The 110,736-nt window shown below is 60.8% G+C and carries 110 protein-coding genes and 12 pseudogenes (1 of these 122 only partly in view); 72 read left to right on the forward strand and 50 right to left on the reverse strand.

Features of this window, described 5'->3' with window-relative positions:
• The 8 genes from repC (RGQ15_RS21685) to RGQ15_RS21715 form a co-directional block, all read right to left on the reverse strand.
• A partial coding sequence (gene repC / locus RGQ15_RS21685) for a plasmid replication protein RepC (protein ID WP_311162992.1) occupies positions 1-714 on the reverse strand: 714 nt, incomplete at its 3' end.
• A 204-nt stretch (positions 715-918) separates the two neighbouring features.
• Positions 919-1,854, reverse strand: coding sequence for a plasmid partitioning protein RepB (repB, locus tag RGQ15_RS21690; RefSeq protein ID WP_311162994.1), 936 nt, complete (start codon positions 1,852-1,854; stop codon positions 919-921).
• Complete coding sequence (gene repA, locus RGQ15_RS21695; RefSeq protein WP_311162996.1) at positions 1,847-3,031, reverse strand: plasmid partitioning protein RepA; 1,185 nt, start codon at positions 3,029-3,031, stop codon at positions 1,847-1,849. Before repA ends, repB begins: the two co-directional genes overlap by 8 nt.
• Positions 3,032-3,317: 286 nt before the next feature.
• Entirely contained in the window at positions 3,318-3,617 is a 300-nt protein-coding gene (locus RGQ15_RS21700) for a CcdB family protein (RefSeq protein WP_311162997.1), read from the reverse strand.
• On the reverse strand, positions 3,617-3,859 hold the full coding sequence (locus tag RGQ15_RS21705; protein WP_311162998.1) for a type II toxin-antitoxin system CcdA family antitoxin: 243 nt from the start codon (positions 3,857-3,859) through the stop codon (positions 3,617-3,619). Before RGQ15_RS21705 ends, RGQ15_RS21700 begins: the two co-directional genes overlap by 1 nt.
• A gap of 89 nt (positions 3,860-3,948) precedes the next feature.
• Positions 3,949-4,362: an antitoxin VbhA family protein gene (locus RGQ15_RS22425; protein ID WP_409201370.1), complete on the reverse strand. Its 414-nt coding sequence runs from the start codon at positions 4,360-4,362 to the stop codon at positions 3,949-3,951.
• A gap of 169 nt (positions 4,363-4,531) precedes the next feature.
• On the reverse strand, positions 4,532-5,596 hold the full coding sequence (locus RGQ15_RS21710; RefSeq protein WP_311163000.1) for an extracellular catalytic domain type 1 short-chain-length polyhydroxyalkanoate depolymerase: 1,065 nt from the start codon (positions 5,594-5,596) through the stop codon (positions 4,532-4,534).
• Between the two features lie 25 nt (positions 5,597-5,621).
• Complete coding sequence (locus RGQ15_RS21715; protein WP_311163001.1) at positions 5,622-6,038, reverse strand: CopG family transcriptional regulator; 417 nt, start codon at positions 6,036-6,038, stop codon at positions 5,622-5,624.
• Between the two features lie 477 nt (positions 6,039-6,515).
• On the opposite strand from RGQ15_RS21715, the gene RGQ15_RS21720 reads away from it, so the two are divergent.
• The 8 genes and pseudogenes from RGQ15_RS21720 to RGQ15_RS21755 all read left to right on the forward strand — a co-directional run.
• Entirely contained in the window at positions 6,516-7,298 is a 783-nt protein-coding gene (locus tag RGQ15_RS21720) for an aldehyde dehydrogenase family protein (protein WP_311163002.1), read from the forward strand.
• A gap of 127 nt (positions 7,299-7,425) precedes the next feature.
• Positions 7,426-8,970 carry an amidase gene (locus RGQ15_RS21725; protein ID WP_311163003.1) on the forward strand — a complete coding sequence of 515 codons (1,545 nt, stop codon included), beginning with the start codon at positions 7,426-7,428 and terminating at the stop codon, positions 8,968-8,970.
• 3 nt (positions 8,971-8,973) lie between these two features.
• A pseudogene (locus RGQ15_RS21730) lies at positions 8,974-9,096 on the forward strand (RES family NAD+ phosphorylase); the annotation flags it as partial.
• Between the two features lie 107 nt (positions 9,097-9,203).
• Positions 9,204-10,088: pseudogene (locus tag RGQ15_RS21735) on the forward strand (IS256 family transposase); the annotation flags it as partial.
• 88 nt (positions 10,089-10,176) lie between these two features.
• Positions 10,177-10,521: pseudogene (locus tag RGQ15_RS21740) on the forward strand (transposase); the annotation flags it as partial.
• A 222-nt stretch (positions 10,522-10,743) separates the two neighbouring features.
• Positions 10,744-12,105: an IS110 family RNA-guided transposase gene (locus tag RGQ15_RS21745; protein ID WP_311163004.1), complete on the forward strand. Its 1,362-nt coding sequence runs from the start codon at positions 10,744-10,746 to the stop codon at positions 12,103-12,105.
• A 2-nt stretch (positions 12,106-12,107) separates the two neighbouring features.
• Positions 12,108-13,119, forward strand: a pseudogene (locus RGQ15_RS21750) (IS3 family transposase); the annotation flags it as partial.
• 72 nt (positions 13,120-13,191) lie between these two features.
• Positions 13,192-13,314 (forward strand): annotated as a pseudogene (locus RGQ15_RS21755) (transposase); the annotation flags it as partial.
• Positions 13,315-13,456: 142 nt separating this feature from the next.
• On the opposite strand, the pseudogene RGQ15_RS21760 reads toward RGQ15_RS21755, so the two are convergent.
• Positions 13,457-14,629 (reverse strand): annotated as a pseudogene (locus RGQ15_RS21760) (IS110 family RNA-guided transposase); the annotation flags it as partial.
• 265 nt (positions 14,630-14,894) lie between these two features.
• Between RGQ15_RS21760 and RGQ15_RS21765 the strand changes: the two are divergent.
• Positions 14,895-15,110 (forward strand): annotated as a pseudogene (locus tag RGQ15_RS21765) (transposase); the annotation flags it as partial.
• Positions 15,111-15,307: 197 nt separating this feature from the next.
• Here RGQ15_RS21765 and RGQ15_RS21770 read toward each other — a convergent pair.
• Positions 15,308-15,631, reverse strand: coding sequence for a porin family protein (locus RGQ15_RS21770; RefSeq protein ID WP_311163005.1), 324 nt, complete (start codon positions 15,629-15,631; stop codon positions 15,308-15,310).
• A gap of 98 nt (positions 15,632-15,729) precedes the next feature.
• Here RGQ15_RS21770 and RGQ15_RS21775 point away from each other — a divergent pair, with 98 nt between their 5' ends.
• Positions 15,730-15,987, forward strand: coding sequence for a hypothetical protein (locus RGQ15_RS21775; RefSeq protein WP_311163006.1), 258 nt, complete (start codon positions 15,730-15,732; stop codon positions 15,985-15,987).
• Between the two features lie 469 nt (positions 15,988-16,456).
• Here the strand turns inward: RGQ15_RS21775 and RGQ15_RS21780 are convergent, their stop codons facing one another.
• Positions 16,457-17,452 carry a Hint domain-containing protein gene (locus RGQ15_RS21780; protein WP_311163007.1) on the reverse strand — a complete coding sequence of 332 codons (996 nt, stop codon included), beginning with the start codon at positions 17,450-17,452 and terminating at the stop codon, positions 16,457-16,459.
• A 460-nt stretch (positions 17,453-17,912) separates the two neighbouring features.
• Here RGQ15_RS21780 and RGQ15_RS21785 point away from each other — a divergent pair, with 460 nt between their 5' ends.
• Genes RGQ15_RS21785 through RGQ15_RS21795 form a run of 3 tightly spaced genes read left to right on the forward strand, consistent with a single transcriptional unit; the run spans position 17,913 to position 21,156 of the window.
• A complete protein-coding gene (locus RGQ15_RS21785) occupies positions 17,913-20,060 on the forward strand; it encodes an FUSC family protein (RefSeq protein ID WP_311163008.1) in 2,148 nt (715 codons plus the stop codon).
• Positions 20,057-20,266, forward strand: a complete 210-nt coding sequence (locus RGQ15_RS21790; RefSeq protein WP_311163009.1) for a DUF1656 domain-containing protein — start codon at positions 20,057-20,059, stop codon at positions 20,264-20,266. The genes RGQ15_RS21785 and RGQ15_RS21790 overlap by 4 nt, the downstream gene beginning before the upstream one ends.
• Entirely contained in the window at positions 20,263-21,156 is an 894-nt protein-coding gene (locus RGQ15_RS21795; RefSeq protein ID WP_311163010.1) for an HlyD family secretion protein, read from the forward strand. Before RGQ15_RS21790 ends, RGQ15_RS21795 begins: the two co-directional genes overlap by 4 nt.
• Positions 21,157-21,251: 95 nt before the next feature.
• Here the strand turns inward: RGQ15_RS21795 and RGQ15_RS21800 are convergent, their stop codons facing one another.
• The gene (locus tag RGQ15_RS21800; protein ID WP_311163012.1) at positions 21,252-22,229 is read right to left on the reverse strand and encodes an alpha/beta hydrolase; all 978 of its coding nucleotides are present in this window, start codon (positions 22,227-22,229) and stop codon (positions 21,252-21,254) included.
• Between the two features lie 89 nt (positions 22,230-22,318).
• On the opposite strand from RGQ15_RS21800, the gene RGQ15_RS21805 reads away from it, so the two are divergent.
• Complete coding sequence (locus RGQ15_RS21805; protein ID WP_311163013.1) at positions 22,319-22,918, forward strand: TetR/AcrR family transcriptional regulator; 600 nt, start codon at positions 22,319-22,321, stop codon at positions 22,916-22,918.
• Positions 22,919-23,021: 103 nt separating this feature from the next.
• Here the strand turns inward: RGQ15_RS21805 and RGQ15_RS21810 are convergent, their stop codons facing one another.
• The 4 genes from RGQ15_RS21810 to RGQ15_RS21825 all read right to left on the reverse strand — a co-directional run bounded on the left by RGQ15_RS21810 (position 23,022) and on the right by RGQ15_RS21825 (position 28,248).
• Positions 23,022-24,581 (reverse strand): arylsulfatase, encoded by a 1,560-nt coding sequence (locus RGQ15_RS21810; protein ID WP_311163014.1) that lies wholly within the window; start codon positions 24,579-24,581, stop codon positions 23,022-23,024.
• Between the two features lie 193 nt (positions 24,582-24,774).
• Complete coding sequence (locus RGQ15_RS21815; RefSeq protein WP_311163015.1) at positions 24,775-25,545, reverse strand: hypothetical protein; 771 nt, start codon at positions 25,543-25,545, stop codon at positions 24,775-24,777.
• Positions 25,546-25,690: 145 nt separating this feature from the next.
• Complete coding sequence (locus RGQ15_RS21820) at positions 25,691-26,761, reverse strand: DUF1214 domain-containing protein (RefSeq protein WP_311163016.1); 1,071 nt, start codon at positions 26,759-26,761, stop codon at positions 25,691-25,693.
• Positions 26,762-26,790: 29 nt separating this feature from the next.
• Positions 26,791-28,248: a DUF1254 domain-containing protein gene (locus tag RGQ15_RS21825; RefSeq protein WP_311163017.1), complete on the reverse strand. Its 1,458-nt coding sequence runs from the start codon at positions 28,246-28,248 to the stop codon at positions 26,791-26,793.
• A gap of 172 nt (positions 28,249-28,420) precedes the next feature.
• On the opposite strand from RGQ15_RS21825, the gene RGQ15_RS21830 reads away from it, so the two are divergent.
• A complete protein-coding gene (locus RGQ15_RS21830) occupies positions 28,421-29,089 on the forward strand; it encodes a Crp/Fnr family transcriptional regulator (RefSeq protein ID WP_311163018.1) in 669 nt (222 codons plus the stop codon).
• Here the strand turns inward: RGQ15_RS21830 and RGQ15_RS21835 are convergent.
• Together RGQ15_RS21835 and RGQ15_RS21840 are read right to left on the reverse strand one after the other, a co-directional pair.
• Positions 29,010-29,570 carry a CinA family protein gene (locus RGQ15_RS21835; RefSeq protein WP_311163019.1) on the reverse strand — a complete coding sequence of 187 codons (561 nt, stop codon included), beginning with the start codon at positions 29,568-29,570 and terminating at the stop codon, positions 29,010-29,012. The two genes, RGQ15_RS21830 and RGQ15_RS21835, sit on opposite strands and share 80 nt — an antisense overlap.
• Before the next feature lie 10 nt (positions 29,571-29,580).
• Positions 29,581-30,000, reverse strand: coding sequence for a hypothetical protein (locus RGQ15_RS21840; RefSeq protein WP_311163020.1), 420 nt, complete (start codon positions 29,998-30,000; stop codon positions 29,581-29,583).
• Positions 30,001-30,051: 51 nt separating this feature from the next.
• Here RGQ15_RS21840 and RGQ15_RS21845 point away from each other — a divergent pair, with 51 nt between their 5' ends.
• The 7 genes from RGQ15_RS21845 to RGQ15_RS21875 all read left to right on the forward strand — a co-directional run bounded on the left by RGQ15_RS21845 (position 30,052) and on the right by RGQ15_RS21875 (position 33,616).
• Positions 30,052-30,225, forward strand: a complete 174-nt coding sequence (locus tag RGQ15_RS21845; protein ID WP_311163021.1) for a hypothetical protein — start codon at positions 30,052-30,054, stop codon at positions 30,223-30,225.
• A 31-nt stretch (positions 30,226-30,256) separates the two neighbouring features.
• The gene (locus RGQ15_RS21850) at positions 30,257-31,012 is read left to right on the forward strand and encodes a Crp/Fnr family transcriptional regulator (protein WP_311163022.1); all 756 of its coding nucleotides are present in this window, start codon (positions 30,257-30,259) and stop codon (positions 31,010-31,012) included.
• 5 nt (positions 31,013-31,017) lie between these two features.
• Positions 31,018-31,254 carry a DUF6894 family protein gene (locus tag RGQ15_RS21855; protein ID WP_155042531.1) on the forward strand — a complete coding sequence of 79 codons (237 nt, stop codon included), beginning with the start codon at positions 31,018-31,020 and terminating at the stop codon, positions 31,252-31,254.
• A 127-nt stretch (positions 31,255-31,381) separates the two neighbouring features.
• Positions 31,382-31,549 (forward strand): hypothetical protein, encoded by a 168-nt coding sequence (locus tag RGQ15_RS21860; RefSeq protein WP_311163023.1) that lies wholly within the window; start codon positions 31,382-31,384, stop codon positions 31,547-31,549.
• Positions 31,550-31,664: 115 nt separating this feature from the next.
• Positions 31,665-32,141 (forward strand): sigma-70 family RNA polymerase sigma factor, encoded by a 477-nt coding sequence (locus tag RGQ15_RS21865; RefSeq protein WP_155042533.1) that lies wholly within the window; start codon positions 31,665-31,667, stop codon positions 32,139-32,141.
• Between the two features lie 57 nt (positions 32,142-32,198).
• Positions 32,199-32,846 (forward strand): hypothetical protein, encoded by a 648-nt coding sequence (locus RGQ15_RS21870; RefSeq protein ID WP_311163024.1) that lies wholly within the window; start codon positions 32,199-32,201, stop codon positions 32,844-32,846.
• Between the two features lie 89 nt (positions 32,847-32,935).
• Positions 32,936-33,616: a photosystem reaction center protein H gene (locus RGQ15_RS21875; protein ID WP_311163025.1), complete on the forward strand. Its 681-nt coding sequence runs from the start codon at positions 32,936-32,938 to the stop codon at positions 33,614-33,616.
• Between the two features lie 37 nt (positions 33,617-33,653).
• On the opposite strand, the gene RGQ15_RS21880 is transcribed toward RGQ15_RS21875, so the two are convergent.
• Positions 33,654-34,304, reverse strand: a complete 651-nt coding sequence (locus RGQ15_RS21880; RefSeq protein WP_311163026.1) for a c-type cytochrome — start codon at positions 34,302-34,304, stop codon at positions 33,654-33,656.
• A gap of 149 nt (positions 34,305-34,453) precedes the next feature.
• Between RGQ15_RS21880 and RGQ15_RS21885 the strand changes: the two are divergent.
• The 13 genes and pseudogenes from RGQ15_RS21885 to RGQ15_RS21945 form a co-directional block, all read left to right on the forward strand.
• Positions 34,454-34,798 (forward strand): annotated as a pseudogene (locus tag RGQ15_RS21885) (transposase); the annotation flags it as partial.
• Positions 34,799-35,020: 222 nt separating this feature from the next.
• Positions 35,021-35,701, forward strand: a pseudogene (locus RGQ15_RS21890) (IS110 family transposase); the annotation flags it as partial.
• A 111-nt stretch (positions 35,702-35,812) separates the two neighbouring features.
• Positions 35,813-36,136: pseudogene (locus tag RGQ15_RS21895) on the forward strand (helix-turn-helix domain-containing protein); the annotation flags it as partial.
• Positions 36,137-36,966: 830 nt separating this feature from the next.
• Entirely contained in the window at positions 36,967-37,974 is a 1,008-nt protein-coding gene (locus RGQ15_RS21900; RefSeq protein WP_311163029.1) for a LacI family DNA-binding transcriptional regulator, read from the forward strand.
• A gap of 67 nt (positions 37,975-38,041) precedes the next feature.
• Positions 38,042-38,710 carry an amino acid ABC transporter permease gene (locus RGQ15_RS21905; RefSeq protein WP_311163030.1) on the forward strand — a complete coding sequence of 223 codons (669 nt, stop codon included), beginning with the start codon at positions 38,042-38,044 and terminating at the stop codon, positions 38,708-38,710.
• A gap of 1 nt (position 38,711) precedes the next feature.
• A complete protein-coding gene (locus RGQ15_RS21910; RefSeq protein ID WP_311163031.1) occupies positions 38,712-39,368 on the forward strand; it encodes an amino acid ABC transporter permease in 657 nt (218 codons plus the stop codon).
• Between the two features lie 21 nt (positions 39,369-39,389).
• A complete protein-coding gene (locus tag RGQ15_RS21915; RefSeq protein WP_311163032.1) occupies positions 39,390-40,187 on the forward strand; it encodes a transporter substrate-binding domain-containing protein in 798 nt (265 codons plus the stop codon).
• A gap of 49 nt (positions 40,188-40,236) precedes the next feature.
• The gene (locus tag RGQ15_RS21920) at positions 40,237-40,971 is read left to right on the forward strand and encodes an amino acid ABC transporter ATP-binding protein (RefSeq protein ID WP_311163033.1); all 735 of its coding nucleotides are present in this window, start codon (positions 40,237-40,239) and stop codon (positions 40,969-40,971) included.
• Positions 40,972-41,155: 184 nt separating this feature from the next.
• Positions 41,156-41,428: a hypothetical protein gene (locus RGQ15_RS22465; protein ID WP_311163034.1), complete on the forward strand. Its 273-nt coding sequence runs from the start codon at positions 41,156-41,158 to the stop codon at positions 41,426-41,428.
• A gap of 585 nt (positions 41,429-42,013) precedes the next feature.
• Positions 42,014-42,901, forward strand: coding sequence for an AraC family transcriptional regulator (locus RGQ15_RS21930; RefSeq protein ID WP_311163035.1), 888 nt, complete (start codon positions 42,014-42,016; stop codon positions 42,899-42,901).
• A 354-nt stretch (positions 42,902-43,255) separates the two neighbouring features.
• Positions 43,256-44,329: an IS110 family RNA-guided transposase gene (locus RGQ15_RS21935; RefSeq protein WP_311163106.1), complete on the forward strand. Its 1,074-nt coding sequence runs from the start codon at positions 43,256-43,258 to the stop codon at positions 44,327-44,329.
• Between the two features lie 287 nt (positions 44,330-44,616).
• Positions 44,617-45,270, forward strand: a complete 654-nt coding sequence (locus tag RGQ15_RS21940) for a hypothetical protein (RefSeq protein ID WP_311163036.1) — start codon at positions 44,617-44,619, stop codon at positions 45,268-45,270.
• The gene (locus tag RGQ15_RS21945; RefSeq protein WP_311163037.1) at positions 45,263-46,147 is read left to right on the forward strand and encodes a helix-turn-helix domain-containing protein; all 885 of its coding nucleotides are present in this window, start codon (positions 45,263-45,265) and stop codon (positions 46,145-46,147) included. Before RGQ15_RS21940 ends, RGQ15_RS21945 begins: the two co-directional genes overlap by 8 nt.
• Here RGQ15_RS21945 and RGQ15_RS22435 read toward each other — a convergent pair.
• On the reverse strand, positions 46,112-46,300 hold the full coding sequence (locus RGQ15_RS22435; RefSeq protein WP_409201372.1) for a helix-turn-helix transcriptional regulator: 189 nt from the start codon (positions 46,298-46,300) through the stop codon (positions 46,112-46,114). The genes RGQ15_RS21945 and RGQ15_RS22435 overlap by 36 nt on opposite strands.
• 871 nt (positions 46,301-47,171) lie before the next feature.
• On the opposite strand from RGQ15_RS22435, the gene RGQ15_RS21950 reads away from it, so the two are divergent.
• The 6 genes from RGQ15_RS21950 to RGQ15_RS21975 all read left to right on the forward strand — a co-directional run bounded on the left by RGQ15_RS21950 (position 47,172) and on the right by RGQ15_RS21975 (position 53,670).
• Complete coding sequence (locus RGQ15_RS21950; RefSeq protein WP_311163038.1) at positions 47,172-48,134, forward strand: alpha/beta hydrolase; 963 nt, start codon at positions 47,172-47,174, stop codon at positions 48,132-48,134.
• Between the two features lie 140 nt (positions 48,135-48,274).
• Positions 48,275-48,955, forward strand: a complete 681-nt coding sequence (locus RGQ15_RS21955; RefSeq protein WP_311163039.1) for a hydrolase — start codon at positions 48,275-48,277, stop codon at positions 48,953-48,955.
• Between the two features lie 53 nt (positions 48,956-49,008).
• Positions 49,009-49,245, forward strand: coding sequence for a DUF1427 family protein (locus tag RGQ15_RS21960; protein ID WP_155042365.1), 237 nt, complete (start codon positions 49,009-49,011; stop codon positions 49,243-49,245).
• The gene (locus RGQ15_RS21965; protein WP_311163040.1) at positions 49,245-51,107 is read left to right on the forward strand and encodes an amidohydrolase; all 1,863 of its coding nucleotides are present in this window, start codon (positions 49,245-49,247) and stop codon (positions 51,105-51,107) included. Before RGQ15_RS21960 ends, RGQ15_RS21965 begins: the two co-directional genes overlap by 1 nt.
• A 37-nt stretch (positions 51,108-51,144) precedes the next feature.
• Entirely contained in the window at positions 51,145-52,737 is a 1,593-nt protein-coding gene (locus RGQ15_RS21970) for an MFS transporter (RefSeq protein ID WP_311163041.1), read from the forward strand.
• A gap of 3 nt (positions 52,738-52,740) precedes the next feature.
• Positions 52,741-53,670, forward strand: coding sequence for a pirin family protein (locus RGQ15_RS21975; RefSeq protein ID WP_311163042.1), 930 nt, complete (start codon positions 52,741-52,743; stop codon positions 53,668-53,670).
• A gap of 34 nt (positions 53,671-53,704) precedes the next feature.
• Here the strand turns inward: RGQ15_RS21975 and RGQ15_RS21980 are convergent, their stop codons facing one another.
• The 4 genes and pseudogenes from RGQ15_RS21980 to RGQ15_RS21995 form a co-directional block, all read right to left on the reverse strand.
• Positions 53,705-53,974, reverse strand: a complete 270-nt coding sequence (locus RGQ15_RS21980; RefSeq protein WP_311163043.1) for a hypothetical protein — start codon at positions 53,972-53,974, stop codon at positions 53,705-53,707.
• A 169-nt stretch (positions 53,975-54,143) separates the two neighbouring features.
• Positions 54,144-54,263, reverse strand: a pseudogene (locus tag RGQ15_RS21985) (IS110 family transposase); the annotation flags it as partial.
• Positions 54,214-55,119, reverse strand: coding sequence for an NADPH-dependent F420 reductase (locus tag RGQ15_RS21990; RefSeq protein WP_311163044.1), 906 nt, complete (start codon positions 55,117-55,119; stop codon positions 54,214-54,216). The pseudogene RGQ15_RS21985 and the gene RGQ15_RS21990, both read right to left, overlap by 50 nt.
• Positions 55,040-56,365, reverse strand: a complete 1,326-nt coding sequence (locus RGQ15_RS21995; protein ID WP_311163045.1) for an NtaA/DmoA family FMN-dependent monooxygenase — start codon at positions 56,363-56,365, stop codon at positions 55,040-55,042. The genes RGQ15_RS21990 and RGQ15_RS21995 overlap by 80 nt, the downstream gene beginning before the upstream one ends.
• 121 nt (positions 56,366-56,486) lie before the next feature.
• Between RGQ15_RS21995 and RGQ15_RS22000 the strand changes: the two genes are divergently transcribed.
• Positions 56,487-56,852, forward strand: a complete 366-nt coding sequence (locus RGQ15_RS22000; protein ID WP_311163046.1) for a winged helix-turn-helix transcriptional regulator — start codon at positions 56,487-56,489, stop codon at positions 56,850-56,852.
• 110 nt (positions 56,853-56,962) lie between these two features.
• Here the strand turns inward: RGQ15_RS22000 and RGQ15_RS22005 are convergent, their stop codons facing one another.
• The 10 genes and pseudogenes from RGQ15_RS22005 to RGQ15_RS22050 form a co-directional block, all read right to left on the reverse strand.
• Positions 56,963-58,126, reverse strand: coding sequence for a mandelate racemase/muconate lactonizing enzyme family protein (locus RGQ15_RS22005; protein WP_311163047.1), 1,164 nt, complete (start codon positions 58,124-58,126; stop codon positions 56,963-56,965).
• A gap of 34 nt (positions 58,127-58,160) precedes the next feature.
• The gene (gene dctA, locus RGQ15_RS22010) at positions 58,161-59,468 is read right to left on the reverse strand and encodes a C4-dicarboxylate transporter DctA (RefSeq protein ID WP_311163048.1); all 1,308 of its coding nucleotides are present in this window, start codon (positions 59,466-59,468) and stop codon (positions 58,161-58,163) included.
• 122 nt (positions 59,469-59,590) lie between these two features.
• On the reverse strand, positions 59,591-60,508 hold the full coding sequence (locus RGQ15_RS22015) for a LysR family transcriptional regulator (RefSeq protein ID WP_311163049.1): 918 nt from the start codon (positions 60,506-60,508) through the stop codon (positions 59,591-59,593).
• 119 nt (positions 60,509-60,627) lie between these two features.
• Positions 60,628-60,948 (reverse strand): annotated as a pseudogene (locus RGQ15_RS22020) (ATP-binding protein); the annotation flags it as partial.
• Positions 60,949-60,968: 20 nt separating this feature from the next.
• The gene (locus RGQ15_RS22025) at positions 60,969-61,136 is read right to left on the reverse strand and encodes a hypothetical protein (RefSeq protein ID WP_311163050.1); all 168 of its coding nucleotides are present in this window, start codon (positions 61,134-61,136) and stop codon (positions 60,969-60,971) included.
• A 276-nt stretch (positions 61,137-61,412) separates the two neighbouring features.
• Positions 61,413-61,655, reverse strand: coding sequence for a hypothetical protein (locus RGQ15_RS22030; RefSeq protein ID WP_311163051.1), 243 nt, complete (start codon positions 61,653-61,655; stop codon positions 61,413-61,415).
• Complete coding sequence (locus RGQ15_RS22035) at positions 61,652-61,930, reverse strand: hypothetical protein (RefSeq protein ID WP_311163052.1); 279 nt, start codon at positions 61,928-61,930, stop codon at positions 61,652-61,654. Before RGQ15_RS22035 ends, RGQ15_RS22030 begins: the two co-directional genes overlap by 4 nt.
• A 53-nt stretch (positions 61,931-61,983) precedes the next feature.
• Positions 61,984-63,162 (reverse strand): replication initiation protein RepC, encoded by a 1,179-nt coding sequence (gene repC / locus RGQ15_RS22040; protein ID WP_311163053.1) that lies wholly within the window; start codon positions 63,160-63,162, stop codon positions 61,984-61,986.
• Positions 63,163-63,378: 216 nt separating this feature from the next.
• Positions 63,379-63,969 (reverse strand): hypothetical protein, encoded by a 591-nt coding sequence (locus RGQ15_RS22045; RefSeq protein ID WP_311163054.1) that lies wholly within the window; start codon positions 63,967-63,969, stop codon positions 63,379-63,381.
• A 52-nt stretch (positions 63,970-64,021) separates the two neighbouring features.
• Positions 64,022-64,213, reverse strand: coding sequence for a hypothetical protein (locus tag RGQ15_RS22050; protein ID WP_311163055.1), 192 nt, complete (start codon positions 64,211-64,213; stop codon positions 64,022-64,024).
• A 211-nt stretch (positions 64,214-64,424) separates the two neighbouring features.
• On the opposite strand from RGQ15_RS22050, the gene RGQ15_RS22055 reads away from it, so the two are divergent.
• A complete protein-coding gene (locus RGQ15_RS22055) occupies positions 64,425-65,768 on the forward strand; it encodes an IS1380 family transposase (RefSeq protein WP_311163056.1) in 1,344 nt (447 codons plus the stop codon).
• 162 nt (positions 65,769-65,930) lie between these two features.
• On the opposite strand, the gene RGQ15_RS22060 is transcribed toward RGQ15_RS22055, so the two are convergent.
• Positions 65,931-66,563: a helix-turn-helix transcriptional regulator gene (locus tag RGQ15_RS22060; RefSeq protein WP_311163057.1), complete on the reverse strand. Its 633-nt coding sequence runs from the start codon at positions 66,561-66,563 to the stop codon at positions 65,931-65,933.
• A 134-nt stretch (positions 66,564-66,697) separates the two neighbouring features.
• On the opposite strand from RGQ15_RS22060, the gene RGQ15_RS22065 reads away from it, so the two are divergent.
• The 17 genes from RGQ15_RS22065 to RGQ15_RS22145 all read left to right on the forward strand — a co-directional run bounded on the left by RGQ15_RS22065 (position 66,698) and on the right by RGQ15_RS22145 (position 80,858).
• Positions 66,698-66,931 (forward strand): hypothetical protein, encoded by a 234-nt coding sequence (locus RGQ15_RS22065; RefSeq protein WP_311163059.1) that lies wholly within the window; start codon positions 66,698-66,700, stop codon positions 66,929-66,931.
• 254 nt (positions 66,932-67,185) lie between these two features.
• Positions 67,186-67,560, forward strand: coding sequence for a hypothetical protein (locus RGQ15_RS22070; protein ID WP_311163060.1), 375 nt, complete (start codon positions 67,186-67,188; stop codon positions 67,558-67,560).
• 94 nt (positions 67,561-67,654) lie between these two features.
• Positions 67,655-68,245 (forward strand): lytic transglycosylase domain-containing protein, encoded by a 591-nt coding sequence (locus RGQ15_RS22075; RefSeq protein ID WP_311163061.1) that lies wholly within the window; start codon positions 67,655-67,657, stop codon positions 68,243-68,245.
• A 13-nt stretch (positions 68,246-68,258) separates the two neighbouring features.
• Entirely contained in the window at positions 68,259-68,582 is a 324-nt protein-coding gene (locus RGQ15_RS22080) for a TrbC/VirB2 family protein (protein ID WP_311163062.1), read from the forward strand.
• A 3-nt stretch (positions 68,583-68,585) separates the two neighbouring features.
• On the forward strand, positions 68,586-68,873 hold the full coding sequence (locus tag RGQ15_RS22085; protein WP_311163063.1) for a VirB3 family type IV secretion system protein: 288 nt from the start codon (positions 68,586-68,588) through the stop codon (positions 68,871-68,873).
• Complete coding sequence (locus RGQ15_RS22090) at positions 68,866-71,220, forward strand: VirB4 family type IV secretion system protein (RefSeq protein WP_311163064.1); 2,355 nt, start codon at positions 68,866-68,868, stop codon at positions 71,218-71,220. Before RGQ15_RS22085 ends, RGQ15_RS22090 begins: the two co-directional genes overlap by 8 nt.
• A complete protein-coding gene (locus RGQ15_RS22095) occupies positions 71,213-71,365 on the forward strand; it encodes a hypothetical protein (protein ID WP_311163065.1) in 153 nt (50 codons plus the stop codon). The genes RGQ15_RS22090 and RGQ15_RS22095 overlap by 8 nt, the downstream gene beginning before the upstream one ends.
• A 4-nt stretch (positions 71,366-71,369) precedes the next feature.
• Positions 71,370-72,494, forward strand: a complete 1,125-nt coding sequence (locus RGQ15_RS22100; RefSeq protein ID WP_311163066.1) for a lytic transglycosylase domain-containing protein — start codon at positions 71,370-71,372, stop codon at positions 72,492-72,494.
• The gene (locus RGQ15_RS22105) at positions 72,491-73,285 is read left to right on the forward strand and encodes a type IV secretion system protein (protein WP_311163067.1); all 795 of its coding nucleotides are present in this window, start codon (positions 72,491-72,493) and stop codon (positions 73,283-73,285) included. The genes RGQ15_RS22100 and RGQ15_RS22105 overlap by 4 nt, the downstream gene beginning before the upstream one ends.
• A gap of 41 nt (positions 73,286-73,326) precedes the next feature.
• Entirely contained in the window at positions 73,327-73,860 is a 534-nt protein-coding gene (locus RGQ15_RS22110; RefSeq protein ID WP_311163068.1) for a hypothetical protein, read from the forward strand.
• A complete protein-coding gene (locus tag RGQ15_RS22115; protein WP_311163069.1) occupies positions 73,860-74,891 on the forward strand; it encodes a type IV secretion system protein in 1,032 nt (343 codons plus the stop codon). The genes RGQ15_RS22110 and RGQ15_RS22115 overlap by 1 nt, the downstream gene beginning before the upstream one ends.
• 38 nt (positions 74,892-74,929) lie before the next feature.
• Positions 74,930-75,607, forward strand: coding sequence for a virB8 family protein (locus RGQ15_RS22120; protein WP_311163070.1), 678 nt, complete (start codon positions 74,930-74,932; stop codon positions 75,605-75,607).
• Positions 75,600-76,316 carry a TrbG/VirB9 family P-type conjugative transfer protein gene (locus tag RGQ15_RS22125; protein ID WP_311163071.1) on the forward strand — a complete coding sequence of 239 codons (717 nt, stop codon included), beginning with the start codon at positions 75,600-75,602 and terminating at the stop codon, positions 76,314-76,316. The genes RGQ15_RS22120 and RGQ15_RS22125 overlap by 8 nt, the downstream gene beginning before the upstream one ends.
• A gap of 3 nt (positions 76,317-76,319) precedes the next feature.
• Positions 76,320-77,651: a TrbI/VirB10 family protein gene (locus tag RGQ15_RS22130; protein WP_311163072.1), complete on the forward strand. Its 1,332-nt coding sequence runs from the start codon at positions 76,320-76,322 to the stop codon at positions 77,649-77,651.
• Positions 77,651-78,658 carry an ATPase, T2SS/T4P/T4SS family gene (locus tag RGQ15_RS22135; protein WP_311163074.1) on the forward strand — a complete coding sequence of 336 codons (1,008 nt, stop codon included), beginning with the start codon at positions 77,651-77,653 and terminating at the stop codon, positions 78,656-78,658. The genes RGQ15_RS22130 and RGQ15_RS22135 overlap by 1 nt, the downstream gene beginning before the upstream one ends.
• Complete coding sequence (locus RGQ15_RS22140; RefSeq protein WP_311163075.1) at positions 78,655-78,813, forward strand: hypothetical protein; 159 nt, start codon at positions 78,655-78,657, stop codon at positions 78,811-78,813. The genes RGQ15_RS22135 and RGQ15_RS22140 overlap by 4 nt, the downstream gene beginning before the upstream one ends.
• Before the next feature lie 11 nt (positions 78,814-78,824).
• On the forward strand, positions 78,825-80,858 hold the full coding sequence (locus RGQ15_RS22145; protein WP_311163076.1) for a type IV secretory system conjugative DNA transfer family protein: 2,034 nt from the start codon (positions 78,825-78,827) through the stop codon (positions 80,856-80,858).
• 269 nt (positions 80,859-81,127) lie between these two features.
• Here the strand turns inward: RGQ15_RS22145 and RGQ15_RS22150 are convergent, their stop codons facing one another.
• A complete protein-coding gene (locus tag RGQ15_RS22150) occupies positions 81,128-81,334 on the reverse strand; it encodes a cold-shock protein (protein WP_311163077.1) in 207 nt (68 codons plus the stop codon).
• 306 nt (positions 81,335-81,640) lie between these two features.
• On the opposite strand from RGQ15_RS22150, the gene RGQ15_RS22155 reads away from it, so the two are divergent.
• Positions 81,641-81,823, forward strand: a complete 183-nt coding sequence (locus tag RGQ15_RS22155; RefSeq protein ID WP_311163078.1) for an excalibur calcium-binding domain-containing protein — start codon at positions 81,641-81,643, stop codon at positions 81,821-81,823.
• A 522-nt stretch (positions 81,824-82,345) separates the two neighbouring features.
• Here RGQ15_RS22155 and RGQ15_RS22160 read toward each other — a convergent pair.
• The 3 genes from RGQ15_RS22160 to RGQ15_RS22170 all read right to left on the reverse strand — a co-directional run bounded on the left by RGQ15_RS22160 (position 82,346) and on the right by RGQ15_RS22170 (position 85,630).
• A complete protein-coding gene (locus RGQ15_RS22160) occupies positions 82,346-83,068 on the reverse strand; it encodes a hypothetical protein (RefSeq protein ID WP_311163107.1) in 723 nt (240 codons plus the stop codon).
• 598 nt (positions 83,069-83,666) lie between these two features.
• Complete coding sequence (groL, locus tag RGQ15_RS22165; protein WP_311163079.1) at positions 83,667-85,304, reverse strand: chaperonin GroEL; 1,638 nt, start codon at positions 85,302-85,304, stop codon at positions 83,667-83,669.
• A 38-nt stretch (positions 85,305-85,342) separates the two neighbouring features.
• Positions 85,343-85,630 (reverse strand): co-chaperone GroES, encoded by a 288-nt coding sequence (locus tag RGQ15_RS22170; protein ID WP_155040647.1) that lies wholly within the window; start codon positions 85,628-85,630, stop codon positions 85,343-85,345.
• Positions 85,631-85,925: 295 nt separating this feature from the next.
• Between RGQ15_RS22170 and RGQ15_RS22175 the strand changes: the two genes are divergently transcribed.
• Positions 85,926-86,390, forward strand: a complete 465-nt coding sequence (locus RGQ15_RS22175; protein WP_311163080.1) for a hypothetical protein — start codon at positions 85,926-85,928, stop codon at positions 86,388-86,390.
• 254 nt (positions 86,391-86,644) lie between these two features.
• Here the strand turns inward: RGQ15_RS22175 and RGQ15_RS22180 are convergent, their stop codons facing one another.
• Positions 86,645-87,643 (reverse strand): AraC family transcriptional regulator, encoded by a 999-nt coding sequence (locus RGQ15_RS22180; protein WP_311163081.1) that lies wholly within the window; start codon positions 87,641-87,643, stop codon positions 86,645-86,647.
• A gap of 188 nt (positions 87,644-87,831) precedes the next feature.
• Between RGQ15_RS22180 and RGQ15_RS22440 the strand changes: the two genes are divergently transcribed.
• The 5 genes from RGQ15_RS22440 (at position 87,832) to RGQ15_RS22205 (ending at position 95,063) form a co-directional block, all read left to right on the forward strand.
• Positions 87,832-88,107, forward strand: a complete 276-nt coding sequence (locus RGQ15_RS22440) for a helix-turn-helix transcriptional regulator (RefSeq protein ID WP_409201374.1) — start codon at positions 87,832-87,834, stop codon at positions 88,105-88,107.
• A gap of 248 nt (positions 88,108-88,355) precedes the next feature.
• Complete coding sequence (locus RGQ15_RS22185; RefSeq protein WP_311163082.1) at positions 88,356-90,725, forward strand: arylsulfatase; 2,370 nt, start codon at positions 88,356-88,358, stop codon at positions 90,723-90,725.
• An 89-nt stretch (positions 90,726-90,814) separates the two neighbouring features.
• A complete protein-coding gene (locus tag RGQ15_RS22190; protein ID WP_311163083.1) occupies positions 90,815-91,693 on the forward strand; it encodes an outer membrane protein in 879 nt (292 codons plus the stop codon).
• A 135-nt stretch (positions 91,694-91,828) separates the two neighbouring features.
• Entirely contained in the window at positions 91,829-93,490 is a 1,662-nt protein-coding gene (locus RGQ15_RS22195; protein WP_311163084.1) for a DUF1254 domain-containing protein, read from the forward strand.
• Between the two features lie 1,018 nt (positions 93,491-94,508).
• Positions 94,509-95,063 (forward strand): LLM class oxidoreductase, encoded by a 555-nt coding sequence (locus RGQ15_RS22205; protein ID WP_311163085.1) that lies wholly within the window; start codon positions 94,509-94,511, stop codon positions 95,061-95,063.
• A gap of 70 nt (positions 95,064-95,133) precedes the next feature.
• Here RGQ15_RS22205 and RGQ15_RS22210 read toward each other — a convergent pair whose 3' ends face one another.
• The 6 genes from RGQ15_RS22210 to RGQ15_RS22235 all read right to left on the reverse strand — a co-directional run bounded on the left by RGQ15_RS22210 (position 95,134) and on the right by RGQ15_RS22235 (position 100,781).
• Positions 95,134-96,486, reverse strand: a complete 1,353-nt coding sequence (locus RGQ15_RS22210; RefSeq protein ID WP_311163086.1) for a PepSY-associated TM helix domain-containing protein — start codon at positions 96,484-96,486, stop codon at positions 95,134-95,136.
• 49 nt (positions 96,487-96,535) lie between these two features.
• A complete protein-coding gene (locus RGQ15_RS22215; RefSeq protein WP_311163087.1) occupies positions 96,536-97,030 on the reverse strand; it encodes a copper chaperone PCu(A)C in 495 nt (164 codons plus the stop codon).
• A gap of 51 nt (positions 97,031-97,081) precedes the next feature.
• The gene (locus RGQ15_RS22220; protein ID WP_311163088.1) at positions 97,082-97,516 is read right to left on the reverse strand and encodes a hypothetical protein; all 435 of its coding nucleotides are present in this window, start codon (positions 97,514-97,516) and stop codon (positions 97,082-97,084) included.
• 392 nt (positions 97,517-97,908) lie between these two features.
• Positions 97,909-98,196, reverse strand: a complete 288-nt coding sequence (locus tag RGQ15_RS22225) for an HU family DNA-binding protein (RefSeq protein WP_311163108.1) — start codon at positions 98,194-98,196, stop codon at positions 97,909-97,911.
• A 214-nt stretch (positions 98,197-98,410) separates the two neighbouring features.
• Complete coding sequence (locus tag RGQ15_RS22230; protein WP_311163089.1) at positions 98,411-100,234, reverse strand: relaxase/mobilization nuclease domain-containing protein; 1,824 nt, start codon at positions 100,232-100,234, stop codon at positions 98,411-98,413.
• The gene (locus RGQ15_RS22235; RefSeq protein WP_311163090.1) at positions 100,227-100,781 is read right to left on the reverse strand and encodes a ribbon-helix-helix protein, CopG family; all 555 of its coding nucleotides are present in this window, start codon (positions 100,779-100,781) and stop codon (positions 100,227-100,229) included. Before RGQ15_RS22235 ends, RGQ15_RS22230 begins: the two co-directional genes overlap by 8 nt.
• Before the next feature lie 649 nt (positions 100,782-101,430).
• On the opposite strand from RGQ15_RS22235, the gene RGQ15_RS22240 reads away from it, so the two are divergent.
• The 3 genes from RGQ15_RS22240 to RGQ15_RS22250 all read left to right on the forward strand — a co-directional run bounded on the left by RGQ15_RS22240 (position 101,431) and on the right by RGQ15_RS22250 (position 103,112).
• Positions 101,431-102,147, forward strand: coding sequence for a nucleotide-binding protein (locus RGQ15_RS22240; protein WP_311163091.1), 717 nt, complete (start codon positions 101,431-101,433; stop codon positions 102,145-102,147).
• Positions 102,147-102,821 (forward strand): hypothetical protein, encoded by a 675-nt coding sequence (locus RGQ15_RS22245; RefSeq protein WP_311163092.1) that lies wholly within the window; start codon positions 102,147-102,149, stop codon positions 102,819-102,821. Before RGQ15_RS22240 ends, RGQ15_RS22245 begins: the two co-directional genes overlap by 1 nt.
• A 132-nt stretch (positions 102,822-102,953) precedes the next feature.
• Positions 102,954-103,112 carry a hypothetical protein gene (locus RGQ15_RS22250; RefSeq protein ID WP_155097314.1) on the forward strand — a complete coding sequence of 53 codons (159 nt, stop codon included), beginning with the start codon at positions 102,954-102,956 and terminating at the stop codon, positions 103,110-103,112.
• A 218-nt stretch (positions 103,113-103,330) separates the two neighbouring features.
• Here the strand turns inward: RGQ15_RS22250 and RGQ15_RS22255 are convergent, their stop codons facing one another.
• Positions 103,331-104,221 carry an ArdC family protein gene (locus RGQ15_RS22255; protein ID WP_311163093.1) on the reverse strand — a complete coding sequence of 297 codons (891 nt, stop codon included), beginning with the start codon at positions 104,219-104,221 and terminating at the stop codon, positions 103,331-103,333.
• Positions 104,222-104,712: 491 nt separating this feature from the next.
• Between RGQ15_RS22255 and RGQ15_RS22260 the strand changes: the two genes are divergently transcribed.
• The gene (locus RGQ15_RS22260) at positions 104,713-105,123 is read left to right on the forward strand and encodes a hypothetical protein (protein ID WP_311163094.1); all 411 of its coding nucleotides are present in this window, start codon (positions 104,713-104,715) and stop codon (positions 105,121-105,123) included.
• A 97-nt stretch (positions 105,124-105,220) separates the two neighbouring features.
• On the opposite strand, the gene RGQ15_RS22265 is transcribed toward RGQ15_RS22260, so the two are convergent.
• From RGQ15_RS22265 to RGQ15_RS22275, 3 genes are all read right to left on the reverse strand, one after another.
• The gene (locus tag RGQ15_RS22265; RefSeq protein WP_311163095.1) at positions 105,221-105,481 is read right to left on the reverse strand and encodes a WGR domain-containing protein; all 261 of its coding nucleotides are present in this window, start codon (positions 105,479-105,481) and stop codon (positions 105,221-105,223) included.
• Between the two features lie 252 nt (positions 105,482-105,733).
• Positions 105,734-107,575 (reverse strand): ParB/RepB/Spo0J family partition protein, encoded by a 1,842-nt coding sequence (locus RGQ15_RS22270; RefSeq protein ID WP_311163096.1) that lies wholly within the window; start codon positions 107,573-107,575, stop codon positions 105,734-105,736.
• Between the two features lie 257 nt (positions 107,576-107,832).
• On the reverse strand, positions 107,833-108,282 hold the full coding sequence (locus RGQ15_RS22275; RefSeq protein WP_311163098.1) for a DUF3768 domain-containing protein: 450 nt from the start codon (positions 108,280-108,282) through the stop codon (positions 107,833-107,835).
• A 501-nt stretch (positions 108,283-108,783) separates the two neighbouring features.
• Here RGQ15_RS22275 and RGQ15_RS22280 point away from each other — a divergent pair.
• A protein-coding gene (locus RGQ15_RS22280) for an ATP-dependent helicase (protein ID WP_311163099.1) crosses the window boundary here: on the forward strand, positions 108,784-110,736 show its 5' portion. The gene runs 57 nt beyond the window's last position; the window shows 1,953 of its 2,010 coding nt (coding positions 1-1,953); it begins with the start codon at positions 108,784-108,786; the stop codon falls past the right edge of the window.

The raw sequence follows: 110,736 nt of genomic DNA on the forward strand, positions 1-110,736 counted from the left end.
ATGGGCATCGGTGAGAGCTTGCTTTGCCTTCGCCAGGCGCTGAGAAAACTGCTGCTGCAGAGCGAGAAGATCTTCCAGCGAGAGCTTTCGACGCCATTGGCGATTGGTTGTAGTGATCAATTCATGGATATCTGGCCAAAGGGAGAGTTCGGGCTGGATGTCAGCACCATGGGCTGCCAAAGCGATGAGGTCGCGTCGCATGAGGCTGAGCGCTTCGCGAAGGCGCCTGATTTCTTCTTCACCTTGGCGAGCCGTGTCTGCGGCCTGGCGAATTTCGACAGAACGATGGAGTAGGGGGGAAAGATCGAAGCCGAAGGCTACGCGAGACTTTTTGTCATTGCGGCAATAGCGCTTTCCATTTGGACTGTCGCGTCGCGCAATGATCCCCGCTGAAACTAGGTTCGCGAGATGCCGACGCATGGTCGAATCAGCCATGCCGTTCAGCCGCTCGCAAATGGACTTGTTCGACGGAAAAACAACCATCTCCGACCCGTCAGCAAGTTCGTCGTGGGGAAAGTAGCTGATTAGCCCTTGTAGAACCGTCAGGTCGCGTTCGCTGAGATCGAAGGCAGCTTTCGCTTTGGACAGCTCTCTGAACAGCTCCCATTTGTTTTGGGGGCGAAACGGCTTTGTCGTTAGCGAATTCGTGTTCTGGCCTTGCATGCGGCCGTACGAGATCGGCCGCATAAACGGCGAAAGGGGAATGTAATCCATCTTTTCGATCACGAAGACAAAAAATACCCGGCCCGCGAATCGAATGACTCTTGCGGGGTAAGCGGCGGGTCGCTAAATTCAGAAGTGCGAAAACTGAGAGTAGCGGGTTCGCCTGCTATGACCTGATAGGGTCTCGCGAAGTTAGCTTCGCGGGGCCTTTTCTTTTGCCTGTATCGTGCCTCCTTCTTTTTGTGTTGCTCGTCCTCAGTCTTCCTTGCGCTTCCAGCGCTTGTGAAGTTCGTTAATCAGAGTGGAGGCGTTGAGCTCAATCCACTTGATAAAGTCTGGCTCGGTTGTTTGCAGATCAAGCTTCAGTCGCTTGCCGCGGCTCGAGGTTTTTATGATCGCTGAGCCCACACCGTCGATATGAAGCGACGGGGCATTTGCCGAGGGGGCTATGCGGACCTGGGTGGGCTTGCCTGCTTCGGACAAGACCGCAAGGAAGGCGTCATCAGATGACTGTTGCGAGGGCAGGGCGGTCCGCTTGGCCCGCAAGGCAGCTTCTATGAGGCGAGACCGATCGCTTGGATCCGCGGAAATCGATTTCTTCAACTCTTCCCAGCGTGGCCTGCCAATACCGGGTGCAGGCCCGATAACTTGGATCAGGTCCTCGCCAACAGCACGCACGACACTCAAGAGTTGTGAAACCCCGGCTTCGGTTAGTCCTAGAATTTCGGCGACACTCTTGTTTGTACGCTCTGCACTTTCCAGTTGATTTCCATCCAGTAGCGCCGATGCGACAAGTGCGCGCTCGATAAAACTCAGATCCCTTCGTTCCAAGTTCTCTATCAATTGATCTTTCAGGGCCTGCTCGTCGTCAAGCTCGGCCACGATCGCCCGGACTGGCTTTCCAAGCAAACGGCATGCTTCAAGCCGCCTGCGGCCATAGATGAGCCGATAGCGGTCGCCAGCCAGCGGGCGGACGAGAACTGGGACACGTTGTCCATTCTGTTCGATGGAGTTCTTGAGGCCGTCGACATCAAGGTCCAGACGGTCGGAGAGTCGGCCATCGATTTCGATCTGACCGGCGTCAAGCTCAGAGATACCACCGCGAAGTCGCCGTGCGCCTTGCACATCGGGTGCGCTGAACAGGGTGCTGAGGGCTGGATTGACCTGTCCCAGTCGGGGTTTTCTAGACATCGCGCCCCCAATTCCGTTGAATGAGTTGGGTAATCTCGTCGTTCACAGCATTCATTGAGTCGATCGCGCGGTCGAATGTCGTTCGCGTGAAGTCCTTTCGATCGACTTCGTAGAGGGTCTGTTTGGTCAGGCCCGCATCCGAGATCGCCGTCGATTCAACCATATGGTTGACGAGGACGGAGCGTCCGAAAAGACTCCGAATGAATGCAATGACCTCAGTTTGCGGTGCATCGCCCACTTTGTACCGTGTTGGCAGAAAGCGCAGCCAATCGTAGTTGAGATTGGCACCGGCCTCGCGAATGACCCCGAGAAGATCCGATGTCATTCGCAGGAACTGTGACATCGACATGAGGTCGAGCATCTGCGGATGGACGGTCACGAGCACCCCTGTCGACGCTGACAAGGCAGACATCGTGAGAAAGCCGAGCTGAGGAGGGCAGTCAATGACCACGACATCGTAGTCTGCCTCCACCTCATCGATCACGTCACGAACGCGCGTAAAGAATGCACGGGCGCCGCCGCGTTGAATGGCTGCAGGAGTTTCGTGCTCAAACTCCATCAGTTCCAAGTTTCCAGGAATCAGGTCGAGACCATGGATGTAAGTTTTGCGGATCACGTCCGAGATGGGAACTGGTTCGCTATATCGCACCGCATCGTATAGGGTGCCGCCTTCCATCAGATCGATTTCGGGCTGAATGCCATGTAGCGCAGAAAGGGATGCCTGCGGATCCAGATCGATCGCCAACACCCTGAACCCTTTTAGGGCCAGTCGCTGCGCAAGATGGGCGGAGGTAGTGGTTTTCCCGGAGCCTCCTTTGAAATTTACGACTGAAACAACTTGCAGCTTGTCGCCGGCGCGGCGCCCCGGCAGATAAGTCCCTTGCTTTTTGGCATTGGCATCAAGCGTTTGACGGATCTCCCAGACGTCCTCCAAGCTGTAACGCCGGTGATTACCAGCAGTCAGTTCGACATCCTGGATTTTCCCCTCGCGATGAAGCTTGCGTAGGTAGGTATGATCCACACCAAGAAGTTCTGCTGCCTCTCCGCTCGTGAGAATGCGCATGGACTTTCTTGCGTCTGGAGGAAAGTGAACTTCCCTCTGGGCATGCAGATTCGCCGCAAGAAGCTCCGCGTACCGACCAATCGCGATATCAAGATCGTGCTCTGTCTCGCTCATGTCCCGCCTGAAACGTGGGCGCGGTTTTTTTCTTACCACGCGTTATTTTTCGAGACTATCCATCACAACAGCAGAGTCGCGCAAGCATTTTTTCTTTGCGTGTGGGAGAAGTTGCTATGGTTCGCTGTTGCAATGACTGAAAAGCAAAAAAATCGAGGCAGCTATCCTTTGGTATCAGCGAAAAACCTTGCGACGTCACTATCTGTGGGCGTTAGGTCTTGAGTGGCTCAAAGCTACGCGGCTTCGGTGGACGAACTCTGGCATGGCCCGCGATGAACGCGTTTGTTCAGAAACCCTGATGAAGAAAATCTAACGCGCGCGTGATCTGTTCGGATTGCACCGCCAGCGAGCCGACCTGCTGACGTAGAAGTCCTGCTGGCACCGCTGAGAGGAACTGGGTGACCATGACATGCGGGCGTTCAGCAATGTCGAAGACCGGGTTCAGAACCGACATTGGTCGAGGTGCTTGCGCGAGCGGCATCAGCGGCACGACCACGCGCGTGTTCAAACCATCCAATAGATCGGATTGAACATCCAACAGAAAACCGTCACCGGAAAGTGCTGGGTATAGCGTGAACCGGCTCATCAGAATGGCTTGTAGCGTTCAAGCGGGAGGCCGTTTTCTTCGACCCAAGCGTTCGACGCCGCCAAGGCTGTGGCATTCTCGCGTTGCCAGCGTTCTGCTTGTGCATGGCGGACGGCTTGACGCAAGCCTGCTTCTGCAGCGCGAGACAGATTGATGTTAAGTGCCCGCGCTTCAGCCAGCAACGTTTGGTCTAGCGAAAGGTTTGCCGGTTTGCGCACACCATCAGTTTGGATAGGGGGCATTAGACTTCTCCATCAATGCGCCCACATTATGCGCATAATAGATGCGCGGCAAGGGCGAAGGATTCAGCTGGAATGCGCTTAGTTCGCCTTTAGTTCTGATCTGCGACCAAACCGTATCTCCCCAGGATGCGGGCTCGAAGATCCGCCAGACTGACTCGGCCTGCTTCTAACTCAGTGAAGTCGGCACGCGCCCGTGCGTAGAGTTCCAGCCCCTCAATCTTCTGGCTGGCGATGGCGCTCCTGATGAGGCCGCCAAAGAAACCCTGAGGCGATGCAGATGCTTTGGCGGCAGACGCTGGCTTTGATCGCATGATTCTTGTCCATACCATCGCAAACTTGAGACTATCGAATGCTGAAACAAGTGCACGGCTGCATATGTGGCATTGATAGCAATGCGGAAGGGCAGGGCGGTTGAAAATTTTCGGGTTATAGACGAATGCCCCCGCTTTCCCAGCACCTGACTTCGTCGGATAGCGCGGTTCGGAAAGTTGTCCATTTATCATGATAATTGCGCCTTAGCGTGAGTGATTTCACCGCGTTCAGTATTTCACAGTGATCCGCGTATGTGACCAATAAGGCGGATTACAGGCATTTTTACGAACTCATAATAGTTCGAACGCCATCACCGGGGCTTTGCAGGTGGACGAATAAGGGCCTCTTATCGACTGTCTTTCATGTGTCGTCAGCCCCGAGCCGAAAGAAGAACCGCACCATCTCGGCGCTGGCATTCGGCCCTGTCGGATCAACATAGGAGCCAGACGGATTGCCTCCGGACCAGGCATGTCCCAGCCCGTCGATCTTCCAGTATTCCATCAGCACCGTTCCGTCACTCGCTGTCGTGGTTTCCCGGACGTAATTGCGACCGTTCTGGTGGCTTGTCGCTGTCTCGAAGAGCGTCACCTCGGGGCCGGCGCTCAGGACATCGCGGGCGATGCGGTCGGCGTTGGCTGGGTTGACAGTGAGGTCCGCGCTGCCCTGAAAGATAATGGTTGGAATAGGGCTGCGTTCTGCCGGACGCTGCGGTTCGGCGAATGCGCTCCCCGCCATCGCCGCGAAGGCCGAAGGAACGTCGCGGGCAATGCCGTGGGCCAACCCGGCATGGGTGCCGACAGCGGCGAAGACCTCTGGATAGGTCTGCCCCAGAATCACAGCCATTGCCGCGCCCGCCGACAACCCGGCAACGAAGGTTTCCGCAGGCCTGATACCGTGGGTTTTGGCAACATGAGTGGCGATACCGGCAAGGATTGCCGGTTCTCCCCGGCCGCGGCGCTGGTCTGCGGGGCTGAACCAGTTCCAGCAGGACTGGGCGTTGTCGCCACGCGATTGCTGTGGGTAGACGACGACGAACCCATGTTGCTCTGCCAAGGCGTTCATCCCGGTTCCTATCGCGAAATCGGCATTGGTCTGCGTGCAACCATGCAGCATGAGGACCAGTCCCTTGGCACCTTTACTGGCGCTTGCGGGAACATAGGTCAGATAGTCACGGGCACCTGGCTGGCAAGTGAACCGGTCTGTCTTAAAGCTGGCGCCAAGCGGGAGCGCTTCCGGAACTGGCGCAGGGTGCATTTGCCAGTTCAGCATGTCGGTCATGGCCGAGAGCGAGTTCAGAGCGACGGGTTCGCCGCCATCAGCCATCAATCCGTGTTGGGCCGGCGTGCGGCGCACGAGAGCATTGGCGGCAATGGGGCGGCCATCGGTGAGCACCCGGCGCATCGCGCCGATATCGAGAGGTTTCATTCGGGTGTTCCTCAATGAAAATGGGTTAATGGATGCGGCCTTCCAGAGCCTGCCGGACCTCGGAACTGGCCTGCAGTGCCCCGAGGACGGTGATCGATCCGATGACAGCAAGGGCAAGATCCGGCGTCACGTCGGGCGCAATCCGCGCGAGACCGACCACCTTGACGTGAAGTATCTCCCCGGCATCGCGCAGAGCCGCAAGTTCGGCGCGACTGTAGTCGCGCAGCCCCAGTTCCATCGTGTTGCGCTGGATCGAGCGCGTGACGACTTCGCCATGACTGTCAAGATGGTTGCGGATCGCGGTGCGGATGAAATCGCTTCGGTTCGAGTAGAAGCCCTCCTGCACCAGCAGATCGATGCGGCCAAGGTCGACAAAGCCAAGGTTCAACGTGATTTTTTCGCTATCCGGCGTCTTTTCGCGAAGCTGGCGAATTGGTGCCATGGCATATCTCCATCCAACTGGATGGTATATGGATGGTTAAATGGCGCGTTCAAGGGGGCTAAGGCGTTTTCCGAGAGCAATTTGCATCATGTAGATCGATGGAAAAATAGGGCCAGACGACGTGGTTCCGGATTCCTTTTGGAGCTCACGGAGCGGCTTTGTTGCGGATGTTCTCCTTGCGGAGCCTGAATCACGTCATCTCAGGAAACTCAATGGGTCCTGAGCCTAGCAATCCCATGACGGCCTGCAGTGGCGGGGCGGACAACGCAAATTGGTGGACGTCGCGATGGATTACGGTTTCGGCGACCAGTCGTTCTTCTACCGCGCCTATCGCCGGAAATTTGGCGATGTGCCAGGTGATGAGAGGACACGTCAAAAATTGGCGCATAAGTCCAAGTGGTCTGACGCATCGCGCAAAGACGAATCGAGCCCCAGCGGCGATCCTGACTCGAAAAGCTACATACCAGAGAGCCAGCCATGCTCGATCATGCGGATCAGACCGTATCCTCTCCGATAGCTATAGACGGGACGTCCGTCGAGGCAGCCACGTTCGAAGTAACCAATCCCGCGACTGGTCGCGTTTCCGGTCGCGCCCCGCGCGGCACGATAGCGTATCTGGATGCCGCCGTCGCCGCCGCAGATCGCGCAGCCGCCTGCGAGGCGATCGCCGCCAAGCTGGAAGAGCACACTGAAAAAATCGCCGTGCTGATCGCCCGCGAGCAAGGTAAGCTGCTGAATGGCTTGGGTTCGCGCTTCCAGATGGGGAGTGCCGTCGCCCGGACCCGGGACACCGTCACCCTGTCGGCACCGGTCGAGGTGCTGCAGAACGGCGATAACGGCCGGGTAGAACTGTATCGCTGCCCGCTCGGCGTCGTCGGCTTCATCACGCCGTGGATCTGGCCGGTAATGATCGCGATCTGGGACGCGGCGGCTGCCACTTGCGCTCGCTCCAGTTCTGGTAGCAGGGATAGGGGAATACACAGGTCATGTCACCGCGGGCCACCTACATCCTTCCCTACGCCGATTGCCACACCATGGAAGGACCCGGCAACTATCAAGGGCGGGATCTCGTCCCTCCTCGGATCGGTCGGCCATATTGGGGCCACTGATCGGAGACGGACCTACGTCACGCACGTGTCGGGCGTCGTAGGCACCTCGCTTTCGGATGCCGGGATCGTGGAGGTAATGAATTTTATCCGCGACGCTTGGGCCGAAGACACGACCCCTTCACGAAAGAATAAGTTACGCGCCGCCGGGTAATCTCGGTATCGGACATCATCGCCCTGCGCCGCGAGATCGTTGCCGAACTGACCGAACAGGGCGTCGACCTGGCCGTAGTGGATTCACCGCTATCTTCCCGAACCACCCAACAAGCAAGGAACACAGAATGTCCGATTTCCAACAGGAAACTTCCCTGTCCCTAACCCGCCGCGATCTGCTGAAATCGACGGCGGGGCTAGCCTTTGCCGCGGCTTTGTCACCTGGTGTCGCAACGGCCGCATCTGCCGACAACACCATCACCGACATGGGCGTGATTTCGCTGACGCGGGCAATTCGCAAACGCGACGTTTCGTGCCGCGAGGTGATGGACGCCTACCTGGCCCGCATCGGCGAGGTGAACCCCACCTATAATGCGATCATTTCCCAAAAGGATCCCGAGATCTTGCTGCGCGAGGCCGATGCCGCGGACAAGGCGCTGGCATCGGGTGCAGAGGTCGGGCTGCTTCATGGCGTACCGCAAGCCCCCAAAGATCTTGCTGCCACCAAGGACATACCCACCACGCAGGGTTCGCCTATTTTCAAGGACTATATTCCCGCGCAGGATGCGATTGTCGTTGAGCGCGCCCGCAATGCCGGGGCAATCATAATCGGCAAGACAAATACACCGGAATATGGTCTGGGTTCGCATACGTACAACCCGCTTTTCGGCACTACTGGTAACGCATGGAACCCGGCCTGGACCGCTGGGGGGTCGAGCGGTGGCGCGGCGGTCGCGTTGGCGCATCGCATGCTTCCCGTCGCGGATGGCAGCGACATGATGGGGTCTCTGCGCAACCCCGCCGGCTGGGCCAATGTGGTCGGTTTCCGCGCAACCGCCGGCCGTGTGCCCTACGGCCCCACCAGTGAGGTGTTCTTCCAGCAACTTGGATTTGAAGGTCCGATGGGGCGCACCGTGGCCGATACCGCCTATCTTCTCTCGGTTCAGGCCGGCTACGATGCAAGGACGCCGCTTGCTCTGGATAACGATCCCGCGATCTTCCGGCAGCCGTTGGACCGTGACTTCACTGGCGCGCGGATCGGGTGGCTGGGCGATTTCGACGGATACCTGCCGATGGAGGACGGTGTTCTTCGTTTGTGCGAACAGGCTCTTGGATATTTCCGCGACATCGGATGCACGGTTGAAGCGGCCAGCCCAGGCTATGATATGGCGTCGCTTTGGCAGACCTGGCTCGTAATGCGCGGATTCATCATCGCGGGGATCGCAGCGCCGCTTTACAAGAATGAGAAAACGCGTGCCCTGATGAAGCCCGAGGCGATCTGGGAAGTAGAGAATGGCCTGGCGCTGACGGGCGAACAGATCTACGAGGCCAGCATGCAACGAAGTGCATGGTACCAGGCGATGCGCACTTTGTTCGAGACCTATGATTACCTTGTTCTGCCGACCGCGCAGGTATTCCCGTTTGATGCCAAGATGGATTGGCCGAAGGAGATCGCCGGTCGGCAGATGGACACCTACCACCGCTGGATGGAAGTCGTAATCCCAGGAACCTTGGCAGGTATTCCTTCGATCGGGGTCCCGGCCGGTTTCACCGCATCCGGCCGACCGATGGGTCTGCAGCTCATGGGGCCGAGGCTGGCAGACCTGTCGGTCCTACAGATTGCCCATGCCTATGAAATGGCCAGCGGCTTTTCCAAGCTGAAACCTTCGTGAACGCCGGGGGGAAATTGCCTTGTATGCTTTGAGCTTCACTCCATCCAGAACGTTCGTCCCGGAGCATCTTGGTATCTCGTCTGGGAAGACATGCCCCGCTACTCGATCATTTCTGTGGCATCCTGAATGGATGCTGTCTCTGAGCGTGGTGTAGGTTCTGGCTGAGGTGGTCACCGGCGATGTTCGATTAGGGTCTGGTTGCTTACGCCAACCTTGGACCGAGAGGACCACCGATGACCACCGACATGATGAGCTTCCGCGACCTCGTGGAGAAGGCCCCCGACGCTGATCTTCTGCGCGAGATGATCGGCTTTGCGGCCGAACGGCTGATGGAACTGGAGGTCGGCGCCGTGACGGGCGCAGCCTATGGCGAGAAGGACCCCGCGCGGCGGGCGCAGCGCAACGGCTATCGAGACCGGGACTGGGAGACGCGCGCCGGGACGGTCGAGCTGCGCATTCCGAAGCTGCGGAAGGGCAGCTACTTTCCGGGCTTCCTTGAGCCCCGGCGCATGGCCGAGAAGGCGCTGACGGCGGTGATACAGGAGGCCTATGTTCAGGGCATCTCTACTCGCTCCGTCGACGGCCTGGTCAAGGCCATGGGCATGCCGGGGATCGGCAAGAGCCAGGTCTCGCGTCTGTGTGAAGAGATCGACGGCAAGGTGAAAGCCTTCCTGACCCGCCCGCTCGAAGGCGATTGGCCCTACCTCTGGATTGACGCCACCTACCTCAAGGTCCGGCGCGGCGGGCGGATCGTGTCCGTCGCCGTCATCATCGCCATTGGGGTGAACGCCGACGGGCGGCGCGAGGTTTTGGGTTTGGAAATAGGCACTTCCGAGGCCGAGCCGATCTGGACCGAGTTCTTGCGCAAGCTGACGCGGCGCTGCCTGCGGGGCGTGAGGCTGGTGATCTCGGACGCCCATGAAGGCATCAAGGCCGCGGTCTCGAAGGTGCTCAGTGCCACTTGGCAGCGCTGCCGCGTCCACTTCCAACGCAACGCCCTCGCCCATGCCGGGAAGAGCGGGCGCAGGGTGGTTTCCGCCTTCATCGCCACCGCCTTCGCCCAAGACACGGCCGAGGCCGCCAGCACCCAGTGGCGCGCCGTGGCCGATCAGATCCGGCCCTGTCCGGCGTCAGGGCCTATGGGACAGATTTGGTTGATTGATGACGGGAGGGTTTCTGGCACATCGTAGCTTTCAAGGAGCGAAGATGAGCAAGAAACCCGTTGATCAGAAAGTCGCCGCCGATCGCGCGGTGAGAGACATTCGCCGTGCGACGCGAAAGGTCCATTCGGCGGAGGAAAAGATCAGGATCGTCCTGGCCGGTTTGCGCGGCGAGGACAGCATTGCCGAGCTGTGCCGGCGCGAGGGGATCGCCCAGAGCGTCTATTTCAGCTGGTCGAAGGAGTTCCTCGAGGCTGGGAAGAGGCGTCTGGCGGGAGACACCGCCCGGCAGGCCAACAGCGCCGAGGTGAAGGACCTGCGGGCCGAGACCGCAGCGCTGAAGGAAGTCGTCGCGGATCTCACGCTCGAGAACCGATTGCTAAAAAACCGTCCCGGGCCTCTGCCCGCCTGTGCGCGGTATAAACAGCCTGTGCTATGCTACGCCCGAAGGGCAGATGCCGACTGCTTATTGGTGGACTGGACCCCGTTAAAAAACGTGGCACATGGGCCGATGCGCACTTGAGAGTGGTGACGCCGCCATCGCGGCGATCCCGGTTAGGAAGATGACGAACTTGCATGGCCCACGCCCTTCGCCTGGAACGGAGGAGATGCCATGACGAAGCGCAAATCCGGTGGCCACCCGGACCTGAAGATGGTCAATCCCAATGCGGCCGCGATCGATATCGGCTCGACGATGCACATGGCGGCTGTGAACCCTGACACCGACATCATGCCAGTGCGTGCCTTTGGAACATTCACCCAGGATTTGCACGACCTTGCCGACTGGTTCCGGTCGTGCGGTGTCACCAGCGTGGCCATGGAATCGACCGGCGTTTACTGGATACCGGCCTTCGAAATCTTGGAAGCGAATGGCTTCGAGGTCATCCTCGTGAATGCCCGCTACGCCAAGAATGTGCCAGGCCGCAAAACCGACGTCAGCGATGCCGGATGGCTGCGCCAGCTGCATTCCTATGGTTTGCTACGTGGCAGCTTCCACCCCGAAGCCGAGATCGCCACTCTGCGCGCTTATATGCGCCAACGCGAACGTCTGACAGAGTATGCAGCCGCTCACATCCAGCACATGCAGAAGGCGCTGATGGAGATGAACCTGCAATTGCATCATGTGGTGTCGGACATCACAGGCGCAACGGGCATGCTGATCATCCGTGCCATCGTCGGTGGAGAGCGTGATCCCGAAGTTCTTGCCGCCTTCCGGGATGTCCGCTGCAAGTCATCGATGGGCACGATCAAAGCCGCGCTGGTCGGTAATGATCGCCCGGAGCATGTCTTTGCTCTCACACAGTCGCTGGAGCTATACGACTTCTACAAGGCGCAGATTGAGGCGTGCGACCGCAGGCTGGAGGCGGCGGTTACCGCGCTGACTGTCCGGGCCGACGATGATCTGGCTCCGCTGCCGAAGGCACGGATCAAAGGCAAGCAGCACAACGCGCCGTCTTTCGATGTGCGGGCCGCGCTTTACGGGGTTTTGGGCACAGACCTGACGCAAATACACGGTCTTGGCCCGTCGCTGGCACTGAAGCTGGTGGCCGAATGCGGCACGGACCTGCGCGCTTGGAGAAGCGCAAAGCACTTCACGTCTTGGCTCTGTCTGGCCCCTGGGAACAAAATATCGGGGGGCAAGCTGCTGTCCTCACGGACACGCCGATCCTCCAGTCGTGCGGCCGCTCTCCTGCGCCTGGCTGCTGTCACGATTGGCAAAAGCGACACGGCCTTGGGCGCGTTTTACCGTCGGCTGTCATCCCGCATAGGCAAGCAAAAGGCAGTAACTGCCACAGCGCGCAAGATCGCAGTCTTGTTCTACAACGCCATCCGCCATGGCATGACCTACCAGGATCAGGGGGCGACAGCCTACGACGAGCGACACCGGCAACGCGTGTTGTCAAACCTTCAACGGCGCGCCAAGGCTCTCGGATTTGCATTGGCGCCCATCCCCGAGACCGCGGCTGTTTCTTAGGAAAGCATGAACGGGGCTGGGGGCGACGACGCATGAGATATCCAGCCTCTGAAAAGCTTGAGATCATTCGGCTGGTCGAGGGCTCGCATCTTTCGGTGCGACGCACCCTGACAAAACTGGGGATCGCACCTACCACCTGTCTCACGCTGGTATGATCGATACGTGACAACTGGCCCCGAAGGGCTTGAGGATCGGCCAAGTCGGCCGAGCCGGGTCTGGAACCGGATCCCCGATGAGATGCGGGGCCAGATCATCGAGATGGCTCTGGATGAAGCGGAACTGTCGCCCAGAGAGTTGGCCGTGCAGTTCACTGATACCAAAAGCTATTTCGTGTCAGAAGCTTCCGTGTATCGGCTCTTGAAAGCGCATGACCTGATTACCAGCCCGGCCCATATCGTGATCAAGGCTGGCGAGGAGTTCAGAGACAAGACCACGGCGCCGAACCAAATGTGGCAGACCGACTTCACCTATCTCAAGATCATTGGCTGGGGTTGGTTCTATCTCTCGACCATTCTCGACGACTATTCCCGCTACATCGTCAGCTGGAAGCTTTGCACCGATATGAAGGTGGCCGATGTGACCAGCACGGTGGGCATGGCGCTGGATGCATCGAGCAGCGGCGGTAGCAGGCCAGAGCAAAAGCTACGTCTGCTTTCCGATAACGGCGGTGCTTATATCGCGGGGGATCTGGCCGACTGGCTTGAGGAAAGGGGCGTCGAACAGGTCCATGGCGCGCCGGGACATCCCCAGACCCAAGGCAAGATCGAGCGCTGGCACCAGACGCTGAAGAACCGCATCCTGCTAGAGAACTATTACCTTCCGGGTCAGCTCGAAGAGGCAATCGCCGCCTTTGTCGAGCATTACAACAACCATCGCTATCACGAGAGCCTCAGCAACTTGACCCCGGCAGATGTCTATTTCGGGCGTGGCCCCAAAATCCTGGAAGAAAGGGAGAAGATCAGAAAAGAGACCATCCAGAACCGCCGCTTGAACCATCAGCGTCAGGCGGCATAATCTCAAACCGGTGCGCCAGGACCCTCTCGTCCAAAATCAGGCCGCCTGCTCCAAATCATTCGACGACGGACAATCCGGCCCAAGGTGCCGAAGCTCGCCACCATCATGGACGAGGCAGAGCATGACGTGCTGGCCTACATGTCGTTCCCCAAGGAACACCGCGCAAAGCTGCACTCGACGGATGAGATCGACAAGACTTTCGCCGCCCGATTAGTTATTCTTTCCTCGTGCGGTCGACCTCGTGGTGAAGCGTGGCGTGTCGGCTGGAAGCGTCACCGGGCAGCCTATTCAGTCCCTGCCGGTTTGAGGCGGTCGCACACCGACTTCCTGTCCCGAGAGGACGTGACTTCCGGGCTGAGACGAACTGCTCGTAGCTCTTCTCGGCGTGTTCGGCGATCTTCATCTCGTGGTGGCGCATGTCCTTAACGTTGTAAGCATAGCTCGCGCCGCGCCAATTGCCCTTCTTTTGAGGCTGCCCGGCCACCAGTTCCATGGCGCGCAGCTTGTGGGCCACCAGGCTTGGCCGGGCCCAACGGTAGTCCTCGCCGTTCGTCAGCATGTGCCAGCACAGGGTGGCAAGTTTGCGCGCGACTGCAACCGCGGCGATCTGATGGCCGCGACGCGCCCTGATGCGGATGAAGAACGCGCGCAGAGGACCGGGTGCTTTCGCAGCGGCCCAGGCCGCCTCGACCAGCATGGCGCGGGCATGGCTGCGCCCGACCTTGCTGATGCGGCCATGGTGGGCAGCGCCCAGGCCTGACTGGCGGACCCGCGGGTTCAGGCCAAAGTAGCTCACGAGCTTCTGGGCCGAACTGAACCGCTCGATGCTGCCGATTGCTGCCATCAGCCCGGCGGCAACCGCCAGATTGACGCCAGTGATCGTCAAGAGGCGCTGGATGGCCTCATCATTCGCTGCGTCCTGGGCGATATCCCGATCAAGCATGGCGAGGTCTTCGCCGAGACGATCCAACTCGCGGACATGACGGGCAATCGCAGCCCGCTCGTCTTCGGGAACGGGCTGGCGCGCCAGCCAGTCCCGGCCGCGTCGATTGAACAGATCCGCGTGCGGACACTTCGGGATCAGATGCGCATGTAAAATAGCATGCACCTCGTTCTTGATCCGGGTTCGGTGCCGGACAACCTGATAGCGGCGCGCGACAAGCCGGCGCAACCGCTCCGTGGCTGCATCTGGGGTCCAGATCTCCGGCAGATAGCCGACAGCATACAGGCTTGCCAGCGTCGCTGCGTCAACCTTGTCGGTCTTAACATGGGCATGGGCGATAGCCTTCACCTGAAGCGGATTGGCGATCACCACGCGCGCAACGTGAGGCGATAGCACCCGCGACACGGCCATGCAGTTGCCGGTCGCCTCGATGACGACCTCGTCTGTTCTGAGGAGCTGCCGACCAAAGCCCTCAAGCGCCGTTCGTGTCATGTCGACCCGGCCTTCGTGCCGGGTCAGGCCGTTCTCCCAGATCACCACCTCTCCAAAGGTGCGGTGGATGTCTATGCCGATTACGCGTCGCATGCGCGCCTCCCTTGCCAGTGACAACAGGCGGGAGCGGCGGGCGACACGACAACTACGGATCCGCGCTCTCAGCGCAACCGGGCGAGTCGCAGAGGCGGTCAGCTACTAACTCGAGCTCAAAGCTCATCCAGTGCATCGACCTGCCCGCACTTTCGTGCTCCCGGTGCCTCTATCCCGGATGCTCTCAGCATACACCCCGAGCAAGAACTTGGGGCCGAACATTGGCACCGGCATCATCATACCGGTTACGAACTCGATCGAACGGCTGAACGGTGAGATCAAGCGCCGCACAGACGTCGTCGGCATCTTCCCGAATGACGACGCCATCGTCCGCCTCGTCGGTGCCTTGCTTCTCGAACAAAATGATGAGTGAGCAGTCCAGCGCGCCCGTTACATGACACTGGAAACCATCGCGCCGATGGGCGAAGATCCCGTCATCAGCCTGCCCGCTGTGGCATCCTGATCAAGCAGGCCCGCGCCGAGCATCACGGTGACGATCAACGCCAGCTACACCACTCCGTGGGACAGCATCGGACGGTGCTCTCATTCCGGATGCCTAACCAACACTGCCATCCCGAACAAGTTGGCAATGCCAGGCAAGTTGATCCCGAATTCACAAGGAGTGCGTCTGCGGCGCTCCTTTGAGTTGCTGGGGGACGGTCAGAAGCGGATATTGACGCCAACGACCGGGCCGCTCAGCGTGATGGCGGAATCGAGGCCGCCAATTTCCTGCTCCAACTCCATGTGGCGATACCCTCCCGCCACTGCCCAACGCTCGCTGAATCGGTAGCCGACTGTGCCGACGGCCTGCCAGCTCGTTTCGTCGCTTGAGGTCAGGCCGTGGTCGAAATAGGCGTTGGCGAACCATTTTTCGCCAAAAGGCGCACTGAACCGACCCGCGACAAGTGGCACGACCCAGCTTTTGTCCCCACCAAAGGAGCGGTCGGACACAGCGGAAGCCGCGGCTTCCAGATCAACGCTCAAATCAACGTCAAATGCACGCAGCCCCACCCCGACATCTGCGGTCAGTTGCGGGCTGTCTGCGTGGGGTGCAATATGGACGCTATTCCGGCGATGCCGCGTTGACAGCAGAGTTCGAGTTGCGGCACCAGTTCACGCCCCGTTGGGCAAGTCTGGTTTTTGGCGGCCATGGAGAGACGTATGTCGACGACTCCCGCCTTTACGACGCCGAGGATGATATCTGGACCTGGGGTGCAGGCTTTCGCTATCGCATTGCACGCAAGATGGGAATCGACGCCGGGATCGACGTGGCGAAGGGCCCGGAGGATACGATATTCTACATCCAGTTCGGCCATGCTTGGATGCGGGCAATGGATTGAACGCATGTCTCCACGCTGTCGACCTGATCTGCCCCCCGGAATGTAAGCGACGTCTGCCTTGCGGTCGCACCACACGCAATCGGCAATGTATTTTGCGCGGAACAGATTTCTGGATGGTTGGCTAAGGCTGGTCGAAGATCAACCACCCCGGATGACGGGAAAAGGTCAAGTCCGCTCATGGCCAGATCACGGAGTCTAGGATAGGATGTAGAGAATGCCTTCTCCAATGCGGCGGTGCAGAAGTGACGTGGTCGGTACCGATGTGGGAAATAACCGACTTGCGCGCTGGCACTGCTGGCGAGGTCGCGGAAATGGCGCTCGAAATCACCAACCTTCAGGCTTGAGGCATATTTGTTTACAAGCGCCCGCGTCGGCGCGATTTCAAAGGCTGCGATCTCGCAAGATGTGCCGGGGTAGCCAGTTTAGGCGATGTGGCGCGGTGATCGCAGCCTGATTTCGACATCCTTTCTCAGGACGACAGGCGTGCCTGCACCATGTGTCCTTCGGTGTTCCATCGCCGCGGCCTGATCACCTCCCGCGCCATGGTATGGACTGTCTGCCCCGCCAACGGCGGCGTAACATATTTCGACAACGAGCGTTGGTTGCGACGGCCCAGCATCTGCCAACCTTGAGCCCCTGGATTGAAGCTTTCGCTAGGGACATCATGCGCAAAAACTATCTCATGGCGCTCAAACAGGATGTGGAAGTAATGCGCCGTCCTCCCCGGTAAGCTGCTTACACCAGGCAGGCCAAGAAGCGCCTTAGCGGCTACAAGCACTTCGCCCCCGCGATCCGAATGGACAAGCATCCGGTGCTGAGGTGACACCGCAAGCCGTTTCGTATTTCCCAGAACGCCTCGCTCGAACACCACCGGCGCGTTTTTTTCGCTGACAGTAACGATGCTTTGACCGATCCAGACGATGGGCTGGTATCCGTTATCAACGGTCTGGATCAAATCTCCTGGCTTGAGCATGAAGATCGGAAGTGCGCCGCGATTTGTGTTGAGCGTCGTTCCACCGGTGAAGCACACGAAGAGGTCGTCATAGCTGACGTCGACGACCTCGCTATATTCTCCGGTGAACACGTAGGTTGTGTTCGGATCCAACTCGCTCGAAGAGGCAAAGCCGACAATTGAACCGCCCGCATCCATTCGAACGGCGTAGATGGTGACGGCGTCCGCTGGATCACTTGAGCCTTCAGGCATGATCACATAGGAATAGTTCGGCTCGATACGTGTGCCGTCATCATAATCGGTGCCGTTGATCATCTGACTGCCGTCCAGCCTCTGGGTACTGTCACCGTCGGCGAACTCCGTGTCGTCATCGACGACACTTACGGTGGTCGGATTTGCACCAGGGTTTAGGGTCAGTTCAACGCCGCCCATCGCTGTATTGGCCTCATTGCCCTCGGCGAATGCATCCCCGGCGGTGACATGGCTGACTTCCCATAACGTAAAATTCGGCATCGTGCTCTTCCTTCGATTGTGGATCAGGCTTCGAAAGTGGAAGCAATACTTCGTACAAGCAGTCTAACGTGCATTTAGGATTATTATTGCCTAGCAGATCAAGCATATCGACCCTTCAGCTGACACGGCGACGAGGCCGCATATCTACAATAAGCAAACCAGCGGTTCTCCCTCCACGACAGAGAAGTGTTCTGGGCTATTTTGCGAAGAGAGTTTCTGCCCATTCGTGACTTGTACAGGCGGGTAACTCGTTCATGACCCTTGCGGATGCTGCCGAAGCGCAGGAAGCTTTGCGTAGATAATTCGAGGAACGGACGCATGGCGAGATCGGCCGCAAGTCCAGATAATACTAAAGAATTCGGGGACTTAGACTGACAAGCTACCCCGTGCATAGCCGCAAAACTCTGTCTTCGGACGGTAGCAGATTCGTGGGCGGATCATTTTTACCATATGCTTCGATATGAGCCGAATGAATGTCGGGCATCATAGCAGCACAAATCGGGAGGATGAGATCTCAAGCGTTGCCCAGCCCGCTGCCAAGCCGCTGACTGAAGGTCTGTCCATCGGCGACGCGCTGTTTTCGATCAAGGTCTTTCTGGCGGCGATGCTGGCCTATTGGATTGCCATCCGTTTTGGGCTGGATCGACCCTATTGGGCGGTGGGGACCGCCTATATCGTGTCGCAACCGCTTTCCGGCATGAGCACCTCGAAAGCGGTCTACCGTCTGCTCGGCACGGTGATGGGCTGCATCGTGACGCTGATCATTCTTCCAGCTCTCATCAATGCGCCCGAACTTCTGATCCTGACAATTGCGTTCTGGGTGGCCTTTTGTCTTTACATCAGCCTGCTTGACCGGTCGCCGCGCAGCTATGCCTTCATGCTGGCGGGTTACACGACACTGATCACCTCGATGTCGCTGGTCGTGAGCCCGAGCGAAGTCTTCGATTTCACGGTATCGCGCATGGAAGAGATCGGACTTGGCGTCATCTGCGCGGCTCTGGTCAACCGGGTGGTGTTCCCTAGCCATGCGGGGCCTGTGCTGGTCGCGCGGGTCGATGACTGGCTGCGTTCTGCCTCGGCGCTTTCGGCCGAGACATTGCGCAGGCAGGGTCATGAGGAAGGTGCTGCAGAAAGGCGGCGGCAATTAGCTGCCGATGCAGTCGATCTTCGTGGCCTGACCACCCATGTCGCCTATGACACCGCCCGGCACCAGGACCAGGTGCGATTGCTGCGCACACTTCAGCAGCGTATGGTGGTGCTGCTTCCGCTGCTATCGGCGCTTCGTGACCAACTTGCCGCGCTGGAGGTTGCCGGGGATCGGGACCCGTCACTTTCTGCCCTGACCGAGGACATCTCGACATGGGTCGAGACGGCAAGAGCCGACCTGCCGCAGGCTGAGGGGCTCCGACGGCGGGCAAGGGAAATCGAGCAGCTTCGCATGAACGGCGGCACATGGGCCGATGACGTCGCCATCAATCTGGCCCGGCGGCTGGCGGAGTTTGTCGGCATCTGGTCCGACTGCGCCATCCTCCGCAATGACATCAGCAGCCAAAGGGTTTCGCAACATTCCAAGGCGCTGATGGCGCAACTTGTTCCGTCCGGGCATATTCACCGCGATCACGGCATGGCGGGTCTATCCGCGCTTTGCGCAGGGCTGGCTATCATCGGCGCGAATGTGATCTGGATCGTTACGGCCTGGCCAAGCGGTGCGTCATTCGCCCAGATGAGCGGGGTCTTTTGTTGCATCCTTGCTACGCTCGACAACCCGGTCCCGGCCATGCGCCATTTCCTGAAGTTCCTCATATGTGCGATGATTGCGGCGAGTGTCTATCAATTCGCACTTTTCCCGATGCTCGATGGCTTTGTTCCGCTCGTAGCATTGTTGGGCCTGTTGCTGATCCCGGTGGGAACGCTGCTGGCCAGGCCCGCGACGATGGCAACAGGCAAGGCATTTTGCTTGAATTTTCCCTTCATGCTCTCGCTCCAGTCGGAACTGCATCTCAACTTCGAGAGCTTCTTGAACAACAATATCGCGACCGCACTGGCAATGATCTTCGCGATGGTGATGACCGGGATCATCCGCGCCATTGGTGCGACAGCGAGTGCCCGCAGAATCCTGCATATGGCCTGGCTGCGACTGGCGCAGGGTGCCGACGAGGCTTCGGATCCGTCGGATCGCACTGATCAGGCGCACAGGTCCCGTGTCGTGGCCCTGACTCATCGCATGGTGGATACGCTGGGCGTGCTGGCACCGCGTCTTGCGGCCATCCCGCCGGGCACAGGATTGTCGACCGACATTATGCGCGATCTGCGGGTCGCCATCAACATCGCCGATCTTCAGCACTACCGAAGTAAGGTCTCGGATCAGGACAGGGGGCGCATTGACAGCCTGCTGTCGCAGATCTCCGGCTTTTACCGTAACCGCAGGTTGGAGCCCGACATTGGCGCAACTTCGGTGGTTGCCAGGATTGACGACTGCCTGGGCGCGACATTCGCCAGCGCCTCGGAATCCGTCAGAGCCGAGATACGGGTGGCCTTGGCTGCCATCAGATTGGGGCTGGTTCCCGATCTTCCCTTTGGTGTTGGAACGCAGGCAGGCCAGCGATGATGCATCAGATTGACCTCTATGGTGTTTTCATTCCGACGCTTGCCGTGCTGGCTTTGGGGGCGGCCCTAGTGCATTTTCCGCTGCGACGGGCTCTCACGAAGCTGGGGTTCTACCGCTTCGTCTGGCACAGGCCTTTGTTCGATCTCGCGCTTTATATCTGCATTCTGGGAGTCGGCTTGATGATTCTGAAGGGGACAGCATCGTGAATCGCTTCGCAGGTCTCGCGGGACGGATGATCGTCACCCTTGCTATGGTCGCCTGCGCCTTGGTTCTGGGACATTATCTGTGGCGCTATTACATGGACGCGCCTTGGACCCGCGACGGACGCGTTCGCGCCGATGTCGTGGGCGTTGCCTCGGATGTATCCGGTCCGGTGCAGGCGGTGGCCGTGCGTGACAACCAGCTCGTCGCGGCCGGTGATGCCCTGTTCCAGATCGACAAGGCGCGCTATCAGCTTGCGCTCAGGACTGCCCAAGCTGCGGCGGACAGCGCCTCCGCTGCGCTGACCCAGGCGCAGGCCGACCTGCAGCGTTACGACAGACTGGCCGAAAAGGATGTCGCCAGCCAACGCAGCGACGAAGCGGCGGGGACGCTGGTGCGTCAGAGGCAGGCGGAACTGGACACCGCCATGGCCAACCGCGATCTGGCGCAACTTGATCTCGATCGCACGACGGTGCGGGCTTCGGTCAATGGCAGGATCACCAATTTCAGCCTTCGTCCCGGCGATTATTCCAGCGCCGGCGTGGTCCAGGCCGCGCTGATCGATACTGACTCCATCCATGTCGCGGGCTATTTCGAGGAAACGCAGCTGCACAAGATCAGCGTCGGAGACCCGGTGCGCATCCGCCTGATGGGAGGCGAGGCGCCAATCACCGGTTTCGTATCCAGCCTTGCCGGCGGGATTCAGGATCAGGAACGAAACGACACCGGCGGCGACATGGCGAACGTGACACCGACATTCGCCTGGGTCCGTCTCGCCCAACGCGTCCCGGTGCGCATCGAGCTGGACGATCCCGACCTGGCGCAGACCCTGATCGTCGGCCGCTCTGCCACAGTCGAGGTGCTGCCGCCGCAAAGCCCGGCCACGGCGCAGTGAGCTGATTGTATCAGGAAAGCGAAGTAGTTCGAACAGAACCTTTCGGCCTATCCAGCACTGGCTTCCCGGATGTGGCCCGCTGACAATTCGACCACTTAGACATCCTGATTCGCAGCCGGTATTCCGCTCTGCGTCTCGCGGAGGAAATCTAGCACCGCATCGTGAAGCTGGGTCAGTCCCGGCTCCTCAATCGGATAGTGCCCGGCATTCTCCAGCATGACTGTCTTGACCGGGACTTTTCGGATACGTTTCAGGAAAGGCGTGCTGTAATCCAGCGGGGTCCAGCGGTCGGCAGCGGGCTGGGTTAACAGGATCGGGCAAACGTCGAAATCCTCGGGTTCGACATCGTATCGGGCCTGCATAAAACTGCGGATGAATGCGAGGCTGACGAAGTTCCCCGCCGAAGTTCTATCACGCAGACAGGTCTGCATCGCCGCCTTGTCATTGACCAGAGCATGCATTTTGCTGACCAGCCTCATCGGTACCTTGAGTCTGCTGATGCCTGGCTGTTTGCCAAGGAAATTGGACATCGGCACCATTTCCCCAATCAGGTTATTATAGCTCGTGCCGATAGCGACTTTCTTTTCCCGCAGATCAAGGAAGGTCATGCCTATGATCCCGGCGACATTAGCACTCCGGCTGGCAATGTGATAGGCAAGCATCCCTCCAGCACTAAGACCGTAAAGGAAGATCGGGCGCGCATCGCGTTCCAGTTCGGCGGCAACGAAATCAGTGCCGGCCTGGACCCAATCCTCGTAGGTCACCACCGTGCCCGGTGCGACACGCGTCATGCCATAGGTTGGCATGTCGATTGAGACCGTCTCTATCCCGGATTGCGCGAGCGGTCTTCCAAGGATTGTGGTCATTTGGCGGCCGTTCGTTCCAACGCCGTGGAACAGTATCACGCGCACTGGTGAATCTGGTCGGCGGTAGCGGTCGAGATGGATCTGATGGCCGTGCCATGACCAGATCTCTTCCTCGGGCAAGTCGTCCCTGATTTGGTAGCGCTTGGGCAGGTGGCTCTGAATCTCTCGCCAGTTTGACTGATCGCGATAGCTCAAGGTGGTGTTCATGATGGTCCCTCTTGAATGGTCAATCAAAAAAGAACATATGTCGGTTAGCGGAAAAATCAACATATGTCGGATCATCTGAAGGTCGTACTATGACTGAATATATTCTTGCGCATCTCCCGGACGGGCCGCAGCAGGATAGAACCCGGCAAAGACTGAAGCGCACTCTTGCCGCGGCGGAAGAATTACTGCTTGAGATTGGTCCCGAGAAAACCTCGATCCCCGAGATCGAGAAACGCTCGGAAGTGCCGCGTGGCGCGATTTATCGCTACTTTCCGGACAAGTATGTGCTCTTCTCGATAATTTCAGCGGGATATATGGATTTGCTCGGCCGTGCGCTTCTTTCTCTTGAACCTAATGATCGATGGGATGAACTGCTTACCCAGGCGATCCGGTGTTCGGCAGAGTTCTACAACTCCCATCCCGTTGCGAGCATCGTGATATTCAATGGTCCGTTTACCACGCAAGACCGCGTAGCTCATCGTCAGAAGGCCGTCCAACTGATGGCCGCGATAAAGGTTCAACTCCCTACTGCGTTCAGCGAGGATGACCTCGCTCTGACCATAGAGATCGCCTTTGCGTGCTTCCGCTACGGTTACTTCCGCGACGAACACGTCTCGGACCAGGTCACGACTGCAGCTATTCGCGCCGCACTCGGTTATCTCAAGGCCGCCGTTCCTGACATAGCTTGAAAAGCCTCTGATCAAAGTCCCAAGCCCCCCTCGATTCTCCATTGCTATAGGCAATGCGAGGTGCCCCACCTTTGGGTGGGGCTTCGATTAGTTCTCTCTCAAACTATTGCTTCGGAGTGAACGAGCCAGACTCCTGACGAGGCGGAAACTTCTCGTAAGTCGCCATATGTTCTTTCACGATGGCCACCGTCGGGGCGATCACAAACATCCGACGTACAATCCAATCATCGTAGTAAGATGACGTCTCCGGCGCCATTTCGAACGGATCTGCACGCAGGTCAATGAATATGGGTGCCTTGTGAGGGGCCTGGCCCTCGAACCATGCATCGACACCCTCGTTCTGTTGGGTGCTGAAATTGGCCTTGAAACGATTGTGGCGCACCGCGCCTAAGGTGCCGTCGTCAACCCAGGCGAAGTACTCGTTTCTCGGCCAGGCCTCACCTTCGGGTGCTGCGCCCGTCAGATGCGGCAGCAGGTTATAGCCGTCCAGATGCACATTGAAGCTTTTGTCCCCGGCTTGATAGCCATCGAGAAGCTTCTGCTTGATGTCCGGATCACCTGCCGCGGCGACCAGCGTCGGGAACATGTCCTCGAGCGAGAGGATTTCGTTTGAGATCTGCCCCGGCTCGATGTGGCCCGGCCACTTGATCATGAACGGCACCCGGACGCCGCCTTCCCAGGTGGTTGCCTTCTCACCGCGGAAGGGTGAGGTGCCCCCATCGGGCCAGCTGAACTTCTCTGCGCCATTGTCGGTGGTGTAGATGACGATCGTGTTGTCGGCGACGCCCATCTCGTCGAGCTTGTCGAGGAGTTTGCCGACCATTGCGTCGTGTTCCACCATGCCATCGGCGTAAATGCCTAGACCCGTCTTTCCCTGACTTTCTTCCTTGAGATGGGTGAAGATGTGCATGCGCGTGGTGTTGAACCAGACGAACCAAGGCTTGTCGGCATCTTCTTGGCGCTGGATGAAATCTTCCGTCGCGGCAAGAAACTCACTGTCGACGGTTTCCATGCGCTTGCGGTTCAAGGGGCCCGTGTCCTCGATCTGCCCATCTGCCGACGATTTCAGGATACCGCGCGGGCCGAATTGTTCACGGAATTGAGGGTCTTTTGGATAGTCAGGATTTTCCGGCTCCTCTTCAGCATTGAGATGGTAGAGGTTGCCAAAGAACTCGTCGAATCCGTGATTGGTCGGCAGAAATTGATCAAGATCGCCGAGATGGTTTTTGCCAAACTGACCGGTCGCATAACCCAGAGGTTTCAGCATTTCCGCGATGGTTGGATCTTCGGCTTGAAGCCCGATTGGATCCCCCGGCATGCCGATCTTGAGTAGGCCCGTGCGTTTGGGCGACTGGCCGGTGATAAATGCTGCTCGTCCAGCCGTGCAACTCTGCTGACCATAGGCGTCGGTGAAGAGCATGCCATCTTTTGCGATGCTGTCGATGTTGGGCGTCTGATACCCCATCACCCCAAGGTTATAAGCGCTTGTGTTGTACCAGCCGATATCGTCACCCATAATGACGAGAATGTTGGGCTTGTCCGCAGTTGCTGAAGGGGATGTAACCCCCGTATCCTGGGCAAGAGCCGCTGGCGCAAAGACGGTCAACGCAGCCAACAACGCCACGCTGTGAGTGAGATGACTTCCGTTTTGGTGTGATTGCATCGCTTCTTCTGCCTTTTCAGGTTAAGGTTGAGCGGAACAAAGCGCAGCTTGCTTGGCGATAGCCTTCAGAGTCAATCTCGCCGATCTGAAAGATGCGTTTCGTTGGACGCGTTTAGCCGCAAGCAGAACTTCACCTTCCGCATCATCGAGTCCTGCAACGGTCACCCATCTCCGGTGGGAATGCGGCCGCAAGTTAGGGAGCGAGAATTTTCATCGTGAACCCAATGGTGTCCTCGGGCGCAACAGTCTCGTCGTAGAAATTGTACTCGTAGCTCAAGCCGAACTGGACTGGCGTTGTGCCAAAACGCACCAACTTGTTGACCTGTATCCCGAGCGGAAGGCTGACGAACTCGCCCTCATCCCAGTCATAGGTAACCGACATATCGGACGTTCCGACAGACCAGCCTTGGTCTAATGAAACATTTAGGATCGGCTGGATTACTGACAGGTTGACAGGGTCACTTCCAGATTTGCCACCTATGTCGATGAGGTTCTGATTGAACAGGCCCCAGATACCCCAGTCGGCTTGTGCGACAAATCCCGCGGCGGGACCGATTGCCCAACGATCGGCAGTAACTGCATCGGCTCCGAGGGGAAGAAGTGCAACTGCCCCGACGCCGAAACGTCCCCAGTCGCGTTTGAAGGTCGTCAGGTTGAATACGGTCGCATCAGAAAGACCGGTATTCCCAGAGGGGCTGTCGGTGACGTAGGGGAGCGTGAGTCGGAAAATATTGTTCGTGCCGCCCAATGTGTAGGGTATCGCCATGCGAAATTGCATCCGGTTGCCCTGGGCGTCGTCGCGTCCGTGATATTGTCCCGTGTAGAAGTTCTGAAACAGGTAGGCGGTCAGCGATGCAGTTGGGTCGCTGGCGGCCTGCGAAAGGTCTTGTTCACCGCTTTGCGCAAACGCGCCTGTTGCAGTCAGAGCCAGAATGGTGACGGCAGTGCTTGCGCGCCTGAACATAAACTATCTCCTCAATCCATATCCGGAGCACAGGTGTTGCCTGCCGCGCATCCCACACGCGTGAGCCCTGCGAAAAAAAGGTGAACACTCTCTTCGAAAGCATTCACCCCAAGAGTTTCAATCCCCAAAGTACTGCCTGGGACGCTTACTCGATGACGAACTCGGCCGCGTGTTTGTCGATGTATTCGACTGCGCTTTCCTTCGAGTCGGGCAAGTAGAACCGGAACAGCGCGGCGAAGGGCACCGAGGTTTCAAGATTGTTCTTGGCGCCCGGGTTGTTGAAGTTGATGGTGTAGGTGCCATCCTCGTTCGGTTCGGCCTGAGTGTTCGAGATCGCCGAGATGTCCTTGGCCAACCAGCCTTCCTCGTCATAGATCGTGACCGACCAGAAGCCGCCGCGCTCTTCCTGGATCTCTGGCGGGGTGATCGTGACGCTCGACGGCTGGATCTTGCCATCGGTTACCTGGCTTTTGTTGTTGAACGGCCAGTATGCGGCATCAGGAAGGCCGAGACCGCCCCAGCCATAGCCAGTGCCGTAGAGGTGATCCTGCGGACGCGAGGTGTAGGGCGTGCCGTTGACATATCTGGTATGGGTCAAGGCTCCGCCCCTGACATCTTTGACCAATGCGGCGCGGATTTCCTCGGTCTTCTCCAGCGGCAGCACGAAGTCCGGCGTTTCATAGGGCTTCGCGGATTTGGCCTCGATGGTGGCCAGTTTCTGCAGACGCAGCGTTTCTTCGAGCCCGCCCTTTTCCTCGGTCAGGATCGGCACGCGCATGTTCAGATAGACATGGTCGCCGTAGGTCACGTCGTCGGTCGTGATCGTCAGGCTTTCGCCCGCATAGACCACGCCGGCAACGTAGTTCTGCATGTCGATGACCTGGATGATCTGGTAGTGGTTCCCCGGCGGAATGGTAAAGGTCGCGCCTTCGCTGATATCGACCACGGCGCTGGCATAGATGCCGTCCTGGTTTTCACGGATGACCTGCTGAGTTGCGACGCGGCTCAGATCGCTCTGATACGCCCATTCGTTGACCGGCGCCTTGGCAAGGCTGCGCTTGAAATTGAAATCGCTCTCCGAGATCTTGTAGACGTATTCCGGCACCCCGAAATCGGCTGGAGTCGTCACGTCATAGCCCTCCGCGATGTCGGCAAATCCGGGCGTGGTCAGTGCAACCGCTATCGGCGCAGCCAGCATGAAAGATCTGATATTCATATCCTTTTCCTTTGCTTAATCGAAGACATTCACTTCACAGGCTCGATGGTCGGCAGGGGCCAGTCGCCGCTGACGATGGCGTTCTGCGGCCAGTAGGCGCGGATATAGAGCGAGAAGTTTTCGGCCGGTGCGGGCAGCCAGTTGGCCTCTTTCTCGCCGCCGGGGTTCTCGTTCTGCACATAGATCGTCAGGCTGCCGTCCTCGTTGGTGACCAGCGACTTGTTCTTTGTGCCGAGCGAGAAGCGGTTCAGCTCGTTCGGATAGAAGAAGTGCTGTTCATTGTAGAGGGTGAGAGACCAGAACCCGTCCACCGGCGGCAATTGGCCCGCCGGGAATGTCAGGGTATAGGCTTTCGCGCCGTTCAGACGATCACCTGCGCTGTCGAAATCGGCCCCGAAATACATGGTTTCTTCGGGAACGTTCGAGAACATGTTGCCCTTGGCCGTCGCGGTACGCTGGAAGATGTCATAGCCGAAGCGCGCCGAGTTCTTTTGCGTGCGCCAGCCATTCCCAGCATCGACGCCGTTGTTGCGGAACTCGAACATGTAGTCGATGACGCTGGCCTCAGTTTCGACCGCCGCCTTTGTCAGGGCCTCCATCAACTCAGGATTGTCGGCAGCGGCATCCAGAACCTGCCCGATCATGGCATAGAGCCCTTCCTCGCCCGGCAGCGGCGGGGTCTCGGCCAGAACCTCGGGCAACACCTTGAAGAACTCCTCTGGGACCACCCAACGGGTTTCGCCGTCGCCCCCCGCATTGGGGTTCGGGATTTCGGGGGCCTCGGACCAGTCCATGGTCTGCATCTCGCCGGTATATTTCGACAGAGGATAGACCATGACCTGGTCGATCAGCGGCTGGATCGCCTTGCGATCCTCATCTGTGTCATCCATGAAGATCCGCGGAAACACGGCCGCCAGATTGGTTTGCGAGCGGACGACCGCCTTGATACCATCGGGCGTCTCGCCGTTCCAATCAGGTCCGACCAGCAGGTAGTGACCCGGCGCGGTGTCATACTGGATGCCCATTTCGGCAAAGCTGTCGGAACGCTGATCGACCACCTGGTAGACCCAGAACCGATCGCCGAAATCCGGCACCTGCACAACAACCGCATCCTCATCCAGCGCCATGAAACCTGCGCCGTAGACCACGTCCTGGTTCGGTGCGGCGATGAAGCGCTGCTCTGGACGGACATAGTCCGAAAGCATGCCTATCTGGTTCAAGGGAGCCACCGGAAGAACGCCACCAAGAAGTCCGGGATGGGGCGCGGTGGCGAACAGGGTCTGACGGTTGTGCATGTTAACCAGCGGCCAGCCCCAGATATAGGCCATGCGCCCGATCGCTGCGGCATACTCGGCCGAGATCGGCGCCCCGGCCACCGGCATTGGCACGTCGCTTGGCGATTGCGGGGGCGGAACCTGGCCTGCTTCCTGAGCGAAGGCAGGCGACAGCATCGTGGTAATGAGCGCCGATGCAATCAGGGTCTTCATTCTACCGTTCATCCTTGGTCCTCCGGTTGACTGCAAAACGGCTGCCTTGTTCTGGCTGGCCCCTCGCGGATCGCACACGCCCAACGCGAGGGTCATGTTTTTCAAGGAAAGCCTATTCAAAGTTTGTTACAAATAAAATGCGCCGGTGCATTATCCGAGAAGAAAACCGACAATGTCCAAAATCACTCCAATGGGTTGGCTTGCCGCGATGCCGGCCGATTTCCAAAGCGAAGTCATGAAACGCGCTGAACGTCGTCGCGCAGAGGCTGGACAGCCCGTGTATCTGCTGGGCGAAGAGGCGCGTGGGCTTTACGGACTTCTGTCGGGCACCGTCGAGGTCAGTATCTTGTCTACCGTCGGGGGGCATGGCCTGATCTACTTGGCCCGGCGCGGCTGGTGGTTCGGCGCGCTGGAGATCTTTACCACGCGACCGCGCCGTTTTCACATTCAGGCACGCACCGGCTGCGATCTGCTATTCGTCCCCGCGGCGCAGGTCAGGGAGATCTGCGGACTCGCGCCCGACTACTGGGAGCCATTTGCCCGGCTGATGTGCGGCAACTACGAGGCCATGGCCGATGCTGTTGCCATGATGAGGGATGCGTCACCAGACCGGCGCGTCTCCACGGCCCTGTTGATCCTTTACCACCGACAGGCAGAACCAACACCAGTCATCGAGGCCACGCAGCCCGACATCGCCTCGATCGCCAATGTCTCGCTGCGCTCTGCAGCCAGCGCCCTTGCAAAATTGGACGAAGACGGACTCATTCGGCGCGGCTATGGAACGGTGCAAATTCTCGACCCGGTCCGTCTTTCGCGAAATGCCGAAAGGCATGTCGAGTGAGCGGAAATTGGCTAATTAGTCCACACGCTTTGCGCTGCAATGCGAATACCGAACCTGTTGACGACAACAGGACGCGCATGCAGAGCTCGCGGATCAGTCGCCGACCGAGAGGGCCGAATTCCTCGTGACGTTCGACCGTCCCGTCCTGTCGCGCCGCAAGGGCAAAATGCAACTCACCCTCCCGTCCTTCCTCGGTGGCTCCGGCAAATCCGGTGACCGAAAGCGCGAAGCTGGCACCTGAGCGTTGCAAGGCGCCGTCCGCCATTGCAACGGGGACCTCGCGAGAGACGGTGCCGTGTTCGGCAATCAGTTGCGCGTCCACCCCGAGGTAACGGGCTTTCGCATCATCGCTATAGGTGACAAAGCCGCTGTCGAATGCATGTGAAACTCCTTCCACATCGGCCAGAAGGGTTGCGACTGCGCCGCCGGTGCAGCTTTCGGCAGTTGGGATCGACAGATCGCGCCGGGAAATATCTTGCATGATAAGGGCTTCACGCTGGCGAAGTTCGGGCGAGGCTTAAAACCGGTCTGACATGCTGTGCCGCGTCCTCGAAATCGACAGTGACCTTGGATCGGCTGTTGAACCGCTCGATCCGCTGATCTGCTCCCGCGGATGCGAGGAATGCGACCGGCATGACCACAAATGTTGGATCGTCGTGATCGTGGTCAGCGCATGCTTGGCCCTTCGAGTTTTGCGAGGAGGGGAATGCGTGGATCAGCCATTGCCGGGACTGCGTGACGATCTGGATATGATGCGGGTCTTCGTACGACTTGTCTGTGCCGAAGACAGAAGTGCCGAGGCGCTGCTTGATCGATGCTTGCGTCAGGCCATCCGGTTGGCCGAGCGCGGCGAGCTTGCCGACAGCAAGGTCGGGCTGCTGCGCCTGATGTGCGCCGATCCAGATCTGCAATCTCCCAAGATTGTCCCATTCCACGCAGCGCAGGGAAAGGGGTCGGAGGTCTTGCTGGTCGCAATCCGAAGCCTGCCTCTGGCGCAGCGGTTGGCGCTGGTGCTTCTGGATCTGCTTCATCTGGGACCATCTCAGGTTGCACATATCCTGGCGATCGAGCCCTTGGTCCTGGCCCGTCATCGGATCGCGGCACGCGAGGCCTTGCATAATGTGCTGGCAAAATGAGCCGCATTGGGGAACGCGAGGGGCGCGGAAGATGTTCGAGCGACACAGCGATTTTCTGAGGGATGGCGGAACCGGAATGCGCAACTTTGTCGCTCGTAAGTTGAGCTATGGTGCCGCCCTGCAGGACAGCGATCATGCGCGCCTGGACGAGTTGATGCGGCATTGGAAGGCGATGCCGGCCAAGTCCGACATCATCAGTCAGGGCGATGATCCCGAATATGTCCATGCGATCCTTGACGGCATTTCCTGCCGCTACAAGATCCTGCCGGACGGAAGGCGCTCGATCATGGATTTGCTGATCCCGGGCGATTTCTGCGATATGAATATCGCAATCCTTGGCCGGATGGATCACAGCATCGGCACGCTGACGCCCTGCCGCGTCGCCTTTATTTCGCGTTCCGAAATCGAGGATTTGCTGCTCGATTTCCCCCGCATCGCAAGGGCGATGTGGTGGGCCACTTTGGTCGATGAGGCCATTTTGCGCGAATGGCTGGTCAATATGGGACAGCGCCGATCGGATCGGCAAATGGCGCATCTGCTTTGCGAACTCTATCTGCGTTATGCCGCGATCGGCTGGCCCGATAAATTCGCGCTTGCTTTGACGCAAGAGCAGCTTGCCGACACGCTGGGCATCACTGTGGTCCATGCACAGCGCGTCATCGCGGCCCTGCGTCAGGACGGGTTGATCGAGTTGCGCGACCGCCAGATCACCATTCCCGATATTGCGCGGCTGATGGAGTTCTCGGAATTCAATCCCGATTACCTGCATCTGCCGCCGGAAAGCTGACGCCCATGCCCCGCTTTTATTTCGATATCGACGACGGGCTGCGCTTCACTTCGGATGATGACGGGCAGGCCCTGCCGGATCGGGCTGCCGCGCGAAACATGGCAATCTCGGTCTTGCCGCCACTGGCGCGGGATGTGATGCCCGACGGCGATCGTCACGCCGTCTGGGTGGTGATCCGCAACGAGGAAGGTGACGCGATTTTTCGGGCCGTGCTCGAACTCGTCGCCGAATGGCTCGATTGAGCCGCCGCCTTACGTTGAATATTCCCGGGGATTTGCTACTCTTCTCGTAATTGTGATCACCCGAAGGCGAGGTTTTGGGGCACATCCGGCCAGCTTAATGGTTCTTGCGGGTTCAAAGGAAGGCGAGATGACGGGATTGCCAATGCCGGACAAGGATGAAGCACCGCGCCTCGAGCCGGAACTGGACAAGGCATTGTCCGATTTGCTGGAACAGACGCGCAAAGAACCCCTTTCTCCCCGCTTGCAAGAGCTGGCCGATCGCTTGGCCAAAGCCCTTGCCGAGGCGCGGCAGTGAGCGGGCGCGCTATCTGACTCGCAATGGGCGAGGTAGCGCCCACGCGCCGCTCAGCCGGAACCAAGCCGCCGTCTCGACGTTTGCGTCCCTGAGGATGGACAGGGGAGGCTTCTCCATGTTGAAAGACGAGATCGTCGACCAGATACCCGCGCTTCGGGCCTATTCGCGCTGCTTGTGCAGATCATTTTCCCAAGCCGAGGATCTGGTGCAAGAGACGCTGCTGCGCGCCATCGAATATGCAGACAGCTTTCAGCCGGGCACAAATCTGCGGGCTTGGCTCTTTACCATCATGCGCAACCGCTTTTTGACGAATTGCCGTAAATCGGCCCGCGAATTGACCGGAGGCGTCGATTGCGTCTCAGATCAGCCCCGGGTCGAGGCCGGGCAGGAATGGTATATGCAGGCGATCGAGGTGCGACGTGTCCTTCGCGATATGCCCGCCCATTACCGCGATGCGATCGTTCTCGTCGGCGGTTTCGGTGAGAGTTATATCGACGCCGCGCGAATTCTCGATTGCGATATCGGCACCATCAAAAGCCGGGTGAACCGGGCAAGGCGGATCCTGCGCGAGGCCCTCGAGCCTGCTTTGTGAAGTTTGGAACATCGGCGCGGAAGTCAGGTTCTCGACCTCTATTCTGGTGAGGCAACGATGGCAGAGAGTTCCGGATTCTTGACGACAACTTTGCGAGCCGGGCTTTTGGCCGCGCTCGTCTCGGGCTTGGTGCTGGGCGTGGCTGCAATGCTCGCTGGTCACCCATTCTGGATGCCCCTGAATGTCACCACCCAAGCCTTTTTCGGCCCGGAAGTGGCGCTGGTCAGAGGTCTCGACCTGACCCATAGCGGGTTCGGCCTGCTCATCCATGTGGTTTCAAGTCTGTTCTGGGCGGTGATCGCAACATTGCTGTTTCGCGGCATTGGTCACGCTTGGATCGTCGGATTGGGCACCGCCCTTTTGGCGCTTGTCGTCGATTATGGCTTTCTACCGGAATGGATGAGTCCCGGCTGGCATCTCGCCATGCCCTTCATCGGCGTGGTTGCGGGTTTCGTCGGGCTGGGGATAGGTTTGGGACTAGGGCTTTCGCTTGCGGTCAGACCAGCACCCGTGCACCCGGTGCGCTCGGGAGGCCCGGCGCCCGTCGAAAGTGAGACCAATCACGGCGGTCCCGATGCATTGCGGCACCCGGGGCCGAATGTCATCGATCAGCGCCTTCAGCGCATCGATCCAGCCAATCTGGTGACCGAAGATCCCAATCGGCAGGGGCATGGTCCGAACCCGCCGCATAAGGTAACGAACTGAGCGGGCGTAACCTGAGGTTTGGCCCTCGGGAACAATTCCGCTCTTTGCAGGTTCGCAACTCCCACGCTTCACTGCGTATGGAGGAGAGGATGAGCAGACTATTCTCGACAACCGCTCTTATACTGTTGCTTGCAGGCGGCAGCGCCGTGGCACAGACAGCGACGACGCCACCTGCGGCGGATCCCGCCGTCGCGACAGCGCCAATGACCGCGCCAACAATCACAGCGCCCGAAGGCTATATGGCCGACAAAATCGTGTTCAGCGCCGAAAATCTCGACGGTGTGACGGTCTATGACGCGACGGGCGAACGCATCGGCGAGGTCCATGGTCTGGTCTTTGCCAATGGAACCACCGCCGGCATGGGCGTGACCCCTCCGGTCAGTGCGGTCAATCCGGTCTCTGATCCGATAGCCCCGGTGACGACCACCGAACCGACCGGCATGGCAACCACCGCGCCCGCCACCGGTGAGGCCGCCAAGGTCGAAGGCGACAAGATCGGCAATGTCGGCCATGATGCGACGACGATGAGCCCGACCGATGCCGCGACGCCCCCGGCGCAATCGGCCGATGCGATGAGCTCGGCGGATCCGGGCGCGATCACCCAAGCGGTAATTGATGTTGGTGGCTTTCTCGGCATGGGCGAACATCGCGTCGCTATCCCGGTCGAGGAGCTCGTGGCCTATCGCAAGGAAAACGAGTTGCGGATTTATCTGCCCAAGACCCGCGAGCAATTGATGGCCTTGCCCAAATTCGAGGCCGATCCTGCCTAAAGCATCATTGCGGGCCGCCTCAATTTCGACCCGCAATTTACCGCGCCATGTCATTCAACCGGGCGGGTGGAAGGGCTGAGTAATAAGCCGCCAACGCCTCGATATCCGTGTCATCCAATGCTCGGGCCGCGTGATGCATCAATTCCGCCATTCGTCCGCCGCCTCTTGCGCTTTCCCGCCAGAGAATGAGTTGGTCGCGCAGATAGCGCTTGGACTGGCCGGAAATCGACGGAAAGGCCTCGTTCAGCGGCGCTTGCCATGGTCCGTGGCAGGCATGACAGGACGGGATTTCCGGCGTCCCTTGAGTTGCCAGTTCCGGGCCGGGGCCAGTTTGCGGACTCGCTACACGCTCTGACTTGGGGGGCGGAAAGCTCTTCGCCAGTCGCAGAATCGCTTGATCGTCCAGCCCAGCGGCGGCCTCGGCCATGATGCCACTGTCGCGGCTTCCGTCGCTATAGGCGTGCAGACTGGCGGCAATATAGGCCGGAGAGAGGATGTCGAGGCGTGGGACAAACGGGTTCTCAGAGCGTCCTTCCGTTCCATGGCACATCGTGCAGGATCCCACGGCCTCATCGCTGACGAGGTCGCGGTAGTCTTGCGCTGACAAATTCGTCGCGACGCGCAGGAAGGCGACCACCGGCCAGACATCATCTTGTCGCCGCGCCGGCCAAGCGGGCATTCCGGTCATCTTCACTCCTTGATGGATGATCCAGTGCAATTCGGAAGGGCTCCAATCCTGAGCCATATCTGCATGTCCGGCGTCAGGGCCTATGGGACAGATTTGGTTGATTGATGATGGGAGGGTTTCTGGCACATCGTAGCTTTCAAGGAGCGAAGATGAGCAAGAAACCCGTTGATCAGAAAGTCGCCGCCGATCGCGCGGTGAGAGACATTCGCCGTGCGACGCGAAAGGTCCATTCGGCGGAGGAAAAGATCAGGATCGTCCTGGCCGGTTTGCGCGGCGAGGACAGCATTGCCGAGCTGTGCCGGCGCGAGGGGATCGCCCAGAGCGTCTATTTCAGCTGGTCGAAGGAGTTCCTCGAGGCTGGGAAGAGGCGTCTGGCGGGAGACACCGCCCGGCAGGCCAACAGCGCCGAGGTGAAGGACCTGCGGGCCGAGACCGCAGCGCTGAAGGAAGTCGTCGCGGATCTCACGCTCGAGAACCGATTGCTAAAAAACCGTCCCGGGCCTCTGCCCGCCTGTGCGCGGTATAAACAGCCTGTGCTATGCTACGCCCGAAGGGCAGATGCCGACTGCTTATTGGTGGACTGGACCCCGTTAAAAAACGTGGCACATGGGCCGATGCGCACTTGAGAGTGGTGACGCCGCCATCGCGGCGATCCCGGTTAGGAAGATGACGAACTTGCATGGCCCACGCCCTTCGCCTGGAACGGAGGAGATGCCATGACGAAGCGCAAATCCGGTGGCCACCCGGACCTGAAGATGGTCAATCCCAATGCGGCCGCGATCGATATCGGCTCGACGATGCACATGGCGGCTGTGAACCCTGACACCGACATCATGCCAGTGCGTGCCTTTGGAACATTCACCCAGGATTTGCACGACCTTGCCGACTGGTTCCGGTCGTGCGGTGTCACCAGCGTGGCCATGGAATCGACCGGCGTTTACTGGATACCGGCCTTCGAAATCTTGGAAGCGAATGGCTTCGAGGTCATCCTCGTGAATGCCCGCTACGCCAAGAATGTGCCAGGCCGCAAAACCGACGTCAGCGATGCCGGATGGCTGCGCCAGCTGCATTCCTATGCTTTGCTACGTGGCAGCTTCCACCCCGAAGCCGAGATCGCCACTCTGCGCGCTTATATGCGCCAACGCGAACGTCTGACAGAGTATGCAGCCGCTCACATCCAGCACATGCAGAAGGCGCTGATGGAGATGAACCTGCAATTGCATCATGTGGTGTCGGACATCACAGGCGCAACGGGCATGCTGATCATCCGTGCCATCGTCGGTGGAGAGCGTGATCCCGAAGTTCTTGCCGCCTTCCGGGATGTCCGCTGCAAGTCATCGATGGGCACGATCAAAGCCGCGCTGGTCGGTAATGATCGCCCGGAGCATGTCTTTGCTTGTTGATTTCCACCCAGAACTGACCCGGGTTGGCACGTAATTTCCATTGAGATTTGACCCATGTGACCCTTCCCCAACGCGATGAGCGGCGGGGGTAACGGAGTGATCCACATGGGACTTTTGAATGTCATCCGGCGGATGGCGCTGCGTGAGAAGCTGCCGATCCGCGAGATAGCCCGCCGGACCGGGCTATCTCGGAACACCATCAAGAAGTATCTGAACGCGGGCACGATCGAGCCGAAGTTCTCGGTGCCCGAGCGCCCGAGCAAGCTCGATCCGTTCGCCGAGAAGCTCGCGGCTTGGCTGAAGACCGAGACGACCAAGTCGCGCAAGCAGCGCCGGACCTTGAAGCAACTCCACGCCGATCTGGTCGCGCTCGGCTATACCGGCTCCTACAATCGCGTCGCCGCCTTTGCCCGGGACTGGCGCGCCGAGGGCGATCTGTCGCAACACGAAGCCAACGGCATTCATATTTTTCACAGCGCGACCAAGAACGTGCTCGTCGGTATCCAAATTCTTGATCCCGACCTGGCCTTTTACGACAGATATAGCTCGCAATACGAAATGGGGCCGGTCGGCAGCACAGCACAGGCCAGTTTTGTTAAGGATAAGGACGTGGAATGGACGGCGGCTGCGCCAAGACGGCTGGAATACTCGTAAATGCTCACCGCAATCCTAAACGTGGAACCAGTACGCTAAATCAACAAACCTTGGATGGAGATGATGGCGCGACTTGGAATCGTAAAGGGCGAGAAATTCGGACCCGATGAACGCTAGCAGAAGATCCTTCTGTAAGGTGCGGCGCTTGGCGAACTGATGACGCGCAACCTGCAAGTCAATCGCCGCTACGCCGAGGCCCGGGGAGCGAAACTCCTGCTACAAGCGCTTCGATTTCGTCACCACGCAGGAAACCGACAACCACATGAAGACCGCCGATGATGACGGTTGGTTCGTCTACTTCCGTCTCTACGGGCCCTAGAAAGCATTCTTTGACAAGAGCTTCAGCCTCGCGGACTTCGAACTCGTCAAGTGACGTGAGTTAGCCACCAACATCGTTAAAGGATCGGCCAGAAGAACGGATGATCTCTTTGCCTAGCTTGCCGATCCCGCAGACTTCATACCCATGCTGCCATAACTGAGCATTGCTCAAGGCGCTCGAGGTTGCGGTGCGGGTCGGCGAGGCTCTGCAACAATTCGATCGAACTCCTCTCCCTCGAAGCACCAATTGCGCTATGAACGGATCACTAAGGGGAGGGGCAAAAACATTGCGCAACAAGGTCACGCTATCTGATGTCGCGAAAGTCGCTGGCGTATCGCGGGCAACAGTGTCGCTTGTGATCCGCAAGTCGCCTCTGGTGGCAGAGGCGACGCGCGCGAAGGTTTCCCGCGTGATGGCCGATCTAGACTATGTCCGCGACATCGGCGCTGCGCGTTTGCGCGACAAGCATTCGCACACGGTAGGGGTCGTGGTGCCGAACCTCGTGAACTCGTTTTTCACCGAGTTTCTCTCGGGTGTCGAGCAGGTCATGGGCGAAAGTGACCGCGTGGTCTTGCTGGCGAATAGCCATGACGATCCGGTCCGGCAGGCTGAGATCCTGCGGCGCTTTCGCGGTCATGGCGTGGATGGGGTCATCCTTTGCCCGGCGCAGGAGACAAGTCCCGAATTGATCGCGCGTCTGGCGCAATGGGACTTGCCGCTCGTGCAATCGCTGCGCGAGATCGGCGATGCGGCCAGCGATTTCGCGGGCGGGGATTACATTTCTGCAGTGGATCTCGCTATCCGTCACCTTGTCGATCAGGGCCATCAGCGGATCGCCTTTCTGTCGGTATGTGCCCGAACCTCGGCGCGGATCGAGCGGCTCGAGGGCTTCGCCCGCGCCCTTGCCCAAACCGGCGCTCAGGATGCCGGGATCGTCGATGCCGAGTTGACCTGGGAGGGGGCGGCGCGTTCCGCGAAGCAAATCCTTGCGCTGGCGAGCAAGCCGACGGCGGTTCTGTGCTTCAATGACGTTCTCGCCGCCGGTCTGATGGTTGGGCTGCGCCGCGCCGGAGTCATTCCGGGGCGCGATATCGCCGTGGTTGGGCTCGACGATTTGCCGCTCGCCGAACTGACTTATCCACCGCTAAGCAGCGTCGCCATGAGCCCCGACGCGATCGGTGCGGCAGCGGCACGGCTTTTGGCCCGCCGCATCGCCGACCCGACGGCCGCGATACAGCGCAGCATTGTCGCACCGAATTTACAGATGCGAGGAAGCAGCGCTCGAATCATTTGACTCGTTTCAAACCATCAATTTAGATCGTTCTAAATCGGAAGAAATGAACATCCGCAGGGGAGGGCAGATGTATCAATTCAACTTCCAGCCCATTTTCGAACATCTCGACCTGCTCGCGCACGGGGCATGGCTGACCGTGCGGCTGTCGATCATGGCGATGGTGCTGGGGCTGATCGTTTCGGTTCTGGGCGCGGTCGCCAAGACCTCGGGCATTCGTGCGCTGCGCTGGCTCGTCGATATCTATGTCGAGGTGATCCGCAACACGCCCTTCCTGATCCAGATCTTCTTCATCTTCTTCGGCCTTCCGGCGATCGGCATCGCGATGTCGCCGAATACCGCGGCGCTAGTCGCGCTGGTCGTCAATGTCGGAGCTTACGGGACCGAGATCATCCGCGCCGGCATCGAGTCCATCCCCCAAGGCCAGATCGAGGCCGGACGCGCCCTGGCCCTGAGCCCCGCCCAGATCCTGCGCCATGTCGTGCTGAAACCGGCTCTGCGCAACATCTATCCCGCGCTGACCAGTCAATTCATCTATCTGATGCTGACCTCAAGCGTGGTCTCGGTCATCTCGGCCAATGATCTGGCCTCGGCGGGGGCGGATCTGAACGCCAAGACCTTCGCCAGTTTCGAGGTCTATCTGGTCCTGACCATTATGTATTTCCTGCTGGCTGCGGGCTTTTCGGCGATGTTCGCCGCGATCCGCCGCGCTTTCCTCTCCTACCCCGCGAGCCGCTGAGATGATCCGCGTGTTTTCCTCCGCAGATGTGTTCTTCATCGTGGCGGCAGTGCGCTGGACGCTGATCCTGTCAGCCATCGCTTTTCTGGGCGGGGCCTTGGGCGGGCTTGGCGTCGCGCTGGCCCGCACCTCGCAGCGCAAAGGCCTGCGGCGTGTCGCGGCGGGCTTCATTCAGGTCTTCCAAGGCACGCCGCTGCTGATGCAGCTGTTTCTGGTCTATTTCGGATTGGCGGTCGTGGGCCTTCCGATCAATCCGCTGCTGGCGGCGGCGGTTGCCCTGACCCTGCATGCCAGCGCCTATCTGGGCGAGATCTGGCGCGGCTCGATCGAGGCCGTCCCCTCGGGCCAGACCGAGGCAGCGACCGCTCTGTCGTTGTCCTATGCCGACCGGATGCGCCACGTCATTCTGCCGCAGGCGATGCGGATCGCGACGGCCCCGACGGTCGGCTTCCTCGTGCAGCTGATCAAGGGGACGTCGCTTGCCTCGATCATCGGGTTTACCGAACTGACGCGGGCGGGGCAGATCGTCAACAACGCGACCTTCAAGCCGTTTCTCGTCTTCGGCACAGTCGCGATCCTGTATTTCCTGCTGTGCTGGCCGCTATCGCTTCTGGCCCGGCGGTTGGAGACCCGAATGCGCCGGGCCATCACGCGCTGACCAAAAACGGAGGAGGACCCTATGAACCTGAATCGTCGCCTTTTCGCCACGCTCGCCGCCAGCGCCCTCGCGGTCGGTCTGGCTGGCCCGACGCTGGCCACCGATCTTGCCGCAATCGAATCCGCGGGCACGGTCAAGATCGGCATGCTGGTCGATTTCCCGCCCTTCGGCATCCTCGACACCGCCGGCAAGCCCGATGGCTATGACGCGGATGTCGCCAAGGCACTGGCCGATTATCTGGGCGTAAAGGCCGAGATCGTTCCGGTGACCGGTCCGAACCGCATTCCCTATCTGCTGTCCGGGCAGGTCGATGTGCTCGTGGCCTCGCTGGGAATCACCGCCGAACGCGCGGAAAAGGTGAATTTCTCGAAGCCCTATGCCGGGATCAGCATCGCCGTTTATGGCGATAAGGGCGCCGCGCTTGCGGACGCGGCGGCTTTGTCGGGGCAAAGCATCGCCGTCACCCGCGCCTCGACGCAGGATACTGGGGTGACCAAGGTTGCGCCGACCGATGCCGATATTCGCCGCTTCGACGATGACGCCAGTGCGGTTCAGGCCCTGATGTCGGGTCAGGTCAAGCTGATCGGCGCCTCGAACGTCGTCATGTCGCAGGTCAATGCCGCCGCAGGGGACCGTTTCGACAAGAAGTTCGACCTGTCGAGCCAGGTTCAGGGGATCGCGGTCGCGCCGGGATCGGATGCGCTGCTGGACAAGATCAATGCCTTCGTCGCGCAGTCCAAGGGCGACGGCAAGCTTGACGCAGTGCATCAGAAATGGCTGGGCGAGCCGCTGCCCGAATTCGTCAAGACCGCCCAGTGACAAGACCGCCCGGCCCAAGCGGCCGGGCCTATCCCTGCGGAGCCGCACCATGTCCGAACACGCCATCATCATGCGCGACGTCAACAAGTTTTACGGCGCGTTCCATGCCCTTGTCGATGTCAGTCTGAACGTCGCGCGCGGCGAGCGCATCGTCATCTGCGGGCCTTCGGGTTCGGGGAAATCGACCCTGATCCGCACGATCAACCAGCTTGAGACCATTCAATCCGGCACTATCATCGTGGACGGGGTCGAGCTGACGGCGGGCGGGGACAATGTCGCCAAGGTCCGTCAGGATGTCGGCATGGTCTTCCAGAGCTTCAACCTGTTCCCGCACATGACGGTTCTGGAAAACTGCGTCCTCGCACCAATGAAGACCCGCAAGACGCCCCGCGCCGAGGCCGAGGCCACCGCTCGCCATTTCCTCGAACGCGTCCGCATCCCCGAGCAGGCAGCAAAATACCCTGCCCAGCTATCAGGCGGTCAACAGCAGCGCGTGGCGATCGCCCGCGCGCTCTGCATGAAGCCCCAGATTATGCTTTTCGACGAGCCGACCTCGGCGCTTGATCCCGAGATGGTCAAGGAAGTCCTCGACACCATGATCGACCTTGCCCGCGAAGGCATGACCATGCTGTGCGTTACCCATGAGATGGACTTTGCCCGCGCGGTCGCCGATCGGGTCATCTTCATGGACAAGGGCGTGATCGTCGAAGAAAACGCCCCGGCCGAGTTTTTCGACAATCCCCGGAACGAGCGGCTGCAGAATTTTCTCGGTCAGATAGCGTAGCAGGCTTCAAGAAGCAGGTCCGTGGGCACTGAGTATGTGGCGAACGGGCAGGAGGCTGCGCGGCGATTTGCTGCAAGTGCAGTAATCCGGATTTCTGGGCAGAGAGTTCATACGTGCAGGTATAATGATACCTCCGTCTAGCATAATCCGATTTATGTTATTCAATTCCAATGGTAGGTACGCGATGAAGTCTCTTGGTGCGGATTTCATTTGCTTCGCCCAGCGGGTTTTCGATCCCCTAGCGCCGAACCGGATAACGGTCGGCCTCCTCGAAAACATCGATGACCCGCGTACCGGCCTTTATGTAAGCGCCGTGTTCAACGCCAGTTGGGATGCAGTAGCTGTCGCCAGCTCTGTAAGTCTTTGTTTCACCGCCGATCGTGAACAAGATTTCACCCTCGACGACCGTTCCCCACTAAGCGCCATGCGAATGAGCCGGAAGCTTCAGATCCTGTAGGAAGGTAAAGAAAACGACAAGCGCGTCGTCAGAGCGGACCACCGCAGTCTGCACAACATCGTCCGGGAACGGGACGTCTATATTCGGCAAACCCGTGATGAAGTCTGGGTATGGCATCGCTCCTCCCTGTCACATGAATGCTGAATTTGATCGGATGGTATGCCGCCATCGTAGCCGCGAAATCTACACATTTCGAGAAATGCTTTGGCCGGATCCGAACTGCTTGATCTTCGTCGGTACGCAGGTGCCCCCCCCTTCGCGGCTGCAGCAATCCTGGTTAAGTCGTCACGGTGGCCAAGTAACTTTGGGCGGTTTGCTGACGTTGCGCTTGCAGCATTGCAGACGCAGTAAAAATTGCGAAGCAGTCGTCCACCGCGCCCACGCAGCAGCTTGGTAGGCATAGCAACTTGTCGTATTGAGGCAAACAAATTTCAGTATCGAATTTTTTAACCGAGTGCGGGACTGCTCGTGTTAAACAGCTGCGCAAATTGCTGCTATACCGTTGCAGTCATTTGCTAAATCCAACCAGTCCGACAGAATTGACGAATTGCGCAACGACCTGACCCGAACCCCATGTGAAACCCCATGACCAGCAACCAAAACATGGAATTTTTCCGCGCCCGACAGGCGGACATCGTCATCGCTCCGGTGTTCGGGAAATCCGAAGTGACGATGGCCCGCCTGTCCTGCCCGAATGCCGGGCACGGGGTCATAGACCCACCCCTTCACGAAGATGCCTTCTTCCTTGCCTTCAACCTACGCGACTACGAGGGTGACCTTTGGGTTGACGGCAGGAAGGTCGACAGCAGCGTTTCAAGGCGCGGGAATTTCACCATCTACGATTATCGCAGGACGTGGCTTGCGGACATGAAGTCGTCCTTCGACGGTCTGGGCTTCCACATTCCACGCGCGGCGCTGATCGCCTTCGAGGAGGACCTCGGTGGGCGTCGCATCGACACTCTGGACGCGCCGCCGGGGCAGGATATTCAGGATGATGTCGTGAGGCATCTGATAGGCGCCTGTCTTCCCTCGCTTGCCAATCCCGCCAGCGCCAGCCGTCTGTTTCAGGATCACATCGCAGCAGTCCTGACCTTCCATCTGTGCACCACCTATGGAAACCGGCACATACCTGGCCCGGTTCGCGGCGGTCTTGCGCCATGGCAGAAGAAACGGGCGATCGAACTGCTGGAAGCGGAGCTGGCGGCCGACGTCCCGCTGTCGACCGTCGCGGCGGCCTGTGGCCTGTCGCAAAGCCATTTCACCCGCGCCTTCAAGCAATCGTTCGGGCATCCGCCCTACAGGTGGGTGATCCTGAAAAGGATCGAGAAGGCCAAGGAGCTGTTGCGCACGACCGAGCTTTCGATCGCCGAAGTCGCGTTCCTGTGCGGTTTCTGCGATCAGGCGCACCTGACCCGCGTGTTCGGCGCAAGGATGAACACCACCCCCGGCCAATGGCGGCGCGCGTCGCGCTGACGGCCCGTCGCGGTTTCAACGTCGGGGTCGCTTTGTCCAAAATCCGAGCCTTGGAGACAAGATCGCGCATTTGCTTGGTCCTATAGTCTGCGGCGTAGGTCGAAGCTTCGGCCACCGCCGCACCGCTCGTCGAGGTAGATGGCCGGTCATGGCTTGAATTTTGGATTTCTTTGGGATCGCAAAAGCAGGAATGAACAAGAATTTCTCCTCACCTGTCGCTAGCGTCGGGCGCGTGACGCGTGTACCGGTCGGGTTGTCCGCCTGCCTAGTGCCGCTAATGGGATGTGCCGGCTGCTTCCCGACCGTTGGGTTATCCTGAAACCGGGATCAACCGTGCAACAAGGACAAGCAGCCATGTGTGCCAAGAGACAAGGAAGCCTTGCAGACCTCACCGTTGTTGGGGTCGATATCGGGAAAGACGTGTTCCATCTGGTCGGCTTCGACCGATCCGGCCACGTTGTTCTCCGGACGAAAATCAAGCGTTTTGCTCTCCGAGAAGCGTTTGACGCGCTTCCGCGCTGCATCGTCGGGATGGAGGCCTGCCTCAGCGCCCACTTTGTCAGCCGCACCCTGCGGGGGATGGGTTTCGAGCCACGGATCATCCCCGCAATCTACGTGAAGCCCTTCAACAAAGGGCAAAAGAACGATTACAACGACGCCGAGGCGATCGCCGAAGCCGCCCTGCTCGCGAACCTGCGGACAGTCGCGCAAAAGAACCAGGATCAACTGGATTTGCAGGCGCTGCATCGCGTGCGCTCTCGCCTGGTGTCGCGCAGGACAGCGACAATCAACCAGATCCGCGCCTTCCTGATCGAGCAGGGGATCACCGTCTGCGCTGGCCTTCGTTCGCTGGACAACTCGTTCGAGACTGTCCTCGAGCAACGTCAGGATGAGATGTCGCCCCGGATGCGCGGAGTGCTGACCGGCCTTCGTGAAGATTGGCGCTGGCTGGACCAGCGGATCGATCGGGTCTCTGACGAGATCAGGGACGTGAGCCGCAGCGAAGAAAGCTGCGCCCGGATCATGTCGATCCCCGGCATCGGGCCGATGATCTCGACGGCGATGGTGGCCGCCATCGGCAAGGGAGAGGCCTTCGACCGCGGCCGCGACTTCGCCGCGTGGGTCGGACTTGTCCCGCAGCAGTTCAGCACCGGTGGCCGAACGATCCTCGGCCGGATCACCAAGCGGGGCGGTCGCTATCTGCGGATGCTGCTGGTCCAAGCGGCACGGGTCATCATGATGCGCCCTCACCTGTGGCCGAACTACAGCTTCGGCAACTGGCTGGCCGGAGTGGTAACGCGCATGCCGGGCAACAAGGCCGCCATCGCGCTGGCCAACAAGCTGGCGCGGATCGCTTGGAGCATTCTTCGCCACGGCACCAGCTTCGACACTGCTCGAGACAAAGACATGGCAATTGAGGCGATCTGACGCTCCACTGCCATCACCGAGTTCGCGAAAGAGAAAACAGCATGGAACGGATCAAATACGCCCCCAGAGTCTGAGAGCCCTTTGGGTCATCATCGACCTTGCCGCTCATGAGACCAAGGGCGTGCGTAACCCCATCTTGGCCACGGCCCGCGAGCCGATCCAACAGGCCGAATACATATGAGCGACTTCCGCAGCCACGCCAAATTCTCAATTGCGAACAGCAGCCGGCACATACAAATGGGCTGAATCGCTGGCCTCACCAGAAACGGATGACTGCCGGAGGAGCCTTGGACGTATCTGCATCGAAACCGGGCTGCGTGGGTTCGTACTTTGGCCTGCCCCTCGCACCCTGCATGTCAAGCGTTCCCGTTGGATCCGCCACCTGCACGGCGACCCGGATCAACAGGTCGCTTCGTGAAGGCGAGACCGCCAACGTGACGCTGCCGCCTCGGGACGCCTATTTCCTCATGATCTATCTGGAAAATGGCCTGCACGCCGATATCGATGCGAATGGCGGCTCCACCGAGCCAAGGCATTACGGCGTCGGCGCGGTCTGTCTGGTGGATCTTCGCGCGGGCGTGGCGATCAGGCTTCACTGTTCGCTGCATTCGCTTGCCGTGGTCATCCCGAAAGCCCTGCTCTCCGAGGTCGAGGCGATCCGCTCCGCAGGAGCGGGCCGCCTGTCTGTTCCGCCGCGACTTGTCTGTCGCCGGGGCGAAGCAGATCCGGTGATCGCAAGCATTGCCAGCGTTCTTCTGTCGCTTTTCGAACGGGCCGATACGTCATCGACGACGATGTTCCGCCACCTTGCCACGGCGATCTGCGCACATCTTCTGCACAATTTCAGCGCACCGCCTGACACCGCGTCAAACGGCGCCGATGCCGGGACGAGTTTGACGGGGCTTTCCGACGATGACCGCTTAACAAGCGACCATGGCTGATATTATCCCCCTTCAATTGGGCATGATGACGGCCAGCCGACATTCCCGCGACGACGGGCTTCCATCCCACGAAGAAACCTGGGGCGACGAGGAGGCATTTCAGGTCCAGACGCAATTGCGCGACCTGCACAGCCACAAGCTTTGGTGCAGCAGCCACCTTGTCTTCGACGGCGGCCAGTCCGCCCGCACGCTGACCATCAACGACCTGCGACCCAGTTGGAGGGGATGCTACCTGTCCTCTTTCGACCGGATTTCGTTCCACATTCCGTTCCCCTGCCTTCAGGACTTTGCAAGACAGGTGGGGCGGCCGGAATTCAACGGCCTGCAATGCTCTGGCGCTGTGCAGGACGAAACCCTGAACGGGCTGGCGCAGGCCCTGTTGCCCGCTTTGGCGAACCCGCAGCAGGCAAGCCGGCTTTTTCTGGAACAGATCGGATTGGCCATCCTTGCGCATCTGACGCAGGCCTATGGCGGATTGTGCTTTTCCACCGGCCGAAAGGGTACTCTTGCGTCGTGGCAGGAGGCGAGGGCGACGGAGTTTCTGGCCTCGCATGTAGTGGGCGATTTCTCGCTGGACGTGCTTGCGCAAACCTGCGCGCTTTCAAGAAGCTATTTCAGCAAGGCGTTCAAGCAAAGCTTCGGCAAGTCCCCCTATCGGTGGCTGCTGGAATACCGGGTTGCGCGGGCCAAGGACATGCTGCGTTCGGATCTGCCTATTTCGCAGGTGGCGCAGGATTGCGGCTTTGCCGATCAAAGCCACTTGACCCGGGTCTTTTCGATGATCCAAGGCGAAACGCCCGGCCAATGGCGCCGCGCGCTTCGCAACCCGGTCGCGCATGGCTCATGCCAGGACGGCCTTACGCCACTGGCCCGGTGACGCCCCGACGGCGGATGCAAAGACGCGCGTGAAGTGGCTCTGATCGGCAAAGCCACAATCAAGGGCGATCTCGCCAAGCGGCCGGGTGGTCGTCCGCAGCAGATGCTGCGCCTTGTGGATCCTGCGCCTAAGCATCCACTGGTAGGGCGGCATCCCGGTCGAAAGCTTGAAGGCGCGGGAGAAATAGGACGGCGACAGCCGCAGGCCTGCGCGACATCGGCAACCTGAAGATCGCCGTCCAGATTCGCCTCGATCAACTCGGTTGCGCGCCGCAGCTGCCAGGGGGACAGGCCACCGGAATGCACGGCACGGGGCTGGCTTCTTTCGCCGTAGGTCACGGCCAGATGCGTGCAAAGCGCCAGCCCGACATGATCCAGAAACAGGCGACTGGCCTGACCCGGAACGGCGAATGACGGAAGCAGCGCGCCGACCAGCCCACGGATGGTCTGATCGTCCACATCCCCGCCCGGCCGGATGTTCAGCGTGTCGATGCGCCTTGTGCCCAGATCTTCCTCCAGCGTCGTCCACGCCGCACGGGGAATGTAGAAGTTCACACAGTCGAAGGCCGATTTCATGTTGGCCTGCCACGACCGATTGTAGTCGTAGAAGGTGAAGTTGCCGACATGGAAGGCCGGGGCGCTGACATTCCTGCCGTCCACCCACAGATCGCCATGATAGTCGCGCAGCTGGTAGGACATCATGAAGGCGTCTTCCGGCGCGTGCTGGTCGACAAATCCGTGGTTCGGGGTGTCCCGCGATAGCCGCGTGAATGTCACGGCGCTCTTGTCCAGAACGGATGCCCGCACCGTCTGCGCGTCCCTTACACGCAGATATTCCATCCGCTCGTTGCTGACCCCAGACCGTCTTACCATTGCCGTCTTCTCTGCCTTGTTCCCCCTGCCTTCTGGGCTGGGGTGGTTTTGGATCGTATTATCCAAAATCAGAGACTTGGCGACAAGATAAGGCGCGCGCGTCGTCCTATGGTCCGCCGCGTGAAACGACAGCGCAGACCAAGGCAAGGCCAATGAACGACCCGATCCTAAGCCGCCGGAGCGTGATGCTTTCCGGGGCGGCCCTGCTGGCCGCTACGGCGCTTTCGCCTGCGGCATTCGCCACGTCGCATCCATCCCAACTGCAAGGAGACATAGCCATGAGTTTCGTGACCACATCGGACGGCGTCGACATCTTTTACAAGGACTGGGGTCCGCGCGACGCCCAGCCGATCATGTTCCATCACGGCTGGCCGCTCTCCTCGGATGATTGGGACGCCCAGATGCTGTTCTTCGTGACCCAGGGATTTCGGGTGATCGCTCATGACCGGCGCGGCCACGGGCGTTCGGCGCAGGTCTCGGACGGGCATGACATGGACCACTACGCCGCCGACGCCTTCGCGGTCGCCGAGGCGCTGGATTTGAAGAACGCGGTTCATATCGGCCATTCGACCGGCGGCGGCGAAGTCGCCCGCTATGTTGCCAAGCACGGCCAGCCCGCGGGCCGCGTCGCCAAGGCTATTCTGGTCGCCGCCGTGCCGCCCTTGATGCTGAAGACCGACGCGAACCCCGAAGGCCTGCCTATGGAGGTCTTCGACGGCTTCCGCAGCGCCCTCGCCGCGAACCGCGCGCAGTTCTTCCGCGAGGTGCCCGCCGGCCCGTTCTACGGCTTCAACCGCGAGGGCGCGCCAGTACATGAAGGCGTCATCCAGAACTGGTGGCGTCAGGGCATGATGGGCGGTGCCAAGGCACATTACGACGGCATCAAGGCGTTCTCGGAAACCGACCAGACCGAGGATCTGCGCGCGATCACCGTTCCGACCCTGATCCTGCATGGCGAGGACGACCAGATCGTGCCGATCCACGACGCGGCCCACAAGGCGATCAAGCTGCTGCCGAATGGCAGCCTGAAGACCTATCCCGGCCTATCGCACGGCATGCTGACGGTGAACGCCGACACGCTCAACGCCGACTTGCTGACCTTCATCCGGGGCTGATGCCCGGGCGCCACGCGGCTGGCTGCCAATTATTGCAGAAATCGGAACAGTAATGTGCAGATTGTTGCCATTCTCGTCGGCTATTCCGCGTGGCATCGTCATTTCGAACCCACTCACCCCCAGAACGAAGGAGCGGACAGATGAACAGCAAACTGGAACTGCTGACCCCGGCGAACAGTCAGCTTATCCTGATCGACCACCAGCCACAGATGGCTTTCGGCGTGCAGTCGATCGACCGGCAAGTGCTGAAGAACAACACCGTCGCATTGGCGAAATCGGCAAGGATCTTCGGCATTCCGACTACGATCACCACGGTCGAGACCGAAAGCTTCTCGGGTCATACCTATCCCGAACTGCTTGACGTGTTCCCCGATGCACCGCTGCTTGAGCGGACCTCGATGAACTCATGGGACGACCGCAAGGTGCGCGACGCTCTGGCCGCGAACGGGCGCAAGAAGATCGTCGTCTCGGGCCTGTGGACCGAGGTCTGCAATCTGTCATTCGCGCTGTCGGCGCTGGCGGAAACGGATTACGAGATCTACATGGTTTCCGACGCCTCGGGCGGCACCAGCAAGGAAGCCCATGACATGGCGATGATGCGCATGGTGCAGGTCGGCGTGATCCCGGTGACCTGGCAGCAGGTGCTGCTGGAATGGCAGCGCGACTGGGCCCGCCGTGACACCTATGACGCGGTGATGGATGTCGTCCGCGAACATTCCGGCGCCTACGGCATGGGCGTCGACTATGCTTACACCATGGTCCACAAGGCCGCCGCACGCGGCAGCCATACCGGCCAGACGCTGGCCCCGGTCAAGGCCTGAAGTAAACGGCGCCGCGTCCTCGGACGCGGCCGAACCGCCCCCGGGAGAGTCCCATGAAGTTATACCTCGTCTCGCTTGGCTGCGGCCTTCTGGTCGGCCTGATCTACAGCCTGCTGCATGTCCGTTCGCCTGCGCCGCCGGTCGTTGCGCTGGTCGGACTTCTGGGCATCCTGATCGGCGAACAGGCGGTGCCCGTCTGGCACTGGTTGACCGCCGACCGTTCCGCCGAACACAGTCTGAACCATGTGTTTGGCGAACTGCCAAGTGCCCATCAGCAAAGGAAATCGTGATGCAGCCCGACCTGATCCTGCACAACGCGCGCATCACCACGCTGGATCGTGCCGCCCCACAGGCGCAGGCCGTGGCGATCGCGGATGGCGTCTTTGTCGCGGCGGGGCGCGACGCCGACATCCTGGCCTTGGCCGGACAGGGCACGCGGATCATCGACATGGGCGGGCGCCCGGTCCTGCCGGGGCTGATCGACAATCACACCCATGTCGTGCGGGGCGGGCTGAACTACAACCTTGAGCTTCGCTGGGACGGCGTCCGCAGTCTGTCGGACGCGATGTCGATGCTGAGACGGCAGGTCCAGATCACGCCGCCGCCGCAATGGGTGCGCGTCGTCGGCGGCTTTACCGACCAGCAGTTCGACGAAAAGCGCCTGCCGACGCTGGACGAGATCAATGCCGCGGCGCCCGACACGCCGGTCTTCATCCTGCACCTTTACGATCGTGCCCTGCTGAACGCGGCCGCGCTGCGCGCCGTGGGTTACGACCGCGACACCCCGAACCCGCCGGGCGGAGAGATCCAGCGCGACGCGCGCGGCAATCCGACCGGCCTGCTGCTGGCCAGGCCCAATGCGGCCATCCTTTACGCGACGCTGGCGCGCGGACCCAAGCTGCCCTTCGATTACCAACTGAACTCGACCCGCCACTTCATGCGCGAACTGAACCGCCTTGGCGTCACCGGCGTGATCGACGCGGGCGGGGGGATGCAGAACTATCCCGAAGATTACGAGATCATCCAGAAGCTGGCCGATGACCAGCAGCTGACCGTCCGCTTGGCCTACAACCTCTTCACCCAGAAGCCCAAGGAGGAGAAGGCGGACTTCCTGAAATGGACCCGGTCGGTGACCTACCGGCAGGGCGACGACTATTTCCGCCATAACGGCGCGGGCGAGATGCTGGTCTTTTCGGCCGCCGATTTCGAGGATTTCCGCGAACCCCGCCCGGACCTGTCCCCCGGCATGGAGGATGACCTGGAAGAGGTCGTCCGCATCCTTGCCGAGAACCGCTGGCCCTGGCGCATGCACGCCACCTATGACGAGACGATCAGCCGCGCGCTTGACGTGTTCGAAAAGGTGAACCTCGACATTCCGCTGGACGGCATCAACTGGTTCTTCGACCATGCCGAGACGATCTCGGAGCGCTCGCTGGACCGCGTCGCGGCCTTGGGCGGCGGGGTCGCGGTGCAGCACCGTATGGCCTATCAGGGCGAATATTTCGTCGAGCGCTACGGCGCGCGCGCGGCCGAGGCGACGCCACCCGTCGCGCGGATGCTGGAAAAGGGGGTGCGGACCTCGGCCGGGACCGATGCGACGCGGGTCGCCTCCTACAATCCCTGGGTGGGCCTGTCCTGGCTGATCAGCGGCAGGACAGTGGGCGGATTGCGCATCACGCCCGAACGCAACCGGCTGGACCGCGACACCGCGCTGCGGATGTGGACGGAAAAGGTCGCATGGTTCTCGAACGACGAGGGTCGCCGGGGCCGGATTGCTCCGGGCTATCTGGCCGACCTGATCGTGCCGGACCGCGATTTCTTCTCCTGCCCCGAAGACGCCATTCCCGACATCACCAGCGACCTGACCATGGTCGGCGGAAAGGTGGTCTATGCCAAGGGCGACTTCGCCAGTCATGACGCGCCGATCCCGCCCGCGATGCCGGACTGGTCGCCCGTGCGCAATTTCGGCGGCTACGCGGCCTGGGGCGCGCAGGATCAGGCAATCGCGCAGACGGCCGCCGTCCGCTGCGGTTGTGCCTCGGCCTGCGGCGTCCACGGACACGACCACGCTGGCGCCTGGGGTGCAAGACTGCCGGTCTCGGACCTGAAGGGGTTCTGGGGCGCGCTGGGTTGCGCCTGCTGGGCGGTATGAGAATGATGATCCGATACAGCCCGAGGAGGGCCGAACCATGACTGCCATGCCCCAGACGACAGCCCCGCCCGCGACCGGAGGCGCGTGGAGCCCCTTCCGGCAAAGCGCCTTTACAGTGCTATGGGTGGCCACGGTGGTGTCCAACATCGGGACATGGATGAACGACGTGGGCGCCGGGTGGCTTATGACCAGCCTTGCGCCGTCGCCGCAGATCGTCGCGATGGTTCAGGCGGCGACCACGCTGCCGGTCTTCCTGTTCGCGATCATCGCGGGCGCCGTGGCCGACATCGTCGATCGCCGCAAGCTGCTGCTGGTCGTGAACGTCGCGCTGGCGATCGTGGCATTCGTGGTGGCCGCAGTCGTGCAGGCCGGGGCGATGACGCCCGTGCTTTTGCTGATCTTCACCTTTCTTCTGGGCAGCGGCGCGGCCTTCATCGCGCCCGCCTGGCAGGCGATCGTGCCAAAGCTGGTTCCGCGGCAGGACCTGACGGCGGCTGTCGCGCTGAACTCGATGGGCATCAACATCAGCCGGGCTATCGGACCGGCGGTGGCCGGGATGCTGATCGCGGCCTTTGGCCTTGTCTGGCCGTTCGCGCTGAATGCGGTCTCGACCCTGATCGTCATCGCCGCGCTGATCTGGTGGAAGCCGCAGGCCGAACCCGCCCGCAAGCTGCCGGCCGAGCATGTGGTGGGCGCGATGATTGCGGGCGTCCGCTATGCGGTCTTCACCCGCCCGTTGCGGCTGGTTCTTGTGCGCGCGGCGGGGTTCTTTCTTTTCGCCAGCGCCTTCTGGGCGATGCTGCCGCTGGTGGCGCGCGATGTGTTGGGCGGAGGGGCAGGTCTTTACGGCGCGCTTTTGGCTTCCGTCGGGATCGGCGCGGTTGGCGGGGCGCTGGTCCTGCCGGGGCTTCGCAAAAGGCTTGGCCCCGACCGGACGGTGATGCTGGGCACGGCGGGCACCACGGTCGTGCTGGTCGTGCTGGCGTTGGTGCCGGGGCAGGCGCTTGCGCTGCTGGCCGGGCTTATTGCCGGGGCGTCGTGGATCGCGGTGCTTTCTAGCCTTAACGTCGCCGCGCAATCGGCACTGCCGGACTGGGTCCGGGCGCGGGGACTGGCGATCTATCTGACGGTGTTTTCCGGCGCGATGTCGCTGGGCAGCCTTGGCTGGGGCACCATCGCCACGCAGACTTCGGTCCCGGTGGCTTTGCTGGTAGCAGCCACGGGCATTCTTGTCGCCGTGCCGCTGACGCTTTGGGCGCGGCTGGGCGGGACCGCCCAGGATCACAGCCCGGCGCATCACTGGCCCGAACCCGAAGCCGCGCCAGAAGATCAGCCGGCCACCATCTGGATCACCTACGATGTCCCGGCCGAACATTACGCGGCCTTCATCGCGCTGATGCAGGACCAGCGCCGCAGCCGCCGCGCGCATGGCGCCTTTGGCTGGGTGCTGCGGCAGGACGCGTCCCGCCCGACCCGGCTGATCGAAAGCTGGCACGAGGCATCGTGGCTTGCGCATCTTCGCCACCACGACCGAGTCACCCATTCGGAAAAGGCGCTGCAGGACCGCATTCGTGCCCTACTGAGCACCGCCCCTGAGATCCACCACTCCACCGCCCCAAGGAAGGTCTGAACCATGAGCTGGAACCCCACCCAGAATCCGGAATGCCCACTTGACCGGCTGGACAGCATCGAGACGCTGATCATCCCACGCGCCCGCGATCTGGGCGGGTTCGAGGTGCGCCGCGCGCTGCCCGCGCCGAAACGCCAGATGGTCGGCCCCTTCATCTTCTTCGACCAGATGGGCCCGGCCGAGTTCCTGACCGGCGGCGGCATCGATGTGCGCCCGCATCCCCATATCGGGCTTGCCACCGTCACCTATCTTTACAAGGGAGAGTTCCACCATCGCGACAGCACCGGGGCCGACCAGATGGTCTATCCGGGCGAGGTGAACTGGATGATCGCGGGCAACGGCGTCACCCATTCCGAACGCACCTCCGAGGAGATGCGGACAAGGCCCGGCTCGCTTTTCGGCATCCAGACATGGGTCGCCCTGCCCGAACATGCCGAGGACGGCGACGCCAGCTTTGAACATCACGCGCGCGAGGCGCTGCCCCTGATCGACGAGGGCGGCAAGCAGGTCCGCGTCGTCCTTGGCTCGGCCTATGGCGCGACAGCGCCGGTCAAGACCTTCACCGAAACCTTCTATGCCGATGCGGTCTTGGCGGCGGGCGCCAAGCTTCCGCTGCCGGACAATCACGAGGATCGCGGCGTCTATGTCTCCGAAGGCTCGGTGATCGTCGCGGGGGACGAGTTCGAAGCGGGTCGGATGATGGTCTTTCGCCCCGGCGACCGCATCACCCTGAAGGCGGGGGGGCGGGGCGCAAGGTTGATGGTTCTGGGCGGAGAGACCCTGAACGGGCCGCGCTATATCTCGTGGAACTTCGTGGCCTCGTCGCAAGAGCGCATCGATGCCGCCAAGGAAGCCTGGCGTCAGGGCGACTGGGCGCATGGCCGCTTCCAGCTTCCGCCCGGCGACGATGCCGAGTTCATTCCGCTTCCCTGACCGGGAGCCGGGTGTCACATCCCCCCGGGATGCCTTAGCGCCGCTCATCCGGGCAGATAATGATGTCAAAGCAATGTCGCGGCGCGGCGGCGTCGAAGTACCAATCCTCGGCCCGGTGCCATTGCCGATCCCAATCGCCGGGCGGGCCTTCGCGGCCAAGCAGCTGACGCGCGTCGGGAACCTCGACCAGCACGGTCCGGTCCAGAGGATCGCGAAGCTCGAGGCGAGCGCTGTAGACCCCTGTCAATCGGCCCTTTAAATGCGTGTCTGGGTCAAGCCTGTTTTCAGTCCTTGCCGGGGTCATGGTCCTTTCCGAGGTCATGGCCTCATAATGATGTTCGGGCCGGGCGCCTCAACGTGCGCAGCGCGGTTCTTCAGACCGCAGCCGATTGAACGAGGTCACCACAACCACCGTCCCGGCGGGACATCACAGGTCTGTCGTCAGGCCGGCGATCTCGAGGTCGTGTTGAGGGTCAGGTTGGCTCTTTTCCCCATTCGAACGAGGTGCCATCGACCCAGATGCAGTGCAAGATGACAGCGAGCTTACGCGCCACCGCAACCTGCGCCTTCTTCATTCCATTTAGCTTGGCTATCGGGCGCGTTCATGACGCGGTTGGTGGCGACGATGTCGGCATGCGTCGGGTTTGCGCCCAGGGCCGCAAATGTCTCCATCATGCGGTCACGCTTTGCGGGTGCTTCGCCCGGACGTGCGGCCGCCAGAGCCTGGCGCATTTCCGCGGCATTCCAGTCGCAGCAATAAGCTGGTGTTGAGGGCTGTTGGCGCCACGACTGGCCCAGATCCCCCGCGTCGACTGTATCGAACCCCACCTCGTTGACAAGGTTGCACGCCACGGACTTTGCCTTCGCATCGCCCCCAGCCACCGCCACGGCGAGGCGATCGCTTGCCCCTTCAGGACGGTCCAATTCCGCGAGTGAATAGGCAAGGATGTTGTTGAAAGCCTTGATGACGGGACGGCCAATCTGCTGGGAGACCCAGAGGCTTTCGACCATGCCCTCGTCGATCTCGGGAATATTGGGGTCGCGCATTCCGGGATAGTAGTTCCCGGTGTCGATCACCGGCACCTCTGCAGGCAGGCCGGCAAAGAGATCGGTGGGCAGGTTGGCAATGGCGGGAAACGGGATCGAAAGGATTACCGCGTCAACACCCTTGACCGCACCCGTGATGTCGACGGGTTCTGCGCCTATCTCGTTCGCCACCGCACGAACGCCCTCAATGCCGCGCGAGTTGGCAATGCGGACTTCATGACCGGCGCTTCGCAGCTTGCGCGCAAGCGTCCCGCCGATGTTTCCAGTGCCAATGATGCCTACTTTCATGGTTGTTCCTCTCCGGTTGATGATGTCTGCTAGGTCAGCCGCTGATGCGCGGATCAAGCCCGTACTGCGTTGGCGCACCAAGATGGTCGCGCAGGGTGATGCCCTCGTAGTCATGGTGGAAGAGCCCGCGCTCTTGCAGGACCGGAATCACCCCGTCGACGAAAGCGTCGATCCCGTCCTCGTAGATGTCGGGCGATATCCAGAAGCCGTCTGCGGCGCCGGCCTTAAACCATTCCTGCATGTGATCCGCCGCCTCAATAGCCGGTCCCGCGATCACGGGATGATAGTCGATGACACCATGGGCCAGCACGTCGCGCAGGCTCCATCCTTCGCGCGCAATCTTGAGGGCTTGAGCTGACCGCGGATCGCGCGGCGATGGATGGGCCGCGTTCAGTTGCTTGTCCGAAAGCGGCGCATCGAGCCGATCCGGATCAAGCCGGATGCCTAGCATCCGCTGCAGGTAAGCCACCCGCTGCGGAAAAAGCCGCTCGGTCATTGCGATCCGGCGGTCCAGAGCCGAACGCCGGTCCCGCGCAATCGTCGTCATCAGGCCGGGGAAATACTTGATCTCATCAGGGTCACGACCCGCGCGTTCGGCGGCTTCACGGAACGCTGCGCGTTGGGCGCGGGCATCCTCAATGGTGAAACTTGCGCCAATTGCGGCGCTGGCATAGGGGCCTGCCAGATCATGAGCGTTGGGACTGCCCCCGGCATGGACGATGACCGGCTGTCCCTGCTCGGAGGGCGGGATATAGAGCGGTCCGCGCGAGGCAACGTACTTTCCGCCCATGTTGATCGGGGCGATCTGATCCGCTTTGGCGAACTGACCGGTGTTATGATTGTGCAACCAGGCCTCCCGGCCCCAGCTGCCCCACAAGGCTTGCACCAGCTGGATCATTTCATGGGCCCGACCGTAACGATGAGCGCTGGGTGGAATGCGCTGCCCGTAATTTGCGGCGACATCCTCGCCACTGGACGTAACGGCGTTCCAGCCCGCACGACCATGGCTCATCACGTCGAGCGCCTTGAACTGGCGGGCAAGGTTGTAGGGCTCGTTGAACGTTGTGGAGCCGGTCGCGATCAGGCCGATGCGGCTGGTTTCCCGCGCCACGGCCGCCAGCGTGAGCATGACATCAAGATTGAAGTTCGGAGCTTCCTCTTCGATATCGACCATCTGGCTAGGGCCATCGGGCAGGAATAGAAACTGAAGCTTACCACGCTCCGCCGCCTGCGCCTGGCGGACCTTTGCATCGAAGCTGGCATAGCTGCGCGGATCTGTCCCCGGCATTCGCCAGGCTCCGGGCTGCGAGCCGTAGCCGTTTCCCAGATGCATGCCGATGATCATCTGTCGTTTACTCATGACCGTCCTCAGGAGGCTCTGCCGCCTCTTACAATTTTGTTGCCAGGACGCTATTTGAGGGCAGAAGACAAATTGACAAGAACCTACTAAAAAGTGGGTAACTCACCTGAAGGTAAGTATTATGAAGCGGGATTGGCGATGCGAGGATCCCAGGCAGCAGCTTGTCTGGGCAGCGGCCTCAAGTGAAACGCTGCGCGTTCTGGAAGGAAAATGGAAAATCGTCATTATTCTCCAGCTTTTTGCGGCAAAGGCACCCCTGCGGTTTTCCGAACTGGAGCGAAGGGTCGAAGGTGTGAACCAGAAGATGCTGATCCAACAGCTAAAGGACCTGGAAAAGGACGGAATTGTCACCCGGACGCTTTACCCGGAAGTCCCGCCTAGGGTGGAGTATGCCCTTAGCGACATGGGCAAGGCCCTTGGCCCAGCGATCGAAGCACTGGTTGATTGGGCTTTTCTGCGGAAGGAAATAAGGGCCGAGGTAAGCTGATTCCATCCGGTGCTTGAGTTGGCGATTGTGTCAGTACGCTAAGAGCCTTGGGAGACTTTCGAAAGCGCCGTGCTTGCGGCTCCCCGACAGGGAGCCGCAAGCCGCAGATACTATTCCGCGAGCTCACGCATGACCTTGATCAGGTCGGATTTTCCTTCGAAGCCGATACCCGGAATGTCTGGCATGACGATATGCCCATCCTCGACTTTTACCCCATCCGGGAAGCCGCCGTAGGGCTGGAACAGATCAGGATAGCTCTCGTTCCCACCAAGGCCGAGGCCGGCTGCTATATTCAGCGACATCTGATGGCCGCCATGCGGAATGCAGCGCGACGGCGACCAGCCCAGTTGGTCCAGAACGTCGAGCGTGCGCAGATATTCGACAAGACCATATGACAGCGCGCAGTCGAATTGCAGCCAGTCCCGGTCAGGGCGCATGCCCCCATGACGGATCAGGTTGCGAGCGTCCTGATGTGAGAACAGGTTCTCGCCCGTGGCCATCGGGCCGGGATAGAACTCAGCCATCGCCGCTTGCAACTGGTAGTCCAGCGGGTCGCCGATCTCCTCATACCAGAACAGTGGATACTCCCGCAGCATTTTGGCATAGGCAATGGCAGTTTCCAGGTTGAAGCGGCCGTTGGCATCCACGGCAAGCTGCGCCTCGCTGCCGATCTCCGCCAGCACGGCTTCGATGCGGCGCTGGTCCTCGTCGATCGACGCCCCGCCGATTTTCATCTTCACAACATTGTAGCCGCGGTCGAGATAGCCGCGCATTTCCTTGCGCAATGCACTGTCATCCTTGCCGGGGTAGTAGTATCCGCCGGCCGCATATACGAAGACACGGGGATTTGCCTCGCGCCCCTTCATCTCGGCCAGGTGCCTGAACAACGGCCTGCCCGCGATCTTGGCGACCGCATCCCACACGGCCATGTCGATGGTACCGACTGCGACCGAACGCTCGCCGTGTCCGCCCGGCTTTTCATTCGTCATCATCGCGGCCCAGATCTTGTGCGGATCAAGGTTGTCGCCGGCGTTGTTGACAAGGCTTGCGGGGTCGGCTTCTAGAATGCGGTCGCGGAACCGTTCGCGGATCAACCCGCCCTGACCATAGCGGCCGTTCGAGTTGAAGCCGTATCCGACCACGCGGCGGCCGTCGCGGACAACATCGGTCACGACCGCCACGAGGCTGGCCGTCATCTTGCTGAAGTCGATATAGGCGTTGCGGATTGGCGAAGAGATCGGCTTGGTTACTTCGCACACGTCGATAATACGCATAAGCGTGCCTCCTTGGTTTTTTGCTGGTAGATTGTCAGTGAGAGGGTTCTGCCACATCGGAAACGGTGATCTCCCGAGGGCGCAGACCCTTCTGTTCGGCGATGACCTGGCGCACTCGCTCCATGTCGAGTTCGCCTTCCCATTTCGCCACGGCGATCGTGGCTATGCCATTGCCGATCAGGTTCACCACGGCACGGGCCTCGTTCATGAAGCGATCGACGCCAAGCAGAAGGACCAGGCCGGCGACCGGAACCGTGTCAAAGGTGGACAGGGTAGCTGCGAGGGTCACGAAGCCGGCACCGGCAACCCCGGCGGAGCCTTTAGACGTCAGAAGCAGGACGCCGAGGATGCCTAATTGGCCCCAGAGGCTCAGATCGGTGTTCGTCGCTTGGGCGATGAAGATCGCGGCCATCGTCAGGTAGATGCAGGTGCCATCGGCATTGAAGGTGTAGCCCGTGGGCAGCACCAGCCCAACGACGGGCTTGGCAACACCAAGCCGCTCCAGTTTTGCCATCATCCTTGGAAGCACGGCTTCGGTCGAACAGGTGGCCAGCGTGATGAAGAGTTCGTCCTTGAAGTAGCGAAGGAACTGCAGCAAGGGGAAGCTGCTCCAGCGCGCTATGCTGCCTAGCACGACGACGACAAACAGGGCGGACGTCAGATAGACCCCGAGCATCAGGTAGCCGAGCGACCAGATGGAGCCGATCCCGTGCTTTCCGATCGTATAGGCGACACCCGCACCCGCACCCAGGGGCGCAAGTTTCATGACCATGCCGACGATCCGGAAGAGCGCCTGCAGGGCACTGTCGAGCACATCGGTAAAGGGCTTTGCGGTTTCGCCCATTTGGACAAGCGCAATTCCGAACAACACGGCGATGAGGATGACCTGAAGCATTGCGCCTTCGGCGAAGGCCCCGACGATCGTGGCGGGAATGATGTTCAGGAAGAAGTCGACAACGCCGCCATGTTCCGCAGCGGTCGCCTGGTACGTGGCAATGGATGATGCGTCGATAGTTGAGGCATCGATGTTCATGCCTGCGCCCGGCTGCATCAGATTGACGACGATCAGACCGATGACCAGCGCGATGGTGGACACCACTTCGAAATAGATCAGCGCCACGGTGCCGATGCGGCCGACCTCGTGGATGTTGCCCATCTTTGCGATTCCAAGCACGACTGTGGCAAAGATGATTGGGGCCAGCAGCATCTTGATGAGTTTGATGAAGCCGGCAGCGATGGGCTGCAGGGCGGATCCGACGTCCGGCCACAGGAACCCAATAAGCCCGCCGATCAAGATGCCGATCAGCACTTGGACATAGAGCTGGCTGAGCAGTCTCTTCATTGTTGCCTCCCTGGATTTTCCCTGACGGCCGTCTGGCCATCTTCTCCAAGGGGGATTTACCCGAAGCCCAACCGCCGAAACCAATGCCGATCAACCCATGATCAATGCAAATTATGCATAGTTTAGACGTCGGCTTCCTTTTGACCGCTGGCGATTTCCCAGAAGAGTTCGGCTTGACGACTCAACCGAGAGGCTGGCCGGAATAGTCGGACTTCGACGGGCACCTCGTAGTCAGCATCGCCCGCCCTCACCAGCGAGCCCGACGCGACATCGGTCGCCGCGAGTGAAAGTGGGACCCAGGCGACGCCTTGTCCCTCCTTCGCAACCTCGCGAAGTGTCGCTGCCAGATGTGAGTGAAATATTGCCTTCAGGTGAGGCCGTCGATCGTGCTCTTGCCAGTCCGCCTCGAGGATTCTGCCGATCCCGGATTGCGGCGCATATGCGAGATATGGGGTGGGTTGAGAGGCAGGGTCTCGTGTGACCCTCCAAAGCGGCGAACCGTCTTCGGCGGGCTTTGAGAGAGGGATCAGGCAGTCCCGGCCAATACGGGTCGACAGGACATGGCGGGACGAGAGGCGCGTGGTAGCTGTGGGATGTGCATGACATACCAGAAACGATGTCCCCCCGCGCAACAGCAGCGCTTCGCATTCAGCGTAGCTGTCTGAGATCAGGCTGACAGAGCCGAAGCTTGCGTGATCTAACTTTTGAATCATCCAGTGCGGAACGAATGTGAATGACAGCGCGTGTGTCGACGCGATGATAAGAGACTTCGCGGATTTGCCCGCGATCTCCAGCGCCTCCTCCTTCGCCTGCCTGAGATCGCGGAGCATTGCCCCGGCTCGGGGCAGCAAGGCGCGACCTGCCGCGGTCAGCGTCACGGACCTGCTCGTCCGCTGAAACAAGGGCGTCCCGATCCAGCTCTCCAGCGCCATGATCCGGCGACTGAACGCAGGCTGGGTCATATTCCGCCTGCTCGCCGCGGCTGAAAAGTTCAACTCGCTGCAGAGTACAACGAAATCTTCGAGTATTCCCGTGTCCATACTGATGTCCGCGTTACCCCATCCTAGGTCCGACCAATGCTATATCTGTTGATTTCCACCGAGACGTGACCCGGTTTTTCCACCGAGAACTAACCCACCTTGAGATTATGCGAAGCGGGTCACGGTTGGGTCAAGACATGGCTGGTTTCCTTCTTTTTGCGGGCGGCGGCTTCGTTGCTCGCCTTGAAGCGGAAGCTGTCGTTGCCGGTTTCCAGGAGCGAGCCATTGAAGGCTCCATTGGTCCGAGCCCAATGGCGAGCGCAGCGATGGGTGAGCCGATCGAGCAGCGCTGTCGTCATCTTGGCGTCGCCGAATACCGTGGCCCATTCGCTGAAGCTGAGATTTGTGGTGATGATGACGCTGGTGCGCTCGTAGAGCTTGCTCAGCAGGTGGAAGAGCAACGCGCCGCCTGAGGCGCTGAACGGCAAGTAGCCCAGCTCGACCTCGGAACGTCTTGCGGTCAATCGGCAGGATCGAAGCCACGCAAGATATCCGCGGTCCAACCATCTGCGGGAAGGAAGGTTTCGATCATGATATCAGCGAGGGTGACGTTTACTGCGGTTCCGAAGAGCGTGGTCGCGCTGAGGAAGGACAATCGACCGCGAGGGTGGTCCAGGATCAGCGGCATCAATTGAGAAGGCCCGTTTCTACGATTTGCATCTGGACCAGCTGAATGATCGCCAAAGAAGAGCGATCGAGCGGATGTTCCGCGAAGGTCCGTCCGGGTTCCAAGGAGGTATCAGCGCCGAAAAATACCTCTCGATCACCGGGACCTCTCGTGCCACGGCCACGCGCGACCTTCATGATCTGGTCGAGCGAGGCGCATTGCTTCGCGCGGGACAACGTCAACATACACGCTATTGGCTGAGCCCCCCGGACATGCCCAAACCGGCATAAGAGTCGGTCAGCACCGACCCTCCTCCGAGATCACCGCATTCAGGATCTCGGCCACGATGTCGAGAAATCTTTCCGGATCGTCGAGGGCATTGCTGGCCAAAAGCAGTGGCATGGCGCGAACAGTTATCATTTCACCGTCCTCGCCACGCCGAGGCGGCGCCTGAACATAGATGGCGAGCTGGGCCTTGCCGGATTTCGTCCGATAGGCCGGCTTGACGAAAAAGCCGGTTGGATACCTCCGATCGCTCACGGCTCCTGCCCCAACGCCGCCTTGGCTCTGAGCCCCAGTCGATCAAGCCGATCGAGAAACTGACGATGCCGTTCTGAAACCTGACGGGCACGGTCGAACTCGATCTTGCGGGTGACATCCATGCAGGCGAAATATTCCGAGCTTGCCGCAAAATAGCTCTCGAAGTCTTCAGCGATCAGACCGGCATATTGGGCCAGAGACGTATCATCCTCGGGAACAAACGGTTCTTCGGGAGGCAGGCAAGTGCCGGTGATGTGGACCCCCTGTCCGAACACCGGAGTCGCCCAGAGCGTTGATGCGAGCGCGCATGCCAGGGAAAACGCCCGTCTCATGCGGCGGCCCGCTTCCGCCGCAACAAGCCTTTCAACGCGACTGATAGATTGAACTCGCCCAGCCGGTCCCGCGCGGCAAAGCAGCGCAGCATGGCACCAGGTGCCCGGACCGGTGCGGTTGGATGGTCCCGGTTCGCCTCGATCAACAAAACGGCAAGGGACGCACGAAGCGATCCCAGTTGGTCCAGCGCTTCCTCCCAAGCCGATTCCGTGATGCCGAGATCTCGTAGAAGCATGATTGCCGTGCTGCGCAAGGCGCGTTCGGTGATCTCGCCCGTCGAAGAAATCGCCTCAAGGCAGAAGCGAAAATCAGATCCCGCCACCTCGTGGACAAATTCGGGCTTAAGCCAATTCAGATCATCTTCGTCTTTGCCTTCTTCAGCAATCTTGCTTGTCGAGGGCCTGTGCATGATCATCGGTGGCCTCGTCGTTTGACGTGTATCTATTCTTACAAGATTCTTTGGAGTTGTATTTCCTATTGCCGGAAGTCCGGCTTCCGCCATGGCGGAAGTTTCTGCGCAACACGCAAGGCAGGCGCGGGCCTCCGCAGCCACCGCGTCAATCTCAGCAAGATGGCGCGCCATCTCTTCAGAGCCGCAGAACCCGGCATAGCGACGCGGCCAAGAGGTGAGGCGGCGCAAGAGGTCAGGCAGCGCGGCGTGCTGCGGATCCCGCTCCAGCAACTGCTCGATCGCCTGCTTGGCGTCGCGCTTGGCCGCTGAGCATTCAAGTCGAAGCACCGAAATGCGATGCGCCTCCTCGCGATGCTCGGCATCCATGGCCAGAAGCAGCCCGAGGTTTTCCAGAAGTGGCCTAAAATTGATCCCGAGCCGTCTGCCATGGGAGAGTTGCCGGCCAGACCGCCGACCATTCGCCGCAGTATCAATCCGAATGATCCCAAGCGCTTCCAACCCCTTTTCATGCAAGCGCAATGTCCGGTCGCTGATGCCAAGATCGCGCGCCAGATCCTGCTGTGCGCGGAAACAGACCGGATCGCAGCCAGGATCGCACCAATCTGCCGGCGCGGTCTGGCGCATCATGCGCAAGAGCACCGCGCGGCGGGCAGCGCCAAGACCGAGATGCCGGGCCAGACGTTCGACAAGTTCGATGACATGGCTGAGTGTCATGCCTTCGGGCAGCACCGGGTGCGTCACTCGGGCGATCGGGGTCAACATATTCTGCTCCTCATCTTCGAGGCACAGGGCCACAGGCAAGTCGGATCCGTTCGCAAAAGCTGCGGCTTTGGGCTTGAATCCGTGGGAAAAGCAGGCGATTATGCCGTTGTGTGATGACGGCGATGCAGGAGCTCTACACCTGCGTTACCTTGCAAATCCCCTCGTGCGGTCCCCGCGCGGGGGTTTTTTGTTTTTGTGGGGTCTGCTTGTTTGCGTTCAGTAGCGGATCCATTCCTCCGAAGTATTGCCCTGATGGTCGCGCCAGCGCAGCAACATGCCGCGCCAGAGTCGGACCGAGCCGAGCTCGGCCAGAACGGCGTTTCTGGAAACCCCGCTGGCGGCATAGACCCAATCCGGTGCGTCGCGCATGCGTGTCGGGACCCAGTTGAAATTGCCTTGCGCGTCATAATGGCCGAGACGCGAGCGGTCAGTGACATAGGTCGTTCCGTCATGACGGCGCTGGCCGTAGATGATGTGATAAAGCTCGATGCCGTCGCGATAGCGCGCAACCTCGGGCGGGATGGCCTGCACTCCGCCCGCCACGGAACCAGAGAGCGGATTTCCCATTGGGCAGCGCCAAAGCTGCAGGGGCGGCTCAACCGGCCAGGGTGTGATCCGCCGGATCATCTCGGCCTTGGCGGCTCCGCATTCCGCCGAGGCCGGAAATCCACCGGCAAGACAAAGCAGGATGGCACAATCGATCGGATAGGCTTTGGCAGGCGGCGCGCTCAGCGAAAGCGCGGCAACACCCGCAGCCAAAACCGTTCTGCGACGGGTTTTCTTAATCTGTCCGGGAACTCTGTCCATATTTGCAATCAATGACTGATTTGCAAATATGTACAGAGACGATCGGGCGAGATCAACCCAAGGTGAGCGCCACCGGCGCGACAACCGGCAAATCAGCGCCCGGATCGAAGCTCATGCCTTCGGGAAGTTCCAGAACCGAGAGTTCGCCGGTATTCCAGGAATAGAGCCAGACTTGGCTCTCCGAACCGCCAAGTGGCTGCAAGGGCTCGGCAATGCGGCGCTGGTCTTGGTTGATGGTTGCCATGGCACAGTCCCCTTCACTCGTGTCAGGAACTTCTTGCGCCTGTTGGTCACAAAATAAAGCCCCAACCGCGAAACTGGCTAATTGGACTGGCTAATCAGCTAGCCCGAATTATGCATGAGGGGTTGGTGAGGCTGGCTTAACCATTTGAAGAACTGTAGTTTTGTGGTTCCTACACCCAAAGCCGCAGTTTTTCAGGATGCCGCGCCTCACCATGGATGTCTCTACACCCTCTCGTCTGTGTTTGTCACCCGTCAATGGCCAGCAGGTCCTGCTCGGATTTGACGGCGCCAACATGAGTTCGGACGCTGGGCTGATGCTGTTGCGGGAGATCGAGCGCCGTGAAGGTCTGGCAGGTTGGCTGGCCTCCTGCATGGACGACCCGCGTGATCCAGGCAGGGTGCAGCACAGCCTCGAGGAGATCATCCGCTTCCGGATCCTGATGATCGCGGCGGGCTATGAAGATGCCAATGATGCGACCGATCTGCGCCATGATCCGAGCTTCAAGCTCGCCCTGGAACGCGCCCCGGAAAGCGGCGCGGCGCTGTGCTCGCAGCCGACCATCTCGCGGATGGAGAACCTCCCCGACGCCCGCGCCCTGATCCGCATGGGGCGCGAGATGGTTCGGTTCTACTGCCAGTCATTCCCGCAGCCCCCCCGACAGATCGTGCTGGATATCGATGACACCTTTGACGCGGTCCATGGCCATCAGCAGCTGCGGCTGTTCAACTCCTATTACGATGAATACGGCTTCCAACCCATCGTGGTCTTCGATGGGGAGGGACGGCTGGTCGGAGCCCTGCTGCGCCCGGCCCGACGCCCCAAGGGCCGCGAGATCGCGAGCCATATCCGGCGGCTGATCCGGCAGATCCGCCGCTTCTGGCCCGAGACCGAGATCCTGCTGCGGGCCGACAGCCATTATTGCGCCCCGCAGGTTCTCGATCTCTGTGACCGGCTCGGCCTGCTCTATGTCTTCGGCTTGTCCAAGAATACGCGGCTGGCGACACATATCCTGCCGCTCGAGGCGTCCACAGCCGAGCGCTACGCCCGCACGCCAGGACAAAAGCTGCGGCGGTTCAAGACCTTCTCCTATGCGGCCGGGTCATGGTCCAAGCCGCGCCGCGTCATTGCCCGGGTCGAGGTCAGCTCGCGCGGGCGCGACACGCGCTATGTCGTGACCAATCTCGAAGGCGGGCGCGGCAAGCATCTCTATGAGAAGCTTTACTCCGCCCGGGGTCAGGCCGAGAACCACATCAAGGCATGGAAAACCCATCTCGCCGCGGACCGGACCTCATGCACGAAGGCAAATGCCAATCAGATGCGGCTGATGCTGCACGGTTGCGCCTATTGGATCTGGTGGAGGCTTCGCGCCGCCTGCCCGAAACGGTCCCCGTGGCGGCACGCGCAGTTCGACACGCTGCGCCTCCATCTGCTCAAGCTGGCCGCGACCATCATCGAAAAGAAGACCCGGATCATCATCACCCTTCCGGCCTGCTGTCCGCGCAGGAAACTTCTCACTTTGCTGTTCCGCGCCCTCGAGCCACCGCGTCCGGTCTGACGCGAAACGCCCCGCTCATCCAGAAACCTCAACCTGCACAACCTCACATGACGTCAGCGGCCCTAACAAAAAAGGCCGCCGCAGCCATTTGCGCGGGTCAAGCCAGAATGGGCGACCACATGCCTACACCGTGCGAAACGGCGGCTTCATGAATAATTGCGGCTAGATCAGGTCTTCCTCGACCGCGCGCACCACGGCGGCGGTGACATTGCGGCATCCAAGTTTCTTCTGTGCGCTGGAGAGCCGCAGTTTCAGGGCCGAGACGCTAATGCTCAAGCTTTTGGCCGCTTCAGCGTGAGAATGCCCCAACCGGATCTGGCGCAGACCCTCAATTTCCTTGTCGCTCAAGGTGACCATGTTCTGCGCATAGAGATGGGCGAGAAGATCAAGCTTGTTGGCGAGCAGGCTCAACTCGGCATCGCTATATTCGCAATCCGGACGGGCGACCGAGAGGCAGGAACGCCGCCGCCCGGTGACCGTCACAAAGGCCGCACCATAGCGTAGCCCGTATTTGCGGGCCGCTTCGAAGATGCCAAAATCATCGGGAATATTGGCCGCGATCTCGGACCATCTCGCGGCACTTTCCCTCGGCTGCCCGACGATCCAGAGCGCAATCGGATCACGGCTGACGAAGATGTCCTGTTCCCATCGGGAGACCCAGGCCTCGGGGAATCGATTGATGGTGGTCACCGGTCTGCCGAGCTTGAAACCGAGACCGAGAAAAAAGCCGGAAGGTGCAAGATCTTCGAGCCCGGAGAGTAGCGCATCATGATCCGGAATGATGGTCTCGAGCATCGTTGCACCTCGTCGTTTCTTGTTTTTCGACTGGCAAGATATAGCCAATTAGCCTGTCTAAAAAGACAGGTAGGTAGCCTCTTGCGCGCAATCGGCTATGTTCTGCCGAAACACGAATCTGAGCAGGAGACTTCATGAAAATGCGCGGCCCAACTGGCGCCCTGAGCGAAAACCCCCTCCGCGCCTCGGCCAAGCTCGATGCCGGCATGGTGCAAATGCTGTCCTTGATGCTTGATGATGGAAGTCAGCCGGTGACACTCGAATTGCGCGATTTCGGGATCTGGGCGGTGACCGAGGACGGTGTGCGCATGTTCATCGGCTCGATGGAGAAGCGACCGGAAGTGCCGGATATGCCGCGCCCGTCCTGAGAAAACGACCTCCCGTCGCTCGTTCCATCCGGGCGAGACGGCAGCATGACTTCGCAAAGGAAGTCATAAATTTACCCCCGAAACCAATCCGGGCCGGAGCTTGCTTCGGCCTTGGAAGACATCTGCCCAGCGTTTACAAAGCTCAGAGAGAAAAGCTCGGCGCGTGTTAAATTTGCATGTTGACCGAGATTTGCAAATTTGACACGCTGGCATTCGGAAGGTGCTGCGTGGCCATGCTATGGAGACGCGGGCCGGTGATTGATCTGAGAAAAGAGCCCCCGAATGTGGTCACGGTCGACGGACTCAAGGAACTTCTGGAGGAAGGCTGGTTGCTCTGCATCTATTGCCATGAGCTGCCGGAACTGCGCGGCCCGCATTACCATGGCATCTGGTATGTGCTGGCCATCGAGCCGAAAGAACGTTCGCGTTGGGCCGCCCTCATCACCCAGCGCACCAGGCGTGCCCGCCAATCCGCAGCCATTGGCAATGCACCGCAAGCCGATCTCGCCTTCCGAGAAATCCGTACCCTCAGCACCGTCTTCACCATGTGCAAGGATCTCGGCCATTCCATCCCGGCCGCGCCCATGGTTCCCGGCCAAGCGGTCATTATCGACAGCAAGGCCGAATAGACGCCCTGCCCTGCTTGCCGTTTTGCTGCCCATGGTTTTCTTGGGCAGCCCCCTCGCCGCCAAGGCCGATATCATCCGCTTCGGCGCGGCGGCTATGACCGCTGAGAGCGGCAGCGCCTCCTCGGTCTTGCGCTATGATGCCTCCGGAAAACGCCTTCTGCCTAAAGCCGTGCAGCGTGCAGATGTTTCAGCCGATGCCGACGAGGATCTGATCCGCGCCTTCTTGCGCGACACGACCGCTGCCTCTCATTCGCGTTCGGCCGGCATCATGCCCGGGATCGACCGGGTGGCTTCGCGCTACCAGCATCATCCGGCTCTGCGCGCGGCCGAGTTGTCACCGCAAGAATGGCATGCGCTGTTTCGGGCGATGATCTGGCAGGAATCGCGGTTCAACCCGAAGGCACGCAGCCCGAAAGGCGCGCTTGGCCTGACGCAATTGATGCCTGGCACCGCATCACAGCTCGGGGTCGATGCCTCGGATCCGATGCAAAATCTCGATGGCGGGGCGCGCTATCTGCTGACGCAGCTTCAGGCCTTCCGCAGCCCGATGCTGGCGCTCGCCGCCTATAATGCCGGTCCCAAGGCCGTGCAAAAATATGGCGGCGTGCCGCCTTTTCCCGAGACCCGTGATTACGTGATCCGGGTGCTCTCCGAACAAGACCTCCTCCTCCGCAAGACCCAGTAGAAGGATCCTTCCCATGCTCCCGAACCTTGCTCTCCGGCGCTTTCGCCGGGCGATCCCGCTTGCCCTGTCGCTGCCGCTTATCGGCCTTGCCTCGCAGGTGATGGCCCAGGCCAATCAGGGCATCGATTTCACCAAGGCCAATACCTTGGGCAACAGTTGGACGACCTGGATCATGGGCAATCCGGTGACCTGGTTCTTCTCCACCGCCTTCGTCATCGTCGGCATCATGGCAGCGCTCAATCGCGCGCCCTGGGCCTGGCTGCTCTACGTCGTCATCGGCGCCCTCATTGCCATGCCGGCTTCGACGCTGGTCAGCAATCTCAACAGCTTCCTCTGAGCCATGGAACGCACCCCGGTCATTCTCGGGCTGACGCGTCAGGCCAAGCTCTGGGGCCTACCGATGCCCTATATGCTGGCGGTGGCGTCGCTCACCGTGCTGCCCTTCATGTGGAGCTCGCAGCACCTGATCCTGTCGCTGACCTTTCTCGCCCTCGGGCCTGTCTGGTACGGGCTGGCCCGCATTGCCGCCGCCGCCAACCCGAATGGCGCCCGGGTGCTGCGCGTCATCTTGCAAAAGACCCCGCCGACGCTGAACCGCTCGCGCAGGAAAGGCCGACGCTATGGCTAGCCTTGCCACGATTGGACGCAATCCGGCGGCGCAGGCCCTCCTGCCGAAGGATCCCGGCCTCTTCACCCACCTGCCCTATCTCATCGAACTCGACGACGAAATCACCCGCACGCGTCAGAACGGGCTGATGATCTCGCTCGAGATTGCCGGGCTCGACGGCATGACCGCCGCACCGCAGGACATTCACGAGTTGCGTCGCGCCCTGGCCGGAATGATCGACGGCCTCGATGAGCGCTTCAGCTTCTATATCCATCGCCTGCATCGCCGCGCCGATCTCGGGCTCACCCCTATCCATGGCGAGAGTTTTGCGGGCGATCTCGATCGCGCCTGGCGCAAACATCTCGCGGCGCAAGACCTGCATGATTTCGTCGTCGTCCTGACCGTGGTCTCCTCGCTGCCCGCACCGCTGCGCGTGCCGCTCTTTGGCAAGGCAGCAGCGAAGCTTCTGGAAACCGATACCGAGGCACGGCTGCATGATCTGCGCGAATTGGTCGAGGTGCTGGAAACTGGCTTGCCGCATGTCACCACCCGGCGGTTGAAGATCAGCGATGGCAGCCTGATCGGTTTTTACACCGCGATCAGCACCGGGCTTCTCGCCCCGGCTTGGCGCGGTCAGATGAGCCTGATTGCCGAAGATGCCGTACCCTCGGCCGCGACCTTCTATCCGAACGAGATCCTGTTCGACGAAGGCATAGGCCCACCTCGCTATGCCGCAGTTCTCGCGGTGAAGCGCTATAGTCAGGAGACCTGGCCCGGCATGCTCGATGCGCTCGACGCGTCCTTGGGTACCGTGATCTGCCACAGTTTCACCCCGATCGCCGCGGAAAAAATCGCCGGGCGCGTACGGCTCCGCGTCGAGCAGATGCGCGCCGCCGATGATCTCGCGACCACCATCCAACAACAGCTGATCGAGACCGCCGATGAGGTCGAAAGCGGCGGCAAGAGCGTGGGCCTGCATCAACTCACCATCACCGTCTTCGCAGAGAGCCGCGAAGCGCTCGATCAGCGTATCTCAAAGATCAAGGGCATGGCTGAACGCGCCCGAGTCAAGCTCACCCGCTGCACCCATAGTCTCGAGGCCAGTTTCTTTGCCAGCCATCCCGGCAATATGGATTACCAATGCTGGGGCATGACGGTCGCCACCACGACTTTCGCCGACATGGCCTCGCTGCATATGAGCGATGCCGGTAGTTCCGCCGAGGCGCTGCATTGGCGCACGCCGATCACCGTGTTTCAGAGTGCTTCCGGGGCGCCGCATCGGTTCAGCTTCCAGGGGCCGGGCCGCCCGGAATCCGAGCCACCGCTGGGTCATACTCTGGTGCTCGGGCCCTCGGATTCAGGCAAGACCACCACGGTCGCCTTTCTTGCTGCCCAGGCGCTGCGGGTGCGACCCCGCATCATCATCTTCGACAAGGATGAGGGGCTCAAAAGCCTCGTCGCAGCTTTGGGCGGTTCTTACGCCCGGATCCGGGCCGGACAACCGACCGGGCTCAATCCGCTCCTGACCGAGACCGGATCCCGCGGCGAGGCCTGGCTGATGGATTGGATCTCGGCATTAATCGAGCGTCGCGGCACGCTGTCGCCAATCCAATCTGCGGCGCTCAAATCCGCAATCCGCCGGATTGCCGCAGCACCCAAAGATCTGCGTAGTTTTGCCCATTTCGAGAGCCTGGTCGGTGATGTTCAGGACGGGCGCGAACTCGCCATGCGGGTCGCGGAATGGGGACCGGAGGGGCGCTATAATTGGGTCTTCGGAGCAGCAGATCAGCCGGTGGTCGATTTCCGCCGCAGCAATGTCGTCGGCCTCGACATGTCCGAGATCCTCGAGCATGCCACCGAGCGCACGGCGATCCTAAGCTATATCTTCCGCCGGCTCGAGCTGATGTTCGAGGACCGAGTGCCGACGCTTCTGATCATCGACGAAGCCCATGCCGCGCTCGACGATGCCTTCTTCGCCGCCCGCATGCCGAAATGGGCAGTCACCATGCGCAAGCTCGCGGTGACCATGGTGTTGATGACGCAGTTTCCGAGCCAGATCGAGGCGAGCAAGGCCAAGACCATTCTCGAGGGCCTGCCGCATCGGCTGATCTTTCCGAATGGCCAGGCACTCGAGAGCCAATATGCCGGGCTCAATCTGACGGAAAACCAGCTCGGCTTCGTGCTCGAAGGCCAATACGGGCCGCGCCGCGCGCTGTGGAATGGCCCGACCGGATCAACGCTGCTTGATGTCGACCTCTCGCCGCTGGGCCCGCTCTTGACCGCCTTAAGCGGCGGCAAATCAGCCTTGCGCGCCTATGGCGAGGGTTTCGAGACCCGGCCGTTTTTCTGGAGGATGGATCATGGTTAGAGCGTTTTTGCTTGGGACGCTGCTCTTTGGCCTTGCCGGCTGCGCCGGCGAGACACCGATCCGCAAGACAAATTGCTGGTCCGGCATGACGCTGCTCGAACAGGCCGGTGGTGATTGCGAGTTCCGCGATGTGCCGGAGGTTTAGATCCATGGCACTTGCACTTTCTCTCGCCACCCTGCCCTTCACGCCCCTTGCCCATGCTGCTGGTGTGCCAGCGGTCGATCTCAAGCAGATCGCTGAATGGCTGATGCAAAAACAGCAGGATCTGGCGCAGCGCGCCGCCGAGGCCCAGGAAAACTCCCGGCGCGCCGCGATTTTGAAGGAGCAGGATGCCCAACTCGCCGCACTTGATGAGACCCTGCGCCTGCTGACTGGCACCAGCGCCTTCATCCCGGATTTGGAAGGGGGTGACGATATAGGCGGCTCCGGCTTCGCGGCCGATGCGGTCTATGCCATCGAGGATGACAATCCCTATGCCGAGCGGCTGTTCGGCGATGCGCCCGCCACCATCGAGGGCATGATTGCCGAGACCGCGATGCGCTATGGAGGTCATCCGACGCTGGCCAAGGCGGGGATCAATGCGGTGGAGTTTCGCTGCTGGTTTCAGGGGCTTGTGAAGCAGGAATCGAATTTCAACATAGGCGCGAAAAGCCCGAAAGCCGCTTTTGGCCTCACCCAGATCATCCCGGGCACCGCGCAAGGCTTGGGCATCTATCCCGCCTATTACGACGATCCGCGGCTGCAGCTCGATGGCGGCGCGCGCTACCTGCTGCAGCAATTAAGCAAGTTCGGCTCGATGGAGCTGGCGCTCGCCGCCTATAATGCCGGTCCCGGTGCCGTCCAGAAATATAATGGCATCCCGCCTTATACCGAGACGCAGAATTACGTCCGCCGCATCAGGGCGCATTACCAGCTTTATGCGGGAAGGATCAGCGGCGCCGACGATCTCGGCTCCCTCGATCCCAAAGACATGGTGATCGCCGAGAGCTCGAATATCGCCGATGCCGGGCTGCATTACGCCAGCCATTCGATGACGAGCATGCAGGCCGCGGCGGTCAGGCTCCGGAGCATCATCGCGCGGATCGGTGCCACCGCTTCGGTCAAGGAGGCGATGGATCTCAACACCTATGCCCGGGCCGAAGTCACGCGGATGGCCGCGATCCTGACCCGGCTGCAGGCGACGCAGCGCAAGGTGGAGGCGGCGCGCTATGCCCTGCTTTTGCAGGCTTACGCCGAGGACGAGAGCTATCTGCAAGTGAGGTTGGAACGATGAGCTTTGGCAAAGCAATGCGGCGTGCCCTGGCCGTGGGGGCACTTGTCCTCATCCCGGTCGCGATGTCCGCCCAAGGCGTGCCGACGATCGATGTTACCAGCATTGCCCGACTGCAGGAGATGATCTCCGAGGCCAAGCTGCAGTTGAAGGAACAGGTCGCACAGAATGTGAAGCTCGACGCCCAGACCCTGAAGCTGATCGAACAGATCCAGCTCCTGCACAGTCAGATCGCGGCGCTGAAAGATGGTCTCACGCTGGCCGATCTCGGCTTTGACAAGGAGAGTTTCCTTAGAGAGATCATGCCCGGCTTCAGCGATTTGACCGCCTCGCTCGATGCCGCGAAATCCGGCGATTGGGCCTCTGTCCTCGCGGAGGGTGGCACGCTGAGCGGCGGCACGGTTTCCTCCCATGTCGATAAGGCCTTCGCCTCGGCTGGCCTTGAACGCGCCCGGGTCGATCAGCTCGCCAAAAGCGAGGAGGCGCCGAAAGCACGTATCGGGATTGCGGCCAATGTGAATGCCTTCATGTCGGTGGCGGCGGAATCCTCCTCGCAAGGCGCGCGCGACAGCCTGACCCGGATCGACGGGCTGGTTGGCAAGATAGAGGGCACGGAAAATCTCAAACAGGCCATCGATCTCAATACCCGCGTCACCGCTGAGCTCGGCATCGCGCTCGCCAATGTCTGGGCCATGCAGGCGGTGCAGACCGTGGGCATGGGTGAGGCCGGCATCATGGATGCCGCCACCGCCGCCGATGAAGAAAAATACCTGAGCATCAAACTGGAGGAATGAGCATGGCCCGTCGCATCGTGATCGGGGGCGCTGTCCTCGCTTTGACCCTCGCCGCCGTCATTTCCCTTCCCGTGTGGCAGGCGCAGGGACAAGATCCGGCGCAGCAGCAGGGGTCGACCACCGAAAACCCCTTCGCCGCGCTGGATCACCTGGCGGATGAGGCGACGCCGAATTTTGGGGCCAGTGATCAGGCGGCGGGGCGTGATCAGGACTTTCTGCGGCTATCGCCGAAATCAGAGACACAGGATGTCCCGAAGGCACTGACCGAAAACCTGCCGTACAGTAGCTGCGACAAACTCCCTGTGGTAGAATCTGCCGCCTTCAAAGCGGCTTCGCCCGATGCCTATGCCCGGCGCATGTTCTACGTCTACGCCCAGATGCGGCGGGTTCTCGACACCGGCGATTGCACCTGCAAAGGGAAAACTGCGCCTTTCGCAGCCGTGGAGGCAATCGAGGCAGAGCTGCAATCCACTGAGGGTGTTGACTGGAACCGGCACGCCGCCGGTCGGGACTATATCAGCCGGGCTCGCAAGCTCCGTGCGGATGTCGAAGCAATGTGTGGCGGGACCTTCTGATGGGTCTCGTCACCAATATCATCCAATCACTCGACGCCAGTGTGAAGGCGACCGGCGAGCGATTTTTCGAGAGTACGGCTTCCGCCGTCGGCCCGCTCTGGACCATATTCGTGACCCTGCTCCTCCTGCTCATCGGCATGAACATGGCGCTCGGCATCTATCGCATGAGTGCCAAGGATAGCTTGCAGATCGTGACGCGGGTCGTCCTCGTCTACATGTTTGCTTTCTCCTGGGCTAATTTCGGCACGTTCTACGATGCCTTGACCTCAGCCAGCGGCAATCTGGCGCTGAGCTTCTTTGACATTGCTGCCGGCTCCGGGGCGGACATCAATTCGGCCATGGACGGCTTTGCAGCTGACATGGGCGATACCGCAGACGGCGTAATGAAGAGCATGGGATCGATCACCCGCGGCGTGCTCGGGGCCCTCTTCTTTCTCATCCTCGCCATATTGATGGCGGTCTATGTCCTGGTCGTCGGTTTCGCGAAGATCATGATCGCTTTTCTGCTCGGTGTTGCGCCGCTGGCAATGATCTTCACGATCTTCAATCGCACCAAGCCGCTCTTCGAGGCCTGGCTTTCCTCCTTCGTCTCCTACCTGATGTATCCGATCGCAGCCTCGGCAGTGATTGCCGCCGTTGTGTCCATGGCAGGCGAGCAGTTCCAAGACCAGACGCAGGTCGACAATCTAAGCAGCCTCGTGGGCTTCATGGTCGTGGTCTTTGTCGGGGTCTTCGCCCTGATGAAGATCCCGGAAGCGGCCAATCACATCACCGGCCAGATGAACCTCGCCTCGATCGCCCCCGAGGCCATGCGCCTCGCCGGATCCACACTGCAGCGTCCAAGCCAGGTCGGGGCCAATGCCTTGGGCGTGCACGGGCTCGCCCATCCCAAGCAATATCTCGCCGGGCTGTCCGGCCTGCCCTCGGGCCTCACGGAGGCCAAATCCACTCCGCATCAGCGCTCGGCCCGTGAGGCCGGCATGGCGCTGCGCCAGAAACTCACGGCCCTCGACCTCATGCGCCGGAACTAGCCGCGCAAGGTCCAGCCCCTCCATCTCGGGAGAGATCCATGACAGACACCTTGTCTGAAGAGAGAAAGCTGCTCGCCAGACAGCTCTTCATCGAGCCGACCCGCCGGGAGAAACTGGCCTGGCTCGTCGCTGCCGGCGGCATGGCTTGCGGCATGCTCGGCCTTGCCACCACCCTCACTCTTCTGCCGCTGAAACAGACCCAAGCCTATCTTACCATCGTCGATCGCGACACCGGCATCGCCAGCCGCGCCGTCGAGGTCGAACGCGCCACCATGGAGCACGCCGATGCGGTCAGCCAAAGCCTGCTCTATGGCTATGTGCTCGCCCGCGAGACCTATGATCCGAATGACAATGAGGCGCGCATGTTGCGCGCCTGGCGGCAATCGAGTGGCGAGGCGCAGGCCTCACTGCAAGCACTCTGGGATGGCAAGAACCCGAACTACCCGCCAAGGCTCTACGGCGAGACGGGCCGGGTCAAGCTCGAGGTGCTCTCGATCAACCAGGTCAATGACACCACCGCCCAAGTGCGCTTCGTCAAAACCCTGATCCAGCCAAACCAGCCTGACCGGCTGGGGAATTTCACTGCCACGGTGAGCTACCGTTTCCAGCCGACGCAGGAAAGCGCGCTCGAACTGGTCTGGCAGAACCCGTTCGGCTTTGTCGTGACCGGCTATCGCGTCAGCTCGGATTCCCTGGAGGCCCAGAAGGATGATTAGGTTTTTCCACGCCGCGACGGCGCTTGTGCTGCTCACTACCCTGCCCTTCACCGCGACGGCGGAGGTTCGACCGAAAGCCGGGTCGCGCGATGCCCGCGTCACCTATGCCAATTTCGTCGAGGGACAGGTCTATCATGTCTCGACCCGGATCCGAAACATCACCCTGATTGAACTCGGACAGGGCGAGGAAATCCGCTCGGTCGCGGCGGGCGATCTCGAGAGCTTCCAGATCGACAAGCTCGAAGGCGCCAATGTCTTCACCATCAAGCCGGTGATCGAAGGGGCCTCGACCAATGTCACCGTCGAGACCAATCGCCGCTTCTACTTCCTGCAGGTTTCGGAAAGCCGCGCCACCCCGAACTGGTCGGTGAAATTCAACGCCCCGGGCGATGGCCGCAGCAACCGCGCCGCCCCGAGTGTCCGCCCTCTACCGACCGCACCACCGAAGAAAATGCGCTACGCGGTCTCGCGGGGCAGCTCAGGCGCGGATTTCGCCCCGGTCGGGGTCTCGGATGATGGCCAGAAGACCTATTTCCAGATCCCGCCCGGTGCCCCGATGCCGTCGCTGTTTCGCGTCGACAGCAAAGGCCGCGAATATTCCGTCAACAGCAGCACAAAGGCCGAGATCATCACCGTTGCGGCGCGCTCGGAACGCTGGGTGCTGCGCTATGGCGACGACTATATCTGCATCAACGGCCAGGAGGAGTAAGCCATGGTCGAGGATCAGGAGGACAAAGTCGCGGCACGGCTTGCCCGGCTGAAATCGCCGACCCGAACCAAGCGCAATCTCAAGCCCTATCTTATACCGACAGCGACGCTTGTCATTGGTACGGCGATGGGCGCTTGGGCGATGATGCCGCGTGCGGCCGATAAGGCCGAAGTCGAAAGCCTGCCGACCTCCAGCGTCACCGAGTTCCAGCAAGATCCCGGTCTCGCGGGTTTTACGGTGACGAGGTCGCAGCCCGAGGTTTCGCAACCCGCTGCCGAGCCGATCAAACCCGCGCCGGCAATGGCACCGGACCCGGCGCTCGAGGAATTGCGTGCGCGCCTCGCCAGTCTCGAGCGCGAGAACAAGGCGGCAGTGGAAAAGCTGCAGGCCGAGGTGGAGGCCGAGAAAGCCAAGGCGGCCGAACAGGAACAGGCCCTCAGCGACGCGGAGGCCGAACGCCGCCGTCTCGAAGAGGAATTGTTAAACACCGCGCAATTCGGCTTGCCCGATCAGGCGGCGGCCGAGGCCGAAGCGCAGCGTCTCGCCGATCTTGAACGTCGCCGTCAGGAAGCAGCAGAGGAGCGCCAGCGCCAGATCAATTCGCCGATGGTCGCTTTCCGCGCGGGTGGCAATGCCGCGGTAAATGGCGCTGATCCTGCCGCAGGCATGGAGTCGGGAAGCGCTGCATCGGACGCTGCCGGATCGCCCGATTTTCTGCGCGGGGGCGCGGGACGCGCCGAGATCACCAAAGCCGAACGCATCGCCCATCCCGGCCAAACCGTGGTGCAGGGCACGATGATCGAGGCCACGCTCGAAACCTCGGTCGATACCAGCCTGCCCGGCAATGTCGTTGCCAATGTCAGTCAGGATGTCTGGTCGATGGATATGAGCCAGGTGCTGATCCCGCGCGGCGCCAAGCTCTATGGCCGATATTCCAATGAGATCAGCCAAGGCCAGCGCCGGGTGATGATCGCTTGGGACCGGCTAATCCGCGCCGATGGCCTGACCGTCCGGCTGGAAGCCTATGGCAGTGACCGGGTTGGCCGTTCCGGCCTGACTGGCAAGGTCAGAAACCATACGCTCAGCCGTTTTGGCGCGGCGACAATGGTCTCGGTGATCGGGGCGCTGCCCGGAGTTCTTGAGGCCGCCGCCAATGATGGCGAGGAGGAGCATGACAGCGACACTCTTGCCGAGCTCTATTCCGGCATCGGCCAGGGTGCATCCAATGCTCTGAACGGCACAATGGCGGGCTATCTCAACCGCCCGCCCACCATCACCCTCGATCAGGGCCAAGTGGTGATCGTGCGGGTCAATCATGATCTGGAGCTCTTCTGATGGCGGCGGGTTTTCTCGAACATTATCTGCAACCGCTCGCGCCGCTGATCGAGGATCCAGTGGCCATCGAACTCTCGATCAATGCCGATGGTCGGGTCTGGATCGAGCGCAGCGGTGACGCCCATATGTCCGCGGTCTCGGATCTCACCCTGACCCCGCGCGCGGTCAGTGATCTCGCCAGCCAGATTGCCAATGAGGTGCGTCAGGCTCTGACCGAGCAATCGCCGATGGTCTCGGCGACGGTAGGGTTTCGGGGCGCAACCTTGCGGGCTCAGGCCGTGCTGCCGCCGGCCTCAGTTCAAGGCGCGGTGCTGGCCTTTCGCCTGTTCCGGGCGCGCGCTAAAAGGGACGAGCCGAAACGATTTTCCTTCCTGCGCGCCCCGGAGACCTCCTCAGAGGCGGCAAGGCGCGAGAAGATCCGGGCCATTCGCATGCTCGTTGAACGGGATGGGGATCCCGACGCTTTTCTGCGGGCCGCCATCGCCGAAAAGCTGAATATCCTCGTCTCTGGCGGCACCTCCACCGGCAAGACCGAGCTGGCCCGCAGGCTGCAATGGATGATCCCGGCGGAAGAGCGTCTGGTTCTGATCGAGGACGCGCCCGAGCTGATGCCCGGGCAGCCCAATCACGTGAGCCTTGTCGCCAGCCGCGATGATACCTCGCCGCGCTCGGCCGAGAAGCTCTTGCAGGCAACGCTACGCCTGCGGCCAGACCGGATCATCCTCGGCGAATTGCGCGGCCGCGAGGCCGTCACCTATCTCGGTGCGATCAATTCTGGCCATGGCGGCTCCTTCACCACGCTTCATGCCGAAACCGCCCGCAAAGCCTTTGACAAGCTGGCCCTCCTCGTCCTGGAAACGGGTACCCGTCTGAGTTTTGCCGAGGTGCTGCGCTACCTTTCCGGCTCGATCGATCTGGTGATCCAGGCCGGCCGTATCGGCCATAGGCGCGGCATTCTTGAACTGTGGTTTCCTGGGCTCGATGACGATCACGGAGATGAGGCATGACCAGTTGGGATTTCGCCGCGGATCATCCCGAACTGTCCGAACCCGAGGCCGAGCGTCTGATCCGCGCCCATGGCCATGATCCCGACGAGGTTCGCCAGGATCTCGGAGAGAGGTTCACCCTGACCGCCGAGCTCTTTGCCTGGCTCGGCTATTGAGGGGGTCTGGCATGCCGCAACTGTTGATCGTTTTGCCAGTTGCCGCTCTGGCCGGTGCTCTTCTCGGCTTGATGGCCGGTGGGCTCTGGGTCCAGCTCGAGACCGGGGGGAACACGTCGAATGGCGATATGTTTCTGCTCCTCCGGCAATTCCCGGGCTGGGACAAGATCGGGGATGAACCCTGGGCCTCGGGCTACCGGCTCGGTCTGATCGGCGCCGCGCTGCTTTCTGGTTTTACGCTGATCCTCTCCTTCGGCCAAAAGCTGACCGAGTACGGCCAGGCGCACTTTCAGAGCAATGCCGAAATCCGCCGCAATGGGCTGTTACAGCCTATCGGGCGCGGCCTCGTCTTCGGAAAGCTTGGCAAGCCCAAGACCAACAAAGCGATGATTGCGGCGGATTACGACAAATTCCCGCATTGCCTCGTCGTTGCCCCGACCCGGGCGGGCAAGGGTGTCGGCTATGCCATCCCGAACCTGCTGCTCTTCCCCGGCTCGATGGTGGTGCTCGACGTCAAAGGCGAGCTCTTTGAGGCGACCTCGCGCCATCGTCAGACCCAGGGCGATGCGATCTTCTATTTCTCGCCCTTCGATTTTGACCATGCCTCGCATCGCTATAACCCGCTCGAACGCGTTGCCCGCATCCGCCATGCCGATGAATGCTATACCGAGCTTGCCAAGATCGCGGATTACTTCCTCACCGTCTCCGACAAGGGCAGCGCCGGCGATTTTCTGACCGAGGGCCGCGATCTCTTCATTGCAGCAGGCCTCCTAGCCATCGAACGCGGCCGCCCGACCATCGGCGAGATCAGCCGCATTCTCTTCGGTCAGGGGGCAACTTCGAGCGCCTATGCCGCCCATGCCGAGGAGGTGACACATATCTCCGCCGCCCAGACCTTCCGCAAATTCGCCGGCTATTCCGACCGCACGCTCAGCTCGCATGCCTCGGTGCTGAGTGGGGCCGGGCTGTCGCTGTGGAACAACCCCGCCGTCGACCGCGCCACCAGCGGCAATGACTTTTCCTTCGCCGATCTGCGCCGCTTGCCGATGGCGGTCTATCTGGTGGTCAATGCCGATGCCATCAAGACGCTGGCCCCGCTGATCCGGCTCTTCTTTGGTGAGCTCATCGCCACGCTGCGCGCCAGCATGCCTGACCCGGTCCAGGAGCCTTGGCCGGTCAAGATCATGCTCGATGAATTTGACCAGCTCGGGCCGATGCCGATCATCGTCCAATCGCTGAAACAGCTGGCCGGTCATGGCGGCCGGGTCTCGATCATCACCCAATCCATCCCGGGTCTGGAATCAACGCCCTATTCCGAAAATGAGCGCCTGGGCATCGAATCCGCGGCCGGTATCAAGCTCTATCTCGCCCCGAACGAGAAGAAGACCGCCGAGGAGGTCTCGGAGGGCCTCGGCAAGACCACCAAGCTCGCAATCAGCGACAGCCTTTCGCGCGATGGCTCGGGTTTACTGCGCCGCTCGATCTCGCGGCGCAATGAGGAGCGCCCGTTGATGAGTCCAGACGAGCTGAAAAAGCTCGATCGCGACAAGGTCATCCTGATCCCCGAGCGTCAGCATCCGATCATCGCCGAGCGCATCGTCTACTATGAAGATCCCTATTTTAAGGGATTGATGGCGGCGCAGAAGGGACCCCTGCCCTATCCCTCGCGCGAAGGCGAAGGCCTGCGGCGTTTGCGAGAAACCGTCGAGGATCTGACACGGCGCATCGAGGGCCGCGCGCCGCTCTCCTATCCCGCCGCGCCCGAACTCACCCTGCCCGCCGGGACCGTCGTTAGGAAAGAGACGGATCCGAAACTTACAGAAGATAGCAACGCGGCGAGAACCGCCGTCCCACACGTCCCGTCACCTGAACCTGGGGAATTCGCATCGGGATCAACGGCGCAAACCGTTCTGCAGGAGTTGCTTGAGGAGGGCTCCACATTGAGCGCCGAGGAGATGCTGCGGGCTTTGAAGCCGCAGGAAACCCATGCCCGCGAGATCATGCAGGGGATCGAGGAAAAACTGCTGCGGAAGATTGGCGGATGATCCGGTGGTGCCAACAACACATTCCCGAATTTTTGTGAGAGGCGCTGCGCCGCTGAAGACTATCGCGGCTGCATTCCGCTTTTGGCGCAATGCGGGGCGTGACCAAGGCCCACACCCTGTCAGGACAATGCTGCCGCCATGTTAGCGAAAGATTGGCCACGCGTGGCGTTACTTCGGCGCGCGTTATTCTGCACTTATCGGGACGCCAAAGTACTGGCGACGCGAGGGCGGGCCGGAACCCGCCCCGACGATCTTACGGCAACTTCCCGTCAGATGAGTGCCAGATTGACGGCGCTGTCCTTGCCGTTGCGGCCGCGTTCAACTTCAAAGGAGATTTTCTGCCCATCGGGCAGGCTACGAATACCGGCGCGCTCAACGGCAGAGATATGAACGAAGACGTCTGAACCGCCCGCGTCGGGTTGGATGAACCCGTACCCTTTGTCATTATTGAACCACTTTACAACGCCCGTAGCCATGTCCGTATCCTGCTATTTTCGATAACACTGCCATTTCGATCGCACAAAACAATCAGTGCGACAAACGGCTTTTCAACCTGATCGCCCCTGCGACGCCGCCCCCTGCGAGCGCTGTGGCGCGGTGGCAACGCCCGATGGTCGACTTGCTACTATAGACGGAGCGGACTGCACTGAGCAGGGGCGTCGGGCTGCACCAAAAAAATTCTGCGGTTGCATTGGCCGCACCAGATACGACCTGACCGAAAGGCCATGACGTACCTCGCCGGGACGAGTGTTAAGGGCAAGGCAGAATTAATTGAGACTACCATGAAACACCTGATCCTTGCCGTCGTCCTCACCGCCTCGACCGTCACTGCGGCCGAGGCCCGGAATCCCACTCGCTGCTCCGACTACAGTACTTGGGAAGAAGCCCAAGCGGCGCTCAAAGGCGGCGAATACTGGCTCGACCGCGACAACGACGGCATCGCTTGCGAATCTCTGCGCCACTGACGCGTTCCCATTGCTGAACGCGATTGCCGCTGTTGCTTTCGCACCAGCGCGGTTGGACGAAGCCTTCTACATAAATCAATGTGGCACTTTGATCGCAGACATCCTGACGGGATCGCGAATGAGCAGACGTATTTACCGCGCCAGTGAAGGCTCGCGTCGAGTAACCTGCTGTCCATGAACTCAGTCCTGCCTAATGCACTCCTGGATTTGATTGGGATCTACCTGCAACGCCCTACGTCCATCCCGCCCATTGCGGTCATCGGGTGCGCCCCCTGGTGCCGTACCGCAGCTTCACCGAAACGGTCATTCATACAACAAGCAGTGTCCTGCCCCGCAAGACTGACCCGCCCCGCCGACCGGCGGGCGAAAATCCATTGCCCAGATTACAGCTTGCGGGAGACGAAAAGGGTATCACGGAAGCGTAGGCCTGTTTTCGGGAATGGAATGACTGCCTCCCGCGCCTGCGGAGCGATGTTGCATTCCGCGATCATGAGACCCGCCTCGCCTTGCGTAAAGACGTGTCTATTGAACGCAAATCGGAGAAAGCTGGACGTCCGTTTCAAGACGGATTGCGCTGCGCCAGAGCGGGGTCTTGAAGACGTGGCAGACCCGGCTCCCGAGATCGCCTTCACGTATCTCACTGATCAGCCCCGCCCATGCGAGCGGTCTCAGGACGCATGACGAAAACGCGCCCATCTCTCGCCAGCCTGCAGTGTGCCAGTCATGGGCCTCGCCATAGAAGGTTTCGAACAGCGCGGCTTCGGTCGTGCCGTGGTCCGCTTCCATGTTGATCACGTTCATCCAAATATCCCAGGTGCCGACAGGACGGTCGTCGAAGCGTGCGTAGGACGCGTGATCGATTTGCAGCACGAAGTATGGGATCAAGTCGGCAAACAGGCGGCCGGGGCTATCTACCAGCTCGGCCCCACGCTTGGTCATCCGAAACTCACCCTTGTAGTGACGCCCCAGCCGCAGTGAAATCGGGAGAAAATGCAGGAGCTCGAGCGGAGGAAACTCATATTCGTTGATGACCTTCTGGTAGCGGAACATCTCCTCGGCGGACTTCCCGGGCCAATCGAAATGCTCGACGGCCCAATGAACGAAGACACGCTTGAAAGCCATGGTCTTGGTCAGGCCGATGGAACCATGCTCTCGCGCGAACTGAAGTATCAGGAGCGCGCCTCGCAGAAGCGGCGAATGCCCGAGGTCAGGATGGTCATCGGCGAGCGTGCGAAATTCGATCATGGCAGGATGCTGCCACAGAGCACTGAGCGACACCATCCGTTCCGCGAGAAGGGAACAATCGCGACGGACAAAAGGACCCAACAGGCTATCCCGCTGGATAGGTGCTTGGTCATTGACCCGGCCAGCGGCACGCGGCAGGTCCGATTGCAGGAATGGGGAACGACATGAATCGATCTGAAGACATCCGCGCCAAGCTGGAGAAACGCGAACAGCTCTTTGCACGCGGAACTGGTGGCGTACTTCGAAAATACGGTCGATCACCTGATCGCTGACGCCCTGAGGTCCGACGGCGACGATGAGAACATTGAGACGGCGCTGATCGGCGAATAGCCCCCCTCAGGCGGTAGTGCCACACTGCCGGTATAAAGCCGTCGCAGGCAATGAAGGGCATAATCGTTTCCCGGCCCAAAGCAGCCAGTTGATACGTTACCGCCGCCGTGTCGCCTCTCGAGGTCAGTCACTCGGGCTTGCCGCAGCTATCTGCAGAGCAGAGGGAGCCAGTGCAGGAGGGATGGACCGTTTGCGAACGCTACAGCCCTCATAGCAAAAAGGCCGCCCCGAAAGGGACGGCCTTCGCTGTCTTGCGACGAGCGGATGATTACATCATGCCGCCCATGCCGCCCATGTCGGGCATGCCGCCGCCGGCCGCTTTGGGCTCGGGCTTTTCGGCGATCATGGCTTCGGTGGTGATCAGCAGACCAGCAACCGAGGCCGCGTCTTCCAGCGCGGTGCGGACGACTTTGGCCGGGTCGATGACGCCGAACTTGAACATGTCGCCATATTCTTCGGTCTGGGCGTTGAAGCCGAAGGCCTTGTCGTTCGACTCGCGGACTTTGCCGGCAACGACAGCGCCGTCGACGCCAGCGTTTTCAGCGATCTGACGCATCGGAGCTTCCAGAGCGCGGCGGACGATGGCGATGCCGGCGTCCTGGTCCGAGTTCGCACCGGTCAGGCCTTCAAGGACCTTGCCAGCCTGAACCAGAGCCACGCCACCACCGACGACGACACCTTCTTGAACCGCAGCGCGGGTCGCGTTCAGGGCGTCATCAACGCGGTCTTTGCGCTCTTTGACTTCGATTTCGGTCATGCCGCCGACGCGGATGACGGCAACGCCACCGGCCAGTTTGGCGACGCGCTCTTGCAGTTTCTCGCGGTCGTAGTCCGAGGTGGTTTCCTCGATCTGCTGACGGATCTGCGAAACGCGGGCTTCGATCTCGGCTTTCTCACCAGCACCGTCGACGATGGTGGTGTTGTCCTTGTTGATCGTAACTTTCTTCGCACGGCCGAGCATGTCGACGGTGACGTTTTCCAGTTTCATGCCCAGGTCTTCCGAGATGACCTGACCGCCGGTCAGGATCGCGATGTCCTGCAGCATGGCCTTGCGGCGATCGCCGAAGCCCGGAGCCTTGACGGCAGCGATTTTCAGACCGCCACGCAGCTTGTTGACGACCAGCGTGGCCAGAGCCTCGCCTTCGACGTCTTCAGCGACGATGATCAGCGGCTTTTGCGACTGGATGACAGCTTCCAGCAGCGGGACCATCGGCTGCAGCGACGAGAGTTTTTTCTCGTGCAGCAGGATGTAGGCGTCTTCCAGGTCGGCAATCATCTTGTCGGCGTTGGTGACGAAGTAGGGCGACAGGTAGCCGCGGTCGAACTGCATGCCTTCGACGACTTCGACTTCGGTCTCCATGCCTTTGTTTTCTTCGACGGTGATCACACCCTCGTTGCCAACTTTTTGCATGGCTTCGGCGATTTGCTGGCCGATGAAGGCCTCGCCATTGGCCGAGATGGTGCCGACTTGGGCGACTTCAGCCGAGTCGTTGACCGGGCGCGAAGCTGCTTTGATCGCTTCGACGACTTTCGAGGTCGCCAGATCGATGCCGCGCTTCAGATCCATCGGGTTCAGGCCAGCCGCAACCGACTTCATGCCTTCGCGGATGATCGCTTGGGCCAGAACGGTGGCAGTGGTGGTGCCGTCGCCGGCTTCGTCATTGGTGCGCGAAGCGACTTCGCGGACCATCTGGGCACCCATGTTCTCGAACTTGTCCGAGAGTTCGATTTCTTTGGCGACCGAAACGCCGTCCTTGGTGATGCGCGGAGCGCCGAAGGATTTGTCGATCACGACGTTACGGCCTTTCGGGCCGAGGGTCACTTTGACGGCATCCGCGAGGATGTTCACGCCTTTCAGCATGCGGTCGCGGGCGTCGCTGTTGAACTTGACTTCTTTCGCAGCCATTTGTTCGTCTCCTAGAATGGGTTACGCGGAAGCGGAAATCAGGCGATGACGCCCAGGATGTCGCTTTCCTTCATGATCAGCAGCTCTTCGCCGTCGATCGTGACTTCGGTGCCCGACCATTTGCCGAACAGAACACGGTCACCAGCCGAAACCGAGGGTGCGATCAGCTCGCCCGAGTCCTTGCGCGCGCCTTCGCCGACCGAGACGATTTCGCCTTCAGCGGGTTTTTCTTTGGCGCTATCGGGGATGATCAGGCCGCCCTTGGTTTTCTCGTCCGACTGGACGCGACGGACCAAAACGCGGTCATGCAGCGGTTTGAAAGCCATGTTTGTTTTCCCTCAATTGGACAAACAGTTTGTAGGGCCCCACGCGTCAACGGAAGGGCCGCGCGTAACCCTAGCGGCATCACGCGACAGATGACGTACTACGCTCCTGGGCGGTTTCAAGGGGTGTCGAAGGGATTTTTGTCACTCAGGATATCCGAGTGCCAGAATCTTGAGGCTTCCGCGCAATACCCCGTGATTTCAGGATGCTCGTCGAAAGGACAAGCTTGACCACTGCGGCGGTCGGGCCAAGCTTTCACCATGGGAAGAGTTCGTTCTGGGTGATGCCGAGGGTTGCATGACGAACACATATCTCGCCGCTGCCCGTGATGTGGTGATCAAGGGAATGTGCGAAAGCCAAGTCGCTCTGTCCGCGGAGCTTGAATTTCATCTAGCATCGACGCTCGCACACTACATCGATCACCCCATCATGCCAGACCGCCTGACACTCCGTTTGATGGACATGGTCCAACGACGTGCGAGACGGGTTGAACCGCGGGAGCTTGGCGACGAGTGCCTCATTTCCTGCGCTTTCTTTGCCGCGCGCTTGACCCGGCATGGCGGTACGATCGTCCATTATGCAGGGCTGGGACAGAATGCCTATGAAATTGCGGGGATGCCGGATGTGGCGCATGGCTTTCCCGAAATGTTGGATGTGCTTCAGGCCAGCAAACCCATCAGCCGGGAACACCCGCTGAGAGCTGATGACGACCCGCAGGCGGAACGTGCGCTCCTACTCTTGGGGCGGGGGCTCAGGTACTGACACTTTGCGCGATCCGGCGATTCTCAGTAAGACGGCATGTCTTCACAGTACTCCCGAACGCAAGCCTATGCCGCAGGGGGAACGAGTGTCGGTGAGGGGCTCATAGCTGGAACAGCATGTTGCATAGTCGAATGCCTCACCTCCGCGTTAAGCGGTCGCCAATGCGGTCGCACAAACGCCAAGCACCTAGATTTGCGATGGCGCAAGCCAAGAGGAGACCGTCGACCTGACCTGCGGGGGGCAGGGCATCCGCCTTACAATTCTGCCAATACGGACTGCCGATAGGCCGACGGCGTCATGCCGGTCATCCGGCGGAAAATTCGGGAGAAATTCTGTGGGTCCTCATAGCCGAGCGCGAGCGCGATATCGACAATCTTGATATCGGAATCAGAGAGAAGTTTGCTTGCCTGTTCGATCCGGGTCCCGGCTAAAATCCCTGTATAAGTTTGACCTAACGACCTCAGTTTCCGCTGCAATGTGCGGCTGCTCATCCCGATAATCTCCGCTGTCTGGTTGATGGAGGGATAGCCGTCTCCGAGATAGGGCCTGAGGACCGCGCGGAGACGGGCAGTGAAGTCCATTTCCCAATTCTCAACGGTTGGATCAGACGCGGCTGAAACCCGCTCGGCGCAGGGACGAGCTAGGTCCGCTGCCTTGACGAGAATCGACGTATGCGGAAATCCGACCATTATGCGGGTATTGCTGTAGGCCTCGAACACCGTGGCACTTGGCACGCAGGAGGACACGAACGTCAATTCTTCCGGATACCACTTCGGGCCCGCCACGCTGCGCATGGTGTCCACCAAAGCCTGAATGATCCCCCATTCCGCCAGACAGGCGCTCGGTCCGCCGTCGAAGCGTAAGGTGTTACAGACAAGGCGAACGTGATCCCGCTCGCGCCACGATCGGGTCGAGAGCGAGCTGTCTTCCCTCACCGCCGCGCTCAGAAATGTGCGCATTCTGACCAGCCCGGTAGGTGAATCCAGCAGTGCTCTACGGAATTCCGAGCCCATCGTGGCAAGGGATTGCCGCATTGCAGCTCGGTATCCGAACTCCATGGGCTCAACGTCGCGACCACCGCGCACCGCCCAGTCTATTGCCAGAGGCAAACTGACATAGGCATCGGGCATGTCCTCGATCCAAGTGGGAAGCGCGGAGCGCTCAAGCGCACGCGTGACCGGCACCCCGATCTCCCGCAACAGGTCAATAAACACCTGCAGATAGGCGGCCCGCACGATCGCCGGCTGCGTCATTCAATTCTCTCCTGCTGCGCAAGTTCAGCACATCCATTCAGTGGCGCGGAACGAGCGGCCCCGGTTGTCGTTGCGTGAAATGATTAATGGACGAAGTTTCAAAATCTACAGAATCCGGATGTTCATCCCAGAAACACACGCGATAAGCACCTCCCTCACAGTTGCAGCGGTTGATGGCCGAACTCGTGATGACCGGGCCGCTATCCCTCAAACGCGTCGCCCGCCATGCCGGTACATCGCCCCGCAGCCTGCAGCGGCATCTCGAGTCACGATCGCTAACATTCCGGTTGCTGGTAGATGAGGTGCGGCTTCAAGTCGCGAGCACGCTTCTTCGCCAGACTGACCTTCCGGCGCAGGAGATCGCGGAAAGGCTTGGATACTCGACGCCAAGCAATTTTACTCGCGCCTTCTGTCGCTGGACCGGTCAAACGCCACGTCAGTTCCGTGGGGACAGAAAAAGCTAATTGGTGGCGCGATATGAGCAGCAAGGTCGGACGGCGGATCGTAAGCAATGGCCGGCTAAAGCTTCAGTGGTACTTGTTCGACTGAGTCTGGTGATCGATGCTAATATCGCGAGACCAATATGTATGGGACCAATGGTTCCATCGGTTCGTCTGGCCCGCTCCTTGGCGCTTGGGAAGGTGTCGTTCTGCAAGGCAGCTCGCCTGCTAACCCTGTACAATACAGATCAGTTTATCGGGAGGGTGCTTTGATGGAAGTGACGAAATTCCGGGGATTGTGTTTCTTTGGCGCTGTAGCGCTGGTCAGTGCGACGGGCGTCCACGCGCAGGACGCATTGCCATTCCCCCCGGCGCCATCCGGCAGCAAAGCGGGTCCGACGATTGCGGAATCAACCTATAATCCGCTTCCGCCGCAATCTCACCTGCCAGAGGATGCGCCGAATATCGTCATCATCATGCTCGACGATGTCGGCCCTGCATTGCCCCATACATTTGGCGGGCCGATCTCCACCCCGACCTTGGACGCGTTGGCTGAGGAAGGTGTCGCCTTCAGCCGCTTCCACAACGCGGCGATGTGCTCGCCGACACGCGCTTCGCTGCTGACCGGGCGCAACCACCACCGTGTCGGCTATGGGCAGATTGCCGAGCTGGCAAATGACTGGGACGGCTATACCGGCCATATCCCTCGGACCTCGGCAACGGTTGCGAAGGTGCTGAGCGGCTACGGCTATGCGACCGCCGCCTTTGGCAAGTGGCACAACACGCCTGCAGATGAAACCACCACTGTCGGGCCCTATACCAACTGGCCGGTGGGCGAAGGCGTCGGCTTCGATTATTTCTACGGCTTCCTCGCGGGGGAATCCTCACAATGGGAACCGGCAGTGGTTGAAAACACCGTCCGCCTCGATCCCTCGCATGGCAAGCAAGGCTACCATTTCACCGAGGACATGGCCGACAAGGCTGTATCTTGGATGAAGCAGGTTGATGCGCTGACCCCGGACCGGCCATTTCTGGTTTACTGGGCGCCGGGCGCTGCACATGGGCCGCACCACATTTTCAAGGAATGGGCCGACAAGTATAAGGGCAAGTTCGATACTGGCTGGGACCAGATGCGTGAGGATATTTTCGCCAAGCAGAAGGACCTTGGCTGGATTCCCGCCGACACCAATCTGACGGCGCGTCCCGACAGTCTCGCTGGTTGGGCCGACATCCCCGAGGACGAACGCGCCTTCCAGTTGCGGCTGATGGAGGTCTTCGCAGGCTATACCGAGCATGCCGATACCCAGGCCGGTCGAGTGCTCAAAGCGCTGGACGAAATCGGCGAGAGAGAAAATACCCTGATCTTCTATGTCTGGGGCGATAACGGCTCCAGCGCCGAGGGACAGAACGGCTCGATCAGCGAGTTGCTGGCCCAAAATGGCATCCAAACCGAAATCAAGGATCACATCAAGGCGATGGACGATCTTGGCGGTCTGGACGTTCTGGGCTCGCCCAAGGCGGATAACATGTATCATGCCGGATGGGCCTGGGCCGGGTCCACGCCTTACCGCTCGACCAAGCTGGTGGCGGCCCATTTTGGCGGCACGCGCACGCCGCTGGTGATCTCCTGGCCGGGCCATATCACGCCGGACAAAAAGCCGCGTGGCCAGTTCCACCATGTGAACGACATTGTTCCGACGATCTATGACGTGCTGGGCATTACGCCGCCGAAGACGGTGGATGGCATCACCCAAGACCCGCTGGACGGGATCAGCATGGCCTATACGTTTGATGCGCCCGAAGCAGCAGGTCAAAAGCATGGCCAGTACTTCGAGGTGATGGGCAGCCGCTCATACTACAAGGACGATTGGATTGCTTCCGTCTTCGGGCCCCGCACGCCCTGGGTGACCGGAATCGATCCCGCAATCCTCCAGTGGTCACCCGACAAGGACAGCTGGGAACTGCATGACCTCAGCAAAGACTACTCCCAAGCTCATGACGTCGCCGCTGACAATCCCGACAAGGTCCACGAACTGAAGGACGCCTTCCTCATTGATGCCAAAGACAACAAGGTCTTCCCAATCGGTGGCGGTTTGTGGTCGGCCGTCTTCCACCCCGAGGATGCACCGCACAATCCGGCAACGGAGTTCACCTATACGCAGGAAGTGATCCAAGTGCCGGAATTCACCGCGCCAAAAGTGGGCGCGCGCAGCAATCTGGTCACCGTCGAGGCCGAACTGAAGCCGGATTCGGCAGGTGTCCTATACGCCTTGGGTGCCTTCTCAGGCGGGCTGGCGCTGTGGGTCGATCAGGGCAAGCTAACCTACGAATATAACCTCTTTGAAATCGAGCGAACCCAGATAGCAACGACGGGTACGCTGCCCACGGGTAAGATCACTATTGAGGTTGAGACCACCAAGACGAGCAAAGATCATACCGGGCCGCTTGATATTGCGATCCGCGTGAACGGGACAGAGATGGCCAAAGGGACCGTGCCGCGCTCCGCCCCGCTGACCTTCACTGCAAATGATGCCTTCGATGTCGGACAAGACAGCTACTCACCGGTTTCCGAGGCCTATTTTGATCGCAAGCCATTTGCCTTTAACGGGACAATTGATCAGGTGAAGGTCGCCTACAAATAGTCAGCAGCCCCGCTGGGGCGGGGTGGAAAACCCACCTCGCCCCAGGCCAAAGGTTGCGACGCGTCTGAATTGAATATCGCTATTCAGCCATGACGGCACCGCTTTCGAACAACTATCGACCGTGTTGCAGGACGCAGACCATCCGAAAACTTCACGACAATAAAGGCAAAGGCCTGCTTTCCACAAAGATGATCAAACTGGAGGTCAAGATGCTTCGTCGCACCACCGGACTCGTTATCGCGACCTGTTCGCTCATCGCGTCAACCACGCAAGCAACTGCACGGCCTTTCGACACAAGCGAGGGTTGGAGCGGACAGGCGACACTCTATGGCTGGCTACCCGTCATTTCGGGAGCTCAGCAGGGCTTGGATGGTGAGCCGGCGCTCGACCTCAAGCAGGATGATATCCTGTCCCGCCTCGATATGGCGTTCATGGGAACCGCTGAGTTGAGACGGGATAAATGGGGCCTGTTAGCAGATCTGGTCTATATCGACCTCAGTCATGAGGCGGACTGGTTGATTCACCGCTTGACCGCCTCGACACAGACAACCGTGAAGATGATCACATTGGCCGCGGCCTATCGGTGGCATGAGGATGATCGCAGCAGCGCCGATTTCTATGCAGGCGCCCGGTATTTCGACGTCAATATGGATTTTGGTAGCGCAACCGATGCGCGTGAACGGGAGGCGGACGCCCAGATATCATGGACGGACGGCATTATTGGCCTGCGCGGGGAAACCAAGCTGAATGATCGGTGGTCTTTCCGGAGTTTTCTGGATGTCGGTGGCTTCGACAGTTCTTCTGACCTGAGTTGGCAGGTCTATGGGGGTGGCAATTACGCTCTCAGCGAGAACTGGGATGCGGCCTTCGGATATCGCTATCTGTCGATTGTCAAAGAAGGTGATCGCAACGCCAAGCTGGACATTGACATCCATGGGCCAGTCATCGGCATTGCCTATAAATTCTAGGTACTTAGGCAATCTCGTGCAGACGAGTGCGAGGCCATTTTTCCAACGAACGGGCAAATGCTCTCGTATGAAAAATGCCGATAAAATAGAACGTTACGAGCTAGCTTCTGGATTAGGCACGCCGTTGAAGGATCAATGTGCTGCAATTGGGTCAAATTCTTACGAACAACTGGCAACGGAGTTTTTTCCATGTTCAGACTATGGCCATTCACCATCGCGGCGGCTTGCATAATGGCGTCGCCGCTCCGGGCACAGGATGCGGCGGCGATTCCCCCGGCTCTGCTCACGCCTGATGTCGTCGAGACGTCGCGCGGAACCTTCAACTTCACTAACGGCGTGCCAAGCGATGAAACCGCCAAGGCGCTCTACGATCAGCTCGACTTCACCTATGCCTATCGTGCTTACATGGATGCCATGCGGGGGGTCAGCATCCGCGCGCTTCGCCGGGGCATGGAGGACATGGGCATCAAAAATAACGAGGTGCTAGTCTTTTCGGAATTGATGGATGCGAAATCGCTGTTCCTTACCCCGAATGCCGACACGATTTACGTCATGGGCTGGATCGACCTCAGCGACGGCCCCGTTGTCATCGAGTCGCCGCCCGATTTCCTTGGCATCGTGCAGGACGCCTGGTTCAACTGGGTGACGGACATGGGCAGCCCGGGCCCTGACCGCGGGATTGGCGGCAAATATCTGCTTGTCCCGCCGGGATACGATGGCCCGCTCCCACAGGGCGGATATTTTGTCGCCCACGCCAATACTAACAGCATCCTCTGGTTCGGTCGCTCATTCCTGAAAGGCGGAAGCGACCCCAAGCCGTCCGTCGAGGTGATCAAGGCATCGACCAAGGTCTATCCGTTTCAGCCGGGTGGGGTCGGAACTTCCATTGCGGAATTCCTGAAGGGCGACGTCCAACTGGGCAAGATCTCGGAACCGCCCGCAACCGTCTTCCACGAAGGCACGGGGATGGTAATGAATACCCTGCCGCCGTCCGATTGGAGCTATTTCGAGCTTCTGAACGAGGTGGTCCAGAGCGAACCCGCCACGGCGCTCGATGAGGAACTGATGGGGCCGATCGCAGCCCTCGGCATCGTCAAAGGGAAGCCATTCGCGCCGGATGATCGCATGAAGGGGATCATGACCGATGCGGTCGCCGTGGCCAACGCCGCGTCGCGCAACCTTCTGATGAACCCACGCGACCCAGACTGGTTCTATTATCCGGACTCGTCCTGGTACAACATGCTGTTCGAAAGCGGCTACGAGTTCGAGACACCAATTCCGGAGATCACAGCGGAGGGCGCAAAGCCCTACCCGGATACCGGTTACCGGCAAATGGATGCGCGCACGGCATTTTTCTACGGCATCACCGGCATCACCCCGGCGATGGCGATGCGGCTAACAGGCATCGGCTCTCAATACCTCATTACGGCCAGAGATGCGGAAAAGAATTATTTCGACGGCTCGCAGACTTACAAGGTCACGTTGCCGAAGGACATCCCGCAGGCGAACTTCTGGTCGCTGACGGTCTACGACAACATGACGCGTTCGATGCTGGACACGCCACAGCGCTACCCGCGGGCAGGCAGCCAGAGCTATCCGTCGCCCGCGGCCGAGACTGCCGCCGACGGTTCGACCACGATCTACTTCTCGCCAACGCAACCAGAGGGTGTGGCACGGGGCAACTGGATCCAGACCGACCCTGATAAGGGCTGGTTCGTTTGCCTGCGCCTCTACAGCCCGCTGGAGCCGTTCTTCGACAAGACTTGGCGCATCAGCGAGATCGAACTCGTGCAGTAAAGTAATACCCTAAGGCAGCGGGCAGCGTCCGTTGGCGCTGCCCGCTAGAAGAGCGTTACAGGCGTTGTGAGCGTTCGCTTTCAAGAGAAAGGAGGCTAAATCATTGCACTGCATGTCGTTCGTTGGGACACAGCGCGGCAAATGCCAGCTTCCCTCTGATCAATCTTAACTAACCGCAGCGGACAGCGCCGCAGCCAATACCTGCTCCGTTGTTTCCCATCAAAACCTCGCTGCGTCTTGCCTGAGCGTTTGCCTTGGCGAAGCAGAGCAGCGTGGACCACAGGCACGCAAACCGCAGAAAAAGGGAGCCCGTTTTCGCTGCAATTGCGAAACGAAGCCTTTCCTGCGGTTTGGATGGCCGTCGGCTAATGGGATGTGCCGGCTGCTTCCCGACCGTTGGGTTATCCTGAAACCAGGATCAACCGTGCAACAAGGAGAAACAGCCATGTGAGCCAAGAAACAAGGAAGCCTTGCATACCTCGCCGTTGTTGGTGTCGATATCGGGAAAAACGTGTTCCATCTGGTCGGCTTCAACCGATCCGGCCAAGTTGTTCTCCGAAAGAAAATCAAGCGTTTTGCCCTCTAGGAAACGTTCGACGCGCTGCCGCGCTGCATCGTCGGAATGGAGGCCTGCCTCAGCTCCCTGTGGCCCTCATGCTACCCTCGTATGTCGTAATTCGTCCAGTGCTTGACCGCCTGTCGCGTGATCTATCAGATTTATCTCCAAGCATAATGACCCACAGGTCACATCATGTCGAATAACCCCGCAATGATAGTTTTAATCATTTCCGCCGTCGTGCTGGCATTGGTCATGTCGCATTTCGCAGTGTCCGAATGAGCCGCGATCTACCGCACCAGTTCCCTAGATGCGTGAAGGCACGACTCATATCTGCCGCCGTCGCGCGGTTCGCCATCACAATCGCATAAACTACCACGCGGGACGCGCTGGCCGCTGTCGCGGATCCATCCTGTAATGCAGACCCCGGACATGCAAACGGCCTTGAGGATGCGAGAGCAGTTGACCGCAAGGGCCATCGCGCATCGCCGTCAGCCCAAGGATGTCCGGCTGCTGCCGGGGTTGAGCCTCTATCTTGGTGACACATTGCGGGAGGCACAGGAGTTGTTTGCCGCGACCCATCGCAGGGTCAGTGCCGATCAACGCATGAAAAACGTGCTGGACATCATCGGCCTCGACCTGCGGAACTGGCCCGAGGATCGCCGGATCAGCGATGCCGACCTGCCCGCAGGCTTCACCTCCACGCGCGGCACGCGTCAGGCCGAAACTTTACGTACAATCATTCGCGACGACGCCCCCACAAGCTCCGATCTGCTGGACCGACCAGAGGTGCTCGCCTCGATGCATTGGCAAGTGATCGGCACGCCGGACGATGCTGCGGAAGAAATCCGGCACTGGTTCGAAGCCGGGGCAATCGACGGGTTCATCGCGGTTCCCGGAGGCTCGCGACGTTCGTTGGATCTGACGCTGAACGGAGTTCTGCCACGTCTCGTGCACCAAGGCATATTCAGGTCCGATTATACGGGGGAAACGCTTGAGGCCCATCTGAACGAGTGATTGGCGCAGTTTGGGAGTTGCGGAGTTCAACCGGGCCTCGGCACGCCTTCCGCGCCGAGGCCGGTTCATTTCATGTGCTGAGTGCGCGACCACCGCGACGCAGCCGGATATAGGCCATATCCAGCGCCAGCATGACCGATAGCGAGGCCCCGACCAGCGGAAAGATCACGCCACCAATTGCCAACAGGACGAGCAGTCCGCGAAACACCCGCCGATCCTGCGGCAAAGGCGGCACGCCCAGCGAGCCAGACGGACGGCGCTTCCACCACATCACCCCCGCCGAGACTGCCAGCAGAACGATCCCCGCGCAGGCCGCCAGCAGGATGATCTGGTTCAACAGCCCGAAGGTCTGGCCCATATGGGTGTTGATGCCCCATTCCAGCGCTTTGCCCATCGGGCCGTAATCGGCATAGCTCATGTCCAGCAGGGCCTCGCCCGAATACTGGTCCAGATGGACGACGCGCTGCTGGCTCAGATCATCGGGATAGATCGAGCCGCTGAACACCCCCTCGGGCTTTTGCGGCAGGCTGACGGTATAGCCGCGATGCAGACCCAGCGCGTCGAGCTTGGCAACCGCGTCATCCAGCGTGATCGCCACTCCGCTGCCGGTGCTTTCGGGGATCTGCGCCTGCTCCAGCGACCATGCGGTCTTGGCGATCCCGTCGAGCTTTTGCCCCGACATCGGCACATTCACCCGCACGCCGTCGGGATAGCCGTCATTGTTGCCATTGGCCCATTCATTGACCTTGGCCCCCCAGACGCCCGACCAGGGCATGCCGGTGAAGGCCAGAAAGACGATGAAGAAGCCGACGAAAATCCCCGTCACCGCGTGCAGATCGCGCCAGAATACCCGCCACTGCGGCTTGCACCGGACCGAGAGCACACCGCCTTTCTGCCCGCGCGGCCACCACAGATAGATGCCGGTGGCGACCAAAAGAATCGACCAACCCGCCGCGATCTCGATGATATAGCGCGCGGAAGTGCCGAAATATTTGAAGCTATGCAGGGTCCGCACCGTCCACATCAGGGTCGAGCGGTCCGGCATCGCCCCCAGAACCAGCCCGTTATAGGGGTTCACATAGACCGCCATTCTGCCGCCTGCGGTCGAGACGGTGATCTCGCTCGAGGCCCCGGCATCTGCGGGGCCGGTATATTTCACCGCGCTTCCCGGCACCGCATCCAGCGCCGAGGCAACCAGAGCCGAAGGTGCCAGCCGCTGGCTTTCCTGCACCTGCACGCGCTTGAGATCGGCGTGGTACCAATCGTCGATCTCGTCGCGGAAAACATACATCGCGCCGGTGATCGAGAGGGTGATCATGAAGGGCAAAACCAGCAGCCCGGCATAGAAATGCCAGCGCCAGACGGCCCGGTAAAGATCGCTCAAGCCCATGACCGGGCGAGCGGAAGTGGTCGAGTAAGACATCTGTCCTCGCATATGCAAGGCCCGCAACAGCAGGCCGCAAAAGGTCTGTTCAGTGGCCCGAATGCCCCGTGTCATGCCCGTGATCGGCGGGGGCAGGACGCATGGCGCGGACTTCGAAGGGCAAAGCGACCTCACCGGCCTTTTCAAAAACCAGAGTCGCCTCGACGGTCTGGCCTTCGGCAAAGGGCGCGGGAATTTGCATGAACATCAGATGAAAGCCGCCCGGCTTCAGTACGACCGTTTCTCCGGCGGGGATCGGCAGGCCATCGGGCAGTTCGCGCATCTTCATCACGCTGCCATTCATGGTCATCTCGTGGATCTGCACCTCGCCCGCTCGGGGCGAACGAACCGAGACCAGACGATCGCCTTCCGCGCCATCATTGCGGATGGTCAGGAACCCGCCCGCGACCGGGGCTTTGGGTGGCATGGCACGGATATAGGCCTCGGATACCGCCGGCCTAGCCGGATCTGCCACGGCGGCAGCACCGCATAGGCCAAGGAAAAGCGCGCCCAACATGGGGGCCGCGAGAATATTGAACTTCATGGGAATTACCTGTCAGTGAGTTTTCTTCGCCGCCCGAAAGCGGTGCGGAACTCAGGCAGCAGGAGGTCCCCGGGCCGAGGGGGCCAGTACCTCGGCGCGCAAGACGCGCAGATCATGCGCGGGGGCGAGATCGGCAGGCTGGCCCATCATCGCCGCGACAATCGGCAGCATCGGCGCGGCGCCCAGCATGGGCTGGGCATGAACCGACCAATCGCAAGGCGGCTTCGGCGTTTTGGGAACCGGTTGGCTATGCTCGGCGCGATATTCGTCGGCGCGAACGACATTGCCCTCGCCATCCAGCACCATCTCGACCGGGAGGTGATCGGCGCAAAGCACGACCATGAAGCTTTCCGGCGTCACACCCTGCGCCACCATCGTGCCCTGCGCCATCAGCGACAGCAGCACGAAGGGCAGGACCATGACCAGCGCCACCGCCCGGCGCATGGCCGCGAAGCTAATGGCAACGGATCGGGCTATATGGTGCATCATGAACTCAGTTGGATGCGAGAACTAATAGCCGGATGTTACTGAACGCGCCAGAGTCTTGCTTGCTCATGCTTTTAGATGAAGCCCGGCACGATCAACCACCGAATGGCGGCTTTCCGAGTTCGCTGCGCCAGCGATGCTGCAAACCCACGGTCAGCAAACCGCCCGATCTCTGTAGCAAGACACCGCTCCACGCTGCGCATCGCCTGAATGACCGCTTGATCAAACATGCTGCAGCCGCCGTGCCGCACTGCAGCGGTCAGCAAACCGGCCCATTCTGTCTGTCAGCGAGGTTCGCAGCGTGACGGCCAAGGTGCTGGGAAGCAGACGCAGATTCTGGATTCGAAAGGCGCGCTGATTGACAGCGCACCTCGCTAGGCCTCAACCAGATCTCAGGCGTTCACCTTGTCCTTGATCGTCTTGGCAAAGGTCATTTTCACCGCACGGTCAGCTTCCTTCTCAATTGCCGCGCCGGTCGAGGGGTTTCGGACTGTGCGTGCGGCACGTTCACGGCAATAAATCTTGCCGACTTCCGGGATGGTGATCGCACCACCCGCAACCACCTGATCGTGGATCAAGCCGCTAAGTGCTTCGATGATCGCGGTTGCCGCCTTCTTTTCCGTACCCGCGCGACTGGCGCGCTCAGTGATCAGTTCAGCCTTGGTCAATGACTTGGACATCTGCAAATTTCCTCCTGCTTTCCGCACTTTTTGCTATCCCAATCGAAGGACCAGCATCTGGCAAGTTAAAAGGCACCGCTTCCATCACGACGCAATGATGGCACGTGACAGAAGCAAGGGGCGGGCCAAATAGCTCGCGACGAGCAAGGCCAGCCCGCAGTCGCCAATCTTGCCCTCGTCGATCTCCACAGCCCTGCCCTCCTTTGCCATGTTCCTAACGCTCGCGTTCCCGATCTTCACGGTCAGGCGCTTGCGAGCGGTCCGCCTGGCGCCTGCCCTCACCCACGCCCAGATCCTGCAGCCGCGCCTTGGCCTCGTGGACCTGTTTCAAACTTAGCCCCATGCTCTCATGCTGTTCGGCGGCGGCGGTGATGGCGCGCGCGATGTCGCGCCGTTGCGCGGGGTCTGGAATATCAAGCGCCAGTGCCCGATCGTCGCCCTTGGCCAGCCGTGCCATCAGATCGTCGCCGTAGCGCTGGGTCAGATCTTTGACAAAACGCCCAGCATGGTCGTCACTCTGGAAGGCGACCTGCCCGTCCTGCTTCACCGTCTGCGCCATGGTCTGCAGAGTGCGTAACAGGCGATCATGCTCGCGGCGCGGCTCGAAGCTGCGATCCAGCAGTTCGGCGGCCTTGGCATAGAAGCTTTCGACCAGGCCTGCGGCCTCGCCCCGATCCCTATCGCCGGCGAGATTGAGGCCCCGGCTCTCCGCCACCGCCTGAATATCCTGCCGCGTCCAATCGCGCTCCTGCCAGGCATTGACCGCGCCTTGGCCCATGCGGTCCTGGATTTGGGCCGGATCAAGCCCGACGGATTTCGCCGCCTCGGCAATCCTTTCGCGGATCTCGGCGATGCCGTCAGGGCCGATCTCGTGGGTGACGCCTTCGCGGGTCATCGCAGTCTCGCCGATCTGGTTGCGATGCAAGACCTCACGCGCCGGGCGTTGCATCAATGCGGCGCCACGGTCATCACCAAGCTCGCGCGCAACATCGGATGCCGCCGCGTAGAATTCGCGCCGCATCTCGCCCTGCTCGCTTTGCGGCAATTGCCGGATGCCGGTCTCGACCCTGTCGAGCCAGGCATCGTAATAGCGGCCGAGATCGCCACGGTTCTGAACATCCTGTGCCTGCATGAACTCCTCCGTCGATTGAATGATCCCGCCGCGCGCGAGGATCTGCGCGACGGCCTCGATCTTGCTGGCCAGTTCCGCCTCGCGGCTCTGCCGCGCCATCGAGGAAAAGAGCTGCAAGGTGGCGACATTCTCGCGGATCTGCGCCAAAGCATCACGAATGGCCGGCCCCTGCAGCGGCACTTCCCGGACCTCGCGGCCCTCGCGCAAAGCCCGCTCGAGCTCGGCCCGTGACGGGCCATAGGTGAGCTTGCCGCGCTCGATGCGCGAGGCACTGTCGAGAAAAAGCCCCTGCTCGGCGGCGATCTCGACAACGCGCTCCTTCATCGTGATCACGTCAAAGGCATGGCCCTTGGCCATGTAGAACCAGCTGTCGTGTTCCAGCCCGCGATTGTTGATGACGATATGGACATGAGGGTGACTGCGGTCGGTATGCAAGGCCGCGATATAGGCCCATTCATCCGCGACATGCCGGCCGCTTTGAAACATTTCCGCCGCCCAGATCTCGGCAACCTGCAGCGCACGATGCGGTGCGACATCGGCCGGAAAGGACAAAAGCAGATGCGTGGTATGGCCATTCTTCGGATCACCCGTCCAGGCATCTTCCCAATCCCCGGCAATGGTCTTGCGCTCCTCGCGGCTCAAGGTGCGGCGCTCCGGATCATGCTCGACCATATTGCCGAAGATCGCACTGGCCTTGGAGAAGAGATAGTCGAACTGATTGCCGAGCTGCTTGCGGTTATGGGTGCCGCCATGATGGATCTTCTTCAGCACCGCGGCATTCGAGCCCTGGGCCAGACGCCAGAGATTATTGGCGCGAGTGGTGAAGCGTTGCCGCGTGGATCCCTTGCCACCGCGCAGATAGCGCAGGCGCAAGTCCTCGAGGACCCCTTCCGTCACGCTAGCCATCCGCACGCTCCGAATAACTGCGGAACAGCCGCACGCCGCGGCGGCGCTGTTCCTCGACCACGGCATTGAGCCAGGTCCGGAGCTTCGGCAGCGCGAGGCGCAGCTCGTTCAGCACCTGCCATTCGGCGCGGGCGAGATCGACGCGGCCGCGATTGGCGGCCAGGGCAATCTGGTTCACATTCACCCCGATCTTATGCAGTTCGGATTTGATCTCGCCGAGCTTCGCGGCCTCCTCGGGCGGGAATTCCAGCATGCCGACACTGGCCCGCAGCACCGAGCGCAGGGCATCCGAGCGCGAGCTGGCCCCCATCCGCAACTGCAACCGCGCCAGCGCCTCGAGTTCCTCCGGTGAGAGCCGCACCGTCACCGCCTTGCCCGAGGTCGTGGTCGCCCCGGAGTCCCGGATGCGCCGGGTCTTGGCCCGCTTCAGCTTGGCGGCGTCCACCCCAGTGGCGGCGGCATCTGCCGCCCCTCGCCTTTGATCTGAGCCCTGCGTGAAACCCGTCACTGCCCCTCCGATCCGGCAGGGCGCGAGCTTTGTACACATTGCGCATTTCCTGCCATAGCCCTTTGCTGCCAGATGCGACTCCAGCTGTCAACGCAACCGGAGCTTGCGCAGGGCGCGCCGACCGGGAGGCCATCGGTACGGCGCAAAGGGTCCGTTTGCTTCCATGCCCCAGGCTTCGGGCCAGAGGCCCGGCCGTTTCGGGCGCAGCGCGCCCGGAGGCTGCCCCCCCTCGGGCAGCCGCTGCCGTGAGACGCTGCCAAGGGCCCGCGGGCGGGGTTGTGACGGCTGTCCGGCCCCTGCGCGCGTGGCGAGGTGGCGACGCACCTTCACGCCCAAAACGCCGAAGCTGCTTGGGAGAAGCGAAGGATTTTCCAGGAAACTGACGATGGGACGGATGGCGCAGCCTGCGGGTATCTGATCGCTAGACAGTGGCAGCCCCCATTGACGCGGCCTCAACATGCCGCGGCTGGGAGATCGCAAGTGCAGAAAACCTCGAAACTATCACGGGGCGCGGTGAGAGTTCGCGGAACGCATTTACCGCATGCCGCGAGACGGGTTCCGTACCGCGTGTGCGGCTTTCCGCTTATTGGTTTACGCTTCGCGTTTCGTGTGTTGTGTGTCGCGCTATGCGGGTGTTGTCTTGCGGGAGGTGCGTTGGACCCCGCGCGGCGGAACCGGAGGAGAGCTGATGCAGAACGGCATTCGTGTCATCACCGCGATGAACCGCAAGGGCGGCTGCGGCAAGACCACGCTGATCATGGGGCTGGCCTCGGCGGCGGCCGAGCGTGGCGAGAGCGTCACCATCTTCGACACCGATGAGAGCCGCAGCAGTTGGAAATGGATGGAGCGCGCCAAGGCGCAGGGCCATTGGAATGACCTGGTCCGGGTCATTCCGACACTTTCTGCGGCTGCGGTGATCGCTGAGATCACTGCGATCTTTGCCCAGCCCGATCAGGAACATCTCATTCTGGTCGACACTTTTGGCGGCGGCTCGGAGGCGCAGGATCATCTCGCGCTGATCTCGCATCTGCTGATCGCGCCCTGCATGCTCTCGGCGAATAACTACGAGGAAAGCCTCGAGACCGGGCTTTGGTATATCCGGCTCAAATCCCGCGTCGAGGATCCGGGCGAATTGCCGCCCTTCCGGGTGCTGCTCAATCGCGTACCGCTTTCCCGCTCGGCCGCCGAGCATGAGATCTATGAGCAGGTGATCCGCAATATGCCGGTGCTGGGCGAGGTGGTGATGAACCGGGCGATGTATACAAGGCTCGACGGTCAGGGGCTCTTGGGCGAGATCCGTAGGAGCACCAGAAACCCCGGCGTCGCCAACCATCTGGCGACCGCGCTGCAGGAAATGGACGAGGTCCTGACCGAGCTCGATCGCACCATCCGGGAGGAAGGGTAATGGCCAAGCTCAAGCTGCCGGGTCGGATCTCGGCCCCCGATCCCGGATTCAGCCGGCGGCTGGAATTCGAGGCGGCGGCGGGACCAGAGGAAGTTCCGGCGCCCGCGCCGGAGACCGAGACCGAGACCGAGACCGAGACCGAGACCGAGACCGAGACCGAGACCGAGACGGCAAGCGAACCTGTGAAAGACGGGCAAGCGACAGTAAGGGCGGCCGTGGCGAAAACCTCAGCCAAGCAAAAACGCCGCGCAGCGCCGCGCCCCGGAGCCACCCCCGCCCTGACGCGCGGGTTGCAGCGCGCGAGCGAAGAGATGGTGACAATCCGCGTGCTTTACCGCCTGCCCGATGACTTGGTCGCGCGCGCGGGAGCATGGGCCGAGAAGGCGCGCTGCCCGACCGGCACCGTGCTCCGACGCGCCATGACAGAGTTGCGCCCCGAGCTTGTCGCGGCGCTGGAAGCCGGGATCGACTATCGCGACATCCCGACCGAGCGGGCCAAACAATCGCCGCATCGTTTCGACAGTTCGATCACCTTGTCCCGCGCCGCCCATACCCGGCTGTGCCAGGAAATCGATCCCGAGGGTCTGGCCGGACTGACTCCGGCCCTGTCGCGCTGGGTCAGGGCTAAGGTGATCGCGCATCTCGACAAATTCCTGACCCGGGCGGGATATTGACCGGGCCTCCGAGCATGGGGCACCCTGCAAGACCTGTATCGAGACGACGTCAGCCGCCGTCATCAAGGATGGCGGGTGGTCGCTCCGGTCAGTAACCTGGCACCCTCACGCCCGCAGACCAAAAGGAAGCTCATGACCAAATTCAGCCTCGTCCTCGTCATCATGGCGATAAGCGCCTGCTCATCCGGTGGATCGGTCAAAGGCAAGACCCCGTCGGAACTGCGTGCGTCATGCCAGGACGGCCGGACGGCGGCCTGCCGCGCGGTGCGCCAACACGATCAGCTGCTGTAACGACAAGTGGCAGCCTAAGCGAATGACGCTTTTGATCGGGCACGAACACGCGATATCCCCGAAGTCTACTTCAGCGGGTTAGTGACCGCGACCGGCGCACATTGAGCCCGGCGCGGGTTTCACAGGTGGAAATCCGGCTCGGCCGGATTTTCCGCTCCCCTGTTGGCGCCCGCCGCTCGACGCGGCGGGCGCAGTGTTGGCTAGGAAATCTCGGGCCGTCAGGCGGCCTCGCCTTGCTCCACCGGCTTGGCCGCACCGGCGCAGGCCAGCAGGAAATCTGCCGCCTTCTGCGCCTCGGTCGCGGCCTTGAAGATCATCCGCTTGTCGTCTTGCAGGGCGCGCAGCCAGCTTTCGACATAGGCCGCCGATTGGCCGAAGTCCGGGGTCAGGCCAAGCTGGGCGCAGAGCATGCAATTGCCAATCTCGGCAATCAGCTCCTCGAAGGCATAGGCCTGGCGCGCGGCAAAGCGGTCGAGCCGGTCAAGGCGGGTGCCATGGCCGGTCCAATGGCAGGCCTCATGCGCCAGCGTCCCGTAGAACCCGGCCGCGTCATAAAAGCTCGAGATCGGCGGCATATGGATGTAATCCGCCTGCGGGTCGTAATAGGCCTGCGGCTCGTCACTCACGCGGATATCCGCCCCGATGGCGGCGAAGAAAGCCTCGAGGCGCGGATCGGGCTGTGTGCCGAGATCGCGGATAGGTTCAGCGGCTGAAGCGTGAAATTCTTCCGGCAAGCCGTCGATCTGGTCGGCATTGAAGACCCGGTAGCTCTTCAAATAGGGGATGCGCTTTTCGGCGCCGCTGTCTTCGTCTTCCCGCGCGAGGGTGCCGTATTTGACCACGGTGGCGCTTTTCTCGCCCTTGCGGACCTGACCGCCTGCGGCCTCGGCCTGCTTATAGGTAAACCAATAGGCGCTGCCATAGCCCTGCGCCGATGCCGCCAGCCAGAGCATCAGCACATTGATCCCGCGATAGGCCTCGCCATTGCCGCGCAAGGGCATCTGTGCCGCCCTACCTTCGCCGGTCCAGGGCTTGCGCCATGCCGGGCTGCCCGCCTCGAGGCTGGCAATAATGCTGTCGGTCACCTGCTGATAAAGATCGAATGCCATCTTCGGCCCTCCAATGCTGTCGCGGCCTTGAAGCTCTCGCCCCCTCGTCCGCTTTGGGCGGAGCCTTTCCGTCTGTTCTCTGGAAAACCTCCGTGTTTTCCGGAGGGCAGAGCGGGAAGGGCAAAGCCCGGCCCGTGGCCCCGGCGCGGGCGGTCATGGGTCGCGGGACCGGGGTGGTGCGGCCCGCAGCGCGTGAGCGCGAGGACACGGCCCGGTCGCGCTACGACGCGCGGCACACGCGGCGCTTGCCCATTGATCCGACCGCGCCGGGGATGCGAGGCGGACAAATCAGGAGTGGAAAGAACCGCGGCGCGGTGGTGAGCCGGGCCCTGCCCGGTCGATCCGCCGCACCGACAATTTCCCGGCTCGGGCCGCGCCTCTGGCGCGGTCCTCATTCGATCATGAAAAGATCATCCGAGCGCTTCCGCCGCCGAAAAGGGGAGCGGGCATTCATCAGGTTGCGCAGAAATCGACGCCTCTCATGGTCTTCTATGGTCACTGATCGCAGCGACTACGACAGGCGGGGGCAATTTGCCGCCGGTTTCGAGGTCAAACCGCTGCGAGAATCCGCCGAGGAACCGTACAAGTGGTGGTCTCGTTGCACTTATACAACTATTGCGTGCCTTCAGAAGCCATGGAAAGGAAGCCAAGCGTTGCCACTCGACGACCAAACCCGCGCCGACATCCTCACCGGCATTACCAGCGCTGCCCGCGCGCTGAGCGACCTCGATGCCGCGCTGCATGGCCCCGATCTTGCCAATCTGCAGGGCAAGGTGGGCTCAGTGATGGCGACAGAGATCGTGCTGCTGCGCCAACTCGCCGCCAAGCTTTTCAATACCGATCTGCCGCATGATCCGGTCCAAATCACCGAAGCTCTCGCGAAACTCTCCCTCAAAGCCTGATCCCGGCCTGCCGGGGGTGGTGAAGGGTTCCTGATCGGAAGGGCCGCACGCGGTTTGCCCTGCGCCCGCATTCGCGTCAGCACCAACCGCGCGGTATTCAGGCCTGATAGCCACGCCTGCGTTTGGCGGCGGCCAGTCGCAGCAGAGCATTGATCGCTTGGCCCTCATCCGCATGCGGCTCGCTCAGATGCTGACCCGGCCTGCCGATGCGGCCCCATTGCCGCACCAGGCTGGCACCGCCGAAGAGATCAGGCTCGACCGAGAGGCGATAGAAGCGCCGCATATTGCGGTCAGGATCGATCCGCCGCAGCACTATCTCGCGCGGAAAGACATCAATCTGATCTTCAAGATCGCGCATCTGGATCCTGCTCCCCTCGTAGGGCCAGAATAGCAGCGGCAGGCATTTCTCGCCAAGGGCCTGAAATCCTTCCCTTACATTTTGGGTGCGGGGTAAGCGCAAGCCGCGCGCGCAAAAAAAAAGGGCCCCGCAAGATGCGGGGCCAAGGCGTGCTTCACCACGAAGCCGGGTTCCAACCTCCTTGAGAGCGGTGGCGCTCATGCGCCGCCGAACCAAGAAGGACATGGCGGGGCACTCTGCCCCGCCGCCGTTTCAGGACATGCCTTCGGGCAGCCAATTGGAAATGCGGCTGGCCTGTTCCTCGGTGACACCAAGCGCCTCGCGCATGGCGACGTCAGAAAAGAGGCTTTCCAACTGCGCCGCCTTCTCGGATTTTTTGAGCCTGTCGAAGGCCAATGCGCTCGGCGCATCCTCCGCAATATCCAAGAGCTCGCGCCAGATTTGCGAAAGATAGGGGCCTGAAACGCGCGAGAAGAAATTCGCGGCATTGGGCGTCCAGATCTCGCGGGTCCGGGGCTGGGTCACCTTCTCGATCAGCGCGGCAAGCTTGGCATCCCCACCCTGATATTGCGCGGCGAGAAAACGCGTGAGTTCGCCCCGGATATGTTCACTGCCTTTCTGGCGGAAAGCGCGGAAGCTTTTGGCGAGATCCCTGCCCTGCATGTCGCGGGCAGGGTGTTCCGCGAGACGCGGATCGAGTGCATAACCCTCGGCCCCGGTGATCGGCCAGTTCGGTACTTCGCCCGGAGAAATCCCGAAAGGCTTCTGCCAATGCAGCGCATGGCTGAGTTGGAAGGCCAGCAGGTCGAGAAGAAGTTCTGGATCACGCAGCACGGCATGCTGCCTTGCGCCTTGCGCGACCCGGTCGAGATCCTCGCGCAGCTTTTGCGAGATCGGCGATTTCGGGGGCTCTTCGCGCTCATGCTGCGAAGCAATCAAAAGCCCGGCGGCGATGGCTGCCGGTTTGTCTTCCTTGCGCACCAACCCGGCACAAATCTGCACTGCGCCGCGCGGATCGACATAGAGGATCAGGCCTGAATGCGCCTCCTGCGCTGCGCTATAGCTGCCCTCGCGGATGGCTTGCAGCGCGGTCAGTTCGTCGCGGGTTGCCGCATCCAGCGTCTCGGCCTCGTCAAGTGCAGCCAGTTCATCAAAACGCGCGGCTTGGTCTGCCGAGAGCGCGCCCTCCTGCTTATAGAGCCGGGCGAATTTGCCCTCTTCGATCTGGTAGTAGCCGACATAGCTCTCGAAGCTCATCTCGACCCATTTCCAGCCCTCGCCCCGATGGTCCTCGGCAAGCTCGGCGAGCGCCGCGGCAAAAACGGTGTCGAGGATGTCCGGATCATCGAGCAAGATATCTTCGGCGAAGAGATCGCGACTGACGCGGCCTCCGTCGGCTTGATAGGCCTCCAGCCCGACAAAACATGCGCGACGGTCGCTCAGCTTCACCGCCTCGGGTTTCAGCGCTTTCCTGATCTGATGCTCGGACCAATCCCGGCTCCTACACAATTCCAGCACTTCAAGACTGCGCGCCGCGTCCATGCTGATGGTGAAGGCCGCCGCCATGCCGAGACTGATCTCATTCGCGGCCAGGGCGGCGATTACCGCTTGCGGCAACCCCGCCAAAGCAAGGCGGCGCTGGACATGTTTCTCGCTGACGGCAAAGGCGCGGGCGATGATTGGCATCGTTGCGCCACTCTGCGCCATCTTGCCATAGGCGCGGATCTCGTCCGCCGGGTGGAGATCACGTCGCGCTGCGTTCTCCGCCAAAGCCCAAGCCTGCGCGGTATGGGCATCGGGCGCGATCCGCACCGGCGGATTGGCGAGTTCGGGACGGGTTGCTGCCAGATCGTCGTGACGCGCGGCGAGGAATTGCAGCGCCCGCAAGCGCCGACCACCGGCGACAATCTCTATCTCGCCGGCCTCCGTCTCGATACCGGCAAGGTTCTGGATCAGACCAGCGGTCCAGATGCTCTCGGCCAGTTCCGCCACTTCGGCCTCATCGACATGCTGGCGCGGGTTGATAGTTGAAAGCACGAGTTGCGCGAGCGGAAAGCGGGCTGCGTCGGCGACGATACGGCTCTGTTCATTCATTGGGACATTCCTTGTGATGTTGGAAAACATTCTGCTAGGCTTGCCCCAGCCCTTATGGGCTGAGGCGTTGGGGCTCAGATCGCCCCGTGCTGGATCAGGAAGCGGCGGCCGATGCCAAAAGGATCGCCCTTCCTGAGAAGCGCCCAGGCCTCGATCCTGCGGCGCTGCATCATCTCTTTGCTGATTTCTCTCACCTCCCTTCCGGCGCGAGTTGCGCCTTGGTGTCCCGGCCCTGCCGCGCAGGGCCGGGACGGGGGTCAGTATTCGCTGGGGAAAAGCAGGGTCAGGACGCGGCGGGTCTGGGTCGCGTCCAAGGGATCGGCCGCTCCGAAACGGTAATCGGCATCGTATATATCGATCTTCCACCAGATTTTCTTGCCGCTGATGGTCAGCGCCCCGAAGGAATGATCGCCATATGGGTCGTTTTCTTCGGTGAAGCTCGCAATACCCGCGACTTCGATCTGGGCGCGGGCCATGAAGCCAAGGCCTTCAGCGGCGACACCTTGAGTGCAAACCACTTGGCCGAGCAGCTCGGGATGGCCGCCCTGAATGATCGCGGCGCGGAAGGCATCATTGGCCTTGGCGATTTCTGCGGTCTGGGCGTCGAGATCGGTTACACCGCTCTCTCCGCATTGGGTGCAAGCCTCGGGCGCGGTCAGGTCCGAGACTTCGATCTCGCCGCAGCTCTTGCATTGATAGTGAGCCATATCTGGCCTCCTTCGTGGTGAGGCCCCGTTCCGGTCTGTTGCCGAATAATCGGGGCGGTCTGGCAAGTGAGGTCCGCGAAGCGGCGCCTCTCTTGCCGGACTGCCTCCCGGCGAGGGCAGGAGGGGGGCCCGCGCCAGCCCGGCGACAAGGAAGAGGGGGAGGGGGATCTCCCGGCCACGCAGCTCGGCCCCCGGCCGAGACCGTGGTTGGGGACACCGCCTCTGACGCCGCTCGCCGGGCTTGCGTGGGGGAACCGGCGGTTCCCAATACGGACGCGCTTCCGCGCGGCTCAGGCAGGGATGCGGGCGTTCGGCTCGTCCGAATCCCCGCGCGTCTGACTTATCCCTGCGGCGGAATCAGAACGTCTGGGCAGAGTGGTCACCTCCCCTGCCCTGCCCTCTTCTTTCGACTTCGGTTAGGACTACTCAGAACGGTCTCGCCAAGCACGTTCCCTTTCCGTTCCAATTGCGCTAATTCATCTGCAAGGACCGGGGGACGACATGGGCTATCTGCAAAACCTCAATGCGGCACAGCGCCAGGCCGTCGAGCATGGCATGGATCCGCTGCTGATCATTGCCGGGGCGGGATCGGGCAAGACCAACACGCTGGCCCATCGCGTCGCCCATCTTTTGAAACAGGGAGCCGATCCGCGGCGCATCCTGCTGATGACCTTCTCGCGTCGCGCCGCCGCGGAACTGACCCGGCAGGTGTCGCGGATCACCGAGAGCGTTATGGGCAGCGGCTACGCAGCCGAGGCTCTGACCTGGGCCGGCACCTTCCATGGCATCGGCGCCCGCATCCTGCGCGATCTGGCGTTGCAGATCGGCTTGAACCCGGAATTCACCATCCATGATCGCGAGGATTCCGCTGATCTGATGAATCTTTGCCGCCATGAGCTGGGCTTCTCCAAAGCGCAGACCCGGTTTCCGGCCAAGGGCACCTGCCTGGCGATCTATTCCCGCGTGGTGAATTCCGGCGCGCCGCTCAGCGAGGTCCTGACCGATCACTTCCCTTGGTGCGCGATGTGGGAGGGTGAGTTAAAGCGCCTCTTCGGGGCCTATGTCGCGGCCAAGCAGACACAGAATGTGCTCGATTACGACGACCTGCTGCTGGCCTGGGCGCAGGTGATGGAGGATCCGGGCTTCGCCGCCCATCTCGGCGCGCTTTGGGATCATGTCCTGATCGACGAATACCAGGACACCAACCGGATGCAGGCGCGCATCCTTCTGGCGCTGAAGCCCGAGGGGCGCGGGTTGACCGTCGTCGGCGATGACGCGCAATCGATCTATGCTTTCCGCGCCGCGACGGTGCGCAACATCCTAGACTTCCCTGCCACCTTCACCCCACCTGCTTGCGTGGTGACGCTGGAGCGCAATTACCGTTCGACCCAACCGATCCTGACGGCGGCCAATGCGGTGATCGCGCGCGCCTCGGAGCGGTTCACCAAGGATCTCTGGTCAGATCGGGCCTCGACCGAGAAACCACGTCTGGTGAACCTGCCGGATGAGGCGGGTCAAGCCCGCTTCATTGCCAATCAGGTTCTGGTCAATCGCGAGGGCGGCATGACGCTAAAACAGCAGGCGGTGCTGTTCCGGACCTCGAGCCATTCCGGCCAACTCGAGATCGAACTGACCCGCCGCAATATCCCCTTCGTCAAATTTGGCGGGCTGAAATTCCTTGAGGCCGCGCATGTCAAGGATCTGCTGGCCTTGCTACGCTTTGCCCAGAACCCGCGCGACCGGGTGGCCGGGTTCCGGCTGCTGCAATTGCTGCCGGGACTGGGGGCGGCGACAGCGGCGAAACTGCTGGACCGCATCGCCGCCAGCCCCGATCCTTTGGCCGCACTGACGCAGATGCCGCCGCCCGCCAAGGTGACTGGATGGGAAGACCTTGTCTCCGTTCTTCAACCCGGCACCTGGCCCGAGGCATTGGGTCGCGCTCGGCTGTGGTACGAGCCGCATCTCGACCGCATCCACGAGGATGCCGAATTCCGCCGCGCCGATCTGCTGCAGCTTGAGCAGATCGCATCGGCCTACCCTACGCGCGAGAAGTTCCTGACCGATGTGACGCTCGACCCGCCCGAGGCGACCAGCGCCGAAGCCGGAGTGCCGCTGAAGGACGAGGATTACCTGATCCTCTCGACCATCCATTCCGCCAAAGGGCAGGAATGGAAGGCGGTCTTCGTGCTGAACGTGGTCGATGGCTGCATCCCCTCGGATCTCGGGACCGGACAGACCGCCGATCTCGAAGAAGAGCGGCGTCTGCTTTATGTCGCGATGACCCGGGCCAAGGATCAGCTGACCTTGGGCGTGCCCTTGCGCTTCTACGTCACCCAGCAGGCCAAGCGCGGCGACCGCCATCTTTTAGCCGCCCGCACCCGCTTTATCACCAGCGACATGCTGGAGCATTTCGACGTTACGCGATGGTCCCCGCGACATGCGACAGAGGCCGCT

The organism is Paracoccus sp. MBLB3053 (genome assembly GCF_031822435.1).
In the GTDB taxonomy this organism is placed as follows: domain Bacteria; phylum Pseudomonadota; class Alphaproteobacteria; order Rhodobacterales; family Rhodobacteraceae; genus Paracoccus; species Paracoccus aurantius.

Excerpts from the sequence above, each read along its gene's own strand:
- repB (WP_311162994.1), bottom strand. The coding sequence starts at position 1,854 with ATGTCTAGAAAACCCCGACTGGGACAGGTCAATCCAGCCCTCAGCACC.
- repA (WP_311162996.1), bottom strand. The coding sequence starts at position 3,031 with ATGAGCGAGACAGAGCACGATCTTGATATCGCGATTGGTCGGTACGCG.
- RGQ15_RS21700 (WP_311162997.1), bottom strand. The coding sequence starts at position 3,617 with ATGAGCCGGTTCACGCTATACCCAGCACTTTCCGGTGACGGTTTTCTG.
- RGQ15_RS21705 (WP_311162998.1), bottom strand. The coding sequence starts at position 3,859 with ATGCCCCCTATCCAAACTGATGGTGTGCGCAAACCGGCAAACCTTTCG.
- RGQ15_RS22425 (WP_409201370.1), bottom strand. The coding sequence starts at position 4,362 with ATGATAAATGGACAACTTTCCGAACCGCGCTATCCGACGAAGTCAGGT.
- RGQ15_RS21710 (WP_311163000.1), bottom strand. The coding sequence starts at position 5,596 with ATGAAACCTCTCGATATCGGCGCGATGCGCCGGGTGCTCACCGATGGC.
- RGQ15_RS21715 (WP_311163001.1), bottom strand. The coding sequence starts at position 6,038 with ATGGCACCAATTCGCCAGCTTCGCGAAAAGACGCCGGATAGCGAAAAA.
- RGQ15_RS21720 (WP_311163002.1), top strand. The coding sequence starts at position 6,516 with ATGCTCGATCATGCGGATCAGACCGTATCCTCTCCGATAGCTATAGAC.
- RGQ15_RS21725 (WP_311163003.1), top strand. The coding sequence starts at position 7,426 with ATGTCCGATTTCCAACAGGAAACTTCCCTGTCCCTAACCCGCCGCGAT.
- RGQ15_RS21745 (WP_311163004.1), top strand. The coding sequence starts at position 10,744 with ATGACGAAGCGCAAATCCGGTGGCCACCCGGACCTGAAGATGGTCAAT.
- RGQ15_RS21780 (WP_311163007.1), bottom strand. The coding sequence starts at position 17,452 with ATGCCGAATTTTACGTTATGGGAAGTCAGCCATGTCACCGCCGGGGAT.
- RGQ15_RS21785 (WP_311163008.1), top strand. The coding sequence starts at position 17,913 with ATGAGCCGAATGAATGTCGGGCATCATAGCAGCACAAATCGGGAGGAT.
- RGQ15_RS21790 (WP_311163009.1), top strand. The coding sequence starts at position 20,057 with ATGATGCATCAGATTGACCTCTATGGTGTTTTCATTCCGACGCTTGCC.
- RGQ15_RS21800 (WP_311163012.1), bottom strand. The coding sequence starts at position 22,229 with ATGAACACCACCTTGAGCTATCGCGATCAGTCAAACTGGCGAGAGATT.
- RGQ15_RS21805 (WP_311163013.1), top strand. The coding sequence starts at position 22,319 with ATGACTGAATATATTCTTGCGCATCTCCCGGACGGGCCGCAGCAGGAT.
- RGQ15_RS21810 (WP_311163014.1), bottom strand. The coding sequence starts at position 24,581 with ATGCAATCACACCAAAACGGAAGTCATCTCACTCACAGCGTGGCGTTG.
- RGQ15_RS21815 (WP_311163015.1), bottom strand. The coding sequence starts at position 25,545 with ATGTTCAGGCGCGCAAGCACTGCCGTCACCATTCTGGCTCTGACTGCA.
- RGQ15_RS21820 (WP_311163016.1), bottom strand. The coding sequence starts at position 26,761 with ATGAATATCAGATCTTTCATGCTGGCTGCGCCGATAGCGGTTGCACTG.
- RGQ15_RS21825 (WP_311163017.1), bottom strand. The coding sequence starts at position 28,248 with ATGAAGACCCTGATTGCATCGGCGCTCATTACCACGATGCTGTCGCCT.
- RGQ15_RS21830 (WP_311163018.1), top strand. The coding sequence starts at position 28,421 with ATGTCCAAAATCACTCCAATGGGTTGGCTTGCCGCGATGCCGGCCGAT.
- RGQ15_RS21835 (WP_311163019.1), bottom strand. The coding sequence starts at position 29,570 with ATGCAAGATATTTCCCGGCGCGATCTGTCGATCCCAACTGCCGAAAGC.
- RGQ15_RS21850 (WP_311163022.1), top strand. The coding sequence starts at position 30,257 with ATGTTCGAGCGACACAGCGATTTTCTGAGGGATGGCGGAACCGGAATG.
- RGQ15_RS21855 (WP_155042531.1), top strand. The coding sequence starts at position 31,018 with ATGCCCCGCTTTTATTTCGATATCGACGACGGGCTGCGCTTCACTTCG.
- RGQ15_RS21860 (WP_311163023.1), top strand. The coding sequence starts at position 31,382 with ATGACGGGATTGCCAATGCCGGACAAGGATGAAGCACCGCGCCTCGAG.
- RGQ15_RS21865 (WP_155042533.1), top strand. The coding sequence starts at position 31,665 with ATGTTGAAAGACGAGATCGTCGACCAGATACCCGCGCTTCGGGCCTAT.
- RGQ15_RS21870 (WP_311163024.1), top strand. The coding sequence starts at position 32,199 with ATGGCAGAGAGTTCCGGATTCTTGACGACAACTTTGCGAGCCGGGCTT.
- RGQ15_RS21875 (WP_311163025.1), top strand. The coding sequence starts at position 32,936 with ATGAGCAGACTATTCTCGACAACCGCTCTTATACTGTTGCTTGCAGGC.
- RGQ15_RS21880 (WP_311163026.1), bottom strand. The coding sequence starts at position 34,304 with ATGACCGGAATGCCCGCTTGGCCGGCGCGGCGACAAGATGATGTCTGG.
- RGQ15_RS21905 (WP_311163030.1), top strand. The coding sequence starts at position 38,042 with ATGTATCAATTCAACTTCCAGCCCATTTTCGAACATCTCGACCTGCTC.
- RGQ15_RS21910 (WP_311163031.1), top strand. The coding sequence starts at position 38,712 with ATGATCCGCGTGTTTTCCTCCGCAGATGTGTTCTTCATCGTGGCGGCA.
- RGQ15_RS21915 (WP_311163032.1), top strand. The coding sequence starts at position 39,390 with ATGAACCTGAATCGTCGCCTTTTCGCCACGCTCGCCGCCAGCGCCCTC.
- RGQ15_RS21920 (WP_311163033.1), top strand. The coding sequence starts at position 40,237 with ATGTCCGAACACGCCATCATCATGCGCGACGTCAACAAGTTTTACGGC.
- RGQ15_RS22465 (WP_311163034.1), top strand. The coding sequence starts at position 41,156 with ATGAAGTCTCTTGGTGCGGATTTCATTTGCTTCGCCCAGCGGGTTTTC.
- RGQ15_RS21930 (WP_311163035.1), top strand. The coding sequence starts at position 42,014 with ATGACCAGCAACCAAAACATGGAATTTTTCCGCGCCCGACAGGCGGAC.
- RGQ15_RS21935 (WP_311163106.1), top strand. The coding sequence starts at position 43,256 with ATGTGTGCCAAGAGACAAGGAAGCCTTGCAGACCTCACCGTTGTTGGG.
- RGQ15_RS21945 (WP_311163037.1), top strand. The coding sequence starts at position 45,263 with ATGGCTGATATTATCCCCCTTCAATTGGGCATGATGACGGCCAGCCGA.
- RGQ15_RS22435 (WP_409201372.1), bottom strand. The coding sequence starts at position 46,300 with ATGCCGCCCTACCAGTGGATGCTTAGGCGCAGGATCCACAAGGCGCAG.
- RGQ15_RS21950 (WP_311163038.1), top strand. The coding sequence starts at position 47,172 with ATGAACGACCCGATCCTAAGCCGCCGGAGCGTGATGCTTTCCGGGGCG.
- RGQ15_RS21955 (WP_311163039.1), top strand. The coding sequence starts at position 48,275 with ATGAACAGCAAACTGGAACTGCTGACCCCGGCGAACAGTCAGCTTATC.
- RGQ15_RS21960 (WP_155042365.1), top strand. The coding sequence starts at position 49,009 with ATGAAGTTATACCTCGTCTCGCTTGGCTGCGGCCTTCTGGTCGGCCTG.
- RGQ15_RS21965 (WP_311163040.1), top strand. The coding sequence starts at position 49,245 with ATGCAGCCCGACCTGATCCTGCACAACGCGCGCATCACCACGCTGGAT.
- RGQ15_RS21970 (WP_311163041.1), top strand. The coding sequence starts at position 51,145 with ATGACTGCCATGCCCCAGACGACAGCCCCGCCCGCGACCGGAGGCGCG.
- RGQ15_RS21975 (WP_311163042.1), top strand. The coding sequence starts at position 52,741 with ATGAGCTGGAACCCCACCCAGAATCCGGAATGCCCACTTGACCGGCTG.
- RGQ15_RS21980 (WP_311163043.1), bottom strand. The coding sequence starts at position 53,974 with ATGACCCCGGCAAGGACTGAAAACAGGCTTGACCCAGACACGCATTTA.
- RGQ15_RS21990 (WP_311163044.1), bottom strand. The coding sequence starts at position 55,119 with ATGACTACGAGGGCATCACCCTGCGCGACCATCTTGGTGCGCCAACGC.
- RGQ15_RS21995 (WP_311163045.1), bottom strand. The coding sequence starts at position 56,365 with ATGAGTAAACGACAGATGATCATCGGCATGCATCTGGGAAACGGCTAC.
- RGQ15_RS22000 (WP_311163046.1), top strand. The coding sequence starts at position 56,487 with ATGAAGCGGGATTGGCGATGCGAGGATCCCAGGCAGCAGCTTGTCTGG.
- RGQ15_RS22005 (WP_311163047.1), bottom strand. The coding sequence starts at position 58,126 with ATGCGTATTATCGACGTGTGCGAAGTAACCAAGCCGATCTCTTCGCCA.
- dctA (WP_311163048.1), bottom strand. The coding sequence starts at position 59,468 with ATGAAGAGACTGCTCAGCCAGCTCTATGTCCAAGTGCTGATCGGCATC.
- RGQ15_RS22015 (WP_311163049.1), bottom strand. The coding sequence starts at position 60,508 with ATGGACACGGGAATACTCGAAGATTTCGTTGTACTCTGCAGCGAGTTG.
- RGQ15_RS22025 (WP_311163050.1), bottom strand. The coding sequence starts at position 61,136 with ATGCCGCTGATCCTGGACCACCCTCGCGGTCGATTGTCCTTCCTCAGC.
- repC (WP_311163053.1), bottom strand. The coding sequence starts at position 63,162 with ATGTTGACCCCGATCGCCCGAGTGACGCACCCGGTGCTGCCCGAAGGC.
- RGQ15_RS22045 (WP_311163054.1), bottom strand. The coding sequence starts at position 63,969 with ATGGACAGAGTTCCCGGACAGATTAAGAAAACCCGTCGCAGAACGGTT.
- RGQ15_RS22050 (WP_311163055.1), bottom strand. The coding sequence starts at position 64,213 with ATGGCAACCATCAACCAAGACCAGCGCCGCATTGCCGAGCCCTTGCAG.
- RGQ15_RS22055 (WP_311163056.1), top strand. The coding sequence starts at position 64,425 with ATGGATGTCTCTACACCCTCTCGTCTGTGTTTGTCACCCGTCAATGGC.
- RGQ15_RS22060 (WP_311163057.1), bottom strand. The coding sequence starts at position 66,563 with ATGCTCGAGACCATCATTCCGGATCATGATGCGCTACTCTCCGGGCTC.
- RGQ15_RS22065 (WP_311163059.1), top strand. The coding sequence starts at position 66,698 with ATGAAAATGCGCGGCCCAACTGGCGCCCTGAGCGAAAACCCCCTCCGC.
- RGQ15_RS22075 (WP_311163061.1), top strand. The coding sequence starts at position 67,655 with ATGACCGCTGAGAGCGGCAGCGCCTCCTCGGTCTTGCGCTATGATGCC.
- RGQ15_RS22080 (WP_311163062.1), top strand. The coding sequence starts at position 68,259 with ATGCTCCCGAACCTTGCTCTCCGGCGCTTTCGCCGGGCGATCCCGCTT.
- RGQ15_RS22085 (WP_311163063.1), top strand. The coding sequence starts at position 68,586 with ATGGAACGCACCCCGGTCATTCTCGGGCTGACGCGTCAGGCCAAGCTC.
- RGQ15_RS22090 (WP_311163064.1), top strand. The coding sequence starts at position 68,866 with ATGGCTAGCCTTGCCACGATTGGACGCAATCCGGCGGCGCAGGCCCTC.
- RGQ15_RS22095 (WP_311163065.1), top strand. The coding sequence starts at position 71,213 with ATGGTTAGAGCGTTTTTGCTTGGGACGCTGCTCTTTGGCCTTGCCGGC.
- RGQ15_RS22100 (WP_311163066.1), top strand. The coding sequence starts at position 71,370 with ATGGCACTTGCACTTTCTCTCGCCACCCTGCCCTTCACGCCCCTTGCC.
- RGQ15_RS22105 (WP_311163067.1), top strand. The coding sequence starts at position 72,491 with ATGAGCTTTGGCAAAGCAATGCGGCGTGCCCTGGCCGTGGGGGCACTT.
- RGQ15_RS22115 (WP_311163069.1), top strand. The coding sequence starts at position 73,860 with ATGGGTCTCGTCACCAATATCATCCAATCACTCGACGCCAGTGTGAAG.
- RGQ15_RS22120 (WP_311163070.1), top strand. The coding sequence starts at position 74,930 with ATGACAGACACCTTGTCTGAAGAGAGAAAGCTGCTCGCCAGACAGCTC.
- RGQ15_RS22125 (WP_311163071.1), top strand. The coding sequence starts at position 75,600 with ATGATTAGGTTTTTCCACGCCGCGACGGCGCTTGTGCTGCTCACTACC.
- RGQ15_RS22130 (WP_311163072.1), top strand. The coding sequence starts at position 76,320 with ATGGTCGAGGATCAGGAGGACAAAGTCGCGGCACGGCTTGCCCGGCTG.
- RGQ15_RS22135 (WP_311163074.1), top strand. The coding sequence starts at position 77,651 with ATGGCGGCGGGTTTTCTCGAACATTATCTGCAACCGCTCGCGCCGCTG.
- RGQ15_RS22140 (WP_311163075.1), top strand. The coding sequence starts at position 78,655 with ATGACCAGTTGGGATTTCGCCGCGGATCATCCCGAACTGTCCGAACCC.
- RGQ15_RS22145 (WP_311163076.1), top strand. The coding sequence starts at position 78,825 with ATGCCGCAACTGTTGATCGTTTTGCCAGTTGCCGCTCTGGCCGGTGCT.
- RGQ15_RS22150 (WP_311163077.1), bottom strand. The coding sequence starts at position 81,334 with ATGGCTACGGGCGTTGTAAAGTGGTTCAATAATGACAAAGGGTACGGG.
- RGQ15_RS22155 (WP_311163078.1), top strand. The coding sequence starts at position 81,641 with ATGAAACACCTGATCCTTGCCGTCGTCCTCACCGCCTCGACCGTCACT.
- RGQ15_RS22160 (WP_311163107.1), bottom strand. The coding sequence starts at position 83,068 with ATGATCGAATTTCGCACGCTCGCCGATGACCATCCTGACCTCGGGCAT.
- groL (WP_311163079.1), bottom strand. The coding sequence starts at position 85,304 with ATGGCTGCGAAAGAAGTCAAGTTCAACAGCGACGCCCGCGACCGCATG.
- RGQ15_RS22170 (WP_155040647.1), bottom strand. The coding sequence starts at position 85,630 with ATGGCTTTCAAACCGCTGCATGACCGCGTTTTGGTCCGTCGCGTCCAG.
- RGQ15_RS22175 (WP_311163080.1), top strand. The coding sequence starts at position 85,926 with ATGACGAACACATATCTCGCCGCTGCCCGTGATGTGGTGATCAAGGGA.
- RGQ15_RS22180 (WP_311163081.1), bottom strand. The coding sequence starts at position 87,643 with ATGACGCAGCCGGCGATCGTGCGGGCCGCCTATCTGCAGGTGTTTATT.
- RGQ15_RS22440 (WP_409201374.1), top strand. The coding sequence starts at position 87,832 with ATGACCGGGCCGCTATCCCTCAAACGCGTCGCCCGCCATGCCGGTACA.
- RGQ15_RS22185 (WP_311163082.1), top strand. The coding sequence starts at position 88,356 with ATGGAAGTGACGAAATTCCGGGGATTGTGTTTCTTTGGCGCTGTAGCG.
- RGQ15_RS22190 (WP_311163083.1), top strand. The coding sequence starts at position 90,815 with ATGACGGCACCGCTTTCGAACAACTATCGACCGTGTTGCAGGACGCAG.
- RGQ15_RS22195 (WP_311163084.1), top strand. The coding sequence starts at position 91,829 with ATGTGCTGCAATTGGGTCAAATTCTTACGAACAACTGGCAACGGAGTT.
- RGQ15_RS22210 (WP_311163086.1), bottom strand. The coding sequence starts at position 96,486 with ATGTCTTACTCGACCACTTCCGCTCGCCCGGTCATGGGCTTGAGCGAT.
- RGQ15_RS22215 (WP_311163087.1), bottom strand. The coding sequence starts at position 97,030 with ATGAAGTTCAATATTCTCGCGGCCCCCATGTTGGGCGCGCTTTTCCTT.
- RGQ15_RS22220 (WP_311163088.1), bottom strand. The coding sequence starts at position 97,516 with ATGCACCATATAGCCCGATCCGTTGCCATTAGCTTCGCGGCCATGCGC.
- RGQ15_RS22225 (WP_311163108.1), bottom strand. The coding sequence starts at position 98,196 with ATGTCCAAGTCATTGACCAAGGCTGAACTGATCACTGAGCGCGCCAGT.
- RGQ15_RS22230 (WP_311163089.1), bottom strand. The coding sequence starts at position 100,234 with ATGGCTAGCGTGACGGAAGGGGTCCTCGAGGACTTGCGCCTGCGCTAT.
- RGQ15_RS22235 (WP_311163090.1), bottom strand. The coding sequence starts at position 100,781 with ATGTGTACAAAGCTCGCGCCCTGCCGGATCGGAGGGGCAGTGACGGGT.
- RGQ15_RS22240 (WP_311163091.1), top strand. The coding sequence starts at position 101,431 with ATGCAGAACGGCATTCGTGTCATCACCGCGATGAACCGCAAGGGCGGC.
- RGQ15_RS22245 (WP_311163092.1), top strand. The coding sequence starts at position 102,147 with ATGGCCAAGCTCAAGCTGCCGGGTCGGATCTCGGCCCCCGATCCCGGA.
- RGQ15_RS22250 (WP_155097314.1), top strand. The coding sequence starts at position 102,954 with ATGACCAAATTCAGCCTCGTCCTCGTCATCATGGCGATAAGCGCCTGC.
- RGQ15_RS22255 (WP_311163093.1), bottom strand. The coding sequence starts at position 104,221 with ATGGCATTCGATCTTTATCAGCAGGTGACCGACAGCATTATTGCCAGC.
- RGQ15_RS22260 (WP_311163094.1), top strand. The coding sequence starts at position 104,713 with ATGGTCACTGATCGCAGCGACTACGACAGGCGGGGGCAATTTGCCGCC.
- RGQ15_RS22265 (WP_311163095.1), bottom strand. The coding sequence starts at position 105,481 with ATGCGCGATCTTGAAGATCAGATTGATGTCTTTCCGCGCGAGATAGTG.
- RGQ15_RS22270 (WP_311163096.1), bottom strand. The coding sequence starts at position 107,575 with ATGAATGAACAGAGCCGTATCGTCGCCGACGCAGCCCGCTTTCCGCTC.
- RGQ15_RS22275 (WP_311163098.1), bottom strand. The coding sequence starts at position 108,282 with ATGGCTCACTATCAATGCAAGAGCTGCGGCGAGATCGAAGTCTCGGAC.